The following is a 96976-nucleotide window of genomic DNA, read 5'->3' as shown; positions in this document are numbered from 1 at the left end:
AACCTAGAGCCGGATGATTTCAGGTCTGTTCGACCTGAAATCTGAATCCGGCTCTAAATCAAAGAGATAGAGCATGATGTCGTCCGAAAACCGCTTCACACTTTTCGGCATCATGCTCTAAGGTCTGTGGGGATTCATCGAGAGTTTATGACGGCGGCAGCGAGGTAGATCATAGCTGAATAGCTCTGGTCGGTTTTTTCGGCTCGCATGGCGATGCGTTTGAATTCCTTGAGCTTGCAAAAGAAGTTCTCGATGAGATGGCGCCACTTATAGACTTCACGATCAAGCGGCAGCGGCTTTGTACGTCTTGAATGTTGGGAGATGACGATCTTGGCGCCACGATCGTTGAGATCGGCAATGATGTGATCGCTGTCGAATGCCTTGTCGGCGATCAGTGCGCCAAATTCGATGTCTTGAAGCAGCGGCTCCACCCCGACCGTGTCGAAGCGATGGCCAGGCAGGAGTTCGAACCGCACGAGGTTGCCGAGCGCATCGGTGAGCGCGAGGATCTTGGTAGTCATGCCGCCCTTGGAACGACCTATGGCCTGGCTCTGAGTCCCCCTTTTGCGCCCTGGCCGTGGCGGTGGACCTTGACAATGGTTGCATCGACCATGGCGTATTCCATGTCGGGCTCATCCGAACAGGCTTCGAAGAGCCTCACAAAGACATCGGCCTTGCGCCAGTCGCTGAAGCGCCTGAAGGCGGTGCTCCAGTTCCCAAACATCGCCGGCAGATCGCGCCACGGACTGCCCGTGCGCACGATCCACAGAACAGCCTCTATGAAGAGGCGGTTGTCGCTGCCGCTGCGCCCGGGGTCCGTCGGCTTACCCAGGCAGTGCGGCTCCATCTTCGCCCATTGGGCGTCTGTCAGTACGAATCGCTCCATCAAAAGCTTGAATCACATCGCCAAGCTTTCGTGAATCCCCACAGGCCTTAGAGCGGTTCAGCGTTTCACAGAATCGCCGAACCGCTCTATCTCTTCGTTTTTACGCAAATCCGGACGGAAAACCGTTTCACACTTTTCCTGGAATTGCTCTAGGAGCAGCGTTAGCGGGCCGCCGTCCAGCCCTTGTAGTCCTTGAGGTTCTCGGCGGTGATCAGCTTCGGATCGAGCAGCACGGTCGGCTCGGCCGGCTTCTTGCCGGCAAGCACGTCGGCCGCCATCGTCAGCGACTGGCCGGCCATCACATAGGGATCCTGCGAGGCAGAAGCCTTGATCATCGAGGTGCCGGAAGCGAACTCCTTCTCGATATCGGGCGCGCCGTCGACCGCGGTGAAGATGAATTCCGAGCGGTTGAGCTGCTTGGCCGCGAGCTGGGCGCCGATCGCCGTCGGGTCGTTGATGGCGAACACCGCGTCGATCTTGTCGAAGCGGGTGAGCAGCGACTGGAACACTTTCAGGCCGCCATCGCGCGAGCCTTCGGCGTTCTGGTCGTCGGACAGGATCTTGATGTCGGAATGCTGCGCGAGAACGTTCTTGCAGCCCTTGACGCGCTCCAGGATCGACGACGAGGCCGGGCCGTTGAGGATGACGTAGTTGCCCTTGCCGCCGGTGTGGTCGACCAGGTACTGGCAAGCCTCCTCGCCGGCCTTGACGTTGTTGGTCATCACGGTGACGTCGGCGCCTGGCGCCGAAACGTCGAAGGCGGCGACCACGATGCCGGCTGCCTGGGCCTTCTTGACGGCAGGCGCGATCGCCTTGGCGTCGACGGCGTTGAGCATGATCACGTCGACGCCGGCGGCGATGAAGGAGTCGACCTGCGAGACCTGCTTGTTGAGGTCGTAGTCCGCCGACACCGACGTCACCTCGACCTTGGGATTGATCTTCTTGGCTGCGTCCTCGATGCCCTTGATGGTGGCGACGAAGAAGGGGTTGCCGAGCAGGCCGACCGAGATGCCGACCTTGTTAAGGTCCTTGGCCGATGCCGGCGCGACGGCGATGGCCGCGAGGGCGGCGCCGCAGAGCAGTTTGGCGATGGTCTTCATTTACTTGCTTCCTCCGATTGCCCCGCGCCTCTCACGGTGCGTTACACACAATCCGGCTAGGGCCGGCGACCAAGGTCAATCACGTTCTTGCTCCGGCCTGGAGCCGGTAACGGTCGAGGGCGACCGCCACGATGATGACCAATCCCTTGATGATGTACTGCCAGATGTCCGAGACACCGGCCAAAATGAGCCCGTTGGAGAGCACCGCGATGATCAGGCCGCCGATCAGCGTGCCCCAGATCGAGCCGACGCCGCCGACGAAGCTGGTGCCGCCGAGAATGACGGCGGCGATGGCGTCGAGTTCATAGGACTGGCCGAGCTGCAGACCGTTGGCGGCGTAGAGCCTCGCCGCCGACATGACGCCGCCGAGGCCGGCGAGCAGACCGGACACGCCATAGACGAAGAGCAGCACCAGCGGCACCTTGATGCCGGTGAGCCGCGCCGCCTCGGCGTTGCCGCCCACGGCGTAGATCCAGGTGCCGAGCACGGTGCGCTTGAGCACCAGCCAGGACAGCACCACCACCGTCAGCGCGATGATGACCAGCCACGGAATGCCGAACAGCGAGCCGTTGCCGATGAAGTCGAACGGCAGGTCGGAATTGAACACCGTCGTGTCCTCGCCGAGCAGGCGGGCGACGCCTCGGACCGCAGTGAGCGAGCCGAGCGTGACGATGAAGGGCGGCAGCCTGATATAGGCGACGAGCAGGCCGTTGATGACGCCGAAGCCGAGGCCGATCAGAATGGCGGCGGGAATGCCGAGCATGCCCCAGTCCGGCACCAGCGATACCAGCACGGCCACCATCGCCGAGGCGGCGAGGATCGAGCCGACGGAGAGGTCGATGCCGCCGGTCAGGATGACGAAGGTCATGCCGGCGGCAAGCACGATGTTGATCGACGATTGCTGGGTGACGATCAGCAGATTGGTGCCGGTGAGGAAGCGCGGATTGATGAACTGGAAGCCGGCCGCAAGCAGCACCAGAACCGGCAGCATGCCGAGGGCGGCGAAGGCCGTGCGCAGCCGCCGGTTTCTGACCGCCGCCTGATCCGCTGTCGCCATCGCCGTTGTCTTGTCGGTCATTCCTGGGCCGCTCCCGTCGCAAGTTCCATGATCGCTTCCTGGCGAAGCGGTTCGCCCGCGGACGCCGTCACCTCGCCGGCGATGGCGCCGTCGCGCATCACCAGCACCCGGTCGGCGACCCCGATCACTTCCGGCAGTTCGCTGGAGATCATCAGGATGGCGATGCCCTTGTTGGCGAGACTGTCGATCAGCCGGTAGATTTCCGACTTGGCGCCGACGTCGACGCCGCGCGTCGGCTCGTCGAGGATGACGACCTTCGGCTCGGTCTCCAGCAGGCGGGCGAGCAGAACCTTCTGCTGGTTGCCGCCCGACAGCGACCCGGCATTGGCCCGCGCTGACCCGGTGCGGATCGAGAGGTCGGCGATTGCCTTGGCGGCACGCCGGTCGGCCGTGGCGAAATCGCGAAAGCCGCCGGCGCGCGCGTCCCTGGCCAGCACGCCCATATTGATGTTGTCCGAGATCGACATGTCGAGGAACAGGCCGAGCTCCTTGCGGTCCTCGGTGAGATAGGCGATGCCGGCATCGAGCGCCACGCGCGGCGAGGCGATGGCGATCGGCTTGCCGTCGAGCTCCAGCTCACCGGCGCTGCGCCGGTCGGCGCCGAAGATCAGCCTGGCGAGCTCGGTGCGGCCGGAGCCGACCAGCCCGGCCAGCGCCAGCACCTCGCCGTGGTAAAGGTCGAAGGAGCAATTTTTCAGCAGCCTGCCGTCCGACATGCCGCGCACCGACAGCGCCACCTTGCGCTTGCTGTCCGGCGGCCGGTGATCCTTCTTGTAGAAGGCCGACAGATCGCGGCCGACCATCATCGAGACCAGGCGCGACGCGTTGAGATCGGCGCGCTCCAGCGTGCCGACATAGCCGCTGTCGCGCAGCACGCTGACGCGGTCGGCGAGCTGGTAGACCTCTTCCATGCGATGGCTGATGTAGATGATGGCGATGCCTTGCGCCTTCAGCGTCGCGATCACCTCGAACAACCGGTCGGTCTCGCGCGAGGTCAGCGAGGTGGTCGGCTCGTCCATGACGATGATGCGGGCGCTGGTCGACAGTGCGCGGGCGATCTCGACCAGCTGACGCTCGCCGAGCGACAGGCTGGAGACCAGGGCGCGCGCCGAGAAGGAGACGCCAAGCCGTTCGATGATTTCCCTGGCGCGGCGGTTGCATTGGTCGCGGTCGACGATGCCGAACCTGCGCGGCTCGTTGCCGAGGAAGATGTTCTGCGCGACCGTGAGGTTCGGCGCCAGCGACAGCTCCTGGTAGATGACGGCGATGCCATGGGCGCGAGCCTTGATCGGATCGCCGGTGGCGACCGGCGCGCCGTCGATCAGGATCTCGCCGCCGGCGTCAGGCCGATAGGCGCCGGACAGCACCTTCATCAGCGTCGATTTGCCGGCGCCGTTCTCGCCCATCAATGCGTGCAGCTCGCCGGCGTTGACGGCGAGCGATACATCCTGCAGGGCGCGGATGGGACCGAAGGTCTTGGAGATGTGACGCATCTCCAGCACCGGCCTTTGCGTCGCCCCGATACGGGCAGCGGCGGTCATCGCGCGCCTCCCGCCGAAGCAGCGATGCCGCGCTCGGCAATGAGGCCGCGCCAGTCGTCGCGGTAGCCGGCAAGGCCTTTGAAGCTTGCGGCGCGCACCGGCTCCGGCCTGTCGGCGGCGAACTCGCGGCCGGCGCTCTCGAAGGCGAGCGCGGCCGCGCCGGTCGCGCTGCCTTCCAGGGTGGCGCCCTGCATGAAGGACTGGCCGGGACGAAGCTGAGCCAACAGGCCGGCAAGCAAGCCGCCAGCGTTCAGGCCGCCATCGACGATGACGGCGTCTCGCGACCGGATCAGGTCGAGCGACAGATCGATCATCAGCGCCACGTAAAGCAGCGCCACGGCCGCGCGTTCCTCGGCATCGGAGACGCGCCCTACGATTTCACCTGTTTGGCCGGGCATCGGGCCGCCAGGCGCAAAGCTCGGCAGGGCCGTGATCCCGGCATCGATCGCGCGCTGTATCGAGGCCGGCGCAATCGCGCCCTGCCAGTTGCCGCTGATCACGGCGAATTCGCGCCCGCCCATGAAGCGGATGGTGGGAACCGGACCGCCATCGACATCGACATTGACCAGCATGTCGCGGTCGCGGTCGAGCGCATCGAGCGGGCAGTCCGGATTGAGCACGATCACCCAGGTGCCCGTCGACACCACGGTGAGCCGCCCGAGTTCCTGCCGCCGGTAGGCATGGAGCGCGGCGTTCGAGTCATGGACGCCATTGTGGATGGCGACCGGCCTGCCGGCCCGGCCAAGCCGCCGCTCGCCGGTGACGGCGCCGGCGCGCGCGAAGGCTGGCATCTTGCCACGCCAGCCTTCGGCGTCGACCAGCGAGGAGAAGTCGCGCTTGCGCGGCGCCCACAGATGCGAGTGGCAGCCGAGATAGGACACTTCCGAAACGGCTCGGCCGCCGAAGCGCCAGCTCCAAAATTGCGGATAGCCGAGGATCGCCGTCGCCGCTGCGAAGGCGCCAGGCTCCAGTTCTTTCAGCCACAGCATGTGACGGCCGTAGTTGAAGCCAAGCGGTAGGCGCGGCGAAAAGGTCTCGGCGAAATCGGGAATGCGGCGGTCGATCCGCGCAGCGATTTCGGCCGGCGGTTCCTGTTCGTAATCGAGTATCGGATGCGTCAGCGCCGTCTCGTCGACCAAGGCGAAGGTGCAGCCATGGCCGGACACCATCAGGCCTTCGATGCCATTGCGGTCGACGGCCTCGTCGACGGCATCGAGCGCCCAGTCATGCAGCGCCGACTCGTCGAGCACACTGAGGCCGCCCTTGCGTATCCAGTCGGGTTTGGTGCGCCGCTCGTCGACGATGCGCCCGTCCTGACCGAAGACGAAGAGCTTCGAATTGGTCTTGCCAAAATCGAGCACCGCCACCTTCACGGGAGGGCTCCCGCGGACGGGGCGATGCGCACGGCGACGCCGGCGTCCTCCAGCATGCGCGCATCGGCATCGGAGAGGCCGTCATCGGTCACCAGCGTGCCGATACGCGACAGCGGCAGCGCGACATTGCGGGCGTGGATCGACAGCTTGCGACTATCGGCCAGCACGACGATCTGGTCGGCGCAGAGACTGAGATCGACGATCGAGCGCACCAGCAGCGGATGCGATTCCAGCACGCCTTCATGGCCGAGGCCTTGCGCGCCGAGAAAGAATTTCGAGGCGTAGAACGGCACGGCCTGGGTGAGCGAGTGGATGATGCCGGGCTCGCGGTGCAGATCGCCGCCGGCGATGGTCAGGCTGCAGTGACCGTGGTCGCTGAGATAGGCCGCGAGCGGCATGGAATTGGTGAACAGGCGGATGTTGCGGTCGGCAAGCTTGACGCCGAGGTGGAAGCAGGTCGAGCCGCCATGGACGATGACGGCGTCGCCGTCGCGCACCATGGTCGCGGCGACGGCGGCGATCTGCCGCTTGGCGTCCACCGCCAGATCGCGGTTCTCGTCATAGGGCCTGGCAAAGGCGACCCCGGCATGGGCAGCACCGTCAAGGGCGGATATGCCGCCATAGACCTTCCGCGCCTCGCCAGCCTCATCGATCTTGTCGATGTCGCGCCTGACCGTCGCGGCCGAAACGCCAAGCCGTTCCTGCAGGTCGCGCACCGATGCAAAGGGGCGGTCCCGTAGGAGCTCGACGATCTGACGCTGGCGGCCGGAGTCGCTCAACCCTTTTCCTCCCGAAATGCCATTTTCCCACGGCAATTGGTGCAACTTACTCAACATTAGCCAGATTGCAAGCCGGATTTGATGATATTAGATCACAGTTGACGGAGATCGCTCGCATCTGCGATATCAGCGCCATTGCTCCCGGCGACGGGAGATCGTGCGAGAACCAGGCCAAGCCGTTGGAGGACAAGCGCCATGGCGACCCAAGCTGACGCGCAGGAACTGGCCGCCTTGCGGGCGCTTTCGGCCAGCATCGGCGGCAACCCGCATCTGACCCAGGCGGCGGGCGGCAATACATCGCTGAAGGCCGGCGACACGCTGTGGATCAAGGCCTCCGGCACCTGGCTGAGGGACGCATTGTCGGATGACATCATGGTGCCGGTGGCGATGGTGCCGCTGATCGAGGCCGTCGAACGGCGCGATCCGGCCGCCGACAAGCCGCAGGCCTTCGCCATCGATGCCCTCAATCCGCGCGGCTTGCGCCCGTCGATCGAGACCACCGTGCACGCGCTGATGCCGCAACGCGTCGTGCTGCATGTCCATTGCGTCGACACGATCTCACTTGCGGTCCAGGCCGATTGCGAGACCGAGGCCGCGCGGCGTCTCGACGGCATCGAATGGGCCTATGTTCCCTATCGCCGTCCGGGCCTGCCGCTTGCCCAGGGCATCGCCGAGCGGCTTCGGCCGGGGGTCGACGTGCTGATCCTCGGCAATCACGGGCTGGTCGTCGCGGCGGAGACCGTGGCCGGGGCGGAGCGCCTGCTGCATCGGGTCAGATCGCTGCTGGCGCGCCCGGCGCGCGCGGTGGCGCAAGCCGATACCGCGGCGCTGACGGCGCTTGCCGGCGGCAGCGGCTACAGACTGCCGGTGGATGTCGAGGCGCATGCGGTCGCGCTCGATGCGGACAGCCGCCGCATGGCCGAAGCCGGCAGCCTCTATCCCGACCATGTCATCTTCCTCGGTCAGGGTTCCGTGGTGGCAAGGCCCGGCGAGCAGGTTGGCGACGTCATTGCACGGCTGGGCAGGAAGCCGGCCGCGATCCTCTTTGCCGACGCCGGCGTGCTGATGCGTGGCGATGCCAGCTCCGGCGCGGACGCCATGCAACGCTGCCTTGCCGATGTCACTGCTCGGATCGACACCAAAGCCCGGCTGAACTATCTCACCGCCGCCGAGAATGACGAGCTGGTCAACTGGGATGCCGAGCAGTATCGCCAGAAACTCAACGCCGCGGGTTAGGTGAATGGCGCCACTTGCCATAGGCATCGACATCGGCACCTCCGGGTCGCGCGCCGTCGCGATGCATCCGGATTTTTCCATCGCAGTGCGCGCCGCCGTGCCGCTCGATCGCTTTGGCGCGAACGGCCGCGATCCCGCCGTCTGGTGGGCGGCGGTCGAGGCGACGCTGAGGGAGCTCTTCTCGCGTATCGATCGCAGTGCGGTGCGCGCGATCGCCGTCGACGGCACGTCGGGCAGCTTGCTGCCGGTCGATGGCGCCGGGCGGCCGCTGGCCGAGCCGCTGATGTACAACGACAAGGTTTCGGACGACGCCATCCTCGCCGCGATCGCCGGCGCGGCGCCGGAAGCGAGCGCCGCGCATGGGGCGACATCCGGCCTTGCCAAGGCGCTCTGGTTCCAGCGCCTGCCTGGCGTCCATGCCGTGCTGCACCAGGCCGACTGGATCGCCGGGCAATTCTCGGGCCGCTTCGACGTCAGCGACGAAAACAACAGCCTGAAGACCGGCTACGATGCCGAGGAACGCCGCTGGCCTGACTGGATCGTGAAAGCCGGCATGCGCATGGAACTGCTGCCGGCAGTCGTCAGGCCGGCCAGCGTGACAGGCAGGCTCACGGCCACCGCCGCCGACCTGTTCGGCCTGCCGCGCGATGCGGCGATCGTCGCCGGCACGACGGATGGCTGCGCCTCGTTCCTGGCGACGGGCGCCACGGCCGCCGGCGACGGCGTCACCGCGCTCGGATCGTCGCTGACCATCAAGATCTTGTCCGACCGGCCGATCTCGGCGCCGCGCTATGGCATCTACAGCCACCGGCTCGGCGACGCCTGGCTGGCCGGCGGCGCGTCGAACACCGGCGGCAAGGTGCTCGCCCGGCATTTTTCGCTAGCGCGCATCATCGAGCTCAGCGCCGCGATCGACCCCGCGACCGAGACCGGCCTCGACTATTATCCGCTCGCCTCGGCTGGCGAGCGTTTCCCCATTGCCGATCCGATGCTCAAGCCGCGCCTTCTGCCCCGCCCGGGATCCGACGCCGACTATCTGAAGGCGATGCTGGAGGGCATCGCGGCCATCGAGGCACTCGGCTACCAGAGGCTTGCCGAACTCGGCACACCGAAGCTCACCTCGGTCCGCAGCGTCGGCGGCGGTGCCGCCAACGCCGCCTGGACCGCGATCCGGCAACGCAAGCTCGGCGTCGATTTCCTGCCCGCGCTCTCCGATGAGGCCGCCTCCGGGACGGCGCGGCTGGCGCTGATGGGCGCAAGAGAGGCGGGGCTGCTGTGAACATGACGCAAGCCAGGCATCTCGATGGGATCGGAGCGCTCGCCGAACGCTACGACGTGTTCCTGCTCGACCAATTCGGCGTGCTGCACGACGGGCAGCGGGCTTATCCGGGCGCAGTCGAAGCCGTGTCGGCGCTGAAGCGCGCCGGCAAGACGGTGGTGCTGGTCTCCAATTCCGGCAGGCGGGCGGAACCCAACGAACGGCGGCTGCTGAAGCTCGGTTTCGAGCCGGGAAGCTGGGACCATTTCGTCTCGTCCGGCGAGGTCGCCTGGCGCATTTTCAAGGACATGGTGGGCTCGGGCGCGCTGCGAGCAGGGACAAAATGCCTGCTGATCAGCCGCGACGGCGACCGTTCGGCGATCGATGGCTTACCCTTGACCCTGGCCGAACGCGGCGACGATGCAGAGCTGGTGCTGCTCGCTGCCAGCGAGGGCGACCGCTACGATTTCGATTATTACAGCGCGCTGCTAGGCCCGGCGGCGGCGCGACGGGTGCCATGCTTTTGCACCAACCCCGACCGGATCATGCTGACCGCGGTTGGGCCGCGCTTCGGCGCCGGCGAAATTGCCGATCTCTACGAGAGACTCGGCGGCAGCGTCACCCGTATCGGCAAGCCCGATCCTGCGATCTATGAGGCGGCGCTGGCGCTTGCGGGAAATCCGGCGCGCGGCAACGTGATCTGCGTCGGCGACAGCGTCGAGCACGATATCGCCGGAGGCCGTGCCGCCGGCGTGGCGACTGTGCTGGTCAAGTCGGGGATATTGGCCGATGCCGGCGACTTGACCGGGCTTTTCCAAGAGCTTGGCGCGTGGCCCGACTACACTCTGGATGCCTTCCGCTGGCGTTGATCCGCGGGCTTACCCGATCCGGTTTCCGCTCGCCGGATCGAAGAGGTGCAGCGCCGCCGGGTCGGCTGACAGCCGGACCGTGTCGCCTGGCTTCACGTCGCTTCGGCCCATGACGAAGACGCAAATCTGCTGGTTGGCCAGCCTGACATAGAACTGCGTCGACAGGCCAAGCGGCTCGACGACTTCGACCTCGGCCTTGAGGGCGCCGTCGTCGACCAGCCTGATGTGCTCAGGCCGCAGCCCGACAGTGAGCGCATCGCCATCTGCCAAAGGCAGGCCGTCGGGCAGCCGCAGCTTCTGGCCGTCGGCCAGCACGGCATCCACCTTGCCACCCTTGGCAACCTTCGCCGGCAAAAAGTTCATGCCGGGCGAGCCGATGAAGCCGGCAACGAAAGTGTTGGCCGGGCGGTCGTAGAGCTCCAGCGGATGGCCGACCTGCTGGACATAGCCGTCATGCATGACGACGATGCGGTCGGCCATGGTCATGGCCTCGACCTGGTCATGGGTGACATAGACCGAGGTGGTCTTGAGCTGCTGATGCAGCGCCTTGATCTCGGCGCGCATATGGACGCGCAACTTGGCGTCGAGGTTGCTGAGCGGCTCGTCGAACAGGAAGACTTTCGGGTCGCGCACGATGGCGCGGCCCATGGCGACGCGCTGGCGCTGGCCGCCGGAGAGCTGGCGCGGCAGGCGGCCGAGCAAGGTCTCGAGGCCAAGGCGTTTGGCGGCGGCGCCTACCCTGCCGTCGATCGTCGTCTTCTCGGCCTTCTTCAGCATCAGGCTGAAGCCCATGTTCGAGGAGACGTCCATATGCGGGTAGAGCGCGTAGGACTGGAACACCATGGCAATGTCGCGGTCCTTCGGCGCGACGTCGTTGACCAGCCGCTCGCCGATGCGGATCTCGCCGCCGGTCACCTCCTCAAGGCCAGCGATCATGCGCAGCAGCGTGGACTTGCCGCAGCCGGACGGGCCGACCAGGACGACGAACTCGCCATCGGCGATCTCGAGATCGACGCCGTGCAGGATGCGCAGCGCGCCGTAATCCTTCTCGACATGTTGCAGCGTGACGGAAGCCATCGATTATCCTTTGACCGCGCCGGCGGTGAGGCCGGTGACGAGATAGCGTTGCAGGAAGGCGAAGAAGATGCAGACCGGGATCAGCGCCAGGATGGACGCCGCCATCATCTGCCCCCAGTCGACGGCGAACTTGCCGATGAAGGTGAGCAGGCCGACCGCGAAAGTCTTCTGCTCGTCGCCGGAGATCAGCATCAGCGCGAACAGCAATTCGCTCCAGGCGGCGGTGAAGACGAAGCCGAGCGTGGCGCCCATGCCCGGCAGGGTCAGCGGCACGATCACCCTGCGCATCGCCTGAGCGCGCGTGCAGCCGTCGATCATCGCCGCTTCCTCCAGGTCCTTCGGGATGCCGTCGAAGAAGGACTGCATCAGGAAGGTGGCGAAGGCGGTGTTGAAGGCGGTGTAGATGATGATCAGCCCGATCAGGCTGTTGGTGAGGCCGAGGTCGCCCATGATGCGGTAGATCGGCGGAATGACCATGACCAGCGGGAAGGTCTGGGTGAGCAGCAGCAGGATGGCTAAAGTCGCCTTGCCGCGAAAGGTGAAGCGCGACATCGCATAGCCGGCCAGCGTGGCTATGACGGTGACAAAAGCCGCTGTCGACACCGAGACGATGACGCTGTTGAGGAAATAGCGCGGGAAGTCGGAGGCCTCCAGCACGGTGTCGAAGTTCTTGAGCGTCATTTCCGACGGCCAGAAGGTGATGCCTTCGGAATAGAGCAGCCGCTCCGGCGTCACCGAGATCTTCAGCGTCCAGAAGATCGGGAACAGCGCGAAGATCACGAATGCCGCGATGGCCAGGTAAAGGCCGATGCCGCCGGCGATGCGCGAAGTGGTGGAGCGACCGGCGATCATCAGACATGCCTCACAAGCGTGCGGCGGATGGCGATCAGCCCGACCGCGTAGGCGATGAGCAGCACCAGCAGCAGCACCGCGACGGCCGAGGCATAGCCTTTGTCCAGCGACTTGAAGGCGCTGACATAGATGTAGACCGGCACCGTGCTGGTCGAGCCCGCCGGTCCGCCCTCGGTCATGACGAAGATCAAATCGGCGAAGGTGGCGATCCAGATGGTGCGCAGCATGACGGTAATGACGATGGTCGGCGCCAGGAAGGGCAGCGTCACCTTGGTGAAGCGCTGCCAGGGCGAGGCGCCGTCGATGGCCGCCGCCTCATGCAATTCGGACGGGATCGACTTCAGCGCGGCGAGCAGGGTGATGGCGAAGAAGGGGATGCCGAACCAGATGTTCGCGACGATCGGCCCCCACATGGCAGTGGCGGGGTCGGACAGCACATTGGTCGGCTCGGCCTTGAGGCCGAGCGCATAGAGCCAGTGCGGCAGCGGGCCGATGATCGGGTTGAACAGCCAGGCCCAGGTGAGGCCGGAGAGGAACGACGGCACCGCCCAGGGCAGGAACACCACCGCCTGCACGATCCTGCGGCCATAGAACGGCTTGTCGAGCAGGAGCGCGAGGCCAAGCCCAAGGAAAAACTGGAAAAACAGGCTGGCGACGGTCCACCACAGCGTGTTGATCAGCGCTTGGCCGAGCACGGCGTCGGAAAGCATCGCCTGGTATTGGCCGAGGCCGACATATTCCGACTTGAAGGCCGAGAACTTGCGGAACGAATAGCTGATGCCGATGATCAGCGGCACCAGAAGCACCACGACCAGCAGGACGATAGCCGGCGAAAGATAAAGCCATGGCTCGATCGCGGCCTTGGTCAGCCGCGTCTTTCGCGGCCGGCTGGCTGATCGGATTTCGGACACTGCGTAGGTCATACGGTGCTCGCGTTGATGAGTGGGGGCCGGCGTAGGCGACAGCGTCCTTCTCCCCGTTCACGGGGAGAAGATGCCGGCAGGCAGATGAGGGGCGGCGCGAACTTATGAAAGTATGGCGCTGCCCCTCATCCGACCCTATCGGGCCACCTTCTCCCCGCAAGCGGGGAGAAGGAAGAAAGGGGACCCTACTTCTTGTTCTTGGCCAGCCAGTCCTGCTGTTCCTTGGTCAGGAACTTGGCCCATTCGTCGGCCACGTCTTTGGCCGGCTTCTGGCCGAGCAGCACTTCCTGGAAGTTCTTGATCGCCACCTGGTCGACGAAATTGCCGAGGTTTTCCAGATGCGTCGGCGGCGTCACCATTTCATATTTGGAGCTGTCGCTGAGCTCGGTGAACCAGCCCTTGAACTGCTCGGTCTTGAAATGGGCGTCCTGGTCGGCGCCGTTGTGGATCGGCACGACACCGACTTCCTTGGCCCATTCCAGATTGTCCTTGGGCGAGAGCAGCGTAGCCATCAGCTTCCAGGCTTCGTCCTTGTGCTGCGAGTTGGCGAACATCGCCCAGCCGGCATAGCCGAGCGTCGGGTAGGACTTGCCGCTCGGTCCGACCGGCAATGGCGCCACGGCGAAATCGTCGGCGCTCATCTTGTCGGCGATGCCGAGCAGCGCGTCCGGATCCTGGTTGAGCATGGCGCAGGTGCCGGAATAGAAGCCGGTCACCGTCTCGTTGAAGCCCCAGCTCACGGAGTCCTTCGGCGCCAGGCCGTTCTTGTACATATCGGCCAGCATCTGCAGGCCCTTGACCGAGCCCTCGTCATTGATGGTCGAGGTGCCGTCCTCGGTGAAGTAGCCGCCCTTGCCGTCGGCGATGTTCATGAACATGTGCATGCCGTTGAAGGCGCCGGGGCCGCCGCGCAGGCAGTAGCCGTATTTGCCGGGGATAGCCGAGATCTTCTTGGAGAACTCGACGAATTCGTCGAGGGTTGCCGGCGGCCGGTCGAGGCCCGCTTCCTTGAACAGCTTCTTGTTCCAGAACAGCGCGTTCACATAGTAGCCGTAGGGGATCATGAACTGCGTGTTGTTGACGGTCGAGCCGAACTGCTTGGCGCGGTCGCCGAGCGTCTTGGCGTCATCCCATTTGGCCATGTAGGGGCCGAGATCCTCGAGCTGGCCGTTATTGGCATAGAGGCCCATCCAGCGCTCCGGCATCTCGACCACATCGGGCGTGTCGCCGGCCTGGACCATGGTCAGGAACTTTTCGAAAGCCTGTCCCCAGGGCAGCGAGACGAGCTCGACCTTGATGCCGGGATTGGCCTGCTCGAACTCGGCGATCTGCTTCTTCAGGAATTCGGTGCGCGGCGGGCTGGTGATGACCTCGACCATCTTGACGGTGGTATCGGCCAGCGCGGCCCCCGCGGAGATCGCCAGACCGGCGACGGCGGCGAGCATGACTGTCAGTCTTTTCATGTTCGGTACTCCCATTTTGAACACCCGTTATTTTTTTGACTTGTCGAAGGCCTGGACGACGTCCGCCCAAAGATCCTCGACGTTTTCCAACCCGACATTGAAGCGGATGGTTCGGGGGCTGACGCCGAAGCGCGCCATCGAATTGAGACCCGGCGTCTGCTCGAGCGAGGCCTTTGCCGGCACGACCAGGCTTTCATGGCCGCCCCAGCTGACGCCGATGCGGAACAGCTTCAGCGCATCGACGAAAGCCGGAATGTCGACATCCTCCGTGACCTCGAAGGAGAACAGACCGGCATAGCCGGCTAATGTTTTTTTGCCTGGATGATTGGAATAGGCGGGGTGATTGACCCGCTCGACCTTGCCATGCGCCTTGAGCCGCTCGGCAAGGGTCAGCCCGCTCTTCATGTGGTGCGGCAAGCGCAGCGGCAGCGTTCGCAGGCCGCGCAGCAGCAGCCAGCCTTCGAAAGGCGACAGCTTGCCGCCGAGCGAGGAATAGGTCTGCTCGTTGATGTGCTTGATGTGGGCGGCGGAGCCCGCCACAACGCCGGCGACGGTGTCGCTGTGGCCGCCGAGATATTTGGAGGCCGAATGCAGGACCAGATCGACGCCGTGCGCGATCGGCTTCTGGAAGACAGGCGTCGCCCAGGAATTGTCGATGGTGGTGACGATGCCCTGCTCTTTCGCCAGCCGCGTCAGATGGGCGATGTCCTGCAGCTCGAACATCATCGAGGTCGGGCTTTCGAGGTAGAGCAGCTTGGCGCCGGGAAGCGCCGCGGCCACCGCATCGGGGTCAGAGCCGTCGACATAGTCGACCTTGATGTTGAGCCGCGGGAACAGCCGTTCGAACAGCCGGTACGCGTCGCCATAGCAGTTGCGCACGGCGACGATGCGCTCGCCGGCGCCGACGAAAGCGAGCACCGTGGCGCTGATCGCCGCCATGCCGCTGGAGAAGCCTCGTGCGGCCTCGGCGCCTTCCAAAGCCGCAACGCGCGCCTCGAACTCCATCACCGTCGGGTTGTCGCCGCGCGAATAGATCGGCTGCCTTCTCCTGCCAGCGAAGGTATCGGCCATGTCGGCATAATTGGCGAAGGTGAACAGCGAGGTCTGGTAGATCGGCGGCACCACGGCGCCGCCGGGAAACGGATCGTCATGCGCCAGAAGCGTGGCAGCCTCGCTGAGATAGTCGCTGGCGGAAATGCCTGGGTCGAAAGCGGTCGGGTGCTCGTTCATTTGCGGTCCGAAAGTTTGAGGTTGGCGGCGCCGCGCTTGAGGTCGTTTTCGACGGTGGCCATGAGCTTCAGCGCTTCGGCGCGGGCTCCTTCAGGGTCATGCGCGGCGATGCAATTGAAGATGGTGCGGTGGTAGGGAAAGCTGGCGTGGCCGAAATCGCGCACGCCGAGCGGATGTTCCCAAAAACGGTGGAACAGCTCATGCATGGCGCTGATGATCTGCTCGAACAGCGGATTGCCGGAAGCGCGGTAGACCGACTGATGGAACTCCCAGTCCTCTTCCGACGACATGCCGGCGCGGGTGTGGAAGGCCTCTTCCATGATGTCGAGCTTGCGCTCGATCTCGGCGATCTCGGCCTTACCGGCGCGGACGGCGCAAAGGGCTGCCGCCTCAGCCTCCAGAGCGCGGCGGATCTCCAGCGTGCGCATCAGGCCGGCGAAGTCGTTGCCGCCGGCTAATGTCAGCGGCATGTGCAGCATGTCGGGCGAGACCGCCGCCTTGAGATAGGTGCCGCTGCCTTGCCGCCGCTCGACGAGGCCCAGCCCCTCCCAGCGCGTCAGCGCCTCGCGCACGGTGTTGCGGCTGACCTTCAGGCGCTCGGCAAGGATGCGCTCGGTCGGCAGCTTTTCACCGGGCCCCAGCGCCTCCTGCCGGACGAAGCCGGCCAACGCCTTCAGCACCGCGTCATCGCGGGCCGTCGTCTGAATGGGCGGGAGGCTGTCTGTCACGCCGTGGCCTAAAGTGGTTCAATGGTCCAACCAATTTCTGCACAGGCGGTAAGACGAGTCAACAGGCGAATCGAAAGAAGGTCGAACGGCGCGGATCCGCGCCGTCCGGTCTGATCCAGTCAGGCGCTGATGCGCGCCGGGGTGGCCGCACGAGCCTCGCGCCAGCGCGCGAACAACTCCTCGCGAACCCGTCTTGAAGCCGAGAGCCGCTCCTTCGCCTCCGCCAGGACGGCCGACGATGACTCCGCGGGCGTGCCCGAGCGAAAGGGAGGAGCCGGGGCATATTCGAGCGAGAGCTGCACGATCTCCGCTTCGGCCTGGCCGAGCAACCTTGCGACCAGTGCCAGACCGAAATCGATGCCTGAGGTAACGCCGCCTGCGGTGATCAGTTTGCCGTCCTCCACGATGCGCGCATCGACCGGCACCGCCCCGAACTCTTCAAGGAAATCATGCGCATACCAGTGCGTGGTGGCCCGCTTACCCTTGAGCAGCCCGGCCGCGCCGAGCACCAGGGCGCCGCTGCACACCGAGGTGATATAGCGCGCGTGCGCCGCGCGCTCCCAGACGAAGTCGAGAACCGCCTTGTCCTCGAGCAGCGCGTTGACGCCCCCGCCGCCTGGAATGCACAGCACGTCGAGAGGCGGACAATCGTCGAAGGTTGCCGTCGGCGTGAGGGCTAGACGCGTCGACGACATCACCGGATTGCGATCTTTCCAGATCAATTCCACCTCGGCGCCCTTTGCCGATGCCAGGACTTCGTACGGACCGGTGAGGTCGAGCTGTTGGACATTGGGAAACACAAGGATGCCGAAACGAAGGGTCATGGGAATCTCCTCAGGTTGACTCCCTGCAATCTAAGGCATCATGCTTTGGCGCGATCGCCAATCACCCCTCATTTCAGGCCAAACCAATGCGCCGCATCGAAGTCCTTGCCTATCCCGACGTCCAGCTTCTCGACGTCAGCGGCCCACTCCAGGTTTTCGCCAGCGCCAACGATTTCAGGACGCAGGCCGGCGAGCCGGCTGCCTATGAGGTGGTGGTTGTTGCCGCTTCCCCCAGGATCAGGACGTCGGCCGGTCTCGTGCTGGAGGCAGCAGCGCTGCCGACGCACGGGCTCGAGATCGACACGCTGATCGTGCCTGGCGGGTGGGGCGTCAACGCGGCCTGCGAAGACCCTGAGCTGGTCCAGTGGGTCGTCGGCCGCTCGCGCGACGCGGTGCGAACAGCTTCCGTCTGCAGTGGCGCCATGCTGCTGGCCGAGGCAGGCCTGCTCGACGGGCGCCGCGCGGTTACCCATTGGGGACGCTGCGCCGAGTTCGCCCGGCGCTTTCCGGCGGTCCGGCTCGAGCCCGACCCGATCTTCATTCGCGACGGCAATGTCTGGACGTCCGCCGGCGTGACGGCGGGCATCGATCTCGCCCTTTCCTTCGTCGAGGCAGACCTTGGCCGGCGCATGGCGCTTGCGGTGGCGCGCGAGTTGGTCGTCTTCCTGAAACGCCCGGGCGGCCAAGCGCAGTTCAGCCAGACCCTCAAGCTGCAGGATGGCGACGGGCGCTTCGACAGACTGCATGGCTGGATCCTCGACAATCTGGGCGGCGATCTTTCGCTGGCGACATTGGCCGAACGCGCCAATATGAGCCCACGCAGCTTCTCGCGGCACTATCGCGAGGCGACCGGCCGGACACCCGCCCGCGCGGTCGAGGAGATACGCATCGAGGCGGCGCGGCGGATGCTGGAGCAAGGGCTGGCCGTCAACCAGGCGGCCCGGCGCTGCGGCTTCGGCTCGGAAGAAACCATGCGGCGCGGCTTCCTGCGCGCCCTCGGCACCAACCCGCGCGACTATCGCGAACGTTTTTGACGCATCGTCTTGCCGATGACTGTGGCTACAGGGGGCTCTCAACCACCTCATGTGACTGGACGGCGGCTTGGCCGAGCTCGGTCAACGCGTAGATGCCGCGCTCGGCCCTGGCGAACCAGCCGTAGTAATTATGCAGCAGGATGCTGGCCGCGCGCGGCGAGAGTTCCTTGAGGTCGCGCGGCCGTTTGGGGCCATCGGCCATGGCCGCTGCGCAAGCGATCGCCTCTTGCCGATAGGCGGTCATGATCGGCTTTTTTCGCGTGCTGCCGCCGATGGAAGGATCGCCCTTGCGGCGGTGATGTTCCTCGACCAGGCGCGAGCGCCGCCTGGGGTCGCGCCGCGGCGGCACGGCGGCCGGGCTGAGCAGCAGCTCGACCTTGCCTTTTCCGTCGACCGCCAGCAGGCCAAAACCAAGCCTGCGGCAGAGCGCGCGAAACCGGCGGTCATGCTCGCGGCCCTTGCCGCGCGCCGACTGCCTGGCGGCGAGCCAGACCTCGTCGCAGGCTGCCGCGCGATCCACACCCTGCAGGACGAGCTCCAGATTGAACTGCAGCTTCAGCTCGCAGATGACGACCACGGGCGGCTCACCGTCGCGCACCGCAACGACATCGCAACCGCCGACCTCGCCCTTGACGGTGAAATCCAGGCTCTCGAGGAACCGCTTCACCGGGGCATAGAGGGACGTTTCCTGCATGGCAGAGGCATAGCCGATTCGGGCCTGGCCGGCACGTCGCAGCGTGACGTGCAGACTGCCAGGGTAATCCCCGCGATCGAGGTGCGGTCCGTGACAATCTCGTGGACTGCCGTTGCGTGGACTATTGCCTGGCGAACTGGCCCCTATAGGTCTGGCCAGCAAGCGCATAGGTGGCAGCCAGGGTTCCGTCGGGCTGCATCGCAAAGGTGGCGTCCGCGCCATTCGGCAGGCGGCCGAGCTTCAATGTGTTCCCGGCAATCCTCCCCGCCCCGTCGGCGACCCCCGGCTTGTAGTCGGCCACGTCACCCCATGCGTAGCTGACCGTCACCTGGCCGCCCGAGGAAACCGTCAGCACGGCCAGCTTGCCTTCATACATGCCATCCAGCCGTCCGGCCCATATGCCTGAAAATGCGGCATATCTGGCCGGAACGCCCTTGCCGGGGGGCGTGATCGCCACCGTTTGGTCCAGCACCGCCAAATCCGGAGAAGCGGGAGCCGCAACGGCAGCCGGGGCAGGTTGGGGCGGAGGCGCAGGCGGCGCCTCGGATGCCGATTGGCAAGCGACCAGTGCGACCGCTACGAAGCCGAGCGTCAAAGAAGAAAGACTGTTTGGTGGAGCCAATCGGAATCGAACCGACGACCTCTTGAATGCCATTCATACGGCCTTTCTTGTGTTCTGTTTCCGTTCGTTGCGTCGAGTTTCCGAAAAGCTATTAATTTCAATGCAAATCGGTTACGCTGTTTCCGTCAGTATTGCGGCGTTTCCTTTTTGGTGGTGCCCCGGTGGTGCCCGGCCCTCGAAATCGTGAGCTAACTATGTCGGAAAGTGATAAGGCAGTCAAAATCACCAAGCGCCTGGTTGACGCCACCAAGCCGAACGGCACCGACTTCTATGTCTTCGATAGCGAGCTGATCGGGTTCGGCCTTCGCGTCCGTGCAACTGGTGGCATGTCCTACATTGTCCGGTATCGCGCCGGCTCTGGGCGATCAGCTCCGGTCAAGCGCGTAACGATTGCCAAGGTCGGCAAGGTTACGCCCGATCAAGCTCGCGAAGTGGCGAAAGACCTCTTGGCTTCCGTCGTAAAAGGACAAGACCCCTCAAGGGATCGAGCCGAGGACAGGGGCGCCCTTCCCTTTGCCAAGCTTTCAGAGGCATTCCTTGCCCATATCGAGGCGATCAAGAAGCCTAATACGCATGCGCAGTACGCCCACATGCTGAACGCCTACGCGGTGCAGCGCTTCGGTACGCGCAAGGCGGTGGCATTGACGCCGAGCGATGTAGCGGCCTTGGTTCTCAGCCTCAAGGACAAGCCGACAACCGCGAACCGTGTTCGGGACGTGATTAGCTCAATGTACGGCTGGGCGATCAAGGGCAAGATCCTGCCCAAGATGGAAAACCCGGCGGCGGGCATCGCCAAGTATCGAGAGGCAAAGCGGGAGCGCTTCCTGACCTCCGATGAACTCTTGCGACTTGGGGAGGCCATACGCGAAGCCGAGACGATCGGCATTGCATGGGAGCCTGATCCCGAAAAGAAAATCAAACACGCCCCCAAGGCTGCCAATCGGCGGGTGAAGATAGACCCCGCATCGGCCGCAGCTCTGCGGCTGTTCATTCTGACCGGTGCCCGCTTGCGGGAAATCCTGCACCTTAAATGGTCCATGGTGGACCTAGAGCGCGGCCTGCTGCTCCTGCCTGATAGCAAGACCGGGCAGAAAACCATTATCCTGAACGCGCCTGCCCAAATGGTGCTGGCCGATCTGCCCCGCATCGATCGATACGTTATTCCCGGCAAACCGAAAGCTCTCAAGGGCGGCAAGACCGAAAGCCGCCCACGTGCTGACCTCAAGCGGCCTTGGCAGATGGTTCGCAAGCGCGCCGGTCTCGCTGCTCAAGCCGATAATCCCGGCTTCCGGGTACGCATCCACGACTTGCGACACACTCACGCCTCGATCGGGGTCGGCGCCAATATCGGATTGCCAATCGTCGGCAAGTTGCTTGGGCACACCCAGGCCCGCACGACCGAACGGTATGCACACCTGCACGCCGATCCGTTGCGCAAGGCGTCCGACGCCATAGGAAACACTATCGCCGCAGCGATGGGCGAGGAAAAGAAGTCCGCCGAAGTCATCCAAATGAGGAAGGACAAGGCCGGCTAACAGTTCGCAGGGATAGGCCGGCCAGCCGATAAGCCGGGGCGCACCTCCTGGCTTCCCTGCGGCCCTTCAAGGTGCTTCGCAAGGTGCAGCGATGATCGAAGATTCGAGCCCATCGAGCAGATCCATCTGGTCCCTCTCTATGGCGGTGGCGTGGGTCATGTGGCGAAAGTTCGAGAAGGTAGACGAGGCTAGCAGCTGGCCCCTCTTGGTTTCATGGTTCGCCCGTGGAGATACCGACGAGGCGATGAACTATGGGGAGGCGCTCGGGCAAATATTGAGACATGCGGGCGATGGTGATCTGCCTGTTACGATGGTCCATCAGATAACGCTCGAACTCGTGACACCCTCGCCTGAGGAATGGGCTCATTTATCCCTCGATTACGACGACGATCTCTCTGAGCGATTCACCTTTGCGCCGTCGCACGGCACCCAAGAGAGGATCCCGCGATACCGGTCTGCAACTGTTCGTCGGGCTGATATCGTCCGATTGTGGCCAACTCTGAATGAGGCTGAGCCTCCCCCTGAAAACAATAACGGAACAGTGACGTTGGCCATCCCGGAGTCCTCTCTGCGAAAACGGAACAGAATCCCCCAGGATCAGATCCGGGTTAGACCTGTTTTGGCCCGCATCTACCCGAACGGGGTCCCGGACCGCTCGGAGGTTTCGGATGCACAGCTGGTCAAGACCGTTGGCGACGAGATGAAGACGGGCGTTCCGAGCAAAGAGACGATTTTGCGGGCGGCCGGCAGAATAAACCGGGGGAGTTAAAGTCAATTTTTCATTTATCATCAATGACTTAGATTGATTTAAATCAGCATTTAAGGCACATAAGGCAATTGCCTTAGTTGCAAAATGACCGCCGCACGATGTGTCGGCATGTTGCCTTTACGCCTGCGGATTATCCGGGCGGTTGATGAGGCAACCAAATGGCAGACATAGCCGTCGAGACTCCCAAAACGCTCCGCACCGATGGTGCCGCTCGTTATGTCGGGCTCTCCGTTTCCACCCTTGAAAAGCTCCGCCTGACCGGCGTCGGTCCCGAGTACATCAAGCTCGGTCGCACGGTGGTCTACAAACCCGAAGACCTCGATGCCTGGATTGACGGCAACCGCCGGAAGTCCACCTCGGTAGCAGCGTGATTGGAGGTGCAAGCAGATGCCTCTCCATAGCGAAACCGCCGCGCCCTGGCATGGGAACGGCGGCTCGGTGGAAACGAAAGCTGTAGCGGCTCATTTCTACCCTAACCACTGTGAAACTGCAATTGCGATTGAAGATGGCTCGTATGCCGTCGCGTTGATTTCCAATCGTTTTCGAGTGCCTCCAGCGACCGCCTTTGAAGTCTGCCGGTTGGCAGGATTGGGGGTGCGCTGATGGCAAAAGCAACGATAGCTCAGCGCCGGGCAAGGGCGCCCGCTCTCACGGCCGAACGGGCACGAGAACTGCTCCTCTACGATCCCGAGACCGGCGCCCTTACGTGGCGAGTGGCGAGGGGCTGCCAACGAGGCGCCCTTGCCGGCACGCGCACGGCCGAGGGTTACACTCAGGTTGAAATCGACTATCGCCTGTATCGTGCTCACCGCGTGATCTGGCTGATGCAAACCGGGAAGTGGCCGAAGCATCTGCTCGACCATCGCAACGGAATGCGCGCGGATAACAGGTGGAAGAACCTTCGCGAGGCGACACCTCTCCAGAACGCCAGGAATCGACGCCCGGGCAAAGACAATTCCAGCGGCACGGTTGGCGTCTCATTCATCGCCAGCCTTCGGCGCTGGGAGGCCTACATCGGCCTTAACAACCGCTGTGTCAGCCTTGGCCGCTTTACCGAAAAGGAGGAGGCCATCTCGGCCCGGCGGCAAGCTGAGCTGCACCACTTCGGAGAGTTTGCCGCCGCAAGTTCCTGCGGAGGGCTGGCCGAATGAGCGCACGCACCTTCACCAAGGTCTCGCCTATGGTGTGGAGATCCTCGCGCTTCATCAAGCTGCCTGACGAAGCGAAGGTCGGCTATCTCTATCTCCTCACCAATGCCCATGTCACCAGTGCGGGGGTTTACGAACTCCCGCAGGGTTACGCCTGTGCCGATCTAGGTTGGTCTGAGGCAGGATATGCCAGCGTGCTGAAAGAACTGGTCGCTGCCGGCCTGATCGATCACGACCCCGCCAACGAAGTCATCCTGATCGAACGCTGGTTCAAGCACAATCCGCCCACAAACGATGACCATGCCCTTGGTACGCGCCGCCGGCTCGAAGCCATCAGTTGCGATCGCCTCCGAGAGAAAGCCCTGGCCGCCTTCGAAGAGGAGAACGAACTGCGAATCCAGCGAGAGGCAGCCGCAAGAGCCGCTAAAGCCGCCAGAGCTTCTGGAACGGTCAAATCGATAGCGGAGACCATCGGCAACACCTCCAGGCTGATGAACACCCGATTGATGAGGGGAAACGCAGGATGACACCCTGTCCACACCCTGTGGTGACCCTGTGCCCATGCTCTGACAGTGTGTCCACACACCAAGACCAAGACCTATACCAAGACCCAGACCTGAGACCGGAGCAAATCGCGAAAGGCGAAGCCGTCATCGGCGTCGCGGGGCTTAGGAGGGAAGAGGAGCCAGGAACGCACGTTGGCCCCCTTCCCTCCAGCGTCGCGCCTTCCATTGAAAACAGTGACGGAACAGCGAGCGAGGAGCCTTGGGCCATAGGCCAGAATCCGACTGCACCCAGCGTCTTCGACGTTGTCGATGAATGGGTGTGTGCTGCGATGGCGGCGCCCACGCTCTCCAGCCATCCGGTCAGCGGCAAATGGCTCCGGCTAAAGGACGCGGCCTTCATTGCAAAGGTTTCACCGGAGACTGTGGCAAACTGGTGCAAGCGCCACGGAATCGGCCGCCAGCTCCACTCGAAAGCCCCTTGGAAGGTAGATCCGGTGGGCCTCGCCATCGTTATCTCTGGCAACGCCAACGCCCTGCATCAGTATCGCGTCCGCGTATCACCGGGCGACTATGCATTGATAATTTCGCCGGCCCAGACCGCGCAGCCGAATTGCGCCGTTGATCAGGACATCAATAGGCAATGCCCGGACGGCTAATTGGCTTTCTTCGCAAATGCCCACACCATCAGCGGGTATTCCTCGTCGTTGCTCAGGTCCCGCCAGACTCCATAGGCCCGCACCGGGCCGCCGATATGCGCCTTGGCGCAGGCCTTGTTGCCCCAGCCGAAGGCCTGGACGTCGTCCTCGGCGAAGCCGCCCTCGACCATCACCTGCTTGAGCCCCGCGGGCGTCCAGCGGTTGTAGTCGTGCGGGCGGGCATGCACCCGGAACAGGAAGGGTGTGGCCACCATTGCCCAGCCGCCGGGCTTGGTCATGGCGTGGATGTTGGCGGCCGCCGCCAGCGGCCGCTGCACATGTTCCAGCACCTGGTCAGCAATGACGATCGAATACTGCTCGTCGGTGCGATCCTTGCAGATGTCGAAGTCGGGGAAATCGAGGGACCTGTAGTTGGGGCATATCGCTTTCCAATAGCGGTTCCAGCCCGGCGATATCTCGATCACGTCGCGCGACTTGCGGTTGGCCGCTTCGAGGAAAGCGGTGAAGGCTTCGATCTGGCGGATGCGCAGCCAGTTGCGGGAATCGTATCCCAGTAGGCGCTTGGCCGCCTGCTTGCCACGGTTCTTAAGCGCGCCGGCAAGGGTTGTCACCTCGACCTCCTCCGTAGCCCGCCGCATCCGGAGAATAGCCTAGCCCAGGCAAGTGGGCAAAAGATGACAGGCCGGCGAATGCTCCACCGACCTGTCGGATTATTAGGTATCAATAATCGCCGTTGTAATACCGGTCATCGCAGGGAGCGGTGTAGATGCGGCCGTAGCGGTCCTGGTAGCGGCAGAGCTGCTCGCCGCGGCGCTGCGGGGTGGTGGCGGAGCCGACGACGGCGCCGAGCAGGGCGCCGCTTGCCGCGCCGATCACCGTGCTCTTGGTGTTGCCGCCGATCGCCTGGCCGACCAGCGCGCCGCCGGCGCCGCCGATCAGCGCGCCGGTGGTGGCCCGCTGTTGGCCTTCGGTCTGCGTCTCGCAGCCGGCGAGCGCGGCGGTCATCAGCACCGCGAGAATGGCCTTCTTGATGATCATCTCTAGAACTCCTCTGAAGCCCCAGGGACTGAAGGAAGGGGCGATTGCGCCAAGTGCGGTCGCATTGCGGCGGAACGGCGGCGAAGCCTGCTCACGAAGTGAGTCATGGTTTCCCGGCTGTTGATGAGCATGGTCTCCAAACCGGAAACCGGGCTCCTGGCCTATGGGTGGGACTTCAGCGGGACAAGAATTGTTCTCTGCGCGCCGCTATCGGCTTTTGCGAGGATCTGATCCAGAGAAGAAGGTACCGGGATGGCCTCTCCATCCTCAACCATACCAGCGATGTGAAGCGCGAGAGCCCGAACGGCGAGCCTGCGCGCTTGGCCTAAGCTCGCGCTGGCGGTGACGACGCCCGGAAAGTCAGGAAAGGACACGCCATAGTCCGTCCCGGTCGCTTTGTGGACCAGCCCGACATATCGTGGCACGCGGCATCTTTCCGCCACTCGCTTCACCTCCGAAGCATGGAATTCGACATAAACTGGACCGGATTTGTTAACCAGCCCGCAGGCCGCCGATCGCTAGTTTGACCTATCGGTACGACGGCAGACGACGATGGACAAGGTTGCAGCTGCTCGCAACGCAGGTAGGCGCGTAGTGCGCGCGGCTCAGTATCTGCGCATGTCGAAAGAGCACCAGACCTACTCGATCGATAACCAGAAAGATGCCATCCGCAACTATGCTGACATCATGGGCTACGAGATCGTCGCCACTTACGAGGACGCCGGTCGCAGCGGCCTCATGTTGGAAGGGCGCCCCGGCCTGCAAAGTCTGCTTGCCGATGTGGAGAGCGGGCGCGCCGATTTCGAAACCATCGTTGTCTATGACGTTAGTCGCTGGGGACGCTTTCAGAACATAGATGAAAGCGCGTCCTACGAGTACCGTTGCCATCTGGCCGGCGTGCGGATCGAATTCTGCGCCGAGCAGTTCTTGAACGACGGCAGCATCGGGTCCGATGTGCTCAAGGCCATCAAACGAAGCATGGCGGCCGAGCACAGCCGCATGCTCTCGCAAAAGACTTTCATCGGCCAGGCCAGGCTGATCCGGCTGGGGTTCCGACAGGGCGGCAAGCCCGGGCTCGGCTTAAGACGCCAGGTTATCGACCATTCGGGACGTCCCAAACTTATTCTCTCCGAGCACGAGCAAAAGAGCGTGCACACCGACAGGACGATCCTGGTCCCCGGGCCGCCGGAAGAGATTGCAACGGTTCGGTGGATCTTCCGTCAGTTCGTCAAAACGCACATGAGAGAGCTCGATATGGCACGGCTGCTGAACAAGCGCGGCGTGCTGACAGACCTTAAGCGACCATGGAAGAGGGAAAGCGTGCGCGGCGTCCTGACCAATGAAAAATACGTTGGCACCAATGTCTGGAACAGGCGCTCGCGCAAGCTGAAAGCAAAGGCAGTGCGCAATCCTCCTGAACAATGGGTGCGAGCGGAAGGCGCATTCGAGCCCATTATCGACCGCAAGCTGTTTGATCGGGCTCAAGCCATCCACAGAAAGCTCTATTCGCATCTGCGCGTGAGCAATCAGGAGATACTGGCTGCACTGAAGAAGGTCCTGGCACGCCACGGTGCCCTGTCCAGTTCGATCATCGACGCCGCGCCTGATTGCCCCGCGGCAAGCATGTATCATCATCGCTTCGGAAGCCTTTTGAAGGCCTACGAACTGATTGGGTATCAGCCGCCGAAGAACTGGCAGTTCATCACGTCGCGTGAGCGGCTGGCATCGCTGCGCACACAGGCGATCGGGAACCTACTGGCCGCGATCGGATGTGCTGGCGGAAAGGCGATCTACGACAGAGAGGAGGACCTCTTGCGGATCAACGACGAGTTCACGGTTGCGGTCGAAATCGCACGCTGCCGCGCTTCCGACCACGGCTATCCCTTCTGGTCCATGGACATCCAGCGCCAGTCGGCGGCCGACATTTTCACCTTGATCAGGATGCGCCCGGGCGACTTGGTCATTCGGGACTACCTCATCGCCCCCGCTTCTGAAATCGTCGGCAAATCGCAATTGACCGCGAACAATGGAGCGCAGCTGGACACCTACCTATTTTCCACGCTCGAACCCCTCGTCAGGCTGTCAGCGCGAGCGAGTGCGGAGACCCTATGGTGCGGCTGAAGCATCGTTTGACCCGCGAGGCGGCCTACAAGGCTTTGCACGGCAGCGCTCAGAGACACGCCCGCGAAATTGCCGCCGATCAACCGGGGTCGAAGGAGAAGCTGTTCGCGCCCAAGCTGTCGGCGGCCTACAAGGCGGCGTGCAGGCGCAAGCGCAATTTCATACGAGAAACCGAGGATGCGGAACGGCGCCTGGTTCGTCTGGCCGAAGCGCTTCGTGTGATAATGAACGACAAAGGGTTTCGCTCGTTGCTGATGTCCGAGGGATTTGCCACCATTCCAAGATGCCTAGCGCAGAGGTTCCATGACTCGACGGTCGAGCCGGCTCTAGCGACGCTTGCCGGCTCGCCTGCAGGCAGCAGCGCGGGCCAGCAACCTGTCAACGGGATTTGCCCCAAGGTTCTCGACTTCCTTCAGGACTGCTTTGTGAAGGTGAAAATCTTCGGTTTGCTGCGGCATGTGCTTCCGGCCAGGCAATTGGAAATTGCCCGACTGATGGTTGCCATGGAGCTGGTCACATTCACATACGCAAAGATCCTCGTCGCCTTTACGCCACGCCCTCTGCTGGCCGAGGGTTTCGATCCAACGATGATAGCCAACGTGTCTGAAGATCAACTCGGCGCGATGACGCCGGAACTTGGCAGGCTAAGCGGTGAGTTTCTGTACGCTGTGGAGCGACGGGGCTCTGTGAGCTTGGAACTGCTGGCGGCAAGCCGCTATTTTGACCGGCTGATGGATAATTCGAAGGTGGTGCGATACATGGCCCATAACTTCCCGGGCCAATTTGAGGAGCTTCACAGCTTGTCAATGCCCGAACTTAATTAAGTGGGGTCAAAGATGGCGGCAAGCCCGGCGATTGCTGTCCTCGTGGTCTCGGCGCTGTGCGTGCCGTAGACGCACCGGGGGCTCGGCTTTTGATGTGCCGAAAGCACGAGGCTACCCTATCTCGCCAAACCCGCTTCTCCCATCGGATCTGCACTAGGCGCCGATAGCGGATCGTATGTGCTTGCTCTCCGCCGGGGTGGAATAGCTGCGCGTTCCTCCACACCCGGCTCTTGCATTTCTGGCAGCGCACTTTGAGACGTCCTCGGTCGTGACGTTGCCGATCACCTCCCGCAGGTCCAGCGCGGTCCCGTCGGCTGGAATTGCATAGTAGCTGCGTTGGTTATTTCGATAAATTGGAATGCCGACAACAACTGTCTCCTGATAAATTTCTGAGGAATTCTTTCTGGAGAAACTCCATGCGTTTGCGCGCAGCAATGGTTGAAAATATCAGGCTCAGGGTTTCGCCAGAGGAAAAGCGCGCCCTTCGCGCCGCTGCAATGCAGCGCGGGCTCAGCCTGTCCGATTTGATTCGCCAGCTCGCAGTCCAGGCAACGGAGATTGCAGCCTAGCCATGTCCCACATCCACGCCCCCCCCAATGACCCTCATGCAGCTCTGGCGACTTCACCGGGCAGAATGCCGGGCCATCGGCTCAATCGTGGCCGCCGCCCGCGACGGCACGCTGCCTGGCACCCAGCCGCTTGAGAGTGGGTTTGGCTTCCGCGTGATGCACGAGGCAACAGCCCTCAAAGCAATGAGGAGGGCTTAGAATGACTCTTTCCGCTGTTCCCCAGCCTGCGGATGTCGTGGCAGAACTTGGTCTGAGCCTGCCATACACATTCCAAAAATCAGATTCTCGGCCATGGTGGCTCGCGGATCTAAGCACGGCTAGCAGCCTTGTCTTCCCGACCAGTTTCGCGAACAAGACCGCCCTGAAACTCGCAGCCACGGCAGGCCCGAGCGGAACCTCCACGAGCCACACCTTTACGGGGGTCAATTTCGGGCCTGAGTTTACAAACAGGCGGCTTCTCGTCTACCCAATCGCTCACGGGAAGGGCGCTGGCGTTTCAGTTCCTGCCAATGTCACCGTTACCAGTTTCACCGTGGGCGGTGTGTCCGGTGTCATCCCTACCCTGAACTTCTGGTATTTTGCCGGCTCGACGGCGAGCGCTATTTTCTCAGGCGTCCAGAGCGACAGCTTCAATCCGAGCGGCACATCGGGAACCATTTCCTTCACGACGAACATCGCCCTGGATTGCTCCGTCATCGTGTTTTCCATGATCGGCAGCAACAACACCGCATCGGGTTCTTCCAACGGGAACTTCAGCAATTCGTCGCCGATCTCGGATACGCTCGACCTGCAAAACGACGCGACTCTGATCACGGTCGGGGTTCAGAATTCTTCGGCAACATTGACCGTTTCCGGCTGCACCAAGCGCAGTCAGTTCAGCCCCGTTGCCGGCTACCAATGCGTGATTGGCTATGACAACCATCTGCCGTCGCAGGCGGGAAGAGCAATAAGCATCACCGGCAGCAGCGGAGCCACCGCAATGATTACTGATGGGTGGGTCTGGTAGTATGGCTGATCTCGCCCGCATCAAGTCCAATGTCGCCAAGATGGCCGCCCAAGGTGCGCCAGAGGAAGACATTGACGGCTATATCACCTCGGAAGGCGTGAGCATCGATGACGTACGCAACTATGGCCGAAAAACATCCATTTCGGACATTCGCGCTCAATATCCGCAATACCAGGATCTGACGGACAAGCAGCTTGCCGACGCCCTGCACCAGAAATTCTATTCCGACATGCCGAGGGAGCAATTCTACGCCAAGATCGGTCTGGACACTCCCGAGCAAGCTGCCGCGCGTGCGAAGGCTGGTATTGCAAGGGCGCAAGGTGGCGCCTGGAAGAATTCGCAGGTTGATCGCAACACAGGACAGCCAATCGGTGTACCGGCGTATTCACCTGCCAATTTTGATCGCCTCGGCTCCGCCGGCATGGGAGCTGCGAATGCGACAACGTTCGGCTTTGGCGATGAACTCGGCTCGTATCTAGGCAGCGCCATTTCAGGCCTGCCACGCCAGCAGGTACTCGACGAGATGCGCGCAATGGATTCGAAGGCGCGTTATCAGAATCCGGGCTCTTATGTAACTGGCCAGATCGGCGGCGGTCTGGCTCAGGGTCTCGCAACAGGGGGCGCTGGGTTTGGGGCCAGTGCAGCTCGTGCAGGCGCGACCCTTGGGAAGGTGGCCGCCAATAGCGCGCTAGATGGCGCCATCTACGGCGGACTGAATGGGGCGGGAAACGCAAATGGCGATCTGGGCGACCGACTGGCTGGTGCCGGCTCTGGGGCCCTCGTGGGCGGCGCGGTAGGCGTCGGAGCTCCATTTCTCGCGGCCGGCATTGGGCAGGGCGTCAGGCGCCTCGTGACCCCATTTGTGGCCTCTCCGGAGCGTGAAGCCGCTGTCCAAACGCTCTTGCGGGAGGGCGTCCCCGTCACGGCAGGCCAGAGGACCGGCTCCAATGCGCTCCGCTACGCGGAAAGCGAGCTTGGCGGGTCGCGCGCTGCCAACATGATGGAAAACCAAGCGAACGCCTTTACCGATGCGGCCATGCGCAAGGCTGGTGGCTCGGGCCGCGCTACGCCTGACAATCTGGCAAATCTGCAAGGCAGTCTTGGGCAGCAGTTCCAGGCCCTCTCTGCGCGTAACACGATGGTTGCCGATCGCCAGCTCGCTCAGGATCTGGGGCGAACCCTGAATAGCTACGGGCGCCTTCTGGAGGCCCAGCAGAAGCCAATCATCAACAATCTCGTCGATGATATTGTGCAGAGGGTTAGAGCTGGCGGTGGACGTTTGTCTGGCGCCGAATACCAGGCGATCCGCTCGGATCTTTCTCTGGCTGCACAATCGACTAACAATCAGACTCTTGGCAGGGCGTTTCGAGGACTCCGCGATGCACTCGATAATGCAATGGAACGCTCTATCGCGCCGGGCGACCTTGGAGCGTGGCGAGTTCTTCGACGGTACTATGGCAACTACAAAGTGCTGGAAAGGGCATCTAGCGGATCTGGTGAGGCGGCTGGCGTCGGCCTTATCTCCCCGGCTCAGCTGCGCGTAGCTGCCTCTAGTGGCAATCGGGGCGGGTTTGCTCGCGGCGCGAATGACTTCACCGATCTTGCGAAAGCGGGGCAGGCTGTTCTCACACCGCTGCCGAACTCGGGAACTGCCGCACGGTCGGCTGTGAGAAATCTTGGGGTGCCGATCGGCTCTGCCGGTATTGGCAGCATGGTGGCCGGTATTCCCGGGGCAATTGCGGGCGCCGCGGTGCCCTATGTGGCCGGTCGAGCGCTAATGAGTGCTCCCATCCAGAGATATCTCGGCAATCAGGTCGCGACTGGCGGGCTTAGCCCCGTCAGCAACGCTTTGCTGGCTTCGATGCTCAGAAGTAGCGCGCTGCCTGCGATTGAGCACCGTTAGTGACGCATCCAAGGCGGGACTCTGTTCCCAGTCAATTCGATAACCCAGGTGGCAAGTAATGCACCAGACCAGAACCCAAGAGCGATCGACTGCCAGTTCACAAGTCCTTCGTGGAGGCCCCAGGCCCAGAGGAGGAGCAGAACTGCAAAGTTCGCCCAATAGACCCCTTTGCCTGATCGGTCGCGGGGCGGTTCGTCTGGGTCGTGATCGATCTGCTTCACTTGCAGGGACGCCATTCCTGCTCTGGCTTATACCAGCAGTAGCCGTTGGCTTGCAGCTCTTTACCAAGCTTAGCAAGGATCTGGCATTGTTCGTCAGCCTGTTTCTGGCTGAGTTCCTGACCGTTCAACTCTCCAATCCGGCAGGCGGGGCGAACTCGGTAATAGTCTTCCGTAACCTTCGCCGCATCAAACGCAAAGGCATTAGTTGCCCAGAAGATAAGCGGGAGGGCACCGATGCGCAGCAAAGTTTTCATGCTCTTAATATGGCTTAGAAATCGAGGCTAAACAATGGCTACCCTTACTTATGGCTCCGTCGTCGCAGCCGGGCCCGGCTGGACCAAGGTCACTACGCCGACGGGCGTGAAGACGGTCTATGGCGATCGGGCAACCCGTAACAACAATCCGGGGAACATCGAAGCCAGCAAGTACGCCGACAGCATGGGAGCAATCGGTACCGATGGTCGCTTTGCCGTGTTCGGTTCTCGCCTAACCGGCGCAAGGGCTCAAGCTAGTCTGATGTTCAGCAGCAAGCGCTATTCGAATCTAAGCTTGGCGCAAGCAATCGCTCAATACGCCCCGTCATTCGAGAACAACACCGCCGCCTATGTCGCTGCCGTTGCCGCTGCTGCTGGCGTCTCTCCCAATACCAAGATTAAGGACATCCCGGCAGACAAGCGGGCTGCGGTCATTGCCGGCATGCAGGCCGTGGAAGGAAACACCGGCGCGAAAGCCTATGATGAGGAAGGCAATCTAACGGATACGCTGGATACCACTTCACCACGTACGCCAAAGACAGCACCGACGCCCTATGGCCCCGACAGCCAGATGGCTGACATGTCGCCCGGCGCGCCTATCGGGCACGTTTCGCGTGCTCCGCTTGGCCCTGCCGCGCCAGCAATTGGCAACTCGGGTGTGAAATTCAGCGGCCTAGCCACGCCTCGGGGTATCGGCTCAGTTGCATCCCCAAGCCCGGCCGGTCTGCAAATGTCGTCGGCCCCGGCCCCGACCGCCAAGTTTAGCGGCATGGCAACCCCGCGCGGAATTGGCTCGATTGCATCGCCAGCGCAAAGCTTCACAAGCGCGATGAAGGCTTCGGCCCCGCCCGCACCATCATCCCCGAGCGGTTCCTTCGTCTCGCAGGACGAAAAGACCAACACGGGGACCATCGCCAACGCGCCGAACGCCGGGAATTTCGTCTCCCAGGATGAGCGGGCAAGCCTTGCCGAACGGCTCGGCCTAGACCCGGCCACGGGAGCGCCGCTTGGCCCCGCCGCGCCTTCGGTGCCGTCTGCCCCCGCCGTGGCTCGTCCTGCCATCTCTGTGCCCGCCAGCGTGCTCGCAACGGTGGCACCAGCCGTCTCGGTCCCCGCTGCTGTCAAAGTCGCTCCTACGCCTTCCTATGACCGACAGAGCATTGCCCCGGCTCGTCCCGCTCTTTCGCCGGCCGATGTCTATGGTGGTGCAATCGGAACTGCGCAGACCTCGACCCCTGGCACGACAATTTCACGAGCAACATCCTACGGCCCGACCTACACCACGAACAAGTTTGGCGCGGTGACGGCAACGGCACCCGACGGCACGCAAATGGCGGTTTGGGGCGGCGTTCCTGTTTCCAAGCCAGCCATTGCCGGGCCCCTCAGTCAGCAGGGCATCACCACGACCGCGCCTACCACGAGCGGCATGTTCGGCCCCAAAGCGAAATCAGCTACAGGACTGGTCACTGGCGCTGCGCTTGGGGGATATGCGCTCGGCCCTCTCGGGGCTCTATTGGGTGGCGTCATCGGCAAGAACCTCGCACAGGGCAAGGCGCCCCTTAGCGGCATTCTTGGAAGCAATAGCAATTCTGTCGGGACGCATGTCGTGGACACGTTCGATGGCCCGATGAGGGCCGCCAACGCAGTCGGCGGTCTCGGCTTCCCAGGTAAACCATCTGGACCGGCACCGGGCGGCGTCGCCTCTGGCATGCGCGGGCTTTCCCCGGGCGCGGCAAACGCGATCGATCACGGTTACGCCGGCCTCTACTGACCGAGGCTCGCGATGGGCAAAATTCCTGCTAGGAGGCGAAGACGTGGCAGTGGTTCCGATGGGCAAGAACAGGGCAAAAGAGAACGGCGCAGCTGCGGCTGTTCCGGCCACAGTCTACGAGCCCACCCGAGCTGAGGCGAGCGCTTTAGCGGCCTACCAAAAGCGGAAGGAAAGTAAGCGGCCGGCACCCGAGCTGAAAGTCACCATGAGCCCGCGTGAAGACGGAGGGCTCACAGCATCTATCGCGGTGGACCACCCGGACCTCGATGTCGGCTATAAGCTGTTGGCGGAGGCGATCGGCACCGACAGTAAGGCATTCATGGTCGGCACTCTCGATGCCCTCAGCAAGGCAGCTCAGATCGGCGGCGTAGTTGATCAGACCCAACTGAACTACGGTCTATCGATGGTCTATGGACTGAAACCCAAAGATCAGATTGAGGCTACGCTGGCGGTCCAGATGGCCGCCATTCACATCGCCACGATGACCACTGCCGCTGGTCTTGGCGGGTCGAAGTCCCACGAGATGAGAGAAGCCCACGAGCGCGCCTTGAACCGGCTCTCGCGAACTTTTGTTTCGCAGGTGGAAGCCCTTAAGCGCTACCGCAGCAAGGGTGAGCAACGGGTGATTGTCGAGCGGGTCACCGTCGAGAAAGGCGGACAAGCCATCGTCGGCAATGTGTCCCACGGGGGAGAGGCAGGCGGGGAGGCCTCCGAAAATGGCTGATAATCCCATGGACAAACCCACTGCTCCGATGGCGAAGGCTCATGCGGCCCCGAGGTGCGCGGCTACGAGCAAGAGAACTGGCGTTGGCTGCAGGGCACCGGCAGAACGCGGCAAGCGCGTCTGTCGGTTTCATGGCGCCCGAGCTGGCGCGCCTAAGGGTGCGGCTCACGGCATGTACAAGCATGGGCGTTTCACCTGCGAAGCAATCGCTAGGCGCCGATCCCTGAGCCTGCTCCTATCTCTCTCAAAATCGACACTGGCGGATCTGGGGTAAGCGCCCTTGATAAGCCAAGCCCTAGGCCTGCTGATCTTCATCGGATTGGCGATATTGGTCCGGCTGCACTGGCGAAAGATGCGCCAGATCCAGAGATTTCGGCCCGGGCCGGTGCGGCGACCCATTTCACGATGATGGCGACGGCGATGTAACTCTCAATGCCTATTTGCAAGGCCAAGCCTCTCGAAGCGCCCTAATCGTCATGTCGCTGGCTAGCGCCTGTCTATCCTCTGGATGGCGTGCAACGTACTGGCAGACCACGTCTTGCACTTGTTTACCAATGACGCCCTTAGGGATGCAGAAAGGCTCAATCGCCCCGCCCGCAGCCATCCCGTCCATGATTCCGAATACATAATCGAGGGCGGCAGTAGGAAGTGCCTCACATGCTTGGTTGAGAGTATTGCCGTTCCACCAATTTCCGGCTGCTGATGCCGGTGAAAGCCCCGCGGCAAGGCCAACGGCGAGCGCTCGTCCAAATCTGTGTCTCATTTTCTTCCCGCGAACCTTTATGACCAGAGACTCCCCGTCACGTGCAGGTCGTCAATGAGCCTTGCTTGATCAATTTCGGCCACTCTGGACCTAGCGTGGTCCTGGCATCGACAGCATTGGCGCCAGCCGGGTCGCTCGCCTTGAACATCTTTATGGCGAAAGCCTGGGAATGGTGGCCCGAGTAGATCGTTGGTCCGGGCTGATAGGTGGTTGTCGCATTTAGCATTCCGCCGTTGATAGTGCCCATTGTCGTGGCCGTCCCCGGCATCTGCGTAGCAGTGACCGTATTCTGAGCCGCAGCATCGTAGATGATGTATTTGTCGAACCCAGCTTTGATCGTCTCAATGGCGGCTTCTCTTACGGCGACTCTCTCGGCCCCCACACCACCACAAACGGGCGCAGCCCGGGCCGTCACGATTGCGGTATTACCGGAGGTCTGAACAACGCTGGTCCCGGCGCATCCGGAGACGAGGAGCGCAGTACAAAATGCAAGTGCTATCTTCACGGAAATTCCCCCCTCTTGCGCCCATCCACTCAATACGCCTGCCTCGCGACTTCAGCAACCATTACGGGATCGGGATTCGAACATTCAATTTACGTAAAATCGGTGGCACCTTCCCGAAATAACGGGAGGGAAACGGGAGCCGGGTGACCGTTTGTTATCGGGCAATAGCGGCGGCCATCGATAGGCCCTGCGCGACACTCGCTCAGGTCCACTTTCACCATTTCCAACTCGAAATATTCATTTTGGCTAAAATGTTTCGGAACTAATTTAGCAGCGCCGCCTTGAATCGCGTTCGTTGGGTGCGTGCATGCGTTTGAAGTTCGTCCCGCCTTTGTTGCCGACACTGGTCGAGAAGCCGCCTGAGGGTGATGGCTGGATTCACGAGGTGAAATTCGATGGCTACCGCTCCCAAATCGTCATAGACGAGGATGGTGTGCGCATCTTCACGCGGCGCGGCCTCGACTGGACAGCGAAGTACCGTGATTTGGTCAAGGCGGCCGGCGAGCTAGGCGTTGAGAGCGCCATCATCGACGGCGAAATCATCGTCCTGAATGACCGGGGCCTGTCGGACTTCGGCGAGCTGCGGAAGGCCATCACGCGCCGGCAGCACGATTTGTATTTCGTAGCGTTCGATCTGCTGCATCTTAACGGCCACGACCTGCGCGACATGCCGCTGATCGATCGGCGCGAGATCCTTCAAGCGCTGATCCCTGCGGGTAGCCGGATACAGTTCAGCGAGGCTCTGCCAGGTATGGGCGCGGCCGTCTTTCATCTGGTCGATAAGGCGGGGCTGGAGGGCGTCGTTTCGAAACGCAAGGAAAGCGTTTACCGAAGTGGCAACTCGACCGCTTGGCTGAAGGCCAAGGCTTTCCGCATTGACGAATACGAGCTGCTTGGCGTTGAGCGAGAGGCGGGCAAGCCGGCGTTCGCCCTGATGGCAGAGAAGGGCACAGGACGCTATGTCGGCTCGGCATTCATCAGCTTGAACCGTGAGATGCGCGAACGGCTCTGGCAGCGCGTCCAGGAGCACGCAGGGCCGGCGCCAAAGGGCGTGAAGCGGCCGGCGACACAATGGGTCAAACCGGGGCTGATCGGCCGTGTGAAGCATCTGCGCGGCGAGGACGACCTACGCCATGCCTCACTGCAAGATTTTCGCGAGGATTGATTGAGCGGAACCTTTCTCCGGTGCCAATGTTGGGAAATTGGACGGCGCAGCATCTCTCCCCAATCCTGAGAGCGCGCCGCGGCGGGATGATTTGCCGCCTGTCACCGGGAGGGTGAGAGACGCCGGCATCTCCCGACAAAGAGCCCGCCCAGCGTCGCACCAGGAGCGGGCTCTTTCATTGAAACAAGCCTCTTGCCAGCCTGCATCTCCGGAGGAATATAATCCTCTCGGTGCGGCGACCTTCCAATGCGAGGATCGCCATGACAATGAAGTTTCCCTTCAATGAAGACACGCTCGGCAAAAAGCTGGAGGCCGGAACTGGCCTTTCGGTCGATTGCCTGACCTGTAAGCGTAAGGCCACTCTGGGCGTCGCCGAGCTGGTGAAACGGTTCGGGCCGGACCAGCCTTGCCTGCATTGGGATCTGCTGAAAATCATCTACTGTCACGAATGCCGGGCCGCCGGGCGCGACGATCGAAATCTGCAATTTACAAACCGCGCATTGACGCCGGAACAGCGCAAGCGGTGGACACCCTGTCCCTGACACGGGAGCGGCCCGGTAGCTGAGTTTGGGTGTGGCGGCCACCGGGCCTAACCGGCGGGGGCTCGGAAACGAAACACGGCACCGGCTGACGCTAAATATATGGCTTTGCTAATATGCTCGTAACGCATCCAAAAGGACGAAGGAGAGGTGAGGGGAAAAGAGGCCGGTGCCACAGTTTGGGCGGGGGGCGTTTGGGGTAGCTGGAGCACCGGCCCGGTAGGCGGAATGGGACCGCCACGACAATCATAGACTTGGAGCGCGGCGACGAAATTACGTGATCGCGGAAGAGCTGTTTCTAGGATGGCTCAGGAGTGCTTTCCGTAGCAGCCTCGACAGATGTTCGCGGCGCATCATCTGCATGTCTTCGAGCAGGTGCAGGAATCTCAACGCTGCGTCCGACGACAAACCATCGCCCTCCAGGTCGGCAATGAGCTGGTGCTGGCGGATGAGGTGCTGCTCGCCGGTCAGGACGTGCCGTTTTGCCACCTCGATTTGCTCTGCAAGGGCCATCAGAAGGAACCGCCCACCGGCGAAGTCGTTCCCGCGCGGTCGGCGCGCCAAAGTGGGCAATCGCGGCCACAGACAAGCCACAAGGAAGAGAGAGGCGCATCGGCGGCTGTAGGACAGCAGCGGCGAAGAACGCGCGCTGGTGAGCCCAGCAGACTCGCCATGCTTCACGTTCGCTCCGCAGCTTTGAATCGACGCGGTCCCTACGCGACAGCCTTTAGTCCGAATCGACTCTCTGACCCTTCAGCGCGATACTTTTGGGCTCGGATGCTGCAGGAGGGTGCCATGCGAGAATTGCCGCCCAACGTCGATGCAGATGTCGTGATTGAAGTCGGCCGATACTTGGATGATCATGCGAAAACCACAGCAGTTTCGATATCAGATGCGCTACGTGTCGTTAGACGTCGCACCAATGGTTCGCCGATCAGCGACAGCGGGCTGGAGGAACTGATCATAGAAAGCGCCGTGACCAGACAGTTGGCCATCTTACTGGACAACCACTAGGCCGGCGTTTTGCCAGCGGCCCAGCCCTTGGGGTCAATCGGCCACCGGGCCTAATAGACATGGGAGCGAACAAGAATGGCCTTCACTGTCATTTGGTACGGAAGGCAGGGCATCGTCGACAAGGAGATGTTCGATGCCGAAAAGACCGCGAAAGACCACGCAGTCGCGATGTTCCAAACTCGAAGGGGTGACGATGGAATCGTCGCCGTAGAAGTTCGCAAGGACAACGGCACCGTGGTCTTTAGCCATGCGGAGAACTAGGCCGGTGTCATAGGCAAGCGGGCTCCCCGGAGTGCTAACCGCGCGGTCTGGCTCTCGGTGGCAAACTTTCACACGGATTGGCGACCAATCTGGCGAGTCGCGGATCTCTTAGCCACAGGGATTTCCTTTTTCTTGCCAGTATCTCCCTGCGATCGGCATCAGCGGTCGCTCGGCCTTGCATTGCGGCAATCACAAAGTCGGCTCTGTTGGTTCGAAAGTCTTCTTTTTGCGCAGACATCGTTTCCTCCCAGTCCGCCGGCGTTGCCCTCCTTTGGCCTGACGGACGCACTAGCTGCCGATGTAGCGAAGGTGTCTACCAATTGGGAATTGTGTGAAACGATATAACCTTGCCCCGCTACATCTTGATGTTGTCGATAATGTAGAGCCGGTATCAACATCCAAGCCCGGCCATGATGAGGCTCGCCGCCATACCGACCAAATCCCGCTGCCGAATAGCGCCAGATCGCGCTGGCGAGCATCACAAGGCTGATTGCGGCGATGTAGAGCGGGACGAGCGACATCCGAATCCAAGGACCGCAGGATCAAACGGGACGAATGACAAAAATGTTGTTCTCTATGTCGCCCGTGTTCCTGGCCCACCAATAATCTTGCTTGGGGTCATAACCTTGCTGCAGATAGGCGCCAATTAGCTTTTGGATCGCCTCCTCTGCCTCTTCGCGCGAGACGTATCCGGCGGGCAGATATTCGACCGGGATTGGCTCTGCATCGATCAAAGGCCGCCTCAGTCTCTCGATGAGGAACATGGAAGGACTCTCCTCGTACCAGTAGGCCAAACAGCAGTCTGAACCGCACTCAGAACAGTGGCTGAACAGAGGGAGGGGCGCAAGCGGTCCCCACCCTTTTGAACCTTTTGAGGGTTCGGCCCAAAGGCGTTTGCGAAAAATTCGCGAGGTTAGGCAACAAGTCGGATTGGCGTGCGCCGCTTCTTCGTGCTCCGAAACCACACTATCGCGAGCGCCTTGAAAAACGGCAGCTTGTGCGCGTGCGCATAGACCTTCGCATCCTCCTCCGCTGTGAGATAGAGGTTCCCGATGGTTTTGGTCAGCTCCTCTGGCTCGAAACGCTGGCTGAATTCCTTCTTTGTCATCAGCAGCTCGGCCGCTCGGATCTGTGGGCTGGTAATCGGCGCCAAATCGGCATTCGCAAGAACCTCTAATATCCTCCTGGCCCCCACTGCTGTCTGTCGGTCAACAAGGCCACTGATTGTTGCAATGGCGATTGTTTCCTTAGGGCGATATTTCGCTGCGGCCGGCGGAGTGGTGACAATCTTAATCCCGGCTCTGGCGCACACCAGCTCAACAGTCATTGCGTCCTCATCGCCAGAGACTACCGCCGCCTGGTGAAGCTGTAGGGGAGTAATTCCGACGCGTTGCGTGTTCTGACCGACGAAAGCGGCAGCTTGCGCCTGGCTGTCCGGTGCCTCAACAATCATCACCGGTATCATCCCGACGTGCGGGTTGCTCGCTGCTGCTATGGCGGTGTGTTGGCCATCAAGAACCTTGAGGACTGTGGCCCCATTCTCGTCCTGAGCGTAGGCGCAGACCGGCGGTTTAAACTTCGTCCAACAGAACTGCTCAACGACCTTGCGAATCTGCCTTCGCCCGCGCTCGCTCACCTGACGTTGATAGGTGTGGTCCACGTAGAGGGTTGTCGGGTCTACGCGTTCACATATCGGCTCACCGGTAGCCGGCATGTTCGGGGAGAGATCGGTGATTTTGATAGGGAGTATAGGTTTCAACTGTTCCATTCTGGCTGCCTTCTGCTCTGCAAATCACGCATTGGCAGGCGAACAGAGCAATCTCCATCCGGCAAAGTGGCGAGCGCACACAATCCTTCCTATCAACCCACGGATGTTTCTTGGTTTGGTGAAGGAATGGTTTTTAGACGGCAATTCAAGAGTGAAACCTAGCCGCATCTCAGCCTTTTGGTTTTGCTAGCCTCACCCCTGCACCGCCCCCATTCTCGGGGATGAATATCACGCCGGCATCTTCCAGCGCTTTGGTTATCGCGGACAGATTGTTCTGCACGGGCACCGATCGGCCGGCCTCGAAGTTTCTGACAGTCGATAGGCCGACCCTTGCGGCCTTCGCCAGATCCTCCTGAGAGATGTTCGCAAGGCCGCGCGCGGCCCGGCACTGCTCTGGTGTCATAAAATCCACTCCTAACGAATTTACCGCACCATAACGAATTTCGTTTGACTTATCCAGAGGCAACGATTATCGTCAGCATTAACGGTAAACGTTAGCCATAGGGCAAAGCAAAATGACCGCTCTGGCCTCCCTCGATTTGACCCCTGCCATCAATGCCTATGACGAGCGCATTGCTGATGCATGGCGCATTTCAAGCCAGGAGGTTGGGGAGGCTATCCGGTTCGTTCGCCAGAGCATGAAGGTGATTGCTGAGGCGGACGAAATGCTGACCTCGACAATCCGCCTGCACCGTCCCGCCTACGTCGAGACCTGCCGCAATCGGCTTCCGTGGGAGCTTTCGCTATATCTCGAACATGTGAAGACCGTCAGCCGATGTGAGGCTGAAATGGAAGCGCGCGGCATGGCCTATGCCAAGTCGTCGGACGCCTGGGGAGAATAACCGGCCTAACAGCCGCCTACGCAATTAACAGCACAGGAGCCTAAAATGCCGAACACTGTTCAGGCAGCCGCCGAAGGCATGCCCAATCTGAACCGCCGCCGCCTTCTGCTTGGCTTGGCTGCCGCTTCAACCGCAGCCGCAACGGTCACAGTCGCAGATGCGGTTCCTTCGATCACAGAAAACCCGGAGCTGCTCCGGTTGGCGAATGAATTGCCAACCGCTGAGGCCAAATACCTCGCGGCCGAGAAGCACCAGAGTGGGCTCAAAAGCAAATGGCGCCCGATCTGGCCGCTCGCGCCGGATGAAATCGCCATATCGCGGCCCTATCAACCCAACAATATGGAAAGGGGCTTCGAGGGTGGCGGCCTTACCCGAAAAGGCGAGAAACATCCCCGTGAGCTGATCGCCGCCAGTTATCTGGAATGGCGGATCGAAAACGCACAGCGAATGCTTAAGGGAACGAAACTCGACAAGCGCCATATCCAAGGGATGAACCGCCAGGAATGGCAGGCCACACTTGCCGAGGCCGAGCGTCTGCTTCCGATTGCGCAACGATATGAGGCGGAGATCGATCGCATCACAACGACTGCCAACTATCGGGCTGCTTGGCGATCGACCGAAGCTGCCGTCAAGGATTTGGCGCGCGTCGTCACAGCGACCATGGAGCAGCCCGATAGGACGATGGACGGCATCTTCATCAAGGCGCAGGCGCTGGCAGCATGGGGTCGCGTCGACCGGCTGGATCAGCACTGGGCTCTTCTCGACGGCAACGGCGAGGTTCTGCAGAGCAAATGGTGCGCCCAGATCGCCACAGCTCTGCTGAGCTATTCCAAGAGAGCAGCGGAATGATCCGGCTCATTCCGACTGGCCGGGGCAGCTACGTGCAAGCCGGCTCGATTTCCCTGGCCGAGCTACTACGTCGCTACGATCTGGCGGCGCCGAAGCATACCACCATGATGCGGGGAGACGTGGTGGCAGCCTTCAAGATTGATAAGCCGGAGGTGCCCGCCTATGCAGAATAGCGTCTTCGACAAGATCGCCGCCGATGCCGTCACAGAGGCAAAGGCCAAGGTCGCCGAAATAGATGTTGTCGCCCGCTTCCTTGCGGACAGGATGCAGAACCTGCATGGGGACCAGTACCGCGTCGAGATCAACCATGAAGTCGGTTTCGTTCTGGTGAGACAACGCTGAACTTCCCACCGTGGGAAATGTTGGGCCCGGCTGTTCAGGGTGGCCGGGCTTATTAGTCTGTCGCATGGAATCTGCTTCGCCCGCGCCTCCGCCTCTACCCACGACTCGATTCCGTCTGCGATGCCCTGTATGCAGTTCGCACTGGGGTTGGGTGGTGGAGCATCATGGCTCTTGCATGTGGGACGGTTTGTCAGCCGGAGGAAGTCAGGCGCGTGGTGCGCTACTTCCCTTCGTCAACGCGGCCGGCACAAGTCGTCACCGATGCGGGCACTGGCTACCTCAAAGGTGCGGAAAACCCCGCTGGCTCGGCGGCTCTTATCTCAGAATTGGTGGCGGCCGAGATTGGCACTCTTATGGGATTAGGCATCCCGCCCTTTGCCGTTGTGTCAGCAATAGAGATTGAAATCCCAATGGTCGAACACAGTGGCCATATTCTCCCGCCAGCCTTCTTCTCGAAACACATCGATGGCGTTCCAAGCGACGGGACGGATGAGTTTGTGAAGCGCCTGGATGATCAAAACGACCTCGCGCGGCTGGTCGCGTTCGATACCTGGATCAGAAATTGCGACCGGTGTTTCCCCGCAGAGGGGGACGCCGTCTACAACCTCAATCGGGACAACCTGCTTTTTGAGACGCTTGGCGACAGGCTCTACCGGTTGGCACCCATAGATCACTCCCATTGCATTGTGGACGTTCAGTTCGACACAACCGAGCTGACCAGCGAAGCTCTGATCCGCGACGAAAATGTCTATGGCTTTTTCCCCGAATTTCGGCCTTATATAAGCGCGGATTCAGTCGCTGGCGCGGTGCACGCGATGCAGTCTATCAATCGAGCAGCCTTAGACGAAATTGTTAATTCGGTCCCGCCAGAATGGGGACTCGGAGCACAAGAGCGACTCGATTTGGTGAATTTTTTTGAGCAGAGGGCGGAATTCCTCGCTCAAACGTTACCGCTGAAACTCGTTGAACAGCCAATGCTGTGGAACATAGTGCCATGAGTGACCGACAGGGCTTCTATTCTGTCATACAGTACTCGCCGGCCCCCGACCGGTTTGAGTTCGTCAACATCGGCGTCGTCGTCTTCGCGCCGACGGGTGAAGTGCGCGTAAGGGTCGAGCCCGATATCAGGCGCATCGAGAAGGTGTTCGGGCATCAGGACAAGCAGCACATCCGTATGCTGCGGGATTCTATTCAAAATCGGCTCAAGGCGGATTTCCCGTCGCGATGGGATCGCAATTCGGTCCAGAGGTTTGTCGATCTGCGCTCGGGCATGGTGCAGATGTCGAGGCCCCTGCCCGTCTTGGTCAAGAGCGCAGAGCAGGACTTGGCGGCTTTGTTCGACGAGATGGTCAAACAGTCTCCGAAGCAATCGCGCAGCAGCAAGGTGGCGTCCGTGCTTCGTAAGCGGTTTGATCAAGCCGGCGTTTTGGATTTGGTCGACCAGCATCCGCATGCGGTCCAGCTTCCCCAGTCCGTCGAGGTGAAGGCACCGTTTGCCTACCAAAACGGAGCTTACAATTATATCGATCCGGTACGGCTGGAGGGTGAAACAAACGATGCCTTTAAGGAGGCAGCCAGCCGTGCTGTGAAGGGGCAGTGGCTTGCGAAAGCGTCCTCATCAAAGAAGAAACTAATAGTCGTTGGGGACCTTTCCGCACAGCCCGCCAACTTCGCTGGGGCAATCCACGATCTAATGCGCGGGCACCATGTCCCGTTCTTCGATATGGACAACCTTGATCCATTAATCGCGGATATCAAGAAGGCCGCCGAGGATCACGGCGGGCCAAAGGCTTATTCATAGCCTGGTCGAAAGACTCACACACTTGTTATCGGCCTCAAGCTCCTAAGCAGTTTCATAGTTTCGGCTTGCGAATGACCTTCTTGCTGCGGGGTGCCGGCTTGGCCCTCGCAGCCTTTCTTTCGGCCTCCCACTTCGCGCGGATCTCGGCGTGATAATGCTCCAGGCGCCGTGTACCCTCCAGCAAGTCCTTTTCTCCGTGCCGCTCTTGCAGATCCTGGCTGAGCAAACGTGCCGCCGCCAAGCGAAGGGCACCTTCGATAATGTCTTCGATCGCAGATGATCGCTCGTCGTGTGGCTTGGTATAATCGCGGAGCCTCGGATCATGAAAATCCAAGGCCTCGCGGACCTCGTTGTCATCAGGCCAGTCGCCGCATTTGTCGTAAAATGCTTGGGCGCCCTTTACGACATCGATGCATTGCTGGATTACGCTGTAGGGCTCTCCGGCGCCGCGTGAGACGCGCATGATGTTTGCCGCCAGCTTCCGAAGGGGCCACTCGATCTCATACCTTGCCCGCGCCTTGTCGATCGATTTCCTGTCGTTCTCAGCCGCAAGTCGAAGGTGCGGCTTCCTCCCGCCGTCGTCCGTCAATGACTCCCTCCCCCTAGTTCTCAGGTGGCTTTTTGACACGCTTGCAAACCGATTGGCAATGAAGCCCGGGGTAGGCCATGTTCACGGATCAGCGTTGACGAGCATGAAGCGATCGTGCGGAATAAGTCCCTCAAAGGGGTAATTTCACGGGGGCGGCTCTACTTCAATGTCTGGGCGCAACAGGTTCGCGGACGCTGCAATTGGGCTAGTTGTTGGCCTTGGCATTGCCCTTTTTCTTCTAGCCTGGGCGGTTCCCGAGTTTCGAGACCCCACCTATTGGAAAGCAGCGGATCAAGGGTACGCAGGGCAAGCAAATGGAATCATCTCCACAGAGAAGGACACGCTTGCACAGTGGACCGCAGCTGTTTCCGCCCTAATAAGCGTGGGGATTAGCATCTGGGCTGTTTGGCTCGTTAGAAGCACTTTGAAGGCCAATACCGAAGCGGTTGGGGTTGGACGCGAAGCCAATTCCATCGCCGCAGACTCCAGCGAAAAGCAGCTTCGAGCGTACATTCACGTGACAAGCGTAAAGCTCGAACACGCTAACGACGAGTACGCTCCAACCATAACCGTCAATTACAAGAATTTCGGTCAAACGCCGGCGAGGAACGTCGTCAATCGCCTCTCTGTAAGTTTCGTCATTCTGGGGAGTGCCATGAGACGCAACCGCGAGGATTCCGACGAGCGAGGATACGATCTTGGCCCCGGCCAAGATTCTTCGACCTCCGTTCATATCTCGTTCGAGCGCGGCTTGGTTACCCGCGACATGCTCGTCAAAAACCTGGCAAAACTTTACGTAATGGGAGAGATCACCTACAAAGATACCTTTGGGAAAGAGGACCGCTACACGCGGTACAAGCTTTTCCTCCACCCCGAGCCGGAGGCCGTGGTCGACACAGACGCCTTCGTAGTTTGCCCCGATGGGAACGAGGGCAACTAGCGCCGGCGCTATCACCGCGACACCTTTTTTGGCGAGAATTCAGGTCAAATTGCACTTTTGGGGTGCCCAGGGGGTGCCCGCTGACCCTCAGGGAGCGGAGGGTCCCTAGACCATCGCGCATAAGTCGCTGGTATTGCTAGAGAATTTTTGGTGGAGCCAATCGGAATCGAACCGACGACCTCTTGAATGCCATTCAAGCGCTCTCCCAACTGAGCTATGGCCCCACTCCCGGCAGTCAGCCGGCGCCGTTTCCGGCGAAGAGATCCGGCGCGGTGGGAACCGCGCCGTCGTTTAGTGCTGGCGGCTTCTAGCGCCGCCTTCGGTCAAGATCAAGCCTTCAAAAGCCGCTTTTTCGTCACAGGCCAAAATGGCCGGCAAACGATCAGATCAGACCTCGTCCTCGTCGTCGCCGACGCCGATCATGTCGGAAACGTCGTCGTCCTCTTCCTCTTCATCAGCAAGGAAGGTGTCGTCGTCATCGTCGCCGAGATCGACATCATCCTCGTCGTCGCCGACATCGGGAAGATCGTCGCCGCCACCCTTGGCCTCGTCGTCGGCCTCTTCGAGCGAGACGACCTCGGCACCCTCTTCCTCGTCGCCGTCGATTTCCTTGTCGGCGACGTCCTCGTCCTCCTCGATGGCGGAGATCTTGCCTTCGTCGAAATAGGAGCGCGGATAGCTCTTGCCGGTATAGGGCGAGACGATCGGGTCCTTGTTCAGGTCGTAGAATTTCCGACCCGTTTCGGGGTCGACACGCTTTGTGCCAAGTTCAGGTTTTGCCACGGCAAGCCTCGTCAAAAAAAGAATGGTCCCCTTAACCGCAGTTTACGGCGCTGTCAAAGCCAAAAGAGATGTCCTGAAAACCCGCTTTTCAAAGGCTCTTGCCAAGGGGATGACCATTGCAGCGCGCCGTGATACGAGACCGCCGCAACGTGACGAACTGAGCCGGCCAGCCGGCGTTTCATTTGGACGACAAAATGTCTCATTCCGCCGCCGCCAAGCCAGCCACGGCCCGCAAATCTCCCGCCCTTGCCGGCACGGCGCGGGTGCCGGGCGACAAGTCGATCTCGCACCGCTCCTTCATGTTCGGCGGCCTCGCCTCCGGCGAGACGCGCATCACCGGTCTGCTGGAGGGCGAGGACGTGATGCGCACGGGTGCGGCCATGAAGGCGATGGGCGCGCATATCGAGAAGAAGGGCGCCGAGTGGGTGATCCGCGGCACCGGCAACGGCGCGCTGCTTGAGCCCGAAGCCCCGCTCGACTTCGGCAATGCCGGCACCGGCTCGCGGCTCACCATGGGTCTGGTCGGCACCTACGACATGGAAACGACCTTCATCGGCGACGCCTCGCTTTCCGGCCGGCCGATGGGCCGCGTGCTGGAGCCGCTGCGCCAGATGGGCGTGCAGGTGCTGAAAGCGGCACCCGGCGACCGCATGCCGATCACGCTGCGCGGCCCCAAACACGCCGCCCCCATCACCTATCGCGTGCCGATGGCCTCGGCCCAGGTGAAATCGGCGGTGCTGCTTGCCGGCCTCAACACGCCGGGCATCACCACGGTGATCGAGCCGGTGATGACGCGCGACCATACCGAAAAGATGCTGAAGGGCTTTGGCGCCAACCTGACCGTCGAGACCGACGAGCGCGGCGTGCGTCATATCTTCATCGAGGGCCAGGGCAAGTTGACGGGGCAGACCATCGCCGTGCCCGGCGACCCGTCGTCGGCCGGCTTCCCGCTGGTGGCCGCACTGATCGTACCGGGCTCCGACATCACGATCGAAAACGTACTGATGAACCCGACCCGCACCGGCCTGCTTTTGACCTTGCAGGAGATGGGCGGCCGGATCGGCATTCTTAATCCGCGCAATGCCGGCGGCGAGGATGTCGCGGACCTGCATGTGCGCTCTTCCGACCTCAAGGGCGTCGTGGTGCCGCCGGAGCGGGCGCCGTCGATGATCGACGAGTATCCGGTGCTGGCGGTTGCAGCGAGCTTCGCCGAAGGCGAGACGCTGATGCAGGGGCTGGAGGAACTGCGCGTCAAGGAATCGGACCGGTTGTCGGCTGTCGCCGACGGGCTGAAGCTCAACGGCGTCGACTGCACCGAGGGCGAGGCGTCGCTCGCGGTGCGCGGCAGGCCGGGCGGCAAGGGTTTGGGCGGCCATCCGAACGGTCAGGATACGACGGTGAAGACGCATCTCGACCACCGCATCGCCATGAGCTTCCTGATCATGGGGCTGGCGACGGAGAAGCCGGTGACCATCGACGACGCCAATATGATCGCGACGAGCTTCCCGGAGTTCATGGGGCTGATGAAGGGGCTGGGCGCGGAGATCGAGTGACGGGCGATGAGTTGGAGCCGAACTGAGACGCTGGCGGGACAGCACCCCCCTCTGTCCTGCTGCGAATCTCCCCCCTTGAGGGGGAGATGGCCGGCAGGCCAGAGGGGGTCACCGCGCGTGAAGCGCCAACGGCTTCCGCGACAAGAGACGACGCCGGCGATTTATGTGAGACGACCCCCTCTGGCCGCTTCGCGGCCATCTCCCCCTCAAGGGGGGAGACTGGCTGGCGCAGCGGGGCGCGAAGGATCGCGGCGCTCGTCTTGTTCATTGCGCCTTTCGTTCGAGGCGAGCCTATGACCCACACCTTCACCATTGCCATCGACGGCCCGGCCGGCGCGGGCAAAGGCACCCTCGCCCGTAGGCTGGCCGACCATTACCGGCTGAACCTGCTGGACACCGGCCTCACCTACCGCGCGGTGGCGCGTAAGCTGCTGGAACTCGGCCTGCCGCTCGACAATGTCTCCGCCGCCGAAACCGCGGCGCGCCAGGTCGACCTCTCCAATCTCGACCGTGCCGTGCTGTCGGCGCATGCGGTGGGCGAGGCCGCCTCGAAGGTTGCCGTCATTCCCACTGTACGGCGCATCCTGGTCGAAAAGCAGCGCGCGTTCGCCAAGGCGCCGCCGGGCGCGGTGCTCGACGGCCGCGACATCGGTACGGTCGTGTGCCCCGACGCCGACATCAAGCTTTATGTGACGGCAAGTGCCGCGGTGCGGGCGCAGCGCCGGCTGGCCGAGATCGAGAGCATGGGCGGCAGCGCCGATTTCGCCACGATCCTCGCCGACATCGAGCGCCGCGACGAGCGCGACATGGGCCGCGCGGACTCGCCGCTCAAGCCGGCAGCCGACGCGCACTTGCTTGATACCAGCGAAATGGCTATAGAGGCCGCGTTTCTGGCGGCGATGGCGATCGTTGACGACGTCCTGGCCAAGAGAAGCAAGGTCTGATCCGGGTTTCTCTCACGCTTGCAATTGCCGAACGCGGGAAAAATACCCATATCGGGCACGAACCAGCCTGCCAGCATTCTTATGCGCCGGACTTGCCGCCCAAAGCGGCCGAGGGCTCTTCAGCCCGGAACGCCGGCAGGCTCACGCAACGCTAACCCACGGCGCCCGCTCCGCCCCGATGCGGAGCATTCCAGGAGAAACAATGTCAGTAGCTAATCCCACTCGCGATGATTTCGCGAGCATGCTCGAAGAATCATTCACCGCCGGCCATTCCGGCGAGGGCCAGGTTGTCCGGGGCACGATCACCGCGATCGAAAAGGACATGGCCATCATCGATGTCGGCCTCAAGGTCGAAGGCCGCGTGCCGCTGAAGGAATTCGGCGCCAAGGGCAAGGACTCCTCGCTTAAGGTCGGCGACACCGTCGAAGTCTATGTCGAGCGCATCGAGAACGCGCTTGGCGAAGCCATGCTGTCGCGCGAGAAGGCTCGCCGCGAGGAGAGCTGGGTGCGCCTCGAGGAGAAGTTCACCAAGGGCGAGCGCGTCGAAGGCGTCATCTTCAACCAGGTCAAGGGCGGCTTCACCGTCGACCTCGACGGCGCCGTGGCGTTCCTGCCGCGTAGCCAGGTCGACATCCGTCCGATCCGCGACGTCTCGCCGCTGATGCACAACCCGCAGCCGTTCGAGATCCTCAAGATGGATCGCCGCCGCGGCAACATCGTGGTGTCGCGCCGCACCGTGCTCGAGGAGAGCCGCGCCGAACAGCGTTCGGAGATCGTGCAGAACCTCGAGGAAGGCCAGGTGGTCGAAGGCGTGGTCAAGAACATCACCGACTACGGTGCGTTCGTCGACCTCGGCGGCATCGACGGCCTGCTGCATGTCACCGACATGGCATGGCGCCGCGTCAACCATCCGACCGAGATCCTCAACATCGGCCAGACGGTCAAGGTGCAGATCATCCGCATCAACCAGGAAACCCACCGCATCTCGCTCGGCATGAAGCAGCTCGAGTCGGATCCGTGGTCGGATATCGGCACCAAGTTCCCGATCGGCAAGAAGATCAAGGGCACCGTCACCAACATCACCGACTACGGCGCGTTCGTCGAGCTGGAGCCGGGCATCGAGGGCCTCATCCACGTTTCGGAAATGTCGTGGACGAAGAAGAACGTGCATCCCGGCAAGATCCTGTCGACGACGCAGGAAGTCGACGTGGTCGTGCTCGAGGTCGATCCGGCCAAGCGCCGCATCTCGCTCGGTCTCAAGCAGACGCTGGAGAACCCGTGGGAAGCCTTCGCGCGCAGCCATCCGGTCGGCAGCCAGGTCGAGGGCGAGGTCAAGAACAAGACCGAGTTCGGCCTGTTCATCGGCCTGGAAGGCGACGTGGACGGCATGGTCCACCTCTCCGACCTCGACTGGACCCGTCCGGGCGAGCAGGTGATCGAAGAGTACAATCGCGGCGACATGGTCAAGGCGCAGGTGCTCGACGTCGACATCGAGAAGGAGCGCATCTCGCTCGGCATCAAGCAGTTGGCCCGCGACACGGTCGGCGAGGCGGCGAGCAGCGGCGAGCTGCGCAAGAACGCCGTCGTCACCTGCGAGGTCACCGCGGTGAAGGATGGCGGTCTGGAAGTGCGGCTGGTCGACAGCGGCCTCGAGACCTTCATCAAGCGTTCGGACCTTTCCCGCGACCGCGACGAGCAGCGCCCCGAGCGCTTCACCGTCGGCCAGAAGGTCGACGCCCGCGTCATCGCCTTCGACAAGAAGACCCGCAAGCTGCAGGTCTCGATCAAGGCCCTGGAAATCGCCGAGGAGAAGGAAGCGGTCGCCCAGTACGGCTCGACCGACTCCGGTGCCTCGCTGGGCGACATCCTGGGCGCGGCGCTGAAGAAGCAGGGCAACTAGAGCCTCTTAGCCCGCCGAAAACAAAACCCCGCCGGAGCGATCCGGCGGGGTTTTTCTTTGACAAGATGCTTAGGAAGTCAGGCTCGACCGTAAAGCGGCACCAGCGTGCCGCTCATCGCCTGGTTGGCGGGCGAGGCAAGATAGGCGATCGCCTCGGCGGCGGCTTCGAGGCTGACCCATTTGGTGAAATCGGCATCCGGCATGTCGGCGCGGGTGGCGGGCGTGTCGAGCGTCGAGGGCGCCACGGCGTTGACCAGGATGCCCTTGTGCTTCAGCTCCTCGGCCATTGCCTGCGTCATCGCGGCGACCGCCGCCTTCGAGGCGGCATAGGCGACCATGCCGGCTCCGCGCCTGGGATCGAGCCCGGCGCGCGCGCTGACGTTGACGATGCGCCCCGCGGTGCCGGAAGCCAGCATCGAGCGCACCGCGGCGCGGCTGCAAAGGAAGGCGGTGCGGGCGTTGGTGTCCATCATCTCGGCAAAGGACGCCGATTCGATCTTTTCCACCGGCGCCATGGTGAACCCGCCGGCGAGGTGGATCGAAGCCCAAAGCTCTGGAAGCTGATGGTAGAAGGCCTCGACCTTGGCGGAGTCCGAGAGGTCGACATTGTGCGCCAAGTGGACGCTGGCGTGGGCCGCGTAAGGAAAGTGCGGCGGAGCCGCGGCATGGGCATTGGGCACGTGGCAGATCGCGCCCTGCTCCAGCAATCTGCCGACAACCGCGCCGCCGAGCGCCCCAGTGCCGCCCGTCACCACGACATGCCTGCCGTTAAGCGTTTCCGTCATATTTCGACTGCTCCTGTCGTATTTTTATGGTTATGCCGCCCCAGGCTCGAACGTCGCGCCTTTCGCGCTGTCACTCAATTGAAATATCGACATGGCAGGCGCAGCGTCTTTGCATGCGTCAGGCCGGTGGAAAATTGCGCCGCCGCGTCTGGACCGGACCGGATTCATATCCTGCTGAGCCGGCGCGGCAAATTCGAGCGCCGGCAAACACTCGCGGCCGCCAAGGGCTTCATTCGACGGTGATTTCGATAACGCGCGGCTTGCCGGCCGCTCGCGCGCGCTTCAGCGCGTCGGCCAGGCCGCCGACCCCGGTCAGCCGCTCGGCCTCTATGCCATAGGCCTCGGCGAGCTTGCAGAAATCCGGCGGTGCAGGCGACACGCCGACCGGCTCGACGCCGACATCGAGCATCGAGGTCTCGATCTCGCGATAGCCGCGATTGTTCCAGACGACGAAGATCACGGGCGCTCCGGCATCGAGCGCCGCACCGAGCTCCGGCAAAGTGAACTGGAAGCCGCCGTCGCCGGTGAGACACACCACCGGCGCCTCGGGCACGGCAAGGGCGGCGCCGATCGCCGCCGGCGGACCGTAGCCCAGCGCGCCGAAGCCGGTCGCCGCATTGAACCAGCCAGCCGGACGGTCATGGTCGTAATAGAGATTGGCGGCATAGATCGGCTGCGTCGAGTCGCCGACGATGATGGCGCCGGGCAAGGCATCGCGGATCATCTCCACAGCGCGCACCTGCGCCAGATAATCGGGCTTCAGTTCGGCCAGTGCTGCCTCTCGCCCCGCTGCCGCGCGGGCTTCGCCGCCTTTCGCGGCGACATGAGCGGGGCCGAGCTCAGCCACCAGAGCGTCAAGCGCCTCGGCGCAATCGGCCTGGATTCCAACCGTCACCGGACGGCGGGCGATCTGATCGGCGCCGATGTCGATGCGGATGAGGTTCGGCGGCAGCACGAAGCCGCCATCGCCATAGCCGTCATAGTCGGTCGGGCCGAATTCGGTGCCGGCGGCGATCACCAGATCGGCGTCCGCCATCAATGCGCGCACTGCCTTCAGGCTCGGGCTCGCCGGCACGCAGAGCGGATGGCCATGCAGCAGGCCGCGCGCATTGGCGGTCTCGACGACCGGCGCGCCCAACGCTTCGGCGAAGCGCCTCAGCGCCGCATCGGCCTTCTTGGCGCCGCCGCCGGCCAGGATCAGGGGCCGGCGAGCCGCCTTGATCAACCTCGCAGCGCCGGCGACCGCCGCCGCCGCCGGAGCGGGCGGGGCGGCGTTGCTAAGGACGGCCGCAATGCCGTCGGCGGGCTTCACCATGATATCGGTCGGGATCTCGATATGGACCGGACCCGGACGCGACGAGGAGAAAACGGCGAAGGCGCGAGCGAGCGCGCCGGGCAGTTGCTCGGCCCGGGTAACGCGCTCAGAGAACAGCGCCACTTTCTCCATCATGCCGCGCTGGTCGGGCAATTCGTGCAGGAAGCCCAATCCCTTGCCCAGCGTATCGGTGGCGTTGACGCCGGAGATCACCAGCATCGGCACGGAATCGGCGCGCGCCTGGCCCATGGCGGTGATGGTGTTGGTGAGCCCCGGCCCGGTGATGACGAAGGCGACGCCCGGCCGGCCGCTGGCGCGCGCATAGCCGTCGGCCATGAAGCCGGCGCCCTGCTCGTGGCGCGGCGTGACGTGGCGGATCTTCGAGCGCGCCAGGCCGCGATAGAGCTCGACCGTATGCACGCCGGGAATGCCGAAGACGGTGTCGACGCCATGCGCCTCAAGCAACGTGATGAGCGCTTCGCCGAGCGTGGTCATCGGTTTTCTCCCCTTTCCGGCGCGAGGCCGAGCTCGGCCTCGACGGCCTTGATGCCGATTGCCGCCAATTCGCCGGGCGAGAACATCTCGCTGGCCAGGCAGCCTTCGATCCAGAGCCCGTCGATGATCGCATTGATCGCGATGGCATGGTGGCGTAGCTCATTTGCGTCCGGCTTGCGCCGTTCGGCGGTGAGCACTTCGGCCACAACCGCTTCCACCTCGTTGCGGAAGCCAAGGTAGCCTTCGCGGTGGGCACGGGCCAAGGTCGGATCCGCACTGGCGCGGCCGAGGAAGGTTGCCCAGAGCGAGAACACCCGCGCGTCGACGATCGGCGCGTTGAGGTTGGCGGCAACGAAAGCCGCAAGGCGTTGGCGCGGCGAGGCATTTTCCATGACCAATGCTGCTTTCGCCTGCTCGGTCATGCGGCCGACCAGCGCCGTATAGGCTTCCTGCAGCAATTCTTCCTTGCCGGGGAAATAGTGCCGGATCAGCCCGGCGGTGACGCCGGCACGCAATGCGATGGTGCGCAAGGTGGCGCCCTCCAGGCCATATTCCGCCACGCTGTCCAGGGTAGCCTCGATCAGATCCTGCCGCCGCCGCTCCTCGCCCTCGCGACGAAACTTGCGGCGCGCATTCATTGGCGCAGGATCGGCCGCGTCAGGCATGTCGGTCCGCCCTCGCAAGCGATGCAGAGCGCGTCCGCCTCGAAGATTTCAACCGTGCAGCCGGCGGCTTCCATCGCGGCTTTGGTCTTGAGAAAGCCCGCAACGGCAATGACCTTGAGCGGGCTGGTCGGCAATACGTTCAGGCTGAGGCCGTTGGAGGCGGCGAACTCTTCGGCATCGCCTTCGACCAGCCGGACGCCTCGCGCCTTCAGCATCTGATAGAACGGAGCCGGCAAAAGCGGTGAATAGACCAGCGCGAGGTTGTCGGCCAGCGGACTGATCACCGACATCAGATGCAGGCACGCCTCTTCGCCCTGCCACAGCGGCAGATCGAAGCCGTAGACGGAAATGCCCAGCGGCGTCAGCAGGTTGGAAACCTGCTGGATGCCTTCCTGGTTGGAGCGGACACCGCGCCCGATCGCCAGCGTGCGGGCATCCACCCATACGCAATCACCGCCTTCGACCTGGCCAGGAGCCTCGACGCGGCCGAGGATCGGAATGCCCAGTCTTCTATAGGTTTCCTCATGCAGCGACGGCTCCCTGGCGCGCAATGGCTTGCCCATGGACAGGATCAGCGCGCCGCGGTCGGTCATCAGCGACGGGTCGTGCGTGAACACCGAATCCGAAAGGCCGTCGGCCTCGTCCTCGATCCATTCGATTTCAGCGCCGGAGGCCGCCACCAGTTCAGCAAGGACCGCGTGCTGCGAGGCAGCTTTGGCCGGGTTGAACCCCGGGCCATAATGCCAGGCAGCCCTGTCGGCGTCGCGCATGGCGTTGGCCGCCGACCGCATCAGCACGCGCCGCAGCGGCGCCGCCATGGACTGTGATCCGAAAGCGCTCATCAATGCCCTTTTAAGCTGAAAAAAATCGGAAAAATTTCATGAAAGGCTATTTATACACTTGCACAACAAGGCCGCAAGTGCCGTAATGGGCGGGATTGACGGGCTCGCGCTGTCGGGTCCATGCTGAAGTCTGGAGCGGACAGTACAGCGTATGTTGATTAGCCGGATGGACGTTCGACGAACTGACTTTGACCATATTGAGGTCACCCGGTGAGCGTGGCGGGAGTTGCCGACGTCCCATCATCCGGCGAGGCGCAAAGCGGCGCCGCCGAAGCCATCCATGTCGAGAACCTGCACAAGAAATTCGGCCAGCTGCATGTGCTGAAGGGCGTTTCGCTGTCGGCGCGCGACGGCGAGGTGATCGCCATCATCGGCGGTTCGGGCTCCGGCAAGTCGACGCTGCTGCGCTGCATCAATTGCCTGGAAAACCCGACCAGCGGCGTCATTCGCGTCAATGGCGAGGAGATCAAGCTGAAGGCCGACAGCCACGGCCACACCGTGCCCGCCGACCGCAAACAGATCGAGCGCATCCGCTCCCGGCTCGGCATGGTGTTCCAGAACTTCAACCTGTGGAGCCACATGACGCTGATCGAGAACGTCATCGAGGTTCCGGTGCATGTGCTTGGCGTCAAGCGCGACGAGGCGATCGCCCAGGCCGAGAAGCTGCTTGCCCGCGTCGGCCTCGCCGAGAAGCGTGACGTCTATCCGGCATTCCTCTCGGGCGGCCAGCAGCAGCGCGCCGCGATCGCCCGGGCGCTGGCGATCAATCCGCGCGTCATGCTGTTCGACGAGCCGACTTCGGCGCTTGACCCGGAGCTGGTCGGCGAGGTGCTGAAAGTGATCGGCGACCTGGCGCGCGAGGGGCGCACCATGGTGCTGGTGACGCATGAAATGAAGTTTGCCCGCGAGGTCGCGACGCATGTCGTCTACCTCTACAACGGGCTGGTCGAGGAAGAAGGGCCGCCGGAACAGCTGTTCGGCGCGCCCAAATCCGAAAGGCTCAAGCAATTCCTCCGCAACGTCGGCTAGGGCCGGCGTCAAGCGGAGCGAAAAACCGGGAACAACAACAAACTGGGAGTCCTGACATGAAGACTGTTCTCAAGACCTTCGCCGCGGCACTGCTCTTCGGCGTCGCCGCGATGGGCGTGGCCAAGGCCGATCAGGTCAAGATCGGCGTCGCCGCCGAGCCTTATCCGCCCTTCACCTCGCCGGATGCGACCGGCAAGTGGATCGGCTGGGAGATCGAGTTCATCGACGCCGTCTGCGCCGAGGAGAAGCTCGACTGCGTCATCACGCCCGTTGCCTGGGATGGCATCATTCCGGCGCTGACCACCAAGAAGATCGACCTCATCGTCTCCTCGATGTCGATCACCGACGAACGCAAGAAGACGATCGACTTCTCGGACAAGTATTACAACACGCCGACGGCAATCATCGGGCCGAAGGACCAGAAGTTCGGCGCCACGCCGGACGACATCAAGGGCAAGGTGATCGGCGTCCAGGTGTCGACGGTGCATGCGGTCTACGCCAAGAAGCACTTCACCGGCGCGCAGGAGATCAAGGAATACCAGACGCAGGACGAAGCCAACAATGACCTTGCGGCCGGCCGCCTCGATGCGGTGCAGGCCGACTCCATCGCGCTTGGCGAATTCCTCAAGACCGATCAGGGCAAGGCCTGCTGCGACCTCAAGGGCATGGTCGCCCCGGACGACGAGGTGCTCGGCCCGGGCGTCGGCGCCGGCGTGCGCAAGGAAGACACCGCGCTCAAGGAAAAGATCAACGCCGGCATCAAGGCGATCCGCGCCAGCGGCAAGTATGACGAGATCTCGAAGAAATACTTCGATTTCGACATCTACGGTGGCGCCACGCAGTCGAACTGACGATATTTCGCCCGTCAATTAGGGGCATGGCGTCAGCGCCGTGCCCCTAAGCCCAATCTTCCACGCATGCTTGCCGCTGGCCGCCTATGCCGGCGACCAAAGCCAGCAATCCGGGGGCGAAGCTGATCGACATATTTCTTCCGGCCTCGGCGGCCGGCATCATCGAACTCCTCTCGCCCGTGCCGCCCGGCTGGGGCGGCACCTTGCTGGTCGGATTGCTGCATTCCATCGAGATCGCGATCGGCGCCACCTGCCTTGGCCTGCTGATCGGCACCGGCGGCGCGTGGGGCAAGCTCTATGGCGGTCCGGTGGCGCGCGACCTGCTCGCCGTCTACACGACCGTGGTGCGCGCCGTGCCGGAACTGGTGCTGATCCTGCTGCTCTATTACGCCGGCACCGATCTCATCAATCAGGTGCTGGCGGCGATGGGCTACCAGCGCGTCGACATCAGCGGGCTGGCGGCCGGCATCTTCGTGCTCGGCGTGGTCCAGGGCGCCTATTCGACCGAAGTCATCCGCGGCGCCATCCTGTCCATCCCGCAAGGCCAGATCGAGGCTGCCCGCGCCTACGGCATGTCGCCGGGCCTGATGCTGAGGCGCATAACACTGCCGGCGATGCTGCCCTTCGCCATACCCGGCCTCGCCAATCTCTGGCTGATCGCCACCAAGGACACCGCGTTGCTTGCCGTCGTCGGCTTCTTCGAACTGACACTGGCGACGCGGCAGGCGGCAGGCGTCACCAAGGCCTATCTGATGTTCTTTCTCGCGGCCGGCGCGCTCTATCTGATGCTGACGCTCTTCTCCAACCTGATCATCGGCCGGGTCGAGACCTGGTCGCGGCGCGGCATGCCTTCCGTCAAGGAGGCACGCTGATGGCGGCCGAAGCGACCGCGATCAGCATGGCGGCCCGCGCCTCGCTTTGGCTCAAGCCGCATCGCATCGTGCTGATCCTCATCGCGCTGGCATTGGTTCTCTGCGCCGCCTTCTTCATGCGCTGGGACTGGCTGCCGCAATATTGGGAAATGGGGCTGCTCGGCATCTGGCGGGCGCTGTGGATCCTCGTCGTCACCTGCGCGCTGGGCTTCCTGCTGGCGGTGCCGCTCGGCCTGGCGCAGGCCGGCGGGCCATTCTGGTTCGCAATGCCGGCCAAGGTCTTCTGCACCATCATCCGGGGCACGCCGCTGCTGTTGCAGCTCTGGCTGCTCTATTACGGGCTCGGGTCGCTGTTCCCGCAATATCCGTGGATCCGCGAGTCCTGGATGTGGACGTATCTCAGACAAGCCTGGCCCTATGGCGTGGTGGCGCTGACCTTGTCCTTCGCCGGCTATGAGGGCGAGGTGATGCGCGGCGCGTTTGCCGGCGTGCCGAAAGGCCAGCTCGAGGCGGCCCGCGCCTTCGGCATGAGCCGCTTCAAGATCTTCCGCCGCATCTGGCTGCCGCAGGCGTTCTACCGGGCGCTGCCGACGCTGACCGGCGAAACCGTGCTGCAGCTGAAGTCGACGCCGCTGGTGGCGACGATCAGCGTCATCGATATCTTCGCCGTCTCGTCCAAGGTGCGGCAGGACACCTATCTCACCTACGAACCCTTGCTGCTGCTGGCGCTGATCTACATGACGATCACCGGCATCCTGGTGCTGATCTTCAGCAGGATCGAGGCGCGGATACCGGTCAAAATTGGATAGTAGGGGAGTAGGGGAGTAGGGGAGTAGGGGAGTGTTCAGGCATGATCCGCATTCACATTTCCATCCCCCTTCGCTATTCGCTCCACAATTTCCCCCTACTCCCTTATTCCCTTATTCCCCTACTCCCCTACTCCCCTACTCCCCTACTCCCTTAGGACGGCCACGATGCAACTCACTCTCGACCAGGCAACAGGGCTGTGCCGGATGGCGGCGCTCGGCGCCGGCGCCAATGAAGAGGCGACACAGTCGCTGGTCGCCTCGATCATCGCGGCGGAGGCGGAAGGCCTGTCGGCGGTCGGCCTGTCGCATTTCATCGACTATCTGGAGGCAATCCAGGACGGCCGCATCGACGGCAATGCCGATCCGGTCGTCACCAGGCCGGCGCTCGCCGTCTATCTCTCCGATGCGCGCGGCGGGCTTGCCCATACCGGCTTCGACCGCACGATCGATGATCTCGCCAAGGCGGCAAGACTGTTCGGCGTCGCCATCTTCTCGCAGAAGAACGCCTATACTTGCGGCGCGCTCGGCTATTTCACCGGACGGCTGGCCGGACAGGGCCTGGTGTCCTTTGCCGCCACCAACGGGCCGGCGGTGCTTGCCGGCTCCGGTTCGGTCAAGCCGGTCTATTGCACCAACCCGATGTCCTTTGCCGCACCGGCCGCCGACGGACCGCCACTCGTCATCGACCAGTCGTCGAGCGCTACCGCCTTTGTCAACATCCGCAAGGCAGCCGAGGACGGCAGGAAGATCCCCGAGGGCTGGGCGCTGGACGCCAGCGGCAATCCGACCACGGACCCGGCAGCGGCGATGAAGGGCGCGATGCTCGCCTTCGGCGGCCAGCGCGGCGCCAATATCGCGCTGATGGTCGAGGTGCTGGCGGCAGGCATTTCCGGCGCCAACTGGTCGCTCGACGCGCCGTGGTTCTCCGGCGGGCCGGACAGTCCCGGAACCGGGCTCTTCGTGCTCGCCGTCGAGCCCAAGCTGCTCGATCCGGACTTCGAACGGCGCATGAAGGACCAGCTCGACCGGCTGCGGCGGCGCTACGGCGTGCACATCCCCGGCCGCGCCCGCGCCGAGGCGGCTGAGAAAGCGACGGCGCGCGGTTTCGACGTTCCGAAGGCGGTCGTCCAGCGCATTTCCGAATTCGCCGAACGCTACTCGGCCTGATCGAGACATCACCGGCAACGAGGCGCGCTTTCTTCACGCGCCCGTTGAACCTTTTTTCGCCTCACAGCGACCCATCACCGGCACCCCACATCGCAAGCCGCAGAGGGTGGCTTGGGTAGCGGCTTGCGGTTGGCGGCGCCGCGCCGGGCGTTCAGGGCCGGGGCGGGCGTGCTTGCTCACGCCGCCTTGATACCGTCTCAGGTCAGGCCGCCTCGTTGGTCCCTGTTTCGGCGCGGGCACTGCCCGGAAAACCCCGCTTCGGCGGGGTTTTCTGTTTTCTTCGTCCGCGACAATAAAACATGCGTAATTCTGTCAAGTTTATCTTATTTGACGATACGGGCGCCACCGAGCTCATAGATCTGGGCGCCGCGTCAATCATCAGCAAAGGAGACCGCATGCTGGCCAGCACCGACACGTCCAGAAACCGCCTTATCGTCCCGGCCCTTGGCGGCCTCTATGCCACGCTGAACAATTCCGCCGAAACCCTGCTGCGCGCCGTTGCCGGCGTCTTCCTCGCCATCCATGGCTCGCAGAAGATCGTCAATCCGTTCGGCGCCACGGAAATGGTCGAGGGCCTGGGCTTCTATCCCGGCGCCTTCTGGTCGCCGCTGCTTGCCTGCACCGAGTTCTTCGGCGGCATTCTCATCGCCATCGGCCTGTTGACCCGCCCCGCTGCTTTCGCCGGCCTGATCGTGCTTCTGGTCACGGTATGGTTCCACTGGGTCACCATGGGCCAGGGCTTTTCGGGTGCGGAAAAGTCGCTGCTCTGGGCGGCCATCCTCGCCTTCTTCGTCATCCGCGGCGGCAACCGCCATTCGGTCGACGCGCGCATCGGCAAGGCCTTCTAAGCCGGGCTGAAACAAGGTCGTGATTGGCTCCGGGCGCCCTTTGCCTTTGGCGCGAAACCGACTATGAACGCCTCTAGCCAAGCCTAGCGCGCCGGAGCCAGCCATGACCGAAATCCTGCAGACCCCCAAGCTCGTCGTCGTCTTCGGCGGGTCCGGCTTTGTCGGCCGCCATGTCGTGCGCGCGCTGGCCAAGCGCGGCTATCGCATCCGGGTCGCCTGCCGGCGGCCCGACCTTGCCGGCCATGTGCAGCCGCTCGGCAATGTCGGCCAGATCCAGCCGGTGCAGGCCAATGTGCGCGTGCGCTGGTCGGTCGACCGCGCCGTGCAGGGCGCCGACCATGTCGTCAACCTGGTCGCCATCCTGCATGAGACCGGCCGGCAGAAATTCGGCTCGGTGCACGAGTTCGGCTCGCGCGCCGTCGCCGAGGCCGCGCGCGCGGTGGGTGCCGGCCTCACCCATGCCTCGGCGCTCGGAGCCGATTTGAACTCGCCGTCGGGCTACGCCCGCACCAAGGCGCTCGGCGAGAAGGCGGTGTTCGAGACAATCGAGGATGCCGTCATCTTCCGTCCGTCGATCAATTTCGGGCCTGAGGACAGCTTCTTCAACCGCTTCGCCGGCATGGCGCGCCTCTCGCCCGTCCTGCCGCTGATCGGCGGCGGGCAGACGAAATTCCAGCCGGTCTATGTCGGCGACGTCGCCGAAGCGATCGCGCGCTCGGTCGACGGCAAGGTCAAGGGTGGCCAGATCTATGAGCTGGGCGGCCCGCAGGTGCTGACCTTCAAGGAATGCATGCAGGAATTGCTCGCCATCATCGAGCGCCGGCGGTTGCTGGTGCCGGTGCCGTGGTGGGTGGCGAACATCCAGGCCTCGATCCTCGGCCTGTTGCCCAATCCGCTGCTGACCAAGGACCAGGTGCTGCTGCTGCGCGCGCACAATGTCGTCTCCGAAGCCGCGGCCAAGGCGGACAGGACGCTCGGCGGCCTCGGCATTCAGCCGCAGGCGATCGCCACGATCCTGCCGAGCTACCTCTGGCGCTTCCGCGCCGCCGGCCAGTTCCAGCAGCGCCGGCCGATAGCCGATAGATAGAACATTCTAAGTTTTGATGCATGTCGTTCTCCCAGAACCGCTGCACACTTCTGGGCGACATGCATTGATCAGCCACGGCGGGAGACCTGCATCGGCAGGCCGCCCTGCGGCTGCGTGGTCAGCTTCTGAACCGGCCAAGGCCGGGTTTCGGCCGTCACGTCGAAGCGGAAGCGCGACAACAGGATGGCTAAAGCGATGATCGCTTCCTGCATGGCAAAGCTGGCGCCGATGCAGACGCGCGGGCCGGCGCCGAAAGGCAGGTACTGGAAGCGGTCGATCCGCTCGCGGTTTTCCGGATGGAAACGCTCCGGCATGAAGGCGTCCGGCCTGTCCCACAGCTTGCGGTGGCGGTGCACGACCCAAGGCATGACCAGAACGGCGGCGTATTTCGGGATGTAGAGACCGTTCCAGGTCTCCGGCTCGATCGGCTCGCGGTTGATCGAGGGCGCCGGCGGATAGAGCCGGAGCGCCTCCTCGAAGGCGGCGCGGGTGAGCGGCATGGCGTCCAGCCACTTCGCCGGATCGGGTTCGCTCGCCAGCACCGCGTCGATCTCGCGCTCAATCCTGTCGCGCTCCCAGGGCGCCTCGGCAAGGCAGTAGATCGTCCAGCCCAGCGCCCGCGCCGTGGTCTCGTGGCCGGCGCCGATGAAGGTGATGATGTTGTCCTCGACTTCCGCGCGTGTCAGGCCGTCCGTCCCCTCGGCCTTCAGCAGAAGCGTCAGGAAATCCTGCGGCACGCCGTCGGGATCGCGCTTCAGCCGCTCCTCGCGCAGCTTCACCGTGCCGGCGACGATGTCGCGGAAATAGGCCATGGTCTTGCGGCCGCGGATGCGGGTGAAGCGCGGCAGCCATTCCGGCGCGCGCAACAGGTCGAGCGGGTCGACGCGGCCCATGGTCTCGAACAGGCGGTCGACCTCCTTGGCGAAGTTACCCTGCTCGCCCGCGATCTCGCCGGAAAACAGCGTCTCGGCCAGGATATCGTAGGTGAGCATCGTCATGTCGCGGGCTACATCGGTCGTGCCGCCGGCCTCATAGCGGGTGACGAATTCCAGCGTGCGCTTCAGCATCGGCCCGGCGAAGCCGAAAATGTGGCGCGGCGTGAACATAGGCGCCATCGCCTTGCGCGAGCGCCTCCATACCTCGCCCTCGGCGGTGAGCAAGCCATCGCGCAGGATCGGGCGCAGGATCAGCTGGCGCACCGTCGCCATCTTGTAGTTTTTGGCGTTGTCGATCAGCACATGGCGGATCAGGCCGGGATCGTTGGCGATGACCAGCGGCCCGCCGATGCCGGTCACCGAGATCCAGGGCTCGTTGTAAGTGTGCTCGCCCCACAGTTCGAGCGGGTTGCGGTAGACGATCCGCATCATCTCCAGCGTCGAGGGCGGCTGGGTGCGCGGCTTCGGCGCGGGCGGCACGAAGGGGGCGGGCTTGGTGTCCATGGTATGCTCCGCTACGAGCCCGAATGTAATGCGCGGTAAAGCGGGCGTCCATGTGACCGAGCGGCAAGTCCGCAAACGGATCGCCTCGCCTGAATGTGAATGGCGCCGGTCAATGGCTGCTTGTTGATGATGATCGCTTACATTAGTCACCAACCGATACCGTCAATCAAGGAGCCGCCCGTGAAGCATCAGTTGAGCATCATCATCGGCAGCACGCGGCCGGGACGCGCCGGTCCGATCTTTGCCGAATGCCTCGAAGGCTTCGCGCGCGAGCACGGCAAATTCGAGCCGGTGCTGACAGACATTGCCGCCTTCAAGCTGCCGCTGCTCGACGAGCCGCATCATCCGCGCTTGCGCAAATACGAGAACGACCACACCAAGGCCTGGTCGAAGGCGATCGACGCCGCCGACGCCTTCGTCTTCGTGGCGCCGGAGTATAATTATTTCGTCGCACCGGCGATCGTGAACGCGGTCGACTATCTGCTCAAGGAGTGGCGCTACAAGCCCGCCGCCATCTTCAGCTATGGCGGCGTTTCCGGCGGCCTGCGCGCGGCGCAGGCGCTGAAGCCACTGCTCACCTCGGTCGGCGTCATGCCGATCCCTGAAGGCGTGGCGTTGCCGGCCTACAGGACGCTGCTCGACCAGAATGGCGCTTACCATCCGAGCGAACAGGTGCTGGGCGGTGCGAGGACCATGCTGGACGAGCTGTTCCGCTGGAGCGAGGCGCTGAAATCGCTGCGCGCCGGCCTCCCTTCCGAATAACAGAAATCCCGATATGACCGGCTGCGAGGCCGTGCTCAGGCGCGGCTTTCGCGGCGGCACGGCCCTGCCACCTGCGCCCGCTTCCCGCCGCGTCGCGCCGAAGCCCTGCGAAAGGCTGCCAGCCAAGCCGGCAAAATGCCCGCAAACCTTGGAAAACCAGTCATTTGCGCCTATATCTAGGACATCAAAACGGCGCGATTCGGGGCCATTTTTCAGCGCCGGACCAGCAGCATCAATCAGACAGGTATTCATGAGCGACCAGACCGAAAGCGCCATTGGCGCGGAAGCCGAGTACGGCGCCGATTCCATCAAGGTTTTGAAGGGGTTGGACGCTGTCCGCAAGCGGCCGGGCATGTATATCGGCGATACCGATGACGGCTCGGGCCTGCATCACATGGTCTATGAGGTGGTGGACAACGCCATCGACGAGGCGCTGGCTGGGCACGCCGACCTCGTCTCGGTGACGCTCAACCCCGACGGATCGGTCACCGTCATCGACAATGGCCGCGGCATTCCGACCGATATCCACCCCAGCGAGGGGGTTTCGGCGGCCGAAGTGATTATGACGCAGCTGCATGCCGGCGGCAAATTCGACCAGAACTCCTACAAGGTCTCCGGCGGCCTGCACGGCGTCGGCGTTTCGGTGGTCAATGCGCTTTCGGCATGGCTGAAGCTCAAGATCCGCCGCAACGGGGAAATCTTCGAGATGGGTTTTACCCACGGCAATGCCGACGCGCCTCTGAAGGTGACGGGCACGTACGAGCAGGACAAGCGCCCGGGTACCTATGAGGGCCGCAGCGGCAGCGAGATCACCTTCTTCCCGTCGGCCGACACCTTCACCATGGTCGAGTTCGACTACAACACGCTGGAGCACCGGCTGCGCGAGCTCGCCTTCCTCAATTCGGGCGTGCGCATCGTGCTGACCGACGCCCGCCATGCCGACCTCGTGCGCCACGAACTGCATTATGACGGCGGCCTCGAGGAGTTCGTGAAATATCTCGATCGGGTGAAGAAGCCGCTGATCGAGAAGCCGATCGCGATCCGCGCCGAGCGTGACGGTATCACCGTCGAGGTGGCGATGTGGTGGAACGATAGCTACCACGAAAACGTGCTGGCCTTCACCAACAACATCCCGCAGCGCGACGGCGGCACGCATCTGGCCGGCTTCCGCGCGGCGCTGACGAGGCAGATCACCGGCTACGGCGAGTCCTCCGGCCAGACCAAGAAGGAAAAGGTGTCGCTGACCGGCGACGACTGCCGCGAAGGCCTGACCGCCGTTCTGTCGGTCAAGGTACCGGATCCGAAATTCTCGTCGCAGACCAAGGACAAGCTGGTCTCCTCCGAAGTCCGGCCGGTGGTGGAAAGCCTGGTCAACGAGGCGCTCGGCACCTGGCTGGAAGAGCATCCGACCGAGGGCAAGGTGGTGGTCGAGAAGGTGATCCAGGCGGCTGCGGCGCGCGAGGCCGCGCGCAAGGCGCGCGACATCACCCGCAAGAGCACGCTCGGCGTCACCTCGCTGCCAGGCAAGCTTGCCGACTGCCAGGAGCGCGACCCGGCGAAGTCGGAAATCTTCATCGTCGAGGGTGACTCGGCCGGCGGCTCGGCCAAGGGTGGTCGCTCGCGCCAGAACCAGGCCATCCTGCCGCTGCGCGGCAAGATCCTGAATGTCGAGCGGGCGCGCTTCGACCGCATGCTCTCATCCGACATGATCGGCACGCTGATCACCGCGCTCGGCACCTCGATCGGCAAGGACGAGTTCAACGCCGACAAGCTGCGCTACCACAAGATCATCCTGATGACGGATGCCGACGTCGACGGCGCCCATATCCGCACGCTGCTGCTCACCTTCTTCTTCAGGCAGATGCCGGAGCTGATCGAGCGCGGCCACCTCTACATCGCCCAGCCGCCGCTCTACAAAGTGACGCGGGGCAAGAGCTCGCAATACCTCAAGGACGAAAGCGCCTATGAGGAATATCTGATCGATTCCGGACTGGAAGAGACGTCGCTGACGCTCGGCTCCGGCGAGGTGCGGACCGGACAGGATCTGCGCAGCGCCGTCGACGATGCGCTGGCGGTGCGGCACCTGATCAACGGGCTGCACACGCGCTACAACCGCAGTGTCGTCGAGCAGGCGGCGATCGCGGGTGCCCTCAACGCCGACGTGCTTGCCGATCTCGGCCGCGCCACCGCGATGGCGGAGCGTGTTGCGAACCGGCTCGATATGATCGCCGAGGAGACCGAGCGCGGCTGGACCGGACGGCTCTCGACCTCCAATGACGGCTCGGGCGGCTATGTCTTCGAGCGCACGGTGCGCGGCGTCAAGGACGCCGTCCAGCTCGACGCCGGGCTGATCAATTCGGCCGACGCGCGCCAGCTCGACCGCTACGCGGCGCGCCTCGCGGAAGTCTATGGCGGGCAGCCGACACTGCGCCGGAGGGAGATTTCGGAAACCATCTCGGGACCGCTGACGTTGCTCGACGCGGTGTTCGCCGCCGGCCGCAAGGGGCTCACCATGCAGCGCTACAAGGGCCTTGGCGAGATGAATGCCGAGCAGCTTTGGGAAACGACGCTCGATCCGAACGTGCGCTCGTTGCTGCAGGTCAAGGTCAACGACGCCACCGATGCCGACAGTCTGTTCTCAAGACTGATGGGCGACGAAGTCGAGCCGCGGCGCGAGTTCATCCAGGACAATGCGCTTTCGGTGGCCAACCTGGATATTTGAGCAAAGCCGGGCCGACAGCTACAAAAAAGCCCAGCGGATGCTGGGCTTTTTTGTTGCAGAAGCTGCGGCTGATCAGTGATCCATGGCCTTGACGATTTCCTCGGTCATCTTCTTGGCGTCGCCGAGCAGCATCATGGTGCCGTCCTTGTAGAACAGCGTGTTGTCGATGCCGGCGTAGCCGGAGCCGAGCGAGCGCTTGACGAACAGGCAGGTGCGGGCCTTGTCGACGTCGAGGATCGGCATGCCATAGATCGGCGAGGACTTGTCGTCACGCGCGGACGGGTTAGTGACGTCGTTGGCGCCGATGACATAGGCGACGTCGGCCTGCGCGAACTCGGAGTTGATGTCCTCCAGCTCGAACACCTCGTCATAGGGCACGTTGGCTTCGGCGAGCAGCACGTTCATGTGGCCGGGCATGCGGCCGGCGACGGGGTGGATGGCGTATTTCACCTCGACGCCGTTGGCCTTGAGCTTGTCGGCCATTTCGCGCAGCGCGTGCTGCGCCTGGGCGACGGCCATGCCGTAGCCCGGCACGATGATGACCTTCTGCGCGTTCATCATCAGATAGGCGGCATCGTCGGCCGAGCCCTGCTTGACGGTGCGCTCGATACCGTCGCTGACCGCCGCGGCGGTCTCGCCGCCGAAGCCGCCGAGGATGACCGAGATGAAGCTCCGGTTCATGCCCTTGCACATGATGTAGGACAGGATCGCACCGCTGGAGCCGACCAGCGCGCCGGTGATGATCAGCGCCAGATTGCCGAGGGTGAAGCCGAGTGCGGCCGCTGCCCAGCCGGAATAGGAGTTCAGCATCGACACCACGACGGGCATGTCGGCGCCGCCGATCGGGATGATCAAGAGCACACCGAGTACCAGCGAGGCGGCGACGATCAGCCAGAAGACGAGCTTGGATTCAGAGGTGACGAGCAGCACGATCAGCACCACCAGAGCGACGCCGAGCGCGATGTTGATGAGGTGGCGGCCGCCGATCATGATCGGCTTGCCGGACATGCGGCCGTCGAGCTTCAGGAAGGCGATGACCGAGCCGGTGAAGGTGATGGCGCCGATGGCGACGCCAAGGCTCATCTCGACAAGCGCCTGGGCGTGGATGTCGCCCGCCGTGCCGATGCCAAAGCTTTCCGGCGCGTAGATGGCGGCTGCGGCCACCATGACGGCGGCGAAGCCGACGAGGCTGTGGAAGGCGGCGACCAGCTGCGGCATCGCGGTCATGGCGATGCGGCGCGCCACATAGGCGCCGACACCGCCGCCGATGGCGAGACCCAGCACGATCAGGCTGAAGCGGCCGGCCGAAGGCAGGGCCAGCGCCAGCGTCGTGGCGATGGCAATGCCCATGCCGACCATGCCGTAGAGATTGCCGCGGCGGCTGGTGGTCGGATGCGACAGGCCGCGCAACGCCAGGATGAACAGGATGCCGGAGACCAGGTAGAGGAAGGAAGCGAGATTGACGGTCACGTCACTTGTCCTTCTTCTTGTACATGGCGAGCATGCGCTGGGTGACGAGGAAGCCGCCGAAGATGTTGACCGAGACCAGCACCATGGCGACAAAGCCGAAGCCCGAGGCAAGGCCGGAGGCGGCGATGCCGACGGCCAGCAGCGACCCGACCACGATGACCGAGGAGATGGCGTTGGTGACGGCCATCAGCGGCGTGTGCAGCGCCGGCGTCACCGACCAGACGACATAATAGCCGACGAAGATCGCCAGCACGAAGATGGCGAAGCGGAAGACGAACGGGTCGATGGCGCCGCCCGAGAGCGCATGCGCCGCGTTGCCGGCGGCCTCGGCGCCGGCTGGCGCATTGGCGAGATCCTGCACTGCTAGGCGAACGGCAGCCGTCGCCTGATCGAGCTGGTCGAGGGCTTTCTGCAGCTGTTCCATCACGCGGTCCCTTCTGGCTTAGACGAGGGCGACTTGGCTGCGGCAGGTTTCTTTGCCGCCGTCTTCTTCGCAGCAGGCTTGGCCAAGGCGTCAGCGACCATGATCGTCGCGGGAATGGCCGCCGGTTCGGCGCGCGGCGCCTCGGCCGCCTTGGCGAAATTGGGGTGCACGACCTTGCCGCCATCGGTCAGCATCGTCGCCTTGACCAGCTCGTCGTCGCGCTTGATGGCAAGTTGCTTCGCCGCCTTGTCGACCATCGTCTCGAGGAAGGCGTAAAGGTTCTTGGCGTAGAGCAGCGAGGCGGATGCGGCAACGCGGCCCGGCACGTTGAGGTGGCCGACGATCTTGACGCCGTTTTCCGTCGTCACGACCTTGCCCGCGACCGCGCCTTCGACATTGCCACCGCGCTCGACGGCGAGGTCGACAATCACCGAACCCGGCTTCATCGAGGCGACCATGGCCGCCGACACCAGCTTCGGCGCCGGCCGGCCGGGAATCAGCGCCGTGGTGATGACGATGTCCTGCTTGGCGATGTGCTCGGCGGTGAGCGCCGCCTGCTTGGCCTGGTATTCCTTCGACATTTCCTTGGCGTAGCCGCCGGCCGTCTCGGCCGCCTTGAACTCCTCGTCCTCGACCGCCAGGAACTTGGCGCCGAGCGACTGCACCTGCTCCTTCACCGCCGGGCGCACATCGGTGGCGGTGACGACGGCGCCAAGACGGCGCGCGGTGGCGATCGCCTGCAGGCCGGCAACGCCGACGCCCATGATGAAGGTTTTCGCCGCCGGCACGGTGCCCGCCGCGGTCATCATCATCGGCAGCGCGCGGTCATATTCGGCGGCCGCGTCGATCACCGACTGGTAGCCGGCGAGATTGGCCTGTGAGGACAGCACGTCCATCACTTGCGCGCGGGTGATGCGCGGCATGAATTCCATCGAGAAAGCAGTGATGCCGGCCCTGGCCATCGCGGCAAGCGCGGCGTCGTTGCCGTAGGGATCCATGATGGCGATCACGGCGGCACCCGACTTGTAGCCCTTCAGCTCGGCATCGGTCGGCCGGCGCACTTTCAGCACCACATCGGCCTTCGATGCGTCGGCAGCCTTGCCGATCGCGGCACCCGCCGTGGCAAAATCCTGATCGGTGATGCGCGAGCCGAGGCCAGCGCCCTTCTCAACGATCACCTCGAAGCCCAGCCCCACCAGCCGCTTCACCGTCTCAGGCGAGGCCGCAACGCGTTGCTCGTTCGCATCAAGCTCACGAGGGATAAAAACCGTCTGTCCCACCGCATGATCCTTTCGGCTGGAACCTGTCTGCGCAGGACACCGGCCGGACCTCCGGCGACATCCGAGGCGAGGGGTTTAGAGAAGTCTACCGGAGAATGAGGGCGCCGGCCGCCAGGATCACGGCGCAGAGGATGACCCCCGAGAAGAAGCCACCCACGAAGAAGCCGAAAGCCATCGAGATAATCACGGCGATGCAAAAGAGCGATCCATATTTGGCCAGCCTCAGGAATGCCTTGTAGGTGCGATCATGCTCGGCATAGTCCATCTGCGCGCCCAGTTCGACAGGACCGGTCGGCGTGTGATCAGCCATAGGAATACCTCTTCGAAAATGCCTTTGAGGCACATAGCGAAAAGCCGAACCGAGAGCAATGGCGCTATTGCCGCACGGGCCGCGACAACAGCCTCAAATGAAAGTTGAAATTGGGGCGGGACGCCCGCGCCGCGACGGAAACGTTCCTGGGCTTCAGCTGGCGAGGTGAGGAAACAGGCCGAGCAGGCCGACAACGATCAGGTAGAGCGCGACGATGTAGTTGAGCAGGCGTGGCATCACCAGGATCAGTATGCCGGCGATCAGCGAGATCAGCGGCGTGAGCGCAAGCGAGTGGATGGTCATGATCGTGTTCCTTCCCATGAACAACCCGACATGAACGCCTGTTGGGCAGGATAGCGGCGACGCTCGATCGCGACGCCGCTACTTATAACGGTAAAGTTGCAGGAAAGGTCCATTGTGCGCGGAAGGACGCCCTTTTCAGGCAGCGTCGCGTAGGTATTTCGCCGTCGGCACGATGGAGAGCGGCGTCAGTCGGTTGATGGCCGGATTGGCGAACATCATCCGCTGTTCCACCGGCGTCGACTTGAAGAACGGGAACCGTTCGAGTGTCTGGCGCAAGTTTTCGCCACAGGGGATTTCGAACAAGGCGATCGGAGCAAGGACACCCGGAAACACCTTGCCCTCGGTCCGCTGGATGGCATGGAAGATGCGGGCGTAATAAGCGGAATGCTCGACCTTGACCGGCGTGAGCACCGCGGTCTGATCAAAGTAACAGGAGGCCACCATGCCGAGCCTGAGCGTCAGGAAAGGCAGGACTCCGGGCGCTGGCGCGCTGTCCGGATCGGTTGCGAACCGGGTTCCGTCGATGAAGCTCTCCCCGCGGGCAAGCCGCTCGGCCAATATTTCCGGATAGGCATCGACGGAGGGCGAATAGGGATGCTCGCGGGAAATGTAGTGGAGCCGCAGCGTGCTGACCAAATGGCCGTCGAAATAGACACCGAAGCGATAGGAATTCGGCAGATTGTCCCAGCGGTCCTCGAACATCCCGCTGGCGATCGGGCCGCACATGCCGGACCGCAGGTAGGATTGATAGCGCAGGCGGTAGATCGCCTCCAGATCCTCGCCCCCTGTGATGAGACGATAGTCGACATGCTCCAGCAATTGCATGATCGAGCGATTCAGCGCCGACCCAGCATTTGCATCGGCGCCAGCCTGCGCATCGTTTCTCGCAGCATCCATTCTCAAGTCCTCGTATCCGCCTGTAAATAGGCTATTCGAGTTGAAATGAGACACAAGCCGAAAATTCGATCCGGCTGATTTACCGTTCGTTAACCTTAATAGTCAGGCGAAATCGCTGCCGGTGCAGTTGAGCTGAGAAGCAAGTTTAGCGCCTATAACTAAGTTAGCGTTCAATATGAAGTGCGCAGCAATTGGAAATAGGTAAGCGCTTGAACGATGCACCTACTGACTCAATGATACGTATGTTGCTGAAAATACTTTCTCCAAAGCAAACATTATGGAAAACTTCTGTAGAATTTTTCTTAGAATTACTGCAAAATAGTGTCGCTAGTAGGTCTTAAATATTTCCGCTTTTGCGCAAACTGCCGCATGACCCAAGCAACGCGCGTATCAATCTCGATCGACGAAATTTGCGGTTGCAGCTACCTGGCTGTCCGCTTGGCGGCGAGACGCAAGTCCGCGGCGAACGGCCAGGTGACGTTCGACATCGTCTCGATGCCGGACGCGCTGAGCGCGGCGCCGAAGAGGAAACCTTGCACGAGATCCGGTTTGACCGAACGCACCAGTATCTTCAGCTGCTCGAAGGTCTCGACCCCTTCGATGGTGACGACCAGGCCCAACGTCCGGGTCAAGCCGACAATGCCTTTCAAAAGGTCGAGCGACTGGGGACTCTGGGTCACGTCGATCAGGAAGGAGCGGTCGATCTTGATCTTGTCGAGTGGCAGCTTGTGCAGGTAGCTGAGGCTGGAATAGCCGGTGCCGAAGTCGTCGAGCGCGATGCGGACGCCGAGCGTCTTCAGCTCTTCGATCAATTCGCGCGTCAGCGACTTGTCGTCGAGCAAGGCAGTCTCCGTGACCTCGATTTCGAGCCGGTGCGGCGCAAGGCCCGACGCCGCGAGGGCATCGCGCACCTTCTGCACGACGTCGCGGTTGCGGAAATCCTTAGCCGAGAGATTGATCGAGACACTGGTCTGCGCCGGCCATTTGGCGCATTCGGCGCAGGCCGCCTGCAGCACGAAGGTGCTGATCTCGGAGATGATGCCCATCTCCTCGGCCAGCGGAATGAACACGCCCGGCGAAATCGGGCCGAGATCGGGATGGTCCCAGCGGCAGAGCGCCTCGCAGCTGGCGATGCGCATGGTGCTCATGGACACGATCGGCTGGTAGACGACACGCAACTCCTTGGCTTGCACGGCGCTGCGCAGATCGGCCTTCATCAGCTGACGGTTGCGGAAGGCGGCATCCATCGACGCCTCGAACAGCCGCCAGCTGTTCTTGCCGAGCTCCTTGGCCTTGTAGAGGGCGAGATCCGCCTTGACGATCATGGCGTCGACGTCGGTGTCCTTGACTATGGACAGCACCGCGCCGCCGCTGGCCTGGATGCGCAGGCCGTGCCCGGCAACGTCGACTTCGCCCTGCAGGTCCGCGAAGATCTCGTCGAGCAGGCAGCTGAGATGGCTCTCATCCTCGATGCGGTCGAAATAGATCATGAATTCGTCGCCGCCGAAGCGGCTGACATTGATGCCGGGCCCGGCAACCGCCGCCAGCCGCTCGGCCACGGCATAGATCAGCCCGTCGCCGACCGGATGGCCGAGCGTGTCGTTGACGCTCTTGAAATCATCAAGGTCGAGCACCGCCAGGCCGCAGAGCCGGTCGCGGTCGCCGGACGCCATGGCCTCGCCGGCCAGCTCGTGGAAGTAGGCGCGGTTCGGCAAGCCGGTGAGGTTGTCGTAGCGCGCCATGAACCGGATCTTTTCCTCCGCCTCGACGCGGGCCGTCACGTCCTCGAAGGTGACGACGCCGAGTTCCTGGCTGCCTTCGCGCGCGGAGAATTCGTAATGCTGGCCGTTGGCGAGCGAGACCAGGACCTTGCGGTCCCGGCCCTCGCGCAGGGCGCGCGTCAATTGCGCCTCGATGTAGCGGCAGTCCTTCGGCGCCAGCATGCCGCCGGCGACGCCGCGCATCAAAAGGCCGTGGATCGAGCGCCCGAGCAGCGCGTCGGCCGATTTCAGCGACATCAGATGGGCGGCCTCGGCATTGGCGACCGCGACGCGTCCGTCCGGGCCGAGCATGACCAGGCCGTGCGACATCGTGTTGAGCGCACGGTCGAACCTGCGCGTCAGATTCCTCGCCTGCTTGTGCCCGATGACCGCCGAGAAGAGCACGTTGCGGACATGGTCGGCGCCGGTGATGGTGATGAATGTCATCGGGATGATCATCAGGCCGAGGACGACGGAAGGCGCGTCCATGCGCAGCAGAAGCGCAAGCGCCGCCGGACCGATGAAGGTCACCGAAAAAATCCGCACCATGCGCGGAGAGCCGTAGTTGCGGGCGACAACCGTGACCAGGGTCGCCAAGGTCAGCGACATCGCCGCCAGCTCGGCAAAGGGATCGGGATAGACATAGATCGACACGAAACACAGCGCGCCCAATCCGAGACCTTGGAGGCAGCCCTTGAGGATGTAGCTGCGCTCCAGCTGCTGTGCGTGTTCGACATCGGCTATCACGCCGCCGGTTTTCAGGAAGCTGCGAATGCCGAAATAACGGATAAGGCTGACGGAAAGCAGAGCAAAAGAAAACGCCAGGAACAAGGGATTGCGCGTGCGCAGATAGATCATCAATCCGAGGATCCAGTAGCACGCACCACCGATCAACAACATGTGCGCGTTGTCGAACAACGAGCGCACAAATTGGATATAAACATCCGCGGGGATGCTTTCGGTCTTTGTTTTGCCCATAGGGTCGGCCCAACGCTAAGCCTTGTCATGCCACAACCGCCTTAAGAAAGGCTTAGAACAGGGATGGCTCGAAGCGCGCCGCACTGAAACGGATTCAGGTGAGGCGCTTTAAGTCTTTGTTTTGATGTATGTTGTTGCCCCAGAACCGCTGCACACTCTGGGCGACATGCATTTAGCAGCGGCTTCGGCCCGCCAGCCAAGGGCGCGAAGACCTGAGCAGGCCGCAAAAGGCTTCGGGCAATAGGTGGTGCAATCACTCGGCAGCGTTGAGAACAGGCACCGGCACGGTTTGGGTCAACCGCTGGAGCAGCCTGGAGCGTTCCTCTGCCGCCTTTGCGGCGCTGGCCTGCCGGACATGGCCATAACCGCGGATGAGCGCCGGCACCGAGGCGAGAGCGGCGGCGGCATCGATCCTGCCAGGCGCCAACGCGCTTGTGATCAGACCGAGATCGGCCTCGTATTGCGCAAGCAACTGCCGCTCCATGCGGCGTTCGGCGGTACGGCCGAAAAGATCGAATGCCGTGCCGCGAAGACCTTTCATCGCAGCCAGCAGGCGAAAGGCCTTCATCATCCAGGGGCCGAAGCTCGATTTCTTCGGCTTGCCGTCGTTTCCGCGTCGACCGAGGATCGGTGGCGCGAGGTGGAATTCCAGCTTCTCGTAGCTTTGGAACTGCCTTGCGAGATCGGCCGCGAAGCTGCCGTCGGTGTAGAGCCGCGCCACCTCATACTCGTCCTTGATCGCCATCAGCTTGAAGAGGTTTTTGGCGGCGGCCTCGGTGACTGCGCTCGAACCGGGAACTGCACGCGCTTCGGCGGCGCGCAGGGCGGCGACCCTGTCGGCATAGCGCTTGCCGTAGGCGGCGTTCTGGTAGGCGGCGAGGAAAGCAACACGCCTGGCGATGATATCGTCAAGCGTTTCGGTGGGCGCGGACGCCGGCTTGCCTGTACGGCCGACCAGGCCGCGCACGAAGTCCGGCTGGTGCGCGGCGCGACGGCCCCAGCGGAAGGCGGCAATGTTCATTGCCACCGCTTCGCCATTCAATTCGATAGCCTTTTCAACAGCTTCGGCCGACAGCGGCAGTCCGCCATGCTGGAAGGCGAAGCCGAGCATGAACATGTTGGCGCCGAGCGAATTGCCGAACAGCGCCGTCGCCGTGCGGGTGGCGTCGAAGAAGTGCGCCTTGTCGTCGCCGGCGGCGGCACGGATCGCCTTCTTCAGCCGTTCGACGGGCAGTGAGAAATCGGCGGAGCGGGTGAATTCGCCAGGCATGATTTCGGCGGTGTTGGCGAGGAACATGGTGTGGCCCTCGCGCACCGCGGCGAGCACCTTCTTGGCGCCGGAGACGACGAGGTCGCAGCCGAGCACGAGATCGGCCTTGCCGGCCGAAACGCGGATGGCGTGGATGTCCTCGGGGGTCGAAGCAATGCGGACATGGGTGAAAACCGAGCCGCCCTTCTGGGCAAGGCCCGCCATGTCGATCATGCCGCAGCCCTTGCCTTCGAGATGGGCGGCCATGCCGAGCACCGCGCCGATGGTGACGACGCCGGTGCCGCCGACGCCGTCGATGATCGCCGCCCAGCCGTCTCCGCCGAGCGGGAATTCGGCGGGCGACGGCACGCCGTCCAGCGGATCGCTCTTGCCGGCGACGCCCTCAGCCTTCCTGATCTTGCCGCCATGCACGGTGACGAAAGACGGGCAAAAGCCGTTGAGGCAGGAAAAATCCTTGTTGCAGCTCGATTGGTCGATCCGGCGCTTGCGGCCGAATTCGGTTTCGACCGGCTGGATCGAGACGCAGTTCGACTGCACGCCGCAATCGCCGCAACCCTCGCAGACCAGCTCGTTGATGAAGACGCGCTTGTCGGGGTCGGGAAAGGTGCCGCGCTTGCGGCGACGGCGCTTTTCTGCGGCGCAGGTCTGGTCGTAGATGAGAACAGAGACGCCCTTGACCCCGCGCAATTCGCGCTGGACGAGGTCGAGGTCGTCGCGGTGATGGATGGTGGCGCCGGCCGGGAAATCGGCCTTGCCGGCATATTTGTCCGGCTCGTCGGTGACGATTGCGATGCGTTCGACGCCCTCGGCGCGCACCTGCCTGGCGATCATGTCGACCGTCAGGCCGCCTTCATGCGGCTGGCCGCCGGTCATCGCGACCGCGTCGTTGTAGAGGATCTTGTAGGTGATGTTGGCGTCGCTCGACAGCGCGAAGCGGATCGCCAGCGCGCCCGAATGGTTGTAGGTGCCGTCGCCGAGATTCTGGAAGATATGGTCGCGCTTGGAAAACGGCGCCTGGCCGACCCATTGCGCGCCCTCGCCGCCCATCGCCGTGAAACCGACCGTGTTCCTATCCATCCACAGCGCCATGAAGTGGCAGCCGATGCCGGCGGCGGCGAGCGAGCCCTCCGGCACCTTGGTCGAGGAATTGTGCGGGCAGCCCGAGCAGAAGAAGGGGGTGCGCGAGCCGATGTCGACGGTGTCGGCAAGCATCGCCTGGAACTGGCGCAGCTTCGCCACCCGCGCCGCGATCTCCTCCGACGGGCCGATGGTGCGCAGGATCCGCTCGCCGAGCGCGATCGCGATCTCGTTCGGGTCGAGCGCGCCTTTGGCCGGAAACAGCCAGTCGCCGCGCTCGTCCTTCTTGCCGACGATGGCCGGCTGAATGGCGGAGCCGTAGAGGTTCTCGCGCAACTGCACCTCGATCAGCGAGCGCTTCTCCTCGACGACGACGATGGTGTCGAGGCCGCGGGCGAAGTCGGCGATATGCTGATAATCGAGCGGCCAGGGGCAGCCGACCTTGAACAGGCGGATGCCGATGCGGTTGGCCGCCCTTTCGTCGATGCCGATGTCCTCGAGCGCCTGGCGCACGTCGAGATAGCTCTTGCCGATGGTGATGACGCCGAGCTTCGGCTTGCGGCCGCCGGAATAGACGATGCGGTTCAGCCCATTGGCCTGGATGAAGGCGGAGGCCGCGGCGCGCTTGTGCTCATGCAGGCGCTCCTCCTGCCCGAGCATGTCGATCTCGTGGCGGATGTTGAGACCGCCGGGCGGCATGTCGAAGTCCGGAATGACGATGTTCAGCCGGTCGATCGAGGCGTCGACCGAGGCCGTCGATTCGATGTTGTCCTTGACGCATTTGATCGCCGCCCAGGTGCCGGCGAAGCGCGACATGGCAAAGCCGTAGAGGCCGTAGTCGATGATCTCCTGGACGCCGGCCGGGTTGAGGATCGGCACCATGGTGTCGACGAAGAGGAATTCGGTGGCATGAGCGTTGGTCGAGGATTCGGCCATGTGGTCGTCGCCCATCAGGGCGAGAACGCCGCCATTTCTCGACGAACCGGCAAGGTTGGCGTGGCGGAACACGTCGCCGGAGCGGTCGACGCCCGGCCCCTTGCCGTACCAGACGGCGAAGACGCCGTCATGCGTGCCTTCGCCGAGCAGCTCGGTCTGCTGCGAGCCCCAGCAGGCGGTGGCGGCAAGCTCCTCGTTGAGGCCCGGCTGGAAGACGATGTCGGCCTGGGCAAGCTGCCTCTTTGCCCTCCAGAGTTGCATGTCGAGGCCGCCGAGCGGCGAGCCGCGATAGCCGGAAACGAAGCCCGCGGTGTTGAGGCCGGCGCGGCGGTCGCGCTCGCGCTGCATCAAAAGCATGCGCACGACGGCCTGCGCCCCGGACAGGAAAACGCGCTCCTTGCCAAGGTCGAACTTGTCGTCGAGCGCGACGTCATGCAGCGTCATCAGGCATTTCCTCTGCGGAGGCGCGCCTCGATCGAGCGGCCAACGTCGGAGTGGGACGCCGCAGTCTTTCTTCCCTTGCGGGAGAGGTCAAACAAAATCGCAGGAGCCAGAGCGGACGCAACAAATGGTCCGGGCGAAGCCGCCCAGCGTATTTAAGATGAAGCTAAACGCTTCATGAAGCACGAAAATTTCGGCGGCCGGCGCGCTATTTCCATGAGCATGACCTTTTCCAAAAACCGCTGCGCAGTTTTCGGAATCGCGCCCTAGACCGCCTTCGAGCAATCCGGCTTAGGCTCATCGGGCAGCTTGCCGTCGGGATGACCGGCAAGGTCCGGGTTGAGCTCGTATTTCGGCCCGATGACCAGCGGCCGGTCCGGCAGCATGGTCTGATCCTCCGTCGAGGTCATCGTCGTGTCGATGCTCTGGAGCAGCGTGCCGCTCGAATCCTCGATGCGGATCGTGACGGAATAGGGCTTGTCCTTGACCACGCAGCTAAGCGGCGGGCTGGTCAAGGTGATATGCGGAAGCTTCGGCCAGATCTTCTGGTTGACGATGATCGGATCACCGCCGGCCGGGTTCTGGAAATTCACCACGGCAACCTGCCCCTCGCTCATCGGCCGCAGCGGCCTCAGCGTGATGACATAGGTGGCGATGCCAAGCCGGTAGTTGAACTCGAACAGCTTGCCGGAAATGGCGAAAAGCTGCTCCTTGCCGGTGTCGCGGCAGGCGCCGAGCGCTGTGGCGGCAATCAAGGCCGCGCCGAGCGCGATCGAACGGAATTTTCTAGACATTGGTGGCCTCCCTGGCCGCCGTGCGGCGGCGATAATAGCGGTTCGCCTTCTGGCGGTTGCCGCAAACGGCCATGTCGCACCAGAGGCGGCTGGAGTTGCGGCTGCGGTCGACGAACAGCCAGCTGCAGTTCGGACAAATCCTCAGCCTCGCAACCGTGTCGTCCCGCAACAATGAAAGCGCCGAGACGGCCAAGGCCGCCTCGAAGGCGATCGGCGTCGCCGGATGGCCGAAAGGCTGCCCGGGCGCGCCGATCTCAGCGTTGCTGCCGGAGAGCCCCTGGGCGCAGGCCGTCAGGAAGTCCGGCAGATGGCCGGCGGCGATCGCGCCTTTTGCTATAGCATGGCGGAACAGGCGGTCGGTCGCCTCGCGGATCGACAGCACGATTGGGGCGATGCCGTCCGGCTCAGGCGCCGTCAGCCGGCGGCCGCCGAGCTCGGCGGCACGAAAGCCGCTCGCCGCCTCGGCGAAGCGGGCGATCTCGGCCGGATCGTCAAAACGGTCGAAGGTCTTTTCCGGATCGTTGCGCAGCACGACGGTGTTCGCCGTGTCGAGCGCAAGGATGCCACCGGTGAAGCGGTGCGGGGTCCAGGATACCGTCATAGAGGAAATCTAACCGATAAAACGTATTTGACAAGTTAGATTCCTGATGCAAGGCTCGCCAAAATGGGCCCGCAGCGTCCAAAGGCCGCGCGGCGCTGTAGGGATTCTCCATGCTCTATTTCTACCAGCAGGTGCTGAACGGGCTGCATTCGGGCGCTCTCTACGCGCTGCTCGCCTTCGGCTATGTGCTGACCAACGGCATCCTGCACCGCACCAACCTGGCCTATGGCGCGCTTTTTGCCTTTTGCGGCCACACCATGATCCTGACCGCGGCCTTCGGCTACCAGGCGCTGTGGCTGACGCTGTTCACCTCGGTCGCGCTCGGCGTCGTTGCCGCCCTGCTTTATGCGGTGCTGATCAGCCAGATCCTGTCGCGCAGCGTGTTCGAAAGGCTGGCCGACCGGTCGCCCAACGCCATCGTGGTGACGACGCTCGGTATCTTGCTGTTCCTGTCGGAAGCGAGCCGCATCGCCTCCGACACCCACGATCTCTGGCTGCCGCCGATGCTCGCCCAGCCCGTCATCTTCGCCCAGGATGCCGGCTTCAAGGTCACGCTCACCGTCATCCAGCTGCTCGACTGCGCGGCGGTGATCGCGGTCGTGGCGCTGGCCGCCTGGCTGTTTTCGCATTCGCGCTTCGGCCGCGCCTGGCGAGCCGTGTCGGACGACCCGAAGGCGGCCGCGATGTGCGGCATCGACGTGCGTGCGGTGTTCCGCCGTGCGGTGCTCTATGGTGGCTTCTGCGCGGCTTTTGCCGGTGTGCTCGCCGGCCTCTATTACGGCAATATCAGCTTCGGTACCGGCCTCGTCTATGGCCTCAAGATCCTGTTCGTGACGGCGGTCGGCGGCTATCTGTCGCCGCTGAAGGCGGCGCTCGGAGCCGCTGCCTTCGGCATGGCCGAATCGCTGTGGGCCGGCTATTTCCCGATCGAATGGCGCGACGCCTGGATATACCTCTTCCTCGTCGCCATGCTGGTGCTGATCGGCGCCAGCCGCGACCAGGCCAAGGTTGCCTGAAAGCCATCAGACTTTGGTTGCATGACGCGCCGTGAGGTGGCGGGTCTTTGCCGTCGCTCACTGCTTGGGCCGCCAGCATGTCCATTGCCATGTTGACCAACCGGACCACGCACTGCATACCGTTGGGCCAAGCGGCGCGACACCGGAGGGGGAATCGGGCGCGCTGTCAGCACAGGGAGGAAATGCATGGCAGGGCTGCTCGCTCTATCCAGGACGATCGACCGCATCAACGAGTTCATCGGCCGCTGGGTGTCGTGGCTGATCCTGCTTGCGATCCTGGTGAGCGCCGGCAACGCCGTCATCCGCAAGGCGTTCGACACCTCCTCCAACGCCTGGCTCGAACTGCAATGGTACCTGTTCGGCGCCGCCTTCATGCTGGCCGCCGCCTACACGCTGAAGCAGAACGATCATATCCGCATCGACATCGTCTACGGCATGTTTTCGCGCCGCTTGCAGCACTGGATCGACCTTCTCGGCCACCTCTTCTTCCTGATGCCGTTCGTGGTGCTGATGGTGATCTATTTCGTGCCTTACGTGTCGCTGTCCTTCCGCAGCGGCGAGATGTCGACCAATGCCGGCGGCCTCATCGTCTGGCCGGCAAAGGCTATCCTGCTTGCCGGCTTCTTCCTGCTGGCGCTGCAGGGCGTTTCCGAGATCATCAAGAAGATCGCCATCATGCGCGGCGATATGGAGGATCCCAATCCCTTCATATCGGCGCATGACCAAGCCAAGCTAGAGGCCGAGGCGCTTGCCGAAGAAGCTAAAGCGCTGGCCGGCGAGGTTCGCTCGTGATCGAGTTCGTCGCGCAGAACATGGCGCCGATCATGTTCGCCTCGCTGATCATCTTTCTTCTGATCGGCTACCCCGTCGCCTTCTCGCTCGCCGCGAACGGATTGTTGTTCTTCTTCATCGGCGTGCTGCTCTCGCCCTACTCGGGCGGATCGATCAATCTCGCCTGGCCGCTGCTGCACGCGCTGCCCGACAATTTCTACGGCACCAGGGTGATGTCCAACGACACGCTGCTGGCCATTCCGTTCTTCACCTTCATGGGAATCGTGCTCGAGCGATCCGGCATGGCCGAGGATCTGCTCGACACGGTCGGCCAGCTGTTCGGCCCGGTCCGGGGCGGGCTTGCCTATGCGGTGATCTTCGTCGGCGCGCTGCTTGCCGCGACGACCGGCGTGGTGGCGGCCTCCGTCATCGCCATGGGGCTGATCTCGCTGCCGATCATGCTGCGCTACGGCTATGACCGACGGCTCGCCTCGGGCGTGATCGCGGCCTCCGGCACGCTCGCCCAGATCATCCCGCCCTCGCTGGTGCTGATCGTTCTTGCCGACCAGCTCGGACGCTCGGTGGGCGACATGTATGCGGGCGCCCTGATCCCAGGCCTCGTGCTGACCGGCATCTACATGCTCTACATCCTGATCATGTCGATCATCCGGCCGAACTCGATGCCGGCGCTGCCCACCGAAGCCCGCACGCTCGGCCGCGGCGTGGTCTCGCTGATCGTGGCCCTGCTGATCGCAGGCGCGGTCTCCTATGCCGCCTACCGCTACCTTGCGCCGACCCATGGCGACAATGCCGACATCCTCGGCGCCACCGTCGGCGTGATCGTCATCTATGCCGTGGCGATCGCCGACCAGCGGCTCAACATCCACATGATGTCCAAGCTGGCGCAGCAGGTGGTGATCGTGCTGATCCCGCCGCTGGCCCTGATCTTCCTGGTGCTCGGCACCATCTTCCTCGGGATCGCGACGCCGACCGAGGGCGGCGCGATGGGTTCAGTCGGCGCGTTGATCATGGCCGCGGCAAAGGGAAGGTTGTCGTTCGACGTCATCAAGCAGGCGCTGGCCTCGACGACCAGGCTCTCCTCCTTCGTGCTGTTCATCCTGATCGGCGCGCGCGTCTTCTCGCTCACCTTCTACGGCGTCAACGGCCATATCTGGGTCGAGCACCTGTTGACCTCGCTGCCCGGCGGCGAGACCGGCTTCCTGATCGGCGTCAACATCCTGGTTTTCGTGCTCGCCTTCTTCCTCGATTTCTTCGAGCTCGCCTTCATCATCGTGCCGCTCTTGGCGCCCGCCGCCGACAAGCTCGGCATCGACCTGATCTGGTTCGGCGTGCTGCTCGGCGTCAACATGCAGACCAGCTTCATGCATCCGCCCTTCGGCTTCGCGCTGTTCTACCTGCGTTCGGTCGCCGCGCGCGTGCCCTATCTCGACCGCATCACCGGCAAGCAGATCGCGCCGGTCACCACCGGCCAGATCTACTGGGGCGCGGTGCCTTTCGTCTGCATCCAGGTGATCATGATCGGGCTCACCATCGCCTTCCCGCAAATGGTGATGCGCTATAAGGGCGCCACGGTCGAACCGAGCACGATCGACCTGAAACTGCCGGAGATGCCGGGACTGGCGCCGCTCGGCACGCCGCCGGCCGACAATGGCGCGGCGCCCGCCAATGGCGGCGCGGCGCCCGCCGCGCCCGGCACGCCCGATCTGTCACAGCCGCCGAATTTCGGCGACACGGCGCCTGCCAAGCCGGCCGCACCAGCGCCCGACCTTTCGAAGCCGCCGAGTTTCAATTGAGGTGAGCAAGCCATGAGAGCCGTGAGGCTGGAAGCAATCGGCAGCATCGCGCTTCGCGAGGTCGAGAAACCTTCGCCGGGGCCGGAGGATGTCCTGGTGCGGATCGAGGTCTGCGGCGTCTGCGGCACCGACAGGCACCTGTTCCTCGGCGAGTTTCCGTCGAAGCCGCCGGTGACGCTCGGCCACGAGTTCTGCGGCATCGTCGAGGCCGTCGGAGAGGCTGTCGCCGATATCGCCGTCGGCGACCGCGTCACCGGCGATCCCAATATTTCCTGCGGGCGCTGCAGCCATTGCCGCGCCGGCCGCGTCAATCTGTGCAGCAATCTGAGAGCCATCGGCATCCATCGCGACGGCGGTTTCGCCGACTATGTCGTGATGCCGCAAAACCAGGCTTTCCGCCTGCCCGCCAATCTCAACCCGACGCATGGCGCCTTCTGCGAGCCGCTGGCCTGCTGCCTGCATGGCGTCGATCTCGCCGCCATCAAACCGGGCGCCTCGGTGGTGGTGCTTGGCGGCGGCGTCATCGGGCTGCTCACGGTGCAATTGGCGAAGCTGGCGGGCGCCGCGACCATCATCCTGTCGACCAGGCAGGCCTCGCGCCGGGCGCTGGCCGAGGAGCTCGGCGCGACCGCGACGATCGACCCCAGCGCCGCCGATCCCATCGAGGCCATCGCCGGAACAGCCGGCCTGGTGCCGGGCGGCGTCGACGTGGTGCTCGAATGCGCGGGCGTACCCGATACCGTCCAGCAATCCATGCGGCTGGCCAAGTCCGGCGGAACGGTGGTGATCGTCGGCGTGATGCCGCAAGGCGATAAAGTGGCCTTCGAGCCCTTCGACATCCTGTTCCGCGAGTTGAAGGTGCTCGGTTCCTTCCTCAATCCCTTCACCCACCGGCGCGCCGCGGACCTTGTCGCGTCGGGCGCGATCGAGATCGACAAGCTGATTTCGAGGCAGGTCAGCCTCGAGGAGGCGCCGCAGGTGATCTCGAACCCCGCGGCCCCGGGCGAGATCAAGGTGCTGGTGGTGCCGGGTCCGGGCTGAAGTCTTGCAACGTTGGCGATTGGCGAAACCGTCGACGAGAGCGCCCCTCTCCCCGTCACTATACGGGGAGAGGATGCCGGCAGGCAGGTGAGGGGCGGCGCCAACGTCGGATGGGTAAGGCTAGACCGAGGCTACGGCCCTAGTCGACTAATCGCCGAAGCCGGCACCGCCCCTCATCCCCCTGCCGGGACCTTCTCCCCGTATAGTGACGGGGAGAAGGGACTAATCCTCGCCTACAGCTTGCCGTTGCGCTGCTGCACCATCATGAAGGTGTCGTAATTGTATTCGGCGACCTGGGCCCAGAGATAGTGCTCCTTGCGGAAACCCTTGATCGAGTCCCAGATCTTCTTGAACGGCGCGTTGTTGGCTTCCATTTCGGCATAGACTTCGTTGGCCTTTTCGAAGCAAGCCGCCATGATTTCCTGGCTGAAAGGCGCCAGCTTGGCGCCGCCGGCCACCAGCCGCTTCACCGCCGCCGGGTTGAGATAGTCGTATTTCTGCAGCATGTTGGCGTCGGCGGCCTGCGCGGCCGTATGCACCAGCGACTTGTAGGCCGGCGACAATTCCTCGTATTTGGCCTTGTTGAACATCAGATGCACGGTCGGGCCGCCTTCCCACCAGCCGGGATAGTAGTAGTGGGGCGCGACCTTATAGAAGCCGAGCTTCTCGTCGTCATAGGGGCCGACCCATTCGGCGGCGTCGATCGTGCCCTTCTCCAGCGCCGGATAGATGTCGCCGCCGGCGATCTGCTGCGGCACAACGCCGAGTTTCTGCACCACCTTGCCGGCGAAGCCGCCGATGCGCATCTTGAGGCCGGAAAGATCGGCCACGGTGTTGATCTGCTTGCGGAACCAGCCGCCCATCTGCACGCCGGTGTTGCCGCCGGGCAGGCCGAACAACCCTTGCGTGGCCAGGAACTCGTTGAACAGGTCGATGCCGCCGCCATGGTAGTGCCAGGCATTCATGCCGCGCGCGTTGAGCGAGAACGGCACCGCCGCACCCAGCGCCCAGGTCGGGTCCTTGCCCCAATAATAGTATGCCACCGTATGGCAGGCCTCGACGGTGCCGGCGGCGGTGGCGTCGGCGGCCTGCAGGCCGGGCACCAGCTCGCCCGAGGCAAAGACCTGGACCTGGAAATTGCCGTCGGTCGCTTCCGACAGCATCTTGGAGAAGACTTCCGCGCCGCCATAGATCGTGTCGAGCGATTTCGGGAAGGACGATGCCAGCCGCCAGGTCACTTTCGGATTGGATTGGGCTATCGCCGGCGTGGCAAGCGCAGCGGCCGCCGCCGCAACGCCGACACCGGACGCACCGGCCTTGCGGATGAATGAACGACGATCCATGCAATTTCCTCCCATTTAAATCAACAGACCGACTTACAGGCATCCTCGCTGCCCCGGTCGGCTGCGCGAAACAATACACGGGCAAGGTGTCGAGTCCAGCATCGCGGGCAACGTGCAACTATAGTCTAACGTGAACCGCCGTGGCCCAGCCGGAACGGCGAAACTTGCCATGGCAAAGCGCCTTCGGATCGCCTATTTTGTAGGCAGAATAATTCGTTAGCTCTCAATGGAAACCGTATCCAAAATGCAGCAGCCGCTCGTTGCCGTCTCGACCGATGTCCGCCAGTTCGACAACTACACCTGGCATGCCGCGCCGCAGCAATATATCGAGGCTGCGATCGCCGGCGCCGGCGTTTTCCCGCTGCTGGTGCCCTCCTTCGGCGACCGGCTCGACTTCGACGAGCTGCTGTCCTCGGTCGACGGCGTCATGGTCACGGGTTCGAAGTCCAATGTGCATCCCTCGCTCTATGGCGGCGACCCCAGCGAGGCCAACGGCCCTTACGATCCCGCGCGCGATTCGACCACGCTGCCGCTGATCCGCAAGGCGATCGAGCGCGGCGTGCCGCTGCTTGCCATCTGCCGCGGCATCCAGGAGCTGAACGTGGCGCTCGGCGGCACCCTGGGCACCGAGATCCAGGAGCGCGAGGGCTCACTCGATCACCGCGCGCCGGTGAGCGACAATCAGGACGAGCGCTTCGGCATCCACCAGGCGATTTCGATCAAGCCCGGAAGCTGCCTCGCAGGCGTGTTCGGCGCCGGTGAAATCAAGGTCAACTCGCTGCATCGCCAGGCGATCGACCGGCTCGGCTCCAAGCTGCAGGTCGAGGCTCTAGCCACCGACGGCACGATCGAGGCGGTCTCGGTCAAGGACGCCCGCGCTTTCGCTGTCGGTGTGCAGTGGCACCCGGAATATTGGGTGAAGTCGGACAGCAACTCCGCCAAGATCTTCCGCGCCTTCGGCGACGCCGTGCGCCTGCACGCGGCGGCAAAGGCCGGGGCGCGCGCGGCGGCGGAATAAACCCGCCAGCCAAGCAGTTCCGTGGTTACTCGTCGTTGTTCAGCGACAGCAGCGGCATGGCCGGCGCGTAGGACTCGTAGCCGTCGCCATCGGCGATGCTGAAAGTGACCATCGGATCAGTGCCGTTCACGCTGAAGGCGACCGAGCCATCGGCCTGCTCGCGCCAGAATTTCACGCGTTCGATGCCGGGCATCAACTTGCGGCAGTTCGGCGCGACGCGGAGCAGCGACAAGCCGTCCGATACCTGAGCGCCGCGCTGGACGGCGCAGGCCGCTTCGTCACCATTGGCCGTCAGCCGATAGGCGCCGGATGGGGCAGCTTCTTCGGCCGCGCTCTGGCCATCGCCGCCATTCAGGAACTGCGCGCCCCCGAACAACGCAACCGACGCAACCAACCCGGCCAACAGCTTCACTCTGCCTCTCCGTACAAAGCGCGTCGCGCGCTGTTGCCTCTGGTCCATGCATGTCGCCGTCCGCGAACTTAGGCGACATGCATAATGAAGTATGCACAATGATTCCGAATGGTTAACCAGGCGCTAATGATGCGGCTTGTCAGGCGCGCGGCTTGACGCTGATGGTCTCCGGCACCGGGGTCAGCGGCCGGCGCTCGCCGAACCAGGAGAGCAGATTGTCGACGCAGAGATCAGCCATGGCCCGGCGGGTGTGGTCCGACGCCGAGCCGACATGCGGCAGGAGCGAGGTGTTGGGCGCATCGAGCAGGGCCTGGGGCACATTCGGTTCGTCGGCAAACACATCGAGCCCGGCGGCGGCGATTGCGCCACTCTCGAGGGCGGCGGCCAGCGCCACCTCATCCACCGTGCTGCCGCGGCCGATATTGACGAAGACGCCGTTCGAACCCAGCGCCGACAGGATCTCGGCATTGATGGCCTTCTCCGTCGATGCACCGCCCGGGGCGATACAAATCAGCGTATCGACTGCCTCGGCCAGGCCCTTCAGCGTCGCATGGTACTCGTAAGATAGGCCCTCGACCTTGCGGCGGTTGTGGTAGGCGATCGGCAGGCCGAAGGCCTCAATACGGTGCGCGACGGCAAGGCCGATGCGACCCATACCGAAGATGCCGACACGTCGGCCACGCAAGGTGAGCCGGCTCAGGCGATAATTGCCCTTCTTCACCCAGTCGCCGTCGCGCAGCCATTTCTCGGCGGCATACATTTCCCGGACCGTGTTGATCAACAGGCCGATCGTGGTGTCGGCGACCTCTTCGGTCAGCACGTCCGGCGTGTTGGTGACCATCACGCCGCGCTTGGCCGCGTGACCGGCGTCGACCGAATCATAGCCGACGCCGAAATTGGCGATGATTTCGAGATTGGGCAGCGCATCGATCATGGCCGCGTTGATGCCGCCGAAGCAGGCGATGCCGCGCACCGCTTCACGCATCTCGCCGGTAACCAGCGACGGGTCGGCGCGCTCGATCCGCACACGCTGGAACGCCTTGTCGATCCGGCCGATCGCATGGTCGTTGAAATGCCCCGGCACCAGGATGGCGACCGGGAGCTTCGCTTCGGCTTTTGTCATTGACGCACCACCGGCTTGCCGGTGGACTGGCGCACGTGCAGCTCCGGCTTGATCAGTTCCTGCGAGGGCCGCACGGCCTGCCCGTTCAGCTTGTCGAGCAGCGCGCTGGCGGCGCGGCGGCCGACCTCGCGCTGGCCATTCCAGACCGTTGTCAATGCCGGAGTTGCGATTGCGGCCTCCTCGAGATCGTCATAGCCGGTGACCGAGATGTCGACGCCCGGCACGAGGCCAGCCCGCGCAATGCCGTTCATCAGCCCGATGGCGACGAGATCATTCCAGCAGCAGGCGGCGGTGGGCTTGTCTTTCAGCGCCAAAAACTGTCCTGCGGCCTCGAAACCGGCCTGCTTGGTGCGCGGGCCGGCGATGCGCCAGGACGGCTTGACCTCCAGCCCTGCGGCCTCCATGGCGTGGACATAGCCCTGGTAGCGGTCGCGGCCGGTCGAGGTCTGGTCGGTGCCGCCGATCATGGCGATGCGCTTGTGGCCGAGCGAGATCAGGTGGTTGGTGGCAAGGCCGGTGCCATAGGCGTCGTCGCCGCGAAACACCGGAACGCCGGCGCCCTCGACCGTGCGCGCGATCAGCACCGCCGGCAGGCCGTTTTCCTCGGCCATGATGATATCCTCGGCCGGCGTGCCGATGGCCGGCGACATGATGACGCCGTCGGCGCCGAGCTGCAGCAGCGTGTCGATGAAAGTGCGCTGCTTTTCGAGCTGGTCGTAATGGTTGGACAGGATGAAGGTCTGGCGGCTGCGGTCGAGCTCGCTTTCGATCGAGCGCAGGATCTCGGCGAAGAACGGGTTCATGATGTCGTGCACGACGACGCCGACAATGCCGGAGCGCGAGGTGCGCAGTGAGGCGGCGCGGCGGTTGTAGATATAGCCGATGGCGCGGGCATGCTCCTTGATGCGATCGCGCGTAGAGCCGGCGACCAGCGGGCTGTCGCGCAGCGCCAGCGATACCGTTGCCGTGGAAACGCCGAGCGCATCCGCGATCGTCGAAAGCTTGATCTTTTGTGCCAGCGCCCTTCGCTCCCTAGAGCATGATGCCGAAAAGTGTGAAGCGGTTTTCGGGCGACATCATGCTCTATCTCTTTGATTTCAGAGCCGGTTGTTTTTATGGCGAGGGCGGAAATCATACGGCTCCGGGGTGCTCGCAAAAACGTCTTTAAACTTTTTAAATGCGGCCTTATGCCACTGATCGGAGGCAAATCAAAGTTTTTTCGCCAGGGTCTCCGCCTCGGTGTCCAGCGAGGCGGAATTGCGCAGCCGCAGCCTGTGCTCGCGGTGGATAATGTAGAGGCCGCTGGCGACGATAATGGCCGCTCCAAGCAGCGTCCAGCGGTCGGGAAGCTGGTGGAAGATCAGCCAGCCGGAAATGATCATCCACACCATCTGCGAATAGGGGTAGGGCGCGAGAGCCGTCGTCGTCGCCAAGCGATAGGCCTGGACCAGCAGCCAATGGCCGCCGGCGCCGAACACGCCGAGCATCAGCAGGATGAGCCAGTGCCAGCCGTCCTGCGGCAGCGCATGCGAGAAGGGCAGCATCGGCACAAGCAGCACCGCGGGCGCCAGCGCCGAAAACAGGATCAGGCTCTCGGACGTCTCGGTCGCCGACATGCGCCGCGTCATGATGACGTAAAAGGAGTTCGACAGCATCGAGCCGAGCGCGAAGAGATGGCCGATGCCGAACACGCCGACGCCGGGCCGGGTGATGATCAAAACGCCGACGAAACCGGTGAGGATCGCCAGCCAGCGCCGCCAGCCCGCCCATTCGCCGAGCAGCGGCCCGGCCAATGCGGTGATCACCATCGGGCCGAAGAAATAGATCGAGGTGGTTTCGGCAAGCTGCAGCGTTCTCAACGCCAGGATGTTGAACATGGTCGAGCCGAAAAGCAGGCATCCGCGCAGGATGTGCGCCGGCAGGTTGTTGGCGCGAAAGCGCGACGGTTCGCGCCAGCCGCGCAGGAAGACGCCGACGAGCAGGACATGGACGGTGAAGCGGGTCCAGGCGACGATCAGCGCCGAGACGCCGGCGAGCACCAGATATTTGCTCGAGGTGTCGAGAAAGGTGAAGCAGACATAGACGCAAAGCATCAACAGCATCGCCGCGGGCGGCGTTGCGCTGTCGTCGTGGGTTTTGGGAACACTCAAGGTAGGGCCGAGGAAAAGCTAGATGCACCCCTTTTGCGGCAACTACCGCCCGCCAGCAAGCCAAAAGCGACTGGCCCAACAAGCGCCCAGGACAGGCTTAGAGTGTACCGCCGTTTGCGATTAGCCAGGACGGTCCCCGTGTTCCTCACCCTGGGGCGGAGCAAGGAGCGAAGCGACGCGCGCAGACCCCAGGATCCATCGAAGCTTCGCAGCAGTGCAGAATTCTGCTCCATTGCATTCCTCGGCGAGCGTTACGGCATGGATCCTCGGGTCAAGCCCGAGGATGACGAAGCTGAGAGGCAACAGCCAATCTCGGAGCGTTCGCGATATCCCTCGCACGAATGGTCAAACAGCCGGCAGGAGCATCCTTCCGGCCATTCAGGCATGCATGCGGGCGCCCTTGGTGATCTTGTCGACCAGCTTCTTCTCCGCGCGCAGCGCGATGCCGACCATCCTGGCGTCGTCCGGCGCGAATTCGGCGAAGACGGCGCGGTTTGCCACGTCATGGCCGGTCGAGAACATCTCCTCGACATAGGCCGATGTCGTCACGCCGCGCTCCAGGGCCCGGCGGTGGATGATGCTGAGCGTCGGCGCGTCCGCCGACAGCACGATGACGGGCTGGATCGATAACGGATTGAAGAGATTGCCGGCGCGATCGCGGTAAGGCTCGCCGATGATCCGGGGGAACTGCGCGACGATGCCGCTGGTCAGGAAAGCGGTGACGTTGAGCTTCTGCCAGACGGCAAGGTCTTCCCTCAGAACGATTGCAAATTTCGTGTCGAACACCAAAATTGAGACTCCGGATGAGCCAGGAAGGCATGTGATGGCGCACGGTCTAGGCAATGAGGCGCTGGAAGGTCTTGAACGTTCGTGCGCTGAGGACGACCGGATCGTTTCGGCGCCTGGCGCCACCGGCATCGAGCGCATCGAGGCGCGCTTCCACGGCAATGCCTTCGAGCTGCACCGCCACGACACCTATGCCATCGGCGTGACGCTCGATGGCGTGCAGCGCTTCCACTATCGGGGCGCGGTGAAGCACAGCCTGCCCGGCCAGGTGATCGTGCTGCATCCCGACGAATTGCACGACGGCGGCGCCGGCACCGAGGACGGCCTGCGCTACAGGATCCTCTATCTGGAACCGTCGCTGCTCTCCGACTGCCTCAATGGCGCGCCACTGCCTTTCGTGCGCGATGCCGTGGTGAGCGATCCGGACTTGCGCGACACGCTGCTGTCGGCCCTGACGCCGCTCGACGAGGAGCTCGACGATTTGTTCGTCGCCGATTTCATTGCGCAGCTGGCGCGACAATTGAAGCGCCATGCCGGACAGCCGGCAAAACCGATGGGCAAGACGGCCTGGCGGGCGGCGGCACTTGCCCGCGACTATCTGGAAGAAAATGCCGAACGGCCGGTGCGCTCCGACGAGCTGGAAGCCGTCACCGGCCTCGACCGCTATGCGCTGTCACGCCATTTCCGGGCGACCTATTCGACCAGCCCGCATCGCTTCCTGTTGATGCGTCGGCTGCAAAGGGCGCGGCGCATGATCGAGATGGGGGAGCCGCTGGCCGAAACAGCCGTTGCGGCCGGCTTCAGCGACCAGAGCCATTTCAACCGGCATTTCAAGAAGGCGTTCGGGCTGACGCCGGGACGCTGGGCGGCGCTGGTAAGCGCGACGCGCAGCGTCGTCGCTCAATCACGAGACGTCCGGTGATAGCGCTCAGGCGCGACGCGCAGCGTCGTCGCCCTTTCCGCTAGGCTGCCTATGCTTGGGTGGCGCGTGAAGCGGTTAAGCGACGATGCTGCGCATCGCGCTTTCGATGCTCGAGACGACGCTAACGCGTCGCTCGTGGGTCAGCAACGTCTCGCGGTTGAGCGACGATGCTGCGCATCGCGCTTACGCGTCGCAGCGAGACGACGCTGCGCGTCGCTCGTTAATCATCCAGCTCGGCGTCGTCGTCCAGGAGGACCAACTCCTCGTTGGAGAGGTTCGCCTCGACGCGGGCGAGCAGCTTGAACAGCGCCTTCTGGTCCTTCTTGTCGAGGCCCTTCAGCGCCTGCTTCTCGGTCTTCTTGACCGATTTCTCGATGGCGCGGATGGTCTCGCGGCCGGTATCGGTCAGGAAGATGTGAGCCTGGCGGGCATCGGCGTTGGAGGCGCGCTTTTCGAGGAAACCCTGCGCCTGCAGCCGGTTGATGGTCTTGGTGATGGTCGGCGGGCGCACGCCCAGCTTGCCGGCGAGATTGCCTGGGGTCTGGCCGTCCTCCCGGTCGAGCGCCAGCATGATCTGGTCCTGGCCAGCATAGAAGCCGTGCGCCAGAAGCCGCGCCGCAAGCGCCGTTCGCGCCAGCCGCGCCGCCGAATGCAGCCGGCTCATTGTCGCTGTCTTATCCGCCTTGGCCATGGTCATTCCCTCTTCGGCCGAACCGGCACGGGCAGCATAGTGGCTGTCCGGCGGCTGGCAAATGACGATTTAATGAGACCGGCTTGCAGAACGCTTTGCCGGCAAGCATTGCGGTGCCCGCGCAGGTGATGCCAGATGTTTATTTCAGTTAGATGACAAACGACTTTTGGCCCTGCGGGATTCACATCGGAAAGTTCGCAAAGGTCAGATAACGCCTGCGCGGCTCCTCCGATCGGCCGCCTTGATCACCACCATTTTCACCCTCGGCGCCCGCTCCGATCGGCGGGCGGCTGGCCTATCGGTTTGGCGCGTGCAAAAGCGCGGCTCACACCCTATATGAGGCCGACAAAATCCTTTGAGGCACAGATTTTTCGAGGCAAGCCATGAGCGATGCACAGACGCAGATCCCCGTAACCGTCCTCACCGGCTATCTCGGCGCGGGCAAGACGACGCTGCTCAACCGCATCCTGTCGGAGAACCACGGCAGGCGTTACGCGGTCATCGTCAACGAGTTCGGCGAGATCGGCATCGACAACGACCTGATCGTCGAATCCGACGAGGAAATCTACGAGATGAACAACGGCTGCGTGTGCTGCACGGTGCGCGGCGACCTGATCCGCGTCGTCGAAGGCCTGATGCGTCGCCCCGGCCGCTTCGACGCCATCGTCGTCGAGACGACAGGCCTCGCCGATCCTGTGCCCGTGGCGCAGACCTTCTTCATGGACGACGACGTGCGCTCCAAGACCAAGCTCGACGCGGTGGTGGCGCTGGTCGACGCCAAGCACCTGCCGCTGCGGCTCAAGGATTCCAAGGAGGCCGAGGACCAGATCGCCTTCGCCGACGTGGTGGTGCTGAACAAGACCGATCTCGTCACCGCCGAAGAGCTCGAAAAGGTCGAGGCGACGATCCGCGCCATCAACCCCGCGGCCAGGATCCACCGCACTGAGCGCGCCGGCGTGGCGCTGGGCGAGGTGCTTGACCGCGGCGCCTTCGACCTGTCCCGCGCGCTGGAGAACGACCCGCATTTCCTCGAGGCGCACGACCACGATCACGACCACCACGATCATGACGGTCACGATCATCACCATCACGACCATGCGTCCGATATCCATGACGTGACGGTCAAGTCGGTGTCGCTGCGCGGCGGCGAGATGGATCCGAAGAAGTTCTTCCCCTGGATCGAGAAGGTGACCCAGATGGAGGGTCCGAACATCCTGCGGCTAAAGGGCATCATCGCGCTCAAGGGCGACGACGACCGCTATGTCCTGCAGGGCGTGCACATGATCCTCGAAGGCGACCACCAGCGCGCCTGGAAGGAGGGCGAAAAGCACGAAAGCCGGCTGGTGTTCATCGGCCGCGACCTCGATGAAGAGCGGCTCAGGAAGAGCTTTGAAGCCTGCCAGGCGGCTTGATTTCCGCCCTTTTCGTCTCCCCTTGTGGGAGAAGGTGGATTGGCGCAGCGCCAAGACGGTTGAGGGGTGGGTGACGGATTGCCGTCATTGCCCAGCTGGAGCACCCCTCATCCGACCTCGCTTCGCGAGGCCACCTTCTCCCACAAGGGGAGAAGGGAGAGCCGCAACGCAGCACCTCCCAACAGCGATCCGATGCGGGTTGAGACCCATCGCTTAACCCCTTAAGGGGAAGGGCAGAAATCTCGAACGGACCAGCCCTCATGCCCACAGTCGCCCCGCTTGATCTCGAAGGCCATTGCGTCGCCGCCGTCTTCCTTGGCGACGTGCCGCATTTCGCTTTAGCCGACGGCACGGTCCACCGGCTCGACAATGGGCAAAAGACGGTGCAGGCCAATGATGGGCTGCTCGCCGCTTTCCACGACGCGGCCAACGACCGGCTGATCACCGGCGGCGAGGACGGCAAGGTGTTTGCCGTCAAGGCCGGCGGCGAAGTGGTGGAACTCGCCGGCGCCGGGAAAAAATGGATCACCAGCGTCGCCGCCGGGCCGCAAGGCGCGATCGCCTATGCGTCGGGCAAGACCGCCTTCGTGCGTTTCGCCGACGGCAAGACCAAGGAATTTTCGCATCCGCGCTCGGTCGAAGGGCTCGCCTTCTCGCCCAAGGGCATGCGCTTCGCCGTCGCCCGCTACAATGGCGCGACGCTGCATTTCCCGGCGGCCGAGGGCAAGCCTGTCGAGCTCGAATGGCCCGGTGCCCACACCGGCATCACTTTTTCGCCGGACGGCGCTTTCCTCATCACCACCATGCAGGAGAACGCGCTGCATGGCTGGAAGCTCGCCGACGGCAAGCACATGCGCATGAGCGGCTATCCCGGCAAGGTCAAAAGCCTGTCGTGGTCGCCCAAGGGCAAATGGCTGGCGAGCTCCGGCGCGCCGGCGGCGATCGTCTGGCCGTTCGCCAGCAAGGATGGTCCCATGGGCAAGGCGCCCCTGGAACTCGGCACGCGCGGCAACACCATGGTCACCTGCGTCGCCTGTCATCCCAACCAGGAAGTGACGGCAATCGGCTATGAGGACGGCATGGTGATCGCGGCGCGCTTTGCCGATGCCAAGGAAGTGCTGCTGCGCCGCCCCGGCAAAGGCGCGATCACGTCGATGATGTGGGACAAGGAAGAGCGCCGCATCGTCTTCGGAAGTGCGGCCGGCGATTGCGGCGTCATCGATATCACTGCTTAGGGGAGTAAGGGAGTAGGGGAATAGGGGAGTAGGTTAGGCCCGGGCAGGTGAACTGCCCCACCTACTCCCCTACTCCCCTACGGCCTGATCCAACGCCTGTCCCCTGTACGGCCAATTGCGATTGCGCAAGCCGGCTGGTTAGAGTGCCGCGCAACCAAGAGGGGCCTACATGCATTCAATCGACCATTCGTCCATCGGCGGCATCAGTGCCGCCCGCATCGCCGAGCTGCGCGAGACGGAAGCGGCGGCCTTCCGCAAGGCGCGGCCGAAATCGGAAGCCAAGGTAGGCAACGGCATCGCCGGCTTCCTCGGCGGCGTGCCGATGCACTGGATGACCGATTGGCCGACGCCGTTCCCAATCCTGGTCGATGGCGCGAAAGGCGCCACCATCACCGATATCGACGGCAACAAGCTCGACGATTTCTGCCTCGGCGATACGGGCTCGATGCTTGGCCATTCGCCGCCGGCGGTCGCCCGCGCCATCCGCCGGCAGGCCGGGCGCGGGTTGACCTATATGCTGCCCAGCGAAGACGCGCTGGCGATCGGCCCGCTCTTGCAGCAGCGCTTCGGCCTGCCCTACTGGCAGATCGCCACCACCGCCACCGACGCCAACCGCTTCGCGCTGCGCGTCGCCCGCGCGGTGACGGGCCGCGAAAAGATTCTGGTTTTCAACGGCTGCTATCACGGCTCGGTCGACGAGACGATGGTGCGGCTGATCGACGGCAAGCCGGTCAACCGGCCGGGACTGGCGGGCGAATTCCGCGATCTGACACGGGCCACGAAGATCGTCGAGTTCAACGATATCCCTGCGCTGGAGGCGGCGCTTGGCGATCGCGACGTCGCCTGCGTCATCACCGAGCCGGTGCTGACCAATTCCTGCATGGTTCTGCCGGAGCTCGGTTTCCACGACGCGCTGCGGCGCCTCGCCCGCGCCGCCGGCACGCTGCTTCTGATCGACGAGACGCACACCATCTCCACCGGCCCCGGCGGCTATACGCGGAAGCACGGGCTGGAACCCGACCTGTTCGTGCTCGGCAAGCCGGTGGCCGGCGGCGTGCCGGCAAGCATCTGGGGCATGAGCGAGGAGGTCGCCACACGCTACGGCGCCTACCGGACGAAGGAGCCCGGCTATTCCGGCATGGGCACGACATTGTCGGCCAATCCGCTGCAATTCGCGGCGATGCGCGCCACGCTGGAAGAGGTGATGACGGAGGAGGCCTATGCCCATATGGACCGGCTGGCGCGCCGCCTCGATGCCGGTCTCAGCGCCGTCATCGACCGCTATCATTTGCCCTGGCACGTCGCACGGGTCGGCGCCCGCGTCGAGTTCATCTGCGCGCCCGGCCCGCTCCGGAACGGCGGCGAGGCGGAGAAGGCGCATGCGCCCGAGCTCGAAGCCGCCATCCATGTCGCGCTGGTCAATCGCGGCGTGCTGATCGCGCCGTTCCACAACATGATGCTGATCTCGCCGGCGACGACGGCCGCGCAAGTGAGCCGGCTGATTGCCGCTTTCGCCGCGGTTGCGGCGAGGCTTACGGCGTGAGACAAGCAGTTGGAAGAATGGCGGCCATGGACAATCCGAACACAGTTGCGACATCGCCTTCCGGCTCGACGCCCGCCGAGGCGAAAGCCTTTCTCGACGCCCATCCCGAGATCGAGGCCTTCGACATCGTGCTCACCGACGCCAATGGCATCGGCCGCGGCAAGATCGTGCGCCGGCACGAGCTGAAGGGCATTTTCGAGAACGGGCGGCACATGCCGATCTCGATCCTCGGCCTCGACATCACCGGCGAGGACGTGCACGAGACCGGGCTGATCTGGGACAGCGGCGACGGCGACCTCA

At 63.3% G+C, this 96976-nt stretch carries 99 protein-coding genes and 1 tRNA gene (1 of these 100 only partly in view); 50 read left to right on the top strand and 50 right to left on the bottom strand.

Features of this window, described 5'->3' with window-relative positions:
- Positions 1-134: 134 nt before the first annotated feature.
- The 6 genes from AC4FWB_RS20290 to AC4FWB_RS20265 all read right to left on the bottom strand — a co-directional run bounded on the left by AC4FWB_RS20290 (position 135) and on the right by AC4FWB_RS20265 (position 6757).
- A protein-coding gene (locus AC4FWB_RS20290) for an IS5 family transposase (RefSeq protein ID WP_491028036.1) occupies positions 135-886 on the bottom strand; the annotation gives its coding sequence in 2 pieces (ribosomal slippage) (positions 135-556 and positions 556-886; 753 coding nt in all).
- 161 nt (positions 887-1047) lie between these two features.
- Positions 1048-1986 (bottom strand): ABC transporter substrate-binding protein, encoded by a 939-nt coding sequence (locus tag AC4FWB_RS20285; protein ID WP_491028035.1) that lies wholly within the window; start codon positions 1984-1986, stop codon positions 1048-1050.
- A gap of 79 nt (positions 1987-2065) precedes the next feature.
- Positions 2066-3043, bottom strand: coding sequence for an ABC transporter permease subunit (locus AC4FWB_RS20280; protein WP_491028044.1), 978 nt, complete (start codon positions 3041-3043; stop codon positions 2066-2068).
- 17 nt (positions 3044-3060) lie between these two features.
- On the bottom strand, positions 3061-4605 hold the full coding sequence (locus AC4FWB_RS20275) for a sugar ABC transporter ATP-binding protein (protein WP_491028034.1): 1545 nt from the start codon (positions 4603-4605) through the stop codon (positions 3061-3063).
- Positions 4602-5978: an FGGY-family carbohydrate kinase gene (locus AC4FWB_RS20270; RefSeq protein ID WP_491028033.1), complete on the bottom strand. Its 1377-nt coding sequence runs from the start codon at positions 5976-5978 to the stop codon at positions 4602-4604. Before AC4FWB_RS20270 ends, AC4FWB_RS20275 begins: the two co-directional genes overlap by 4 nt.
- A complete protein-coding gene (locus AC4FWB_RS20265) occupies positions 5975-6757 on the bottom strand; it encodes a DeoR/GlpR family DNA-binding transcription regulator (protein WP_491028032.1) in 783 nt (260 codons plus the stop codon). The genes AC4FWB_RS20270 and AC4FWB_RS20265 overlap by 4 nt, the downstream gene beginning before the upstream one ends.
- A gap of 195 nt (positions 6758-6952) precedes the next feature.
- Between AC4FWB_RS20265 and AC4FWB_RS20260 the strand changes: the two genes are divergently transcribed.
- From AC4FWB_RS20260 to AC4FWB_RS20250, 3 genes are read left to right on the top strand one after another with little or no spacing between them, the layout of a single operon-like run.
- Positions 6953-7993: a class II aldolase/adducin family protein gene (locus AC4FWB_RS20260; protein WP_491028031.1), complete on the top strand. Its 1041-nt coding sequence runs from the start codon at positions 6953-6955 to the stop codon at positions 7991-7993.
- 4 nt (positions 7994-7997) lie between these two features.
- Positions 7998-9272 (top strand): FGGY-family carbohydrate kinase, encoded by a 1275-nt coding sequence (locus tag AC4FWB_RS20255; protein WP_491028030.1) that lies wholly within the window; start codon positions 7998-8000, stop codon positions 9270-9272.
- A 2-nt stretch (positions 9273-9274) separates the two neighbouring features.
- Complete coding sequence (locus tag AC4FWB_RS20250) at positions 9275-10120, top strand: TIGR01459 family HAD-type hydrolase (protein WP_491028043.1); 846 nt, start codon at positions 9275-9277, stop codon at positions 10118-10120.
- Positions 10121-10129: 9 nt separating this feature from the next.
- On the opposite strand, the gene AC4FWB_RS20245 is transcribed toward AC4FWB_RS20250, so the two are convergent.
- The 7 genes from AC4FWB_RS20245 to AC4FWB_RS20215 form a co-directional block, all read right to left on the bottom strand.
- On the bottom strand, positions 10130-11197 hold the full coding sequence (locus tag AC4FWB_RS20245) for an ABC transporter ATP-binding protein (protein ID WP_491028029.1): 1068 nt from the start codon (positions 11195-11197) through the stop codon (positions 10130-10132).
- A gap of 3 nt (positions 11198-11200) precedes the next feature.
- The gene (locus tag AC4FWB_RS20240) at positions 11201-12049 is read right to left on the bottom strand and encodes a carbohydrate ABC transporter permease (RefSeq protein ID WP_491028028.1); all 849 of its coding nucleotides are present in this window, start codon (positions 12047-12049) and stop codon (positions 11201-11203) included.
- A complete protein-coding gene (locus tag AC4FWB_RS20235; protein WP_491028027.1) occupies positions 12049-12972 on the bottom strand; it encodes a carbohydrate ABC transporter permease in 924 nt (307 codons plus the stop codon). Before AC4FWB_RS20235 ends, AC4FWB_RS20240 begins: the two co-directional genes overlap by 1 nt.
- Before the next feature lie 185 nt (positions 12973-13157).
- Positions 13158-14435 carry an ABC transporter substrate-binding protein gene (locus AC4FWB_RS20230; protein ID WP_491028026.1) on the bottom strand — a complete coding sequence of 426 codons (1278 nt, stop codon included), beginning with the start codon at positions 14433-14435 and terminating at the stop codon, positions 13158-13160.
- Positions 14436-14462: 27 nt separating this feature from the next.
- Positions 14463-15665, bottom strand: a complete 1203-nt coding sequence (locus AC4FWB_RS20225) for a PLP-dependent transferase (RefSeq protein WP_491028025.1) — start codon at positions 15663-15665, stop codon at positions 14463-14465.
- On the bottom strand, positions 15662-16393 hold the full coding sequence (locus tag AC4FWB_RS20220) for a FadR/GntR family transcriptional regulator (RefSeq protein ID WP_491028024.1): 732 nt from the start codon (positions 16391-16393) through the stop codon (positions 15662-15664). The genes AC4FWB_RS20225 and AC4FWB_RS20220 overlap by 4 nt, the downstream gene beginning before the upstream one ends.
- A gap of 119 nt (positions 16394-16512) precedes the next feature.
- Complete coding sequence (locus AC4FWB_RS20215) at positions 16513-17217, bottom strand: DJ-1/PfpI family protein (protein ID WP_491028023.1); 705 nt, start codon at positions 17215-17217, stop codon at positions 16513-16515.
- 86 nt (positions 17218-17303) lie between these two features.
- Between AC4FWB_RS20215 and AC4FWB_RS20210 the strand changes: the two genes are divergently transcribed.
- Entirely contained in the window at positions 17304-18251 is a 948-nt protein-coding gene (locus AC4FWB_RS20210) for a GlxA family transcriptional regulator (protein ID WP_491028022.1), read from the top strand.
- Positions 18252-18276: 25 nt separating this feature from the next.
- Here the strand turns inward: AC4FWB_RS20210 and AC4FWB_RS20205 are convergent, their stop codons facing one another.
- Together AC4FWB_RS20205 and AC4FWB_RS20200 are read right to left on the bottom strand one after the other, a co-directional pair.
- Complete coding sequence (locus AC4FWB_RS20205; protein ID WP_491028021.1) at positions 18277-18945, bottom strand: DUF2161 domain-containing phosphodiesterase; 669 nt, start codon at positions 18943-18945, stop codon at positions 18277-18279.
- 121 nt (positions 18946-19066) lie between these two features.
- Positions 19067-19417 carry a hypothetical protein gene (locus AC4FWB_RS20200; protein WP_491028020.1) on the bottom strand — a complete coding sequence of 117 codons (351 nt, stop codon included), beginning with the start codon at positions 19415-19417 and terminating at the stop codon, positions 19067-19069.
- Between the two features lie 344 nt (positions 19418-19761).
- On the opposite strand from AC4FWB_RS20200, the gene AC4FWB_RS20195 reads away from it, so the two are divergent.
- The 6 genes from AC4FWB_RS20195 to AC4FWB_RS20170 all read left to right on the top strand — a co-directional run bounded on the left by AC4FWB_RS20195 (position 19762) and on the right by AC4FWB_RS20170 (position 24181).
- On the top strand, positions 19762-21102 hold the full coding sequence (locus AC4FWB_RS20195; protein ID WP_491028019.1) for a site-specific integrase: 1341 nt from the start codon (positions 19762-19764) through the stop codon (positions 21100-21102).
- A gap of 91 nt (positions 21103-21193) precedes the next feature.
- Positions 21194-21871 (top strand): hypothetical protein, encoded by a 678-nt coding sequence (locus tag AC4FWB_RS20190; protein ID WP_491028018.1) that lies wholly within the window; start codon positions 21194-21196, stop codon positions 21869-21871.
- A 158-nt stretch (positions 21872-22029) separates the two neighbouring features.
- Entirely contained in the window at positions 22030-22242 is a 213-nt protein-coding gene (locus tag AC4FWB_RS20185; protein WP_491028017.1) for a helix-turn-helix transcriptional regulator, read from the top strand.
- Between the two features lie 231 nt (positions 22243-22473).
- Positions 22474-23022, top strand: a complete 549-nt coding sequence (locus AC4FWB_RS20180) for an HNH endonuclease signature motif containing protein (RefSeq protein WP_491028016.1) — start codon at positions 22474-22476, stop codon at positions 23020-23022.
- A complete protein-coding gene (locus AC4FWB_RS20175; protein ID WP_491028015.1) occupies positions 23019-23546 on the top strand; it encodes a hypothetical protein in 528 nt (175 codons plus the stop codon). Before AC4FWB_RS20180 ends, AC4FWB_RS20175 begins: the two co-directional genes overlap by 4 nt.
- 308 nt (positions 23547-23854) lie before the next feature.
- Entirely contained in the window at positions 23855-24181 is a 327-nt protein-coding gene (locus tag AC4FWB_RS20170; RefSeq protein ID WP_491028014.1) for a hypothetical protein, read from the top strand.
- On the opposite strand, the gene AC4FWB_RS20165 is transcribed toward AC4FWB_RS20170, so the two are convergent.
- The 3 genes from AC4FWB_RS20165 to AC4FWB_RS20155 form a co-directional block, all read right to left on the bottom strand.
- Positions 24178-24792: a class I SAM-dependent methyltransferase gene (locus tag AC4FWB_RS20165; protein ID WP_491028013.1), complete on the bottom strand. Its 615-nt coding sequence runs from the start codon at positions 24790-24792 to the stop codon at positions 24178-24180. The genes AC4FWB_RS20170 and AC4FWB_RS20165 overlap by 4 nt on opposite strands.
- Positions 24793-24901: 109 nt before the next feature.
- A complete protein-coding gene (locus tag AC4FWB_RS20160; protein ID WP_066999331.1) occupies positions 24902-25219 on the bottom strand; it encodes a YMGG-like glycine zipper-containing protein in 318 nt (105 codons plus the stop codon).
- Positions 25220-25380: 161 nt separating this feature from the next.
- On the bottom strand, positions 25381-25644 hold the full coding sequence (locus AC4FWB_RS20155) for a type II toxin-antitoxin system HicB family antitoxin (protein WP_491028012.1): 264 nt from the start codon (positions 25642-25644) through the stop codon (positions 25381-25383).
- A gap of 127 nt (positions 25645-25771) precedes the next feature.
- Here AC4FWB_RS20155 and AC4FWB_RS20150 point away from each other — a divergent pair, with 127 nt between their 5' ends.
- The 5 genes from AC4FWB_RS20150 (at position 25772) to AC4FWB_RS20130 (ending at position 31642) form a co-directional block, all read left to right on the top strand.
- A complete protein-coding gene (locus tag AC4FWB_RS20150) occupies positions 25772-27340 on the top strand; it encodes a recombinase family protein (protein ID WP_491028011.1) in 1569 nt (522 codons plus the stop codon).
- Positions 27328-28164: a plasmid partitioning protein RepB C-terminal domain-containing protein gene (locus AC4FWB_RS20145; RefSeq protein ID WP_491028010.1), complete on the top strand. Its 837-nt coding sequence runs from the start codon at positions 27328-27330 to the stop codon at positions 28162-28164. Before AC4FWB_RS20150 ends, AC4FWB_RS20145 begins: the two co-directional genes overlap by 13 nt.
- Positions 28165-28580: 416 nt before the next feature.
- Positions 28581-28733, top strand: a complete 153-nt coding sequence (locus AC4FWB_RS20140; protein WP_491028009.1) for a plasmid mobilization protein — start codon at positions 28581-28583, stop codon at positions 28731-28733.
- Between the two features lie 199 nt (positions 28734-28932).
- Complete coding sequence (locus AC4FWB_RS20135; RefSeq protein WP_491028008.1) at positions 28933-29739, top strand: hypothetical protein; 807 nt, start codon at positions 28933-28935, stop codon at positions 29737-29739.
- 1 nt (position 29740) lies between these two features.
- Entirely contained in the window at positions 29741-31642 is a 1902-nt protein-coding gene (locus AC4FWB_RS20130) for a hypothetical protein (protein WP_491028007.1), read from the top strand.
- A 217-nt stretch (positions 31643-31859) separates the two neighbouring features.
- On the opposite strand, the gene AC4FWB_RS20125 is transcribed toward AC4FWB_RS20130, so the two are convergent.
- Positions 31860-32117: a hypothetical protein gene (locus AC4FWB_RS20125; protein ID WP_491028006.1), complete on the bottom strand. Its 258-nt coding sequence runs from the start codon at positions 32115-32117 to the stop codon at positions 31860-31862.
- 34 nt (positions 32118-32151) lie between these two features.
- Between AC4FWB_RS20125 and AC4FWB_RS20120 the strand changes: the two genes are divergently transcribed.
- A complete protein-coding gene (locus AC4FWB_RS20120; protein ID WP_491028005.1) occupies positions 32152-33888 on the top strand; it encodes a hypothetical protein in 1737 nt (578 codons plus the stop codon).
- 43 nt (positions 33889-33931) lie between these two features.
- Entirely contained in the window at positions 33932-34612 is a 681-nt protein-coding gene (locus tag AC4FWB_RS20115) for a hypothetical protein (protein ID WP_491028004.1), read from the top strand.
- A gap of 436 nt (positions 34613-35048) precedes the next feature.
- Here the strand turns inward: AC4FWB_RS20115 and AC4FWB_RS20110 are convergent, their stop codons facing one another.
- Both AC4FWB_RS20110 and AC4FWB_RS20105 read right to left on the bottom strand, forming a co-directional pair.
- Positions 35049-35375: a Rap1a/Tai family immunity protein gene (locus tag AC4FWB_RS20110; protein ID WP_491028003.1), complete on the bottom strand. Its 327-nt coding sequence runs from the start codon at positions 35373-35375 to the stop codon at positions 35049-35051.
- A gap of 37 nt (positions 35376-35412) precedes the next feature.
- Positions 35413-35880 carry a hypothetical protein gene (locus AC4FWB_RS20105; protein ID WP_491028002.1) on the bottom strand — a complete coding sequence of 156 codons (468 nt, stop codon included), beginning with the start codon at positions 35878-35880 and terminating at the stop codon, positions 35413-35415.
- A 307-nt stretch (positions 35881-36187) separates the two neighbouring features.
- On the opposite strand from AC4FWB_RS20105, the gene AC4FWB_RS20100 reads away from it, so the two are divergent.
- Positions 36188-37045 carry an ATP-dependent DNA ligase gene (locus tag AC4FWB_RS20100; protein WP_491028001.1) on the top strand — a complete coding sequence of 286 codons (858 nt, stop codon included), beginning with the start codon at positions 36188-36190 and terminating at the stop codon, positions 37043-37045.
- Between the two features lie 266 nt (positions 37046-37311).
- Positions 37312-37587: a hypothetical protein gene (locus AC4FWB_RS20095; protein ID WP_491028000.1), complete on the top strand. Its 276-nt coding sequence runs from the start codon at positions 37312-37314 to the stop codon at positions 37585-37587.
- 270 nt (positions 37588-37857) lie between these two features.
- Here AC4FWB_RS20095 and AC4FWB_RS20090 read toward each other — a convergent pair whose 3' ends face one another.
- Complete coding sequence (locus tag AC4FWB_RS20090) at positions 37858-38097, bottom strand: hypothetical protein (RefSeq protein WP_491027999.1); 240 nt, start codon at positions 38095-38097, stop codon at positions 37858-37860.
- A gap of 282 nt (positions 38098-38379) precedes the next feature.
- On the opposite strand from AC4FWB_RS20090, the gene AC4FWB_RS20085 reads away from it, so the two are divergent.
- Both AC4FWB_RS20085 and AC4FWB_RS20080 read left to right on the top strand, forming a co-directional pair.
- On the top strand, positions 38380-38598 hold the full coding sequence (locus AC4FWB_RS20085) for a hypothetical protein (protein WP_491027998.1): 219 nt from the start codon (positions 38380-38382) through the stop codon (positions 38596-38598).
- Positions 38599-38673: 75 nt separating this feature from the next.
- Positions 38674-38859, top strand: a complete 186-nt coding sequence (locus tag AC4FWB_RS20080; RefSeq protein ID WP_491027997.1) for a hypothetical protein — start codon at positions 38674-38676, stop codon at positions 38857-38859.
- A 542-nt stretch (positions 38860-39401) separates the two neighbouring features.
- Here AC4FWB_RS20080 and AC4FWB_RS20075 read toward each other — a convergent pair.
- From AC4FWB_RS20075 to AC4FWB_RS20065, 3 genes are all read right to left on the bottom strand, one after another.
- Positions 39402-39623 carry a hypothetical protein gene (locus tag AC4FWB_RS20075; RefSeq protein ID WP_491027996.1) on the bottom strand — a complete coding sequence of 74 codons (222 nt, stop codon included), beginning with the start codon at positions 39621-39623 and terminating at the stop codon, positions 39402-39404.
- A 149-nt stretch (positions 39624-39772) separates the two neighbouring features.
- Complete coding sequence (locus AC4FWB_RS20070) at positions 39773-40627, bottom strand: hypothetical protein (protein ID WP_491027995.1); 855 nt, start codon at positions 40625-40627, stop codon at positions 39773-39775.
- A gap of 169 nt (positions 40628-40796) precedes the next feature.
- On the bottom strand, positions 40797-41030 hold the full coding sequence (locus tag AC4FWB_RS20065; RefSeq protein ID WP_491027994.1) for a helix-turn-helix domain-containing protein: 234 nt from the start codon (positions 41028-41030) through the stop codon (positions 40797-40799).
- Positions 41031-41142: 112 nt separating this feature from the next.
- Between AC4FWB_RS20065 and AC4FWB_RS20060 the strand changes: the two genes are divergently transcribed.
- From AC4FWB_RS20060 to AC4FWB_RS20035, 6 genes are all read left to right on the top strand, one after another.
- Positions 41143-41469 (top strand): hypothetical protein, encoded by a 327-nt coding sequence (locus AC4FWB_RS20060; protein ID WP_491027993.1) that lies wholly within the window; start codon positions 41143-41145, stop codon positions 41467-41469.
- Positions 41470-41514: 45 nt separating this feature from the next.
- Positions 41515-42318: a hypothetical protein gene (locus AC4FWB_RS20055; RefSeq protein ID WP_491027992.1), complete on the top strand. Its 804-nt coding sequence runs from the start codon at positions 41515-41517 to the stop codon at positions 42316-42318.
- Positions 42315-42491, top strand: coding sequence for a hypothetical protein (locus AC4FWB_RS20050; protein ID WP_491027991.1), 177 nt, complete (start codon positions 42315-42317; stop codon positions 42489-42491). The genes AC4FWB_RS20055 and AC4FWB_RS20050 overlap by 4 nt, the downstream gene beginning before the upstream one ends.
- The gene (locus tag AC4FWB_RS20045; protein WP_491027990.1) at positions 42481-42660 is read left to right on the top strand and encodes a hypothetical protein; all 180 of its coding nucleotides are present in this window, start codon (positions 42481-42483) and stop codon (positions 42658-42660) included. Before AC4FWB_RS20050 ends, AC4FWB_RS20045 begins: the two co-directional genes overlap by 11 nt.
- Positions 42661-42872: 212 nt before the next feature.
- Positions 42873-43658: a HipA family kinase gene (locus AC4FWB_RS20040; protein ID WP_491027989.1), complete on the top strand. Its 786-nt coding sequence runs from the start codon at positions 42873-42875 to the stop codon at positions 43656-43658.
- A complete protein-coding gene (locus tag AC4FWB_RS20035; protein ID WP_491027988.1) occupies positions 43655-44461 on the top strand; it encodes a DUF3037 domain-containing protein in 807 nt (268 codons plus the stop codon). The genes AC4FWB_RS20040 and AC4FWB_RS20035 overlap by 4 nt, the downstream gene beginning before the upstream one ends.
- 52 nt (positions 44462-44513) lie before the next feature.
- Here the strand turns inward: AC4FWB_RS20035 and AC4FWB_RS20030 are convergent, their stop codons facing one another.
- Positions 44514-45050, bottom strand: coding sequence for a hypothetical protein (locus tag AC4FWB_RS20030; RefSeq protein ID WP_491027987.1), 537 nt, complete (start codon positions 45048-45050; stop codon positions 44514-44516).
- Between the two features lie 166 nt (positions 45051-45216).
- Between AC4FWB_RS20030 and AC4FWB_RS20025 the strand changes: the two genes are divergently transcribed.
- Positions 45217-45990, top strand: coding sequence for a DUF8453 domain-containing protein (locus tag AC4FWB_RS20025; RefSeq protein WP_491027986.1), 774 nt, complete (start codon positions 45217-45219; stop codon positions 45988-45990).
- Positions 45991-46138: 148 nt separating this feature from the next.
- Here the strand turns inward: AC4FWB_RS20025 and AC4FWB_RS20020 are convergent.
- Both AC4FWB_RS20020 and AC4FWB_RS20015 read right to left on the bottom strand, forming a co-directional pair.
- Positions 46139-46214 (bottom strand) — tRNA-Ala (locus tag AC4FWB_RS20020).
- A 163-nt stretch (positions 46215-46377) separates the two neighbouring features.
- A complete protein-coding gene (locus tag AC4FWB_RS20015) occupies positions 46378-46773 on the bottom strand; it encodes a TIGR02300 family protein (protein ID WP_491027985.1) in 396 nt (131 codons plus the stop codon).
- Between the two features lie 194 nt (positions 46774-46967).
- Between AC4FWB_RS20015 and aroA the strand changes: the two genes are divergently transcribed.
- The 3 genes from aroA (at position 46968) to rpsA (ending at position 51170) form a co-directional block, all read left to right on the top strand.
- Positions 46968-48326, top strand: coding sequence for a 3-phosphoshikimate 1-carboxyvinyltransferase (gene aroA / locus AC4FWB_RS20010; protein ID WP_491027984.1), 1359 nt, complete (start codon positions 46968-46970; stop codon positions 48324-48326).
- Positions 48327-48619: 293 nt separating this feature from the next.
- On the top strand, positions 48620-49270 hold the full coding sequence (gene cmk / locus AC4FWB_RS20005) for a (d)CMP kinase (RefSeq protein ID WP_491027983.1): 651 nt from the start codon (positions 48620-48622) through the stop codon (positions 49268-49270).
- A gap of 202 nt (positions 49271-49472) precedes the next feature.
- Positions 49473-51170: a 30S ribosomal protein S1 gene (gene rpsA / locus AC4FWB_RS20000; protein WP_491027982.1), complete on the top strand. Its 1698-nt coding sequence runs from the start codon at positions 49473-49475 to the stop codon at positions 51168-51170.
- Positions 51171-51247: 77 nt separating this feature from the next.
- Here rpsA and AC4FWB_RS19995 read toward each other — a convergent pair whose 3' ends face one another.
- The 4 genes from AC4FWB_RS19995 to AC4FWB_RS19980 form a co-directional block, all read right to left on the bottom strand.
- Positions 51248-51955 (bottom strand): SDR family NAD(P)-dependent oxidoreductase, encoded by a 708-nt coding sequence (locus AC4FWB_RS19995; RefSeq protein ID WP_491027981.1) that lies wholly within the window; start codon positions 51953-51955, stop codon positions 51248-51250.
- Between the two features lie 229 nt (positions 51956-52184).
- On the bottom strand, positions 52185-53765 hold the full coding sequence (locus tag AC4FWB_RS19990; protein ID WP_491027980.1) for a 5-guanidino-2-oxopentanoate decarboxylase: 1581 nt from the start codon (positions 53763-53765) through the stop codon (positions 52185-52187).
- On the bottom strand, positions 53762-54430 hold the full coding sequence (locus tag AC4FWB_RS19985; RefSeq protein WP_491027979.1) for a TetR family transcriptional regulator C-terminal domain-containing protein: 669 nt from the start codon (positions 54428-54430) through the stop codon (positions 53762-53764). The genes AC4FWB_RS19990 and AC4FWB_RS19985 overlap by 4 nt, the downstream gene beginning before the upstream one ends.
- Positions 54400-55272, bottom strand: coding sequence for a dimethylarginine dimethylaminohydrolase family protein (locus AC4FWB_RS19980; protein ID WP_491027978.1), 873 nt, complete (start codon positions 55270-55272; stop codon positions 54400-54402). Before AC4FWB_RS19980 ends, AC4FWB_RS19985 begins: the two co-directional genes overlap by 31 nt.
- A gap of 216 nt (positions 55273-55488) precedes the next feature.
- Here AC4FWB_RS19980 and AC4FWB_RS19975 point away from each other — a divergent pair, with 216 nt between their 5' ends.
- The 7 genes from AC4FWB_RS19975 (at position 55489) to AC4FWB_RS19945 (ending at position 61935) form a co-directional block, all read left to right on the top strand.
- Positions 55489-56301 carry an ABC transporter ATP-binding protein gene (locus AC4FWB_RS19975; protein WP_491028042.1) on the top strand — a complete coding sequence of 271 codons (813 nt, stop codon included), beginning with the start codon at positions 55489-55491 and terminating at the stop codon, positions 56299-56301.
- A 56-nt stretch (positions 56302-56357) separates the two neighbouring features.
- Positions 56358-57152, top strand: a complete 795-nt coding sequence (locus tag AC4FWB_RS19970) for a transporter substrate-binding domain-containing protein (RefSeq protein ID WP_491027977.1) — start codon at positions 56358-56360, stop codon at positions 57150-57152.
- A 206-nt stretch (positions 57153-57358) separates the two neighbouring features.
- Positions 57359-58024 carry an ABC transporter permease gene (locus AC4FWB_RS19965; protein WP_491028041.1) on the top strand — a complete coding sequence of 222 codons (666 nt, stop codon included), beginning with the start codon at positions 57359-57361 and terminating at the stop codon, positions 58022-58024.
- Positions 58024-58833 (top strand): ABC transporter permease, encoded by an 810-nt coding sequence (locus AC4FWB_RS19960; RefSeq protein WP_491027976.1) that lies wholly within the window; start codon positions 58024-58026, stop codon positions 58831-58833. Before AC4FWB_RS19965 ends, AC4FWB_RS19960 begins: the two co-directional genes overlap by 1 nt.
- A 165-nt stretch (positions 58834-58998) precedes the next feature.
- Entirely contained in the window at positions 58999-60000 is a 1002-nt protein-coding gene (locus tag AC4FWB_RS19955) for an Ldh family oxidoreductase (protein ID WP_491027975.1), read from the top strand.
- A 395-nt stretch (positions 60001-60395) separates the two neighbouring features.
- Positions 60396-60848, top strand: coding sequence for a DoxX family protein (locus AC4FWB_RS19950; RefSeq protein WP_491027974.1), 453 nt, complete (start codon positions 60396-60398; stop codon positions 60846-60848).
- Positions 60849-60951: 103 nt separating this feature from the next.
- Entirely contained in the window at positions 60952-61935 is a 984-nt protein-coding gene (locus tag AC4FWB_RS19945; RefSeq protein ID WP_491027973.1) for a complex I NDUFA9 subunit family protein, read from the top strand.
- Between the two features lie 68 nt (positions 61936-62003).
- Here the strand turns inward: AC4FWB_RS19945 and AC4FWB_RS19940 are convergent, their stop codons facing one another.
- Positions 62004-63374 carry a cytochrome P450 gene (locus AC4FWB_RS19940; RefSeq protein WP_491027972.1) on the bottom strand — a complete coding sequence of 457 codons (1371 nt, stop codon included), beginning with the start codon at positions 63372-63374 and terminating at the stop codon, positions 62004-62006.
- 180 nt (positions 63375-63554) lie between these two features.
- Between AC4FWB_RS19940 and AC4FWB_RS19935 the strand changes: the two genes are divergently transcribed.
- Together AC4FWB_RS19935 and gyrB are read left to right on the top strand one after the other, a co-directional pair.
- Positions 63555-64136 (top strand): NADPH-dependent FMN reductase, encoded by a 582-nt coding sequence (locus AC4FWB_RS19935; protein ID WP_491027971.1) that lies wholly within the window; start codon positions 63555-63557, stop codon positions 64134-64136.
- Between the two features lie 250 nt (positions 64137-64386).
- Positions 64387-66858: a DNA topoisomerase (ATP-hydrolyzing) subunit B gene (gene gyrB / locus AC4FWB_RS19930; RefSeq protein WP_491027970.1), complete on the top strand. Its 2472-nt coding sequence runs from the start codon at positions 64387-64389 to the stop codon at positions 66856-66858.
- Between the two features lie 72 nt (positions 66859-66930).
- On the opposite strand, the gene AC4FWB_RS19925 is transcribed toward gyrB, so the two are convergent.
- The 10 genes from AC4FWB_RS19925 to AC4FWB_RS19880 form a co-directional block, all read right to left on the bottom strand.
- A complete protein-coding gene (locus tag AC4FWB_RS19925; protein WP_491027969.1) occupies positions 66931-68328 on the bottom strand; it encodes an NAD(P)(+) transhydrogenase (Re/Si-specific) subunit beta in 1398 nt (465 codons plus the stop codon).
- Between the two features lies 1 nt (position 68329).
- Positions 68330-68752 (bottom strand): proton-translocating transhydrogenase family protein, encoded by a 423-nt coding sequence (locus AC4FWB_RS19920; RefSeq protein ID WP_491027968.1) that lies wholly within the window; start codon positions 68750-68752, stop codon positions 68330-68332.
- The gene (locus AC4FWB_RS19915) at positions 68752-70032 is read right to left on the bottom strand and encodes a Re/Si-specific NAD(P)(+) transhydrogenase subunit alpha (protein WP_491027967.1); all 1281 of its coding nucleotides are present in this window, start codon (positions 70030-70032) and stop codon (positions 68752-68754) included. Before AC4FWB_RS19915 ends, AC4FWB_RS19920 begins: the two co-directional genes overlap by 1 nt.
- Positions 70033-70117: 85 nt before the next feature.
- Positions 70118-70342, bottom strand: a complete 225-nt coding sequence (locus AC4FWB_RS19910) for an aa3-type cytochrome c oxidase subunit IV (RefSeq protein WP_491027966.1) — start codon at positions 70340-70342, stop codon at positions 70118-70120.
- A gap of 153 nt (positions 70343-70495) precedes the next feature.
- The gene (locus tag AC4FWB_RS19905) at positions 70496-70645 is read right to left on the bottom strand and encodes a DUF3096 domain-containing protein (RefSeq protein WP_491027965.1); all 150 of its coding nucleotides are present in this window, start codon (positions 70643-70645) and stop codon (positions 70496-70498) included.
- Between the two features lie 135 nt (positions 70646-70780).
- On the bottom strand, positions 70781-71542 hold the full coding sequence (locus AC4FWB_RS19900) for an N-acyl amino acid synthase FeeM domain-containing protein (protein ID WP_491027964.1): 762 nt from the start codon (positions 71540-71542) through the stop codon (positions 70781-70783).
- A 422-nt stretch (positions 71543-71964) separates the two neighbouring features.
- The gene (locus tag AC4FWB_RS19895; RefSeq protein ID WP_491027963.1) at positions 71965-74280 is read right to left on the bottom strand and encodes a putative bifunctional diguanylate cyclase/phosphodiesterase; all 2316 of its coding nucleotides are present in this window, start codon (positions 74278-74280) and stop codon (positions 71965-71967) included.
- Positions 74281-74533: 253 nt separating this feature from the next.
- Positions 74534-78010 carry an indolepyruvate ferredoxin oxidoreductase family protein gene (locus tag AC4FWB_RS19890; RefSeq protein ID WP_491028040.1) on the bottom strand — a complete coding sequence of 1159 codons (3477 nt, stop codon included), beginning with the start codon at positions 78008-78010 and terminating at the stop codon, positions 74534-74536.
- 260 nt (positions 78011-78270) lie between these two features.
- Positions 78271-78798 (bottom strand): hypothetical protein, encoded by a 528-nt coding sequence (locus AC4FWB_RS19885; protein ID WP_491027962.1) that lies wholly within the window; start codon positions 78796-78798, stop codon positions 78271-78273.
- Positions 78791-79399, bottom strand: a complete 609-nt coding sequence (locus tag AC4FWB_RS19880; protein ID WP_491027961.1) for a CGNR zinc finger domain-containing protein — start codon at positions 79397-79399, stop codon at positions 78791-78793. Before AC4FWB_RS19880 ends, AC4FWB_RS19885 begins: the two co-directional genes overlap by 8 nt.
- Positions 79400-79509: 110 nt before the next feature.
- Between AC4FWB_RS19880 and AC4FWB_RS19875 the strand changes: the two genes are divergently transcribed.
- The 4 genes from AC4FWB_RS19875 (at position 79510) to AC4FWB_RS19860 (ending at position 84041) form a co-directional block, all read left to right on the top strand.
- The gene (locus AC4FWB_RS19875) at positions 79510-80415 is read left to right on the top strand and encodes a branched-chain amino acid ABC transporter permease (RefSeq protein ID WP_491027960.1); all 906 of its coding nucleotides are present in this window, start codon (positions 79510-79512) and stop codon (positions 80413-80415) included.
- Positions 80416-80601: 186 nt separating this feature from the next.
- Positions 80602-81207 carry a TRAP transporter small permease subunit gene (locus AC4FWB_RS19870; protein WP_491027959.1) on the top strand — a complete coding sequence of 202 codons (606 nt, stop codon included), beginning with the start codon at positions 80602-80604 and terminating at the stop codon, positions 81205-81207.
- A complete protein-coding gene (locus AC4FWB_RS19865; RefSeq protein ID WP_491028039.1) occupies positions 81207-83000 on the top strand; it encodes a TRAP transporter large permease in 1794 nt (597 codons plus the stop codon). The genes AC4FWB_RS19870 and AC4FWB_RS19865 overlap by 1 nt, the downstream gene beginning before the upstream one ends.
- A gap of 12 nt (positions 83001-83012) precedes the next feature.
- Positions 83013-84041, top strand: coding sequence for a zinc-dependent alcohol dehydrogenase family protein (locus AC4FWB_RS19860; RefSeq protein ID WP_491027958.1), 1029 nt, complete (start codon positions 83013-83015; stop codon positions 84039-84041).
- A gap of 233 nt (positions 84042-84274) precedes the next feature.
- On the opposite strand, the gene AC4FWB_RS19855 is transcribed toward AC4FWB_RS19860, so the two are convergent.
- Positions 84275-85384: a TRAP transporter substrate-binding protein gene (locus AC4FWB_RS19855; RefSeq protein ID WP_491027957.1), complete on the bottom strand. Its 1110-nt coding sequence runs from the start codon at positions 85382-85384 to the stop codon at positions 84275-84277.
- A gap of 244 nt (positions 85385-85628) precedes the next feature.
- Here AC4FWB_RS19855 and AC4FWB_RS19850 point away from each other — a divergent pair, with 244 nt between their 5' ends.
- Positions 85629-86402: a gamma-glutamyl-gamma-aminobutyrate hydrolase family protein gene (locus AC4FWB_RS19850; protein WP_491027956.1), complete on the top strand. Its 774-nt coding sequence runs from the start codon at positions 85629-85631 to the stop codon at positions 86400-86402.
- 25 nt (positions 86403-86427) lie between these two features.
- Here the strand turns inward: AC4FWB_RS19850 and AC4FWB_RS19845 are convergent, their stop codons facing one another.
- The 5 genes from AC4FWB_RS19845 to AC4FWB_RS19825 form a co-directional block, all read right to left on the bottom strand.
- Positions 86428-86814, bottom strand: a complete 387-nt coding sequence (locus AC4FWB_RS19845) for a hypothetical protein (RefSeq protein WP_491027955.1) — start codon at positions 86812-86814, stop codon at positions 86428-86430.
- A gap of 139 nt (positions 86815-86953) precedes the next feature.
- Positions 86954-87937 (bottom strand): 2-hydroxyacid dehydrogenase, encoded by a 984-nt coding sequence (locus tag AC4FWB_RS19840; RefSeq protein ID WP_491027954.1) that lies wholly within the window; start codon positions 87935-87937, stop codon positions 86954-86956.
- A complete protein-coding gene (locus AC4FWB_RS19835; protein WP_491028038.1) occupies positions 87934-88956 on the bottom strand; it encodes a LacI family DNA-binding transcriptional regulator in 1023 nt (340 codons plus the stop codon). Before AC4FWB_RS19835 ends, AC4FWB_RS19840 begins: the two co-directional genes overlap by 4 nt.
- Positions 88957-89145: 189 nt before the next feature.
- Entirely contained in the window at positions 89146-90030 is an 885-nt protein-coding gene (locus AC4FWB_RS19830) for a DMT family transporter (protein WP_491028037.1), read from the bottom strand.
- A 435-nt stretch (positions 90031-90465) separates the two neighbouring features.
- The gene (locus AC4FWB_RS19825; RefSeq protein WP_491027953.1) at positions 90466-90873 is read right to left on the bottom strand and encodes a DUF2000 family protein; all 408 of its coding nucleotides are present in this window, start codon (positions 90871-90873) and stop codon (positions 90466-90468) included.
- A gap of 37 nt (positions 90874-90910) precedes the next feature.
- Here AC4FWB_RS19825 and AC4FWB_RS19820 point away from each other — a divergent pair, with 37 nt between their 5' ends.
- Positions 90911-91795 carry an AraC family transcriptional regulator gene (locus AC4FWB_RS19820; RefSeq protein WP_491027952.1) on the top strand — a complete coding sequence of 295 codons (885 nt, stop codon included), beginning with the start codon at positions 90911-90913 and terminating at the stop codon, positions 91793-91795.
- Between the two features lie 220 nt (positions 91796-92015).
- Here AC4FWB_RS19820 and AC4FWB_RS19815 read toward each other — a convergent pair whose 3' ends face one another.
- A complete protein-coding gene (locus tag AC4FWB_RS19815; protein ID WP_491027951.1) occupies positions 92016-92486 on the bottom strand; it encodes a MarR family winged helix-turn-helix transcriptional regulator in 471 nt (156 codons plus the stop codon).
- 383 nt (positions 92487-92869) lie between these two features.
- On the opposite strand from AC4FWB_RS19815, the gene AC4FWB_RS19810 reads away from it, so the two are divergent.
- From AC4FWB_RS19810 to AC4FWB_RS19795, 4 genes are all read left to right on the top strand, one after another.
- Complete coding sequence (locus tag AC4FWB_RS19810) at positions 92870-93898, top strand: CobW family GTP-binding protein (protein WP_491027950.1); 1029 nt, start codon at positions 92870-92872, stop codon at positions 93896-93898.
- Between the two features lie 260 nt (positions 93899-94158).
- Complete coding sequence (locus tag AC4FWB_RS19805; protein WP_491027949.1) at positions 94159-95133, top strand: WD40 repeat domain-containing protein; 975 nt, start codon at positions 94159-94161, stop codon at positions 95131-95133.
- A 169-nt stretch (positions 95134-95302) separates the two neighbouring features.
- Positions 95303-96676: an aspartate aminotransferase family protein gene (locus tag AC4FWB_RS19800; RefSeq protein ID WP_491027948.1), complete on the top strand. Its 1374-nt coding sequence runs from the start codon at positions 95303-95305 to the stop codon at positions 96674-96676.
- A 26-nt stretch (positions 96677-96702) separates the two neighbouring features.
- Positions 96703-96976, top strand: the 5' portion of a protein-coding gene (locus AC4FWB_RS19795) for a glutamine synthetase family protein (protein ID WP_491027947.1). The gene runs 1133 nt beyond the window's last position; 274 of the gene's 1407 nt are visible here — the first part of the coding sequence; its start codon is at positions 96703-96705; the stop codon falls past the right edge of the window.

It is taken from the genome of Mesorhizobium sp. LEGMi-168a (assembly GCF_058312955.1).
Note: the sequence above shows the minus strand (reverse complement) of the source record. Positions and strands in the feature narration are given on the sequence as shown.

Coding starts and splice junctions, on each gene's coding strand:
- AC4FWB_RS20285 (WP_491028035.1), bottom strand. CDS start 1,986: ATGAAGACCATCGCCAAACTGCTCTGCGGCGCCGCCCTCGCGGCCATC.
- AC4FWB_RS20280 (WP_491028044.1), bottom strand. CDS start 3,043: ATGGCGACAGCGGATCAGGCGGCGGTCAGAAACCGGCGGCTGCGCACG.
- AC4FWB_RS20275 (WP_491028034.1), bottom strand. CDS start 4,605: ATGACCGCCGCTGCCCGTATCGGGGCGACGCAAAGGCCGGTGCTGGAG.
- AC4FWB_RS20260 (WP_491028031.1), top strand. CDS start 6,953: ATGGCGACCCAAGCTGACGCGCAGGAACTGGCCGCCTTGCGGGCGCTT.
- AC4FWB_RS20255 (WP_491028030.1), top strand. CDS start 7,998: ATGGCGCCACTTGCCATAGGCATCGACATCGGCACCTCCGGGTCGCGC.
- AC4FWB_RS20250 (WP_491028043.1), top strand. CDS start 9,275: ATGACGCAAGCCAGGCATCTCGATGGGATCGGAGCGCTCGCCGAACGC.
- AC4FWB_RS20245 (WP_491028029.1), bottom strand. CDS start 11,197: ATGGCTTCCGTCACGCTGCAACATGTCGAGAAGGATTACGGCGCGCTG.
- AC4FWB_RS20240 (WP_491028028.1), bottom strand. CDS start 12,049: ATGATCGCCGGTCGCTCCACCACTTCGCGCATCGCCGGCGGCATCGGC.
- AC4FWB_RS20235 (WP_491028027.1), bottom strand. CDS start 12,972: ATGACCTACGCAGTGTCCGAAATCCGATCAGCCAGCCGGCCGCGAAAG.
- AC4FWB_RS20230 (WP_491028026.1), bottom strand. CDS start 14,435: ATGAAAAGACTGACAGTCATGCTCGCCGCCGTCGCCGGTCTGGCGATC.
- AC4FWB_RS20225 (WP_491028025.1), bottom strand. CDS start 15,665: ATGAACGAGCACCCGACCGCTTTCGACCCAGGCATTTCCGCCAGCGAC.
- AC4FWB_RS20215 (WP_491028023.1), bottom strand. CDS start 17,217: ATGACCCTTCGTTTCGGCATCCTTGTGTTTCCCAATGTCCAACAGCTC.
- AC4FWB_RS20210 (WP_491028022.1), top strand. CDS start 17,304: ATGCGCCGCATCGAAGTCCTTGCCTATCCCGACGTCCAGCTTCTCGAC.
- AC4FWB_RS20205 (WP_491028021.1), bottom strand. CDS start 18,945: ATGCAGGAAACGTCCCTCTATGCCCCGGTGAAGCGGTTCCTCGAGAGC.
- AC4FWB_RS20195 (WP_491028019.1), top strand. CDS start 19,762: ATGTCGGAAAGTGATAAGGCAGTCAAAATCACCAAGCGCCTGGTTGAC.
- AC4FWB_RS20190 (WP_491028018.1), top strand. CDS start 21,194: ATGATCGAAGATTCGAGCCCATCGAGCAGATCCATCTGGTCCCTCTCT.
- AC4FWB_RS20185 (WP_491028017.1), top strand. CDS start 22,030: ATGGCAGACATAGCCGTCGAGACTCCCAAAACGCTCCGCACCGATGGT.
- AC4FWB_RS20180 (WP_491028016.1), top strand. CDS start 22,474: ATGGCAAAAGCAACGATAGCTCAGCGCCGGGCAAGGGCGCCCGCTCTC.
- AC4FWB_RS20175 (WP_491028015.1), top strand. CDS start 23,019: ATGAGCGCACGCACCTTCACCAAGGTCTCGCCTATGGTGTGGAGATCC.
- AC4FWB_RS20170 (WP_491028014.1), top strand. CDS start 23,855: ATGGCGGCGCCCACGCTCTCCAGCCATCCGGTCAGCGGCAAATGGCTC.
- AC4FWB_RS20160 (WP_066999331.1), bottom strand. CDS start 25,219: ATGATCATCAAGAAGGCCATTCTCGCGGTGCTGATGACCGCCGCGCTC.
- AC4FWB_RS20150 (WP_491028011.1), top strand. CDS start 25,772: ATGGACAAGGTTGCAGCTGCTCGCAACGCAGGTAGGCGCGTAGTGCGC.
- AC4FWB_RS20145 (WP_491028010.1), top strand. CDS start 27,328: ATGGTGCGGCTGAAGCATCGTTTGACCCGCGAGGCGGCCTACAAGGCT.
- AC4FWB_RS20140 (WP_491028009.1), top strand. CDS start 28,581: ATGCGTTTGCGCGCAGCAATGGTTGAAAATATCAGGCTCAGGGTTTCG.
- AC4FWB_RS20135 (WP_491028008.1), top strand. CDS start 28,933: ATGACTCTTTCCGCTGTTCCCCAGCCTGCGGATGTCGTGGCAGAACTT.
- AC4FWB_RS20130 (WP_491028007.1), top strand. CDS start 29,741: ATGGCTGATCTCGCCCGCATCAAGTCCAATGTCGCCAAGATGGCCGCC.
- AC4FWB_RS20125 (WP_491028006.1), bottom strand. CDS start 32,117: ATGAAAACTTTGCTGCGCATCGGTGCCCTCCCGCTTATCTTCTGGGCA.
- AC4FWB_RS20120 (WP_491028005.1), top strand. CDS start 32,152: ATGGCTACCCTTACTTATGGCTCCGTCGTCGCAGCCGGGCCCGGCTGG.
- AC4FWB_RS20110 (WP_491028003.1), bottom strand. CDS start 35,375: ATGAGACACAGATTTGGACGAGCGCTCGCCGTTGGCCTTGCCGCGGGG.
- AC4FWB_RS20100 (WP_491028001.1), top strand. CDS start 36,188: ATGCGTTTGAAGTTCGTCCCGCCTTTGTTGCCGACACTGGTCGAGAAG.
- AC4FWB_RS20095 (WP_491028000.1), top strand. CDS start 37,312: ATGAAGTTTCCCTTCAATGAAGACACGCTCGGCAAAAAGCTGGAGGCC.
- AC4FWB_RS20090 (WP_491027999.1), bottom strand. CDS start 38,097: ATGGCCCTTGCAGAGCAAATCGAGGTGGCAAAACGGCACGTCCTGACC.
- AC4FWB_RS20085 (WP_491027998.1), top strand. CDS start 38,380: ATGCGAGAATTGCCGCCCAACGTCGATGCAGATGTCGTGATTGAAGTC.
- AC4FWB_RS20080 (WP_491027997.1), top strand. CDS start 38,674: ATGGCCTTCACTGTCATTTGGTACGGAAGGCAGGGCATCGTCGACAAG.
- AC4FWB_RS20075 (WP_491027996.1), bottom strand. CDS start 39,623: ATGTTCCTCATCGAGAGACTGAGGCGGCCTTTGATCGATGCAGAGCCA.
- AC4FWB_RS20070 (WP_491027995.1), bottom strand. CDS start 40,627: ATGGAACAGTTGAAACCTATACTCCCTATCAAAATCACCGATCTCTCC.
- AC4FWB_RS20065 (WP_491027994.1), bottom strand. CDS start 41,030: ATGACACCAGAGCAGTGCCGGGCCGCGCGCGGCCTTGCGAACATCTCT.
- AC4FWB_RS20060 (WP_491027993.1), top strand. CDS start 41,143: ATGACCGCTCTGGCCTCCCTCGATTTGACCCCTGCCATCAATGCCTAT.
- AC4FWB_RS20055 (WP_491027992.1), top strand. CDS start 41,515: ATGCCGAACACTGTTCAGGCAGCCGCCGAAGGCATGCCCAATCTGAAC.
- AC4FWB_RS20050 (WP_491027991.1), top strand. CDS start 42,315: ATGATCCGGCTCATTCCGACTGGCCGGGGCAGCTACGTGCAAGCCGGC.
- AC4FWB_RS20045 (WP_491027990.1), top strand. CDS start 42,481: ATGCAGAATAGCGTCTTCGACAAGATCGCCGCCGATGCCGTCACAGAG.
- AC4FWB_RS20035 (WP_491027988.1), top strand. CDS start 43,655: ATGAGTGACCGACAGGGCTTCTATTCTGTCATACAGTACTCGCCGGCC.
- AC4FWB_RS20025 (WP_491027986.1), top strand. CDS start 45,217: ATGTCTGGGCGCAACAGGTTCGCGGACGCTGCAATTGGGCTAGTTGTT.
- aroA (WP_491027984.1), top strand. CDS start 46,968: ATGTCTCATTCCGCCGCCGCCAAGCCAGCCACGGCCCGCAAATCTCCC.
- cmk (WP_491027983.1), top strand. CDS start 48,620: ATGACCCACACCTTCACCATTGCCATCGACGGCCCGGCCGGCGCGGGC.
- rpsA (WP_491027982.1), top strand. CDS start 49,473: ATGTCAGTAGCTAATCCCACTCGCGATGATTTCGCGAGCATGCTCGAA.
- AC4FWB_RS19995 (WP_491027981.1), bottom strand. CDS start 51,955: ATGACGGAAACGCTTAACGGCAGGCATGTCGTGGTGACGGGCGGCACT.
- AC4FWB_RS19990 (WP_491027980.1), bottom strand. CDS start 53,765: ATGACCACGCTCGGCGAAGCGCTCATCACGTTGCTTGAGGCGCATGGC.
- AC4FWB_RS19985 (WP_491027979.1), bottom strand. CDS start 54,430: ATGCCTGACGCGGCCGATCCTGCGCCAATGAATGCGCGCCGCAAGTTT.
- AC4FWB_RS19980 (WP_491027978.1), bottom strand. CDS start 55,272: ATGAGCGCTTTCGGATCACAGTCCATGGCGGCGCCGCTGCGGCGCGTG.
- AC4FWB_RS19970 (WP_491027977.1), top strand. CDS start 56,358: ATGAAGACTGTTCTCAAGACCTTCGCCGCGGCACTGCTCTTCGGCGTC.
- AC4FWB_RS19960 (WP_491027976.1), top strand. CDS start 58,024: ATGGCGGCCGAAGCGACCGCGATCAGCATGGCGGCCCGCGCCTCGCTT.
- AC4FWB_RS19955 (WP_491027975.1), top strand. CDS start 58,999: ATGCAACTCACTCTCGACCAGGCAACAGGGCTGTGCCGGATGGCGGCG.
- AC4FWB_RS19950 (WP_491027974.1), top strand. CDS start 60,396: ATGCTGGCCAGCACCGACACGTCCAGAAACCGCCTTATCGTCCCGGCC.
- AC4FWB_RS19945 (WP_491027973.1), top strand. CDS start 60,952: ATGACCGAAATCCTGCAGACCCCCAAGCTCGTCGTCGTCTTCGGCGGG.
- AC4FWB_RS19940 (WP_491027972.1), bottom strand. CDS start 63,374: ATGGACACCAAGCCCGCCCCCTTCGTGCCGCCCGCGCCGAAGCCGCGC.
- gyrB (WP_491027970.1), top strand. CDS start 64,387: ATGAGCGACCAGACCGAAAGCGCCATTGGCGCGGAAGCCGAGTACGGC.
- AC4FWB_RS19920 (WP_491027968.1), bottom strand. CDS start 68,752: ATGGAACAGCTGCAGAAAGCCCTCGACCAGCTCGATCAGGCGACGGCT.
- AC4FWB_RS19910 (WP_491027966.1), bottom strand. CDS start 70,342: ATGGCTGATCACACGCCGACCGGTCCTGTCGAACTGGGCGCGCAGATG.
- AC4FWB_RS19905 (WP_491027965.1), bottom strand. CDS start 70,645: ATGACCATCCACTCGCTTGCGCTCACGCCGCTGATCTCGCTGATCGCC.
- AC4FWB_RS19900 (WP_491027964.1), bottom strand. CDS start 71,542: ATGGATGCTGCGAGAAACGATGCGCAGGCTGGCGCCGATGCAAATGCT.
- AC4FWB_RS19895 (WP_491027963.1), bottom strand. CDS start 74,280: ATGGGCAAAACAAAGACCGAAAGCATCCCCGCGGATGTTTATATCCAA.
- AC4FWB_RS19885 (WP_491027962.1), bottom strand. CDS start 78,798: ATGTCTAGAAAATTCCGTTCGATCGCGCTCGGCGCGGCCTTGATTGCC.
- AC4FWB_RS19880 (WP_491027961.1), bottom strand. CDS start 79,399: ATGACGGTATCCTGGACCCCGCACCGCTTCACCGGTGGCATCCTTGCG.
- AC4FWB_RS19875 (WP_491027960.1), top strand. CDS start 79,510: ATGCTCTATTTCTACCAGCAGGTGCTGAACGGGCTGCATTCGGGCGCT.
- AC4FWB_RS19870 (WP_491027959.1), top strand. CDS start 80,602: ATGGCAGGGCTGCTCGCTCTATCCAGGACGATCGACCGCATCAACGAG.
- AC4FWB_RS19860 (WP_491027958.1), top strand. CDS start 83,013: ATGAGAGCCGTGAGGCTGGAAGCAATCGGCAGCATCGCGCTTCGCGAG.
- AC4FWB_RS19855 (WP_491027957.1), bottom strand. CDS start 85,384: ATGGATCGTCGTTCATTCATCCGCAAGGCCGGTGCGTCCGGTGTCGGC.
- AC4FWB_RS19850 (WP_491027956.1), top strand. CDS start 85,629: ATGCAGCAGCCGCTCGTTGCCGTCTCGACCGATGTCCGCCAGTTCGAC.
- AC4FWB_RS19840 (WP_491027954.1), bottom strand. CDS start 87,937: ATGACAAAAGCCGAAGCGAAGCTCCCGGTCGCCATCCTGGTGCCGGGG.
- AC4FWB_RS19830 (WP_491028037.1), bottom strand. CDS start 90,030: ATGCTTTGCGTCTATGTCTGCTTCACCTTTCTCGACACCTCGAGCAAA.
- AC4FWB_RS19820 (WP_491027952.1), top strand. CDS start 90,911: ATGGCGCACGGTCTAGGCAATGAGGCGCTGGAAGGTCTTGAACGTTCG.
- AC4FWB_RS19815 (WP_491027951.1), bottom strand. CDS start 92,486: ATGGCCAAGGCGGATAAGACAGCGACAATGAGCCGGCTGCATTCGGCG.
- AC4FWB_RS19810 (WP_491027950.1), top strand. CDS start 92,870: ATGAGCGATGCACAGACGCAGATCCCCGTAACCGTCCTCACCGGCTAT.
- AC4FWB_RS19805 (WP_491027949.1), top strand. CDS start 94,159: ATGCCCACAGTCGCCCCGCTTGATCTCGAAGGCCATTGCGTCGCCGCC.
- AC4FWB_RS19800 (WP_491027948.1), top strand. CDS start 95,303: ATGCATTCAATCGACCATTCGTCCATCGGCGGCATCAGTGCCGCCCGC.